At 42.1% G+C, this 115,343-nt stretch carries 93 protein-coding genes, 1 other RNA gene, 1 pseudogene and 1 CRISPR repeat array (2 of these 96 cut by a window edge); of the genes and pseudogenes, 39 read left to right on the top strand and 56 right to left on the bottom strand.

All coding sequences use genetic code 11. The annotated features are described in order from the left end of the window. Positions 1-184, bottom strand: partial view of a hypothetical protein gene (locus tag H6G26_RS01620; RefSeq protein WP_190727607.1) — the 5' portion only. 362 nt of this gene lie to the left of the window's left edge; 184 of the gene's 546 nt are visible here — the first part of the coding sequence; it begins with the start codon at positions 182-184; its stop codon lies beyond the left edge, outside the window. Between the two features lie 173 nt (positions 185-357). Between H6G26_RS01620 and H6G26_RS01625 the strand changes: the two genes are divergently transcribed. The 5 genes from H6G26_RS01625 to H6G26_RS01640 all read left to right on the top strand — a co-directional run bounded on the left by H6G26_RS01625 (position 358) and on the right by H6G26_RS01640 (position 3,418). Beyond that, complete coding sequence (locus H6G26_RS01625; protein WP_118170726.1) at positions 358-531, top strand: ribbon-helix-helix protein, CopG family; 174 nt, start codon at positions 358-360, stop codon at positions 529-531. A 154-nt stretch (positions 532-685) separates the two neighbouring features. After that, positions 686-817: a hypothetical protein gene (locus tag H6G26_RS43675; RefSeq protein ID WP_277883752.1), complete on the top strand. Its 132-nt coding sequence runs from the start codon at positions 686-688 to the stop codon at positions 815-817. 124 nt (positions 818-941) lie between these two features. After that, a complete protein-coding gene (locus H6G26_RS01630) occupies positions 942-1,952 on the top strand; it encodes an ATP-binding protein (protein WP_190727608.1) in 1,011 nt (336 codons plus the stop codon). A 19-nt stretch (positions 1,953-1,971) separates the two neighbouring features. Next, the gene (locus H6G26_RS01635) at positions 1,972-3,210 is read left to right on the top strand and encodes a S8 family serine peptidase (protein ID WP_242053552.1); all 1,239 of its coding nucleotides are present in this window, start codon (positions 1,972-1,974) and stop codon (positions 3,208-3,210) included. Between the two features lie 25 nt (positions 3,211-3,235). Next, positions 3,236-3,418 carry a hypothetical protein gene (locus H6G26_RS01640; protein WP_190727609.1) on the top strand — a complete coding sequence of 61 codons (183 nt, stop codon included), beginning with the start codon at positions 3,236-3,238 and terminating at the stop codon, positions 3,416-3,418. A 71-nt stretch (positions 3,419-3,489) separates the two neighbouring features. Here H6G26_RS01640 and H6G26_RS01645 read toward each other — a convergent pair whose 3' ends face one another. Further along, the gene (locus H6G26_RS01645; protein ID WP_190727610.1) at positions 3,490-3,717 is read right to left on the bottom strand and encodes a hypothetical protein; all 228 of its coding nucleotides are present in this window, start codon (positions 3,715-3,717) and stop codon (positions 3,490-3,492) included. Between the two features lie 386 nt (positions 3,718-4,103). Here H6G26_RS01645 and H6G26_RS01650 point away from each other — a divergent pair, with 386 nt between their 5' ends. Next, positions 4,104-4,343 carry a SocA family protein gene (locus tag H6G26_RS01650; RefSeq protein WP_242053553.1) on the top strand — a complete coding sequence of 80 codons (240 nt, stop codon included), beginning with the start codon at positions 4,104-4,106 and terminating at the stop codon, positions 4,341-4,343. Positions 4,344-4,380: 37 nt separating this feature from the next. On the opposite strand, the gene H6G26_RS01655 is transcribed toward H6G26_RS01650, so the two are convergent. The 3 genes from H6G26_RS01655 to H6G26_RS01665 all read right to left on the bottom strand — a co-directional run bounded on the left by H6G26_RS01655 (position 4,381) and on the right by H6G26_RS01665 (position 8,145). Next, positions 4,381-4,833, bottom strand: a complete 453-nt coding sequence (locus tag H6G26_RS01655; RefSeq protein WP_190727611.1) for a hypothetical protein — start codon at positions 4,831-4,833, stop codon at positions 4,381-4,383. A 180-nt stretch (positions 4,834-5,013) separates the two neighbouring features. Continuing rightward, the gene (locus H6G26_RS01660; RefSeq protein WP_190727612.1) at positions 5,014-7,638 is read right to left on the bottom strand and encodes a DEAD/DEAH box helicase family protein; all 2,625 of its coding nucleotides are present in this window, start codon (positions 7,636-7,638) and stop codon (positions 5,014-5,016) included. 75 nt (positions 7,639-7,713) lie between these two features. Next, entirely contained in the window at positions 7,714-8,145 is a 432-nt protein-coding gene (locus H6G26_RS01665; RefSeq protein ID WP_190727613.1) for a MerR family transcriptional regulator, read from the bottom strand. Positions 8,146-8,213: 68 nt separating this feature from the next. On the opposite strand from H6G26_RS01665, the gene cas12k reads away from it, so the two are divergent. Further along, a complete protein-coding gene (gene cas12k, locus H6G26_RS01670; protein ID WP_190727614.1) occupies positions 8,214-10,124 on the top strand; it encodes a type V CRISPR-associated protein Cas12k in 1,911 nt (636 codons plus the stop codon). Positions 10,125-10,582: 458 nt separating this feature from the next. Then, positions 10,583-10,840: direct repeats of the CRISPR family, unit length 37 nt; unit sequence GTTTCAACACCGCTCCCAGCTAGAGGCGGGTTGAAAG. A gap of 284 nt (positions 10,841-11,124) precedes the next feature. On the opposite strand, the gene mutS is transcribed toward cas12k, so the two are convergent. From mutS to H6G26_RS01685, 3 genes are all read right to left on the bottom strand, one after another. Further along, a complete protein-coding gene (mutS, locus tag H6G26_RS01675) occupies positions 11,125-13,737 on the bottom strand; it encodes a DNA mismatch repair protein MutS (protein ID WP_190727776.1) in 2,613 nt (870 codons plus the stop codon). An 86-nt stretch (positions 13,738-13,823) separates the two neighbouring features. Beyond that, a complete protein-coding gene (locus H6G26_RS01680; RefSeq protein WP_242053554.1) occupies positions 13,824-14,093 on the bottom strand; it encodes a hypothetical protein in 270 nt (89 codons plus the stop codon). 134 nt (positions 14,094-14,227) lie between these two features. Then, positions 14,228-15,829, bottom strand: coding sequence for an alkaline phosphatase (locus H6G26_RS01685; protein ID WP_190727615.1), 1,602 nt, complete (start codon positions 15,827-15,829; stop codon positions 14,228-14,230). A 452-nt stretch (positions 15,830-16,281) separates the two neighbouring features. Between H6G26_RS01685 and H6G26_RS01690 the strand changes: the two genes are divergently transcribed. Next, positions 16,282-16,836, top strand: a complete 555-nt coding sequence (locus tag H6G26_RS01690) for a PEP-CTERM sorting domain-containing protein (protein ID WP_190727616.1) — start codon at positions 16,282-16,284, stop codon at positions 16,834-16,836. 621 nt (positions 16,837-17,457) lie between these two features. Here the strand turns inward: H6G26_RS01690 and H6G26_RS01700 are convergent. From H6G26_RS01700 to H6G26_RS01710, 3 genes are all read right to left on the bottom strand, one after another. After that, on the bottom strand, positions 17,458-18,564 hold the full coding sequence (locus tag H6G26_RS01700; protein ID WP_190727618.1) for an AI-2E family transporter: 1,107 nt from the start codon (positions 18,562-18,564) through the stop codon (positions 17,458-17,460). A gap of 269 nt (positions 18,565-18,833) precedes the next feature. Next, the gene (locus H6G26_RS01705) at positions 18,834-19,271 is read right to left on the bottom strand and encodes an NUDIX hydrolase (protein ID WP_190727619.1); all 438 of its coding nucleotides are present in this window, start codon (positions 19,269-19,271) and stop codon (positions 18,834-18,836) included. After that, positions 19,268-19,741, bottom strand: a complete 474-nt coding sequence (locus H6G26_RS01710) for a hypothetical protein (protein ID WP_229560597.1) — start codon at positions 19,739-19,741, stop codon at positions 19,268-19,270. The genes H6G26_RS01705 and H6G26_RS01710 overlap by 4 nt, the downstream gene beginning before the upstream one ends. A gap of 247 nt (positions 19,742-19,988) precedes the next feature. Here H6G26_RS01710 and folD point away from each other — a divergent pair, with 247 nt between their 5' ends. The 3 genes from folD (at position 19,989) to H6G26_RS01725 (ending at position 22,830) form a co-directional block, all read left to right on the top strand. Further along, positions 19,989-20,876: a bifunctional methylenetetrahydrofolate dehydrogenase/methenyltetrahydrofolate cyclohydrolase FolD gene (gene folD / locus H6G26_RS01715; RefSeq protein ID WP_190727620.1), complete on the top strand. Its 888-nt coding sequence runs from the start codon at positions 19,989-19,991 to the stop codon at positions 20,874-20,876. Positions 20,877-21,171: 295 nt separating this feature from the next. Beyond that, the gene (gene crtE / locus H6G26_RS01720) at positions 21,172-22,104 is read left to right on the top strand and encodes a geranylgeranyl diphosphate synthase CrtE (RefSeq protein ID WP_190727621.1); all 933 of its coding nucleotides are present in this window, start codon (positions 21,172-21,174) and stop codon (positions 22,102-22,104) included. Positions 22,105-22,374: 270 nt separating this feature from the next. Beyond that, on the top strand, positions 22,375-22,830 hold the full coding sequence (locus H6G26_RS01725) for a divergent PAP2 family protein (RefSeq protein ID WP_190727622.1): 456 nt from the start codon (positions 22,375-22,377) through the stop codon (positions 22,828-22,830). 50 nt (positions 22,831-22,880) lie between these two features. Here the strand turns inward: H6G26_RS01725 and H6G26_RS01730 are convergent, their stop codons facing one another. The 4 genes from H6G26_RS01730 to H6G26_RS01745 all read right to left on the bottom strand — a co-directional run bounded on the left by H6G26_RS01730 (position 22,881) and on the right by H6G26_RS01745 (position 25,874). Continuing rightward, positions 22,881-23,570: a hypothetical protein gene (locus tag H6G26_RS01730; RefSeq protein ID WP_190727623.1), complete on the bottom strand. Its 690-nt coding sequence runs from the start codon at positions 23,568-23,570 to the stop codon at positions 22,881-22,883. A 250-nt stretch (positions 23,571-23,820) separates the two neighbouring features. Further along, the gene (locus H6G26_RS01735; protein WP_190727778.1) at positions 23,821-24,150 is read right to left on the bottom strand and encodes an MgPME-cyclase complex family protein; all 330 of its coding nucleotides are present in this window, start codon (positions 24,148-24,150) and stop codon (positions 23,821-23,823) included. Between the two features lie 65 nt (positions 24,151-24,215). Beyond that, on the bottom strand, positions 24,216-24,935 hold the full coding sequence (locus H6G26_RS01740; protein ID WP_190727624.1) for a SnoaL-like polyketide cyclase: 720 nt from the start codon (positions 24,933-24,935) through the stop codon (positions 24,216-24,218). A gap of 213 nt (positions 24,936-25,148) precedes the next feature. Beyond that, on the bottom strand, positions 25,149-25,874 hold the full coding sequence (locus H6G26_RS01745; RefSeq protein ID WP_190727625.1) for a pyridoxine 5'-phosphate synthase: 726 nt from the start codon (positions 25,872-25,874) through the stop codon (positions 25,149-25,151). 371 nt (positions 25,875-26,245) lie between these two features. Here H6G26_RS01745 and H6G26_RS01750 point away from each other — a divergent pair, with 371 nt between their 5' ends. Continuing rightward, complete coding sequence (locus H6G26_RS01750) at positions 26,246-27,682, top strand: phosphoglucomutase/phosphomannomutase family protein (protein ID WP_190727626.1); 1,437 nt, start codon at positions 26,246-26,248, stop codon at positions 27,680-27,682. 87 nt (positions 27,683-27,769) lie between these two features. Then, positions 27,770-28,345 (top strand): RdgB/HAM1 family non-canonical purine NTP pyrophosphatase, encoded by a 576-nt coding sequence (rdgB, locus tag H6G26_RS01755; RefSeq protein ID WP_190727627.1) that lies wholly within the window; start codon positions 27,770-27,772, stop codon positions 28,343-28,345. Between the two features lie 116 nt (positions 28,346-28,461). Here the strand turns inward: rdgB and H6G26_RS01760 are convergent, their stop codons facing one another. The 3 genes from H6G26_RS01760 to thiD all read right to left on the bottom strand — a co-directional run bounded on the left by H6G26_RS01760 (position 28,462) and on the right by thiD (position 30,814). Then, complete coding sequence (locus tag H6G26_RS01760; protein WP_012410794.1) at positions 28,462-28,800, bottom strand: P-II family nitrogen regulator; 339 nt, start codon at positions 28,798-28,800, stop codon at positions 28,462-28,464. Positions 28,801-29,157: 357 nt separating this feature from the next. Next, entirely contained in the window at positions 29,158-29,766 is a 609-nt protein-coding gene (locus tag H6G26_RS01765) for a hypothetical protein (protein WP_190727628.1), read from the bottom strand. Positions 29,767-29,992: 226 nt separating this feature from the next. After that, positions 29,993-30,814 (bottom strand): bifunctional hydroxymethylpyrimidine kinase/phosphomethylpyrimidine kinase, encoded by an 822-nt coding sequence (gene thiD / locus H6G26_RS01770; protein WP_190727629.1) that lies wholly within the window; start codon positions 30,812-30,814, stop codon positions 29,993-29,995. A gap of 815 nt (positions 30,815-31,629) precedes the next feature. On the opposite strand from thiD, the gene H6G26_RS01775 reads away from it, so the two are divergent. Continuing rightward, the gene (locus H6G26_RS01775; RefSeq protein WP_190727630.1) at positions 31,630-34,473 is read left to right on the top strand and encodes a choice-of-anchor D domain-containing protein; all 2,844 of its coding nucleotides are present in this window, start codon (positions 31,630-31,632) and stop codon (positions 34,471-34,473) included. 350 nt (positions 34,474-34,823) lie between these two features. Here the strand turns inward: H6G26_RS01775 and H6G26_RS01780 are convergent, their stop codons facing one another. Further along, positions 34,824-35,258, bottom strand: a complete 435-nt coding sequence (locus H6G26_RS01780) for a hypothetical protein (protein WP_190727631.1) — start codon at positions 35,256-35,258, stop codon at positions 34,824-34,826. Positions 35,259-35,371: 113 nt separating this feature from the next. On the opposite strand from H6G26_RS01780, the gene H6G26_RS01785 reads away from it, so the two are divergent. Continuing rightward, positions 35,372-37,222, top strand: coding sequence for a S8 family peptidase (locus H6G26_RS01785; RefSeq protein WP_190727632.1), 1,851 nt, complete (start codon positions 35,372-35,374; stop codon positions 37,220-37,222). Positions 37,223-37,433: 211 nt separating this feature from the next. Further along, the gene (locus H6G26_RS01790) at positions 37,434-37,667 is read left to right on the top strand and encodes a hypothetical protein (protein WP_190727633.1); all 234 of its coding nucleotides are present in this window, start codon (positions 37,434-37,436) and stop codon (positions 37,665-37,667) included. Here the strand turns inward: H6G26_RS01790 and H6G26_RS01795 are convergent. Next, positions 37,654-37,977: a thioredoxin family protein gene (locus H6G26_RS01795; RefSeq protein WP_190727634.1), complete on the bottom strand. Its 324-nt coding sequence runs from the start codon at positions 37,975-37,977 to the stop codon at positions 37,654-37,656. The genes H6G26_RS01790 and H6G26_RS01795 overlap by 14 nt on opposite strands. A gap of 1,824 nt (positions 37,978-39,801) precedes the next feature. Between H6G26_RS01795 and hetF the strand changes: the two genes are divergently transcribed. Beyond that, complete coding sequence (gene hetF / locus H6G26_RS01800) at positions 39,802-42,312, top strand: cell division protein HetF (RefSeq protein WP_190727635.1); 2,511 nt, start codon at positions 39,802-39,804, stop codon at positions 42,310-42,312. A gap of 421 nt (positions 42,313-42,733) precedes the next feature. Here hetF and H6G26_RS44180 read toward each other — a convergent pair whose 3' ends face one another. From H6G26_RS44180 to H6G26_RS01825, 5 genes are all read right to left on the bottom strand, one after another. Further along, positions 42,734-42,835, bottom strand: coding sequence for a hypothetical protein (locus H6G26_RS44180; protein WP_347242416.1), 102 nt, complete (start codon positions 42,833-42,835; stop codon positions 42,734-42,736). A 341-nt stretch (positions 42,836-43,176) separates the two neighbouring features. After that, a complete protein-coding gene (locus tag H6G26_RS01810) occupies positions 43,177-43,824 on the bottom strand; it encodes a Uma2 family endonuclease (protein ID WP_190727636.1) in 648 nt (215 codons plus the stop codon). A 32-nt stretch (positions 43,825-43,856) separates the two neighbouring features. Continuing rightward, entirely contained in the window at positions 43,857-44,147 is a 291-nt protein-coding gene (locus H6G26_RS01815) for a Uma2 family endonuclease (RefSeq protein ID WP_190727637.1), read from the bottom strand. A gap of 85 nt (positions 44,148-44,232) precedes the next feature. After that, on the bottom strand, positions 44,233-45,051 hold the full coding sequence (locus H6G26_RS01820) for a type 1 glutamine amidotransferase (protein WP_190727638.1): 819 nt from the start codon (positions 45,049-45,051) through the stop codon (positions 44,233-44,235). A 51-nt stretch (positions 45,052-45,102) separates the two neighbouring features. Then, entirely contained in the window at positions 45,103-46,440 is a 1,338-nt protein-coding gene (locus H6G26_RS01825) for a MurT ligase domain-containing protein (RefSeq protein ID WP_190727639.1), read from the bottom strand. A 339-nt stretch (positions 46,441-46,779) separates the two neighbouring features. On the opposite strand from H6G26_RS01825, the gene H6G26_RS01830 reads away from it, so the two are divergent. Both H6G26_RS01830 and H6G26_RS01835 read left to right on the top strand, forming a co-directional pair. Further along, positions 46,780-47,367 (top strand): thylakoid membrane photosystem I accumulation factor, encoded by a 588-nt coding sequence (locus H6G26_RS01830; protein ID WP_190727640.1) that lies wholly within the window; start codon positions 46,780-46,782, stop codon positions 47,365-47,367. A gap of 183 nt (positions 47,368-47,550) precedes the next feature. Further along, a complete protein-coding gene (locus H6G26_RS01835; RefSeq protein WP_190727641.1) occupies positions 47,551-48,159 on the top strand; it encodes a hypothetical protein in 609 nt (202 codons plus the stop codon). A gap of 349 nt (positions 48,160-48,508) precedes the next feature. On the opposite strand, the gene H6G26_RS01840 is transcribed toward H6G26_RS01835, so the two are convergent. Both H6G26_RS01840 and H6G26_RS01845 read right to left on the bottom strand, forming a co-directional pair. After that, positions 48,509-52,768: a PAS domain S-box protein gene (locus tag H6G26_RS01840; RefSeq protein ID WP_190727642.1), complete on the bottom strand. Its 4,260-nt coding sequence runs from the start codon at positions 52,766-52,768 to the stop codon at positions 48,509-48,511. Between the two features lie 292 nt (positions 52,769-53,060). Further along, positions 53,061-55,217 carry an EAL domain-containing protein gene (locus tag H6G26_RS01845; RefSeq protein WP_190727643.1) on the bottom strand — a complete coding sequence of 719 codons (2,157 nt, stop codon included), beginning with the start codon at positions 55,215-55,217 and terminating at the stop codon, positions 53,061-53,063. Positions 55,218-55,501: 284 nt separating this feature from the next. Between H6G26_RS01845 and H6G26_RS01850 the strand changes: the two genes are divergently transcribed. Together H6G26_RS01850 and H6G26_RS01855 are read left to right on the top strand one after the other, a co-directional pair. Next, the gene (locus H6G26_RS01850; RefSeq protein WP_190727644.1) at positions 55,502-61,141 is read left to right on the top strand and encodes an AAA family ATPase; all 5,640 of its coding nucleotides are present in this window, start codon (positions 55,502-55,504) and stop codon (positions 61,139-61,141) included. 8 nt (positions 61,142-61,149) lie between these two features. Further along, positions 61,150-61,629 carry a response regulator gene (locus H6G26_RS01855; protein ID WP_190727645.1) on the top strand — a complete coding sequence of 160 codons (480 nt, stop codon included), beginning with the start codon at positions 61,150-61,152 and terminating at the stop codon, positions 61,627-61,629. Between the two features lie 90 nt (positions 61,630-61,719). Here the strand turns inward: H6G26_RS01855 and bioF are convergent, their stop codons facing one another. The 3 genes and pseudogenes from bioF to H6G26_RS01870 all read right to left on the bottom strand — a co-directional run. Then, a complete protein-coding gene (bioF, locus tag H6G26_RS01860; RefSeq protein ID WP_190727646.1) occupies positions 61,720-62,880 on the bottom strand; it encodes an 8-amino-7-oxononanoate synthase in 1,161 nt (386 codons plus the stop codon). Between the two features lie 61 nt (positions 62,881-62,941). Beyond that, positions 62,942-63,574 (bottom strand): Holliday junction branch migration protein RuvA, encoded by a 633-nt coding sequence (ruvA, locus tag H6G26_RS01865; protein ID WP_109007998.1) that lies wholly within the window; start codon positions 63,572-63,574, stop codon positions 62,942-62,944. Beyond that, positions 63,574-63,886, bottom strand: a pseudogene (locus H6G26_RS01870) (HAD-IIB family hydrolase); the annotation flags it as partial. The gene ruvA and the pseudogene H6G26_RS01870, both read right to left, overlap by 1 nt. A gap of 87 nt (positions 63,887-63,973) precedes the next feature. On the opposite strand from H6G26_RS01870, the gene H6G26_RS01875 reads away from it, so the two are divergent. After that, on the top strand, positions 63,974-64,780 hold the full coding sequence (locus H6G26_RS01875) for an HAD-IIB family hydrolase (protein WP_190727647.1): 807 nt from the start codon (positions 63,974-63,976) through the stop codon (positions 64,778-64,780). 529 nt (positions 64,781-65,309) lie between these two features. On the opposite strand, the gene xseB is transcribed toward H6G26_RS01875, so the two are convergent. The 13 genes from xseB to phnG all read right to left on the bottom strand — a co-directional run bounded on the left by xseB (position 65,310) and on the right by phnG (position 75,781). Next, positions 65,310-65,537 (bottom strand): exodeoxyribonuclease VII small subunit, encoded by a 228-nt coding sequence (gene xseB / locus H6G26_RS01880; RefSeq protein ID WP_190727648.1) that lies wholly within the window; start codon positions 65,535-65,537, stop codon positions 65,310-65,312. Positions 65,538-65,585: 48 nt separating this feature from the next. Further along, positions 65,586-66,824, bottom strand: a complete 1,239-nt coding sequence (xseA, locus tag H6G26_RS01885) for an exodeoxyribonuclease VII large subunit (RefSeq protein WP_190727649.1) — start codon at positions 66,822-66,824, stop codon at positions 65,586-65,588. Between the two features lie 226 nt (positions 66,825-67,050). Beyond that, entirely contained in the window at positions 67,051-68,187 is a 1,137-nt protein-coding gene (gene phnM / locus H6G26_RS01890; protein WP_190727650.1) for a phosphonate metabolism protein PhnM, read from the bottom strand. A 42-nt stretch (positions 68,188-68,229) separates the two neighbouring features. Further along, positions 68,230-68,955, bottom strand: coding sequence for a phosphonate C-P lyase system protein PhnL (gene phnL, locus H6G26_RS01895; RefSeq protein ID WP_190727651.1), 726 nt, complete (start codon positions 68,953-68,955; stop codon positions 68,230-68,232). A 50-nt stretch (positions 68,956-69,005) separates the two neighbouring features. Beyond that, the gene (phnK, locus tag H6G26_RS01900; protein WP_190727652.1) at positions 69,006-69,779 is read right to left on the bottom strand and encodes a phosphonate C-P lyase system protein PhnK; all 774 of its coding nucleotides are present in this window, start codon (positions 69,777-69,779) and stop codon (positions 69,006-69,008) included. 34 nt (positions 69,780-69,813) lie between these two features. Continuing rightward, complete coding sequence (locus H6G26_RS01905; RefSeq protein ID WP_190727653.1) at positions 69,814-70,674, bottom strand: alpha-D-ribose 1-methylphosphonate 5-phosphate C-P-lyase PhnJ; 861 nt, start codon at positions 70,672-70,674, stop codon at positions 69,814-69,816. A 78-nt stretch (positions 70,675-70,752) separates the two neighbouring features. Further along, positions 70,753-71,313 carry a phosphonate degradation HD-domain oxygenase gene (locus H6G26_RS01910; protein WP_190727654.1) on the bottom strand — a complete coding sequence of 187 codons (561 nt, stop codon included), beginning with the start codon at positions 71,311-71,313 and terminating at the stop codon, positions 70,753-70,755. 38 nt (positions 71,314-71,351) lie between these two features. After that, a complete protein-coding gene (locus H6G26_RS01915) occupies positions 71,352-72,560 on the bottom strand; it encodes an alpha-D-ribose 1-methylphosphonate 5-triphosphate diphosphatase (RefSeq protein ID WP_347242417.1) in 1,209 nt (402 codons plus the stop codon). Continuing rightward, entirely contained in the window at positions 72,557-72,979 is a 423-nt protein-coding gene (locus H6G26_RS01920; RefSeq protein ID WP_190727655.1) for a fosfomycin resistance glutathione transferase, read from the bottom strand. The genes H6G26_RS01915 and H6G26_RS01920 overlap by 4 nt, the downstream gene beginning before the upstream one ends. Next, positions 72,976-74,178, bottom strand: coding sequence for a carbon-phosphorus lyase complex subunit PhnI (locus H6G26_RS01925; RefSeq protein WP_190727656.1), 1,203 nt, complete (start codon positions 74,176-74,178; stop codon positions 72,976-72,978). Before H6G26_RS01925 ends, H6G26_RS01920 begins: the two co-directional genes overlap by 4 nt. A 40-nt stretch (positions 74,179-74,218) precedes the next feature. Beyond that, positions 74,219-74,689, bottom strand: a complete 471-nt coding sequence (locus H6G26_RS01930) for a GNAT family N-acetyltransferase (protein ID WP_190727657.1) — start codon at positions 74,687-74,689, stop codon at positions 74,219-74,221. Then, positions 74,679-75,281 (bottom strand): phosphonate C-P lyase system protein PhnH, encoded by a 603-nt coding sequence (phnH, locus tag H6G26_RS01935; protein WP_190727658.1) that lies wholly within the window; start codon positions 75,279-75,281, stop codon positions 74,679-74,681. The genes H6G26_RS01930 and phnH overlap by 11 nt, the downstream gene beginning before the upstream one ends. A 41-nt stretch (positions 75,282-75,322) precedes the next feature. Further along, entirely contained in the window at positions 75,323-75,781 is a 459-nt protein-coding gene (phnG, locus tag H6G26_RS01940; RefSeq protein ID WP_190727780.1) for a phosphonate C-P lyase system protein PhnG, read from the bottom strand. Positions 75,782-75,899: 118 nt separating this feature from the next. On the opposite strand from phnG, the gene phnF reads away from it, so the two are divergent. After that, positions 75,900-76,628 (top strand): phosphonate metabolism transcriptional regulator PhnF, encoded by a 729-nt coding sequence (gene phnF, locus H6G26_RS01945; RefSeq protein ID WP_242053555.1) that lies wholly within the window; start codon positions 75,900-75,902, stop codon positions 76,626-76,628. 71 nt (positions 76,629-76,699) lie between these two features. Then, complete coding sequence (locus tag H6G26_RS01950; RefSeq protein ID WP_190727660.1) at positions 76,700-77,065, top strand: four helix bundle protein; 366 nt, start codon at positions 76,700-76,702, stop codon at positions 77,063-77,065. A gap of 36 nt (positions 77,066-77,101) precedes the next feature. Here the strand turns inward: H6G26_RS01950 and phnE are convergent, their stop codons facing one another. The 3 genes from phnE to phnC all read right to left on the bottom strand — a co-directional run bounded on the left by phnE (position 77,102) and on the right by phnC (position 79,900). After that, positions 77,102-77,875: a phosphonate ABC transporter, permease protein PhnE gene (gene phnE, locus H6G26_RS01955; protein ID WP_190727781.1), complete on the bottom strand. Its 774-nt coding sequence runs from the start codon at positions 77,873-77,875 to the stop codon at positions 77,102-77,104. A gap of 73 nt (positions 77,876-77,948) precedes the next feature. Next, complete coding sequence (gene phnD, locus H6G26_RS01960) at positions 77,949-78,950, bottom strand: phosphonate ABC transporter substrate-binding protein (RefSeq protein ID WP_190727661.1); 1,002 nt, start codon at positions 78,948-78,950, stop codon at positions 77,949-77,951. 152 nt (positions 78,951-79,102) lie between these two features. Beyond that, on the bottom strand, positions 79,103-79,900 hold the full coding sequence (phnC, locus tag H6G26_RS01965) for a phosphonate ABC transporter ATP-binding protein (protein WP_190727662.1): 798 nt from the start codon (positions 79,898-79,900) through the stop codon (positions 79,103-79,105). Between the two features lie 775 nt (positions 79,901-80,675). Here phnC and H6G26_RS01970 point away from each other — a divergent pair. The 3 genes from H6G26_RS01970 to H6G26_RS01980 all read left to right on the top strand — a co-directional run bounded on the left by H6G26_RS01970 (position 80,676) and on the right by H6G26_RS01980 (position 85,759). Then, positions 80,676-82,316, top strand: coding sequence for an iron uptake porin (locus tag H6G26_RS01970; RefSeq protein WP_347242418.1), 1,641 nt, complete (start codon positions 80,676-80,678; stop codon positions 82,314-82,316). A gap of 357 nt (positions 82,317-82,673) precedes the next feature. Next, positions 82,674-83,684: an iron ABC transporter substrate-binding protein gene (locus tag H6G26_RS01975; RefSeq protein ID WP_190727664.1), complete on the top strand. Its 1,011-nt coding sequence runs from the start codon at positions 82,674-82,676 to the stop codon at positions 83,682-83,684. A 377-nt stretch (positions 83,685-84,061) separates the two neighbouring features. Continuing rightward, positions 84,062-85,759 carry an iron ABC transporter permease gene (locus H6G26_RS01980; RefSeq protein WP_190727665.1) on the top strand — a complete coding sequence of 566 codons (1,698 nt, stop codon included), beginning with the start codon at positions 84,062-84,064 and terminating at the stop codon, positions 85,757-85,759. A 143-nt stretch (positions 85,760-85,902) separates the two neighbouring features. Here H6G26_RS01980 and H6G26_RS01985 read toward each other — a convergent pair whose 3' ends face one another. Beyond that, positions 85,903-86,103, bottom strand: a complete 201-nt coding sequence (locus tag H6G26_RS01985; protein ID WP_190727666.1) for a hypothetical protein — start codon at positions 86,101-86,103, stop codon at positions 85,903-85,905. Between the two features lie 59 nt (positions 86,104-86,162). On the opposite strand from H6G26_RS01985, the gene H6G26_RS01990 reads away from it, so the two are divergent. Further along, the gene (locus H6G26_RS01990; protein ID WP_190727667.1) at positions 86,163-86,900 is read left to right on the top strand and encodes a COG4280 domain-containing protein; all 738 of its coding nucleotides are present in this window, start codon (positions 86,163-86,165) and stop codon (positions 86,898-86,900) included. Between the two features lie 161 nt (positions 86,901-87,061). On the opposite strand, the gene H6G26_RS01995 is transcribed toward H6G26_RS01990, so the two are convergent. Continuing rightward, positions 87,062-88,048 (bottom strand): phosphotransferase, encoded by a 987-nt coding sequence (locus H6G26_RS01995; RefSeq protein ID WP_190727668.1) that lies wholly within the window; start codon positions 88,046-88,048, stop codon positions 87,062-87,064. 275 nt (positions 88,049-88,323) lie between these two features. On the opposite strand from H6G26_RS01995, the gene H6G26_RS02000 reads away from it, so the two are divergent. Together H6G26_RS02000 and H6G26_RS02005 are read left to right on the top strand one after the other, a co-directional pair. Next, a complete protein-coding gene (locus H6G26_RS02000; RefSeq protein WP_190727669.1) occupies positions 88,324-91,362 on the top strand; it encodes a beta-propeller fold lactonase family protein in 3,039 nt (1,012 codons plus the stop codon). Positions 91,363-91,499: 137 nt separating this feature from the next. Further along, positions 91,500-92,042 carry a PEP-CTERM sorting domain-containing protein gene (locus H6G26_RS02005; protein WP_190727670.1) on the top strand — a complete coding sequence of 181 codons (543 nt, stop codon included), beginning with the start codon at positions 91,500-91,502 and terminating at the stop codon, positions 92,040-92,042. 93 nt (positions 92,043-92,135) lie between these two features. Here the strand turns inward: H6G26_RS02005 and H6G26_RS02010 are convergent, their stop codons facing one another. From H6G26_RS02010 to H6G26_RS02030, 5 genes are all read right to left on the bottom strand, one after another. Continuing rightward, positions 92,136-94,748, bottom strand: coding sequence for a polynucleotide kinase-phosphatase (locus tag H6G26_RS02010; protein ID WP_190727671.1), 2,613 nt, complete (start codon positions 94,746-94,748; stop codon positions 92,136-92,138). Between the two features lie 121 nt (positions 94,749-94,869). Next, on the bottom strand, positions 94,870-96,252 hold the full coding sequence (locus tag H6G26_RS02015; RefSeq protein WP_190727672.1) for a 3' terminal RNA ribose 2'-O-methyltransferase Hen1: 1,383 nt from the start codon (positions 96,250-96,252) through the stop codon (positions 94,870-94,872). A gap of 527 nt (positions 96,253-96,779) precedes the next feature. Then, positions 96,780-96,963, bottom strand: a non-coding RNA gene (ssrS, locus tag H6G26_RS02020) — 6S RNA. A 59-nt stretch (positions 96,964-97,022) separates the two neighbouring features. Then, a complete protein-coding gene (locus H6G26_RS02025) occupies positions 97,023-98,198 on the bottom strand; it encodes a 5-(carboxyamino)imidazole ribonucleotide synthase (RefSeq protein WP_190727673.1) in 1,176 nt (391 codons plus the stop codon). Further along, positions 98,195-98,686, bottom strand: coding sequence for a pentapeptide repeat-containing protein (locus H6G26_RS02030; protein ID WP_190727782.1), 492 nt, complete (start codon positions 98,684-98,686; stop codon positions 98,195-98,197). Before H6G26_RS02030 ends, H6G26_RS02025 begins: the two co-directional genes overlap by 4 nt. A 738-nt stretch (positions 98,687-99,424) precedes the next feature. Between H6G26_RS02030 and H6G26_RS02035 the strand changes: the two genes are divergently transcribed. The 6 genes from H6G26_RS02035 (at position 99,425) to H6G26_RS02060 (ending at position 106,737) form a co-directional block, all read left to right on the top strand. Next, complete coding sequence (locus H6G26_RS02035; RefSeq protein ID WP_190727674.1) at positions 99,425-99,748, top strand: hypothetical protein; 324 nt, start codon at positions 99,425-99,427, stop codon at positions 99,746-99,748. A gap of 655 nt (positions 99,749-100,403) precedes the next feature. Next, the gene (locus H6G26_RS02040) at positions 100,404-102,386 is read left to right on the top strand and encodes a DNA cytosine methyltransferase (RefSeq protein ID WP_190727675.1); all 1,983 of its coding nucleotides are present in this window, start codon (positions 100,404-100,406) and stop codon (positions 102,384-102,386) included. A 94-nt stretch (positions 102,387-102,480) separates the two neighbouring features. After that, positions 102,481-103,707: a hypothetical protein gene (locus H6G26_RS02045; protein ID WP_242053556.1), complete on the top strand. Its 1,227-nt coding sequence runs from the start codon at positions 102,481-102,483 to the stop codon at positions 103,705-103,707. A 221-nt stretch (positions 103,708-103,928) separates the two neighbouring features. Next, the gene (locus H6G26_RS02050) at positions 103,929-105,959 is read left to right on the top strand and encodes an FAD-dependent oxidoreductase (RefSeq protein ID WP_190727677.1); all 2,031 of its coding nucleotides are present in this window, start codon (positions 103,929-103,931) and stop codon (positions 105,957-105,959) included. 122 nt (positions 105,960-106,081) lie between these two features. After that, the gene (gene clpS, locus H6G26_RS02055; RefSeq protein ID WP_190727678.1) at positions 106,082-106,408 is read left to right on the top strand and encodes an ATP-dependent Clp protease adapter ClpS; all 327 of its coding nucleotides are present in this window, start codon (positions 106,082-106,084) and stop codon (positions 106,406-106,408) included. A gap of 5 nt (positions 106,409-106,413) precedes the next feature. Next, positions 106,414-106,737 carry a DUF2103 domain-containing protein gene (locus tag H6G26_RS02060; protein WP_190727679.1) on the top strand — a complete coding sequence of 108 codons (324 nt, stop codon included), beginning with the start codon at positions 106,414-106,416 and terminating at the stop codon, positions 106,735-106,737. Between the two features lie 41 nt (positions 106,738-106,778). Here the strand turns inward: H6G26_RS02060 and H6G26_RS02065 are convergent, their stop codons facing one another. Then, a complete protein-coding gene (locus tag H6G26_RS02065) occupies positions 106,779-107,099 on the bottom strand; it encodes a hypothetical protein (RefSeq protein WP_190727680.1) in 321 nt (106 codons plus the stop codon). A 535-nt stretch (positions 107,100-107,634) separates the two neighbouring features. Further along, the gene (locus tag H6G26_RS02070) at positions 107,635-108,573 is read right to left on the bottom strand and encodes a GIY-YIG nuclease family protein (protein WP_347242419.1); all 939 of its coding nucleotides are present in this window, start codon (positions 108,571-108,573) and stop codon (positions 107,635-107,637) included. Between the two features lie 317 nt (positions 108,574-108,890). On the opposite strand from H6G26_RS02070, the gene H6G26_RS02075 reads away from it, so the two are divergent. Then, positions 108,891-109,580, top strand: coding sequence for a class I SAM-dependent methyltransferase (locus H6G26_RS02075; RefSeq protein WP_190727681.1), 690 nt, complete (start codon positions 108,891-108,893; stop codon positions 109,578-109,580). A 302-nt stretch (positions 109,581-109,882) separates the two neighbouring features. Here H6G26_RS02075 and H6G26_RS02080 read toward each other — a convergent pair whose 3' ends face one another. Next, positions 109,883-112,192 (bottom strand): cytochrome c peroxidase, encoded by a 2,310-nt coding sequence (locus tag H6G26_RS02080; protein ID WP_242053557.1) that lies wholly within the window; start codon positions 112,190-112,192, stop codon positions 109,883-109,885. Positions 112,193-112,421: 229 nt separating this feature from the next. Here H6G26_RS02080 and H6G26_RS02085 point away from each other — a divergent pair, with 229 nt between their 5' ends. Both H6G26_RS02085 and H6G26_RS02090 read left to right on the top strand, forming a co-directional pair. After that, positions 112,422-113,345 carry a DMT family transporter gene (locus tag H6G26_RS02085; RefSeq protein ID WP_190727682.1) on the top strand — a complete coding sequence of 308 codons (924 nt, stop codon included), beginning with the start codon at positions 112,422-112,424 and terminating at the stop codon, positions 113,343-113,345. A gap of 464 nt (positions 113,346-113,809) precedes the next feature. Further along, positions 113,810-115,343: the 5' portion of an alpha/beta hydrolase gene (locus tag H6G26_RS02090; RefSeq protein ID WP_242053558.1), read on the top strand. Its footprint extends 110 nt past the window's final position; the window shows 1,534 of its 1,644 coding nt (coding positions 1-1,534); the start codon lies at positions 113,810-113,812; its stop codon lies beyond the right edge, outside the window.

Here is a 115,343-nt window from a genome sequence, read left to right on the forward strand (position 1 = left end):
TAGCAACTAATTCAGCATCAAGACTCTGAGTTAATTGGGAAATCAATAACGCTGCTAAAGTTTGTTGTTCTTGCTGTTCACAATAATTGCTGAGTTTCGCCAATAGTTCAGCAATACCGAAGTCATCTAAAGCTTGTAGATAACTTGTGTGTTCATCTGTTTTGTGGCAAACAGGTCTTAACATGGAATATGTCTCCTGTGAGAAGGAGCCAGAAGCCAGTGCGTCAGCCCTGAGAAAGTTGCGCCCTGGCTTTTGACTTATCAGTAATTATACATAAATTTTATGTGCTTATATTTAAATTTATTTGTTTTTAGTGATTTAATATAAAAACACATAGAGAAGCTGATAATAGTCACATGGGAAAAGTAACATTGAGTATTTACATGGAAGAAGAAGACAAAGAAGCTCTGCAACAACTGGCGGATGCAGAGGAGCGTTCTTTGTCGCAAATGGCAGTGTTAATTCTGAAACGAGCTATTAAACAAGCGCAGGCGGATGGAACAATTTCGCCGCCTGGTAAGGGCAAGTGAGGCGATCGCGTATTGTGTTTGCAGAAGATAGACTGTCCCTTCGATGAAGCGGCTTGGGACTGTAAATTAATGTTTACTTAGAATGCGATCGCCATGAGTTAAGCTTGCTTTCAGAATGTCCCAATTGTGGGGCTAGGTTTAAGGTTCCAGCACGATGGATGGATGCGTGGTGTCAGAGGTGTTTTACGCCGTTTGTCGATATGGCAAAGTGTCAGAAGCATTGGAGCAAGAACAACTAGATAATCCAGTAGAAAAAGCTGCCCCAGTTAGAGAACTTGAGGAATGATTCCTGTCAGATGTAATATTTCAGTGCTAAGATAAGTAGCCTTTTGGGTCTTTAAACTTTTTAGTAGTACAAAAATACTATAATAAATTAGGGTACATAAAGTATCCAATCCTGGTTCTAAAGTATGGCACGTGGCGAAATTCTCAGAAAACTCTTCAAAAGCTTCTCTCGCAATGAGAGAGAAGAGTTTTTGGCTGCGGCTATGGAACTTATTGAGGAAGAAAAGAATAAAAACCATATCCTACTTGCTAGAGATTTAGAAAAACTGCTTCAAAATGGCTATGGATACACCAAACCCTTAGCTTCTAACCTGGCTCCCTACAACCAGTTTTCTGAACCCCCTAAAGATAAAGATACTGGGCTTGCCTTACTTGAGGTAAAACAATTCGATCTTACATGGGATCACATTGTCGTGAGTGAGAAAATTTTTGATACACTGCAAGAAATCGTCCTCGAAAACCGTAAGCAAGATATACTCGCAGCCTATAACCTCAAGCCCAAAAACAAATTGCTATTCTGTGGGCCACCTGGCTGTGGCAAAACTCAAACTGCAAAAGTCCTCTCCAGCGCACTAGGGCTGCCACTCGTTTACGTAAACCTAACGGCAGTATTTTCCTCTTACTTAGGTGAAACTGCAACCAATCTTCAGAAAATTTTTACGTACATTGAAAAGGGAGAATGGCTTGTTTTGTTTGATGAGTTTGATGCGATCGCCCGCGATCGCGACAATTTAAATGAACATGGTGAAGTTAAACGGTTAGTCAATAGTTTGCTACAACTCATCGATAATGCGACTAATCAAAGTATATTTGTCGCCGCCACCAATCATGAGAAACTATTGGACAGCGCTGTTTGGCGACGATTTGATGAAGTTATTTTCTTTGATAACCCATCGGTTGAACTGCGGACGGCTCTTTTAAATCGTTACTTATCTGCTATCCGTTATACTGCTATTAATCTGTCTACCTTTGCTGAACGACTTGATAATGCTACTGGAGCAGATATAGAGCGTATATGCTCTGATGCGATTAAAGCCGTAATTCTACGGGGTGAACGTACCTTGACTGGTGATGATTTAGAGGTTGCGATAGGGCGTTTTTTAGAAAGGCAAAGTATAATAGCAAACTCAAAATAATTATTTACTTCGAACCACAATGGGGAATCAGTTTGAACACCTGAGATTACCGAGAATAATAAACATTGAATTACCTCGACGATCTAGTAGTGGTTTTAGTGGTACAAAACGTACTGATATCAGTGAACACGGTAAGCAGCTATTAGGTCAAATTTCTAGCCTTATTGAGCCTGTTAAGCAAAAGACTAGCCCTTTCCGTCTTGACCCAAAATTGATTTTTAAGATCAAAGTTGCTGAAAAACATTCTTTTTCAGATAACTTGGTAACTCAAACAGGACTAAATGTTTTAGCGCGTGAACCCAATAAAGCTATTGTTGTCTTCTCATCCGACAATGAGCTAACAGAGTTCAAGAAGCGGTTAGAAAATTATAGTCAGATCAAAGACGGCCCCAAATATGAATACTTAGGGGCAATCGATGAGCTAGTTCCCCTCGAACCTGAAGATCGCATTGGTCGTCTGTTAGATATAAAGCGTGTACAACCTGGTGAACTTGCCGCTTTAGATTTAGAACTTTGGCACACGGGCGATCGCAAAGAAATGCGAAAGTATTTAGATGATATTGCCGATGTCCTAGAAAGTTTAACCAGCAATACTGCTCCTATGAGAATGAGTGATAGCTACATAGGTGACTATATCTGTATTGCTCGGATTAAAGTTACTGAAGAAATTTTAAATCTTTTGCTACTAGAGGAAATTGTTAAAGAAATTGATCGCCCTCCCCAACCTGCTTTTGAGACAACTGCTGACTATAATCTGCCAATTTCTAATTTTCCCGAAGTTGTTCCCCCACCTGAAGATAATTGTGGCATTCTTGTTATCGACTCTGGCGTACCACGCGGTCATCCGTTGATTGCTCCGGTATTGGGTGAGGCTGAAGTATTCCCAGATGCAAAACGGCAATTTATAAAAGGTGGCGCGGACGATGTACATGGACATGGTACAAGTGTCGCTGGTATTGCTGTCTATGGAAATGTTGATAACTGCATTCAACAGCGTTCCTTTGATCCAACAGCTTGGTTATTTTCTGCTCGTGTAACAGACGAGAATAACAAATATGATGAGGATCTTCTCTTAGAAACTCAACTTGATGAAGCCATTCGTGCTTTTGTTGAACAGTATTCTAATTGCAAAGTCATCAATATCTCGCTAGGTAATGATGAACAAATTTACCGAAATGGTCTAAAGCAGTTTCGGCTAGCTGCCAAGATAGATGAAATTGCGTATCAATACCAACGGACAAGTGGAAATAACGTCTAGAGCTACAAAATATAATGATGGGCCTATGACTCTAATTGTGAGTTGCAACCGTAAATGGGCTAATCCAGATGAAATAGAAATGCAACGTTATGCCTTAGTCGCCTCCATTAGCCATTCCGATCCTCAAGTTAATTTATACAATCGGATGAGACTCCAGATTAACCAGAGAAGTGATAGAGAGCAAGAGCGACAACGAGGAAGAGTTTAATTGATAATGTAGTAATGGGAGTCAGCGCACCATAACTTTATAATAAACAGGTATTACATCTTGACTTGTTTTTAAGGATGCGATCGCATCTCCCAACCCAAACCCCACAAGTTCAAGCGATCGCTCCATGAATTTGTCTTCCTAGTCCCTGCTGAACTAATCAACTTACAGCAATACATGAGATGCTTAGTGGTGGTCTCTGTGAGAAAACCACACCAAACGGGAAACAAAGTGTTTGATGATTCTTGTAAAGGTGCGATCGCCTCGCCACAAATAAAGCTTGCTGTCAGAATGTCCAAAGTGTAGGGCTAGATTCAAAATTTCGGCGTTGTGGGCTGACGATTGGTATCAAAGGCGCTTTCTGCCGTTCACGGAAATGGTAAAGTGGCAAAAGGTTATTCAGCCAAACACGACAGGCCCATGAGATAACAACACATTAAATTTTAGTCAAGAATTGTTTATTCATATCAATTCTATACTATATACTAGTACATATAAACTAGTTACAGCTAGCTAGTAAGCAAAAAAAGTGTCAGGAGTTGGATCAAAACAACTATAATTAAGCGATCTAAACTTATTAAAACTCTTTATAAAGCTTTGAATCAAAATACTTTTAAATACCTGTATCCATCTATATGTGTTAGTTCATACAAGTATTTTATGATTGTCAGCAGAGAGAAGGGTTATGTTGGATAAACTCATAAAATATTTTGTCTACGCGACAAAAGGGTATATTACAAAAACACAGCTAATCAAATTTTTGTATTTAGCTGATATTTACTCTGTTAAGTGGACGGGGAAGCAACTGACTGATCTAGATTGGTGTTATTATCAATTTGGCCCTTGGAATGAGGGTATAGATGCTGCTTTAAATGAAATGAATGGGAAAGAGATTATTCAAGAATCTCAGTATAATGATAAATAAGACATTTAACGCTAATAACTATTTTCCATAGACATTTTCACGGTACAGTGAATCTATGTTGCAGTTTATGCCGCCCTGATGCTGGATCAAATTCGCGCTGAATATCATCTCTATCTGAACGCCCCAGTCTTCCCCATGTAGTCATTTCTTGAGGCTTATCGCTAATATCGAACCCATTATTTAATTTAATACCCATAAGATTGCTAATCAGATAACGATCATGAAATTTATCCCAAATAAAAATTTTTACAGTAAGTCCTGCTGTATTAATTACACCAGATAATTTACTGCTAAAATCTGCTTCATATTGACTTTTTGTTATAGAGTCTGCTAAATGGCATATATGAATTTCAATATCTGGTGGTTCATCAGGATTTATAATTGCTGCCAGTAATTTATTAAATTCCCTGTAGCCATGCTTCACTGGATCAAAATAGGGATCGATAAACATAATGGAATTGGCATGGCCGTGACGGCCAACAATATTCATCTTTTTTCATGCAGGTTTGAAGATAAGCACGCCATTCACCTTTTCTTAGATCCCGAACTAATGCTTCTTCAAGGACTACATCTTTAATATATTCAATACGTGCGCTACATAATTCAGGGTAATCGTAGCAGTTAGCGTCAAAAATATCAGGAATTAAAGCGTATTCAACTAACATATTAATTAAAATATCTCATCTAATTCTTCTTCAAAAAATCCTCCTGGCCATGCTTTGACAAGTTCACCTCTCTTGTTCAAAGGCATTTCGCGCACCATACTACCCTCACTGTCTGCTTCTACAAACAATATACAAACATCTTCTGGTCGCACGGGTAGACAACCTTCTGGGAGTTCGTTATTAAAGGTTTCTCTTATCCGCCGCATAATTCGCAGAAGTAAATGTTCACTGTGAGTTTCCAATATAAAAGTGTTTTTTTGTCCTCCAAGTGCAGACTGAATGAACACATCCCCTAATTCTGCTTGCAGTTTTGGATGTAGATGAATTTCTGGCTGTTCAATGGCAACCAAAGCATCAGATAGACCATAGCAAGATACAAGAATCGGAATAACTTGACTAATACCAATTCCTACGTCGCGGTGACTGACTGGTGTTTTAGTTCTCTTGTCAATCAGAACTAAATCAGAAATGCGATCGCCTCCTGAAGTCATTTCCTGTACCCAAGTTTCTGATAAGCTATCAGTATCAGTGAGCATAGAAACCAGTTGTTCAACTTCGGGTAGAACACTATCAGAATTCAGGTCAATACCCACAGCTTCAAAATCACCTCTTATCCTTTCAATCTCTTCTTGGATATCATTCCCAAATCCAGCAGCATGGACAATCAGCTTAGTGGTTAAATCATGTAAAGTTTTAGCAATTCGGGGGTAAAGTTCAGCAGCAAGTTGAGAATCTGGCAAAAGACTACGCACCACTAACTCATAAGGGGATTTCATCCTGTCGCTATCTCCCAGCCAAGCATTCACCTTTTGGCGTACCTCAGCGTTATTTAAGAGGATGTCCCAAGCATAACCACCGCCAGCATACCAGTTAGCATCTTGCTGCCGAGAAAACGCAAAATGTCGAGGTGGGTAGGTGCGAAATGGCCCTAAATACCTGAGTTTTCCAATATCTCGTTCTACAGTCTCGGTAATTGCTCCGATCAATTCGCTGAGTCTGTAAGGGAGAATCAGACGCACCGTGTCAGCTAAATCCTGTTGTCCTGGCTTAGGATTAAGTTTAGGAATTGATATATCCCCTTCATCTCCAACTTGAATTTTTGTTGGTAGTAAGCGAGAAACCCGTGCTGTAATTTCTGGAACAAGTTCATAGATTGCTTGCTCAATTTCTTCCCGATCCTCTGGATTTACTTTCAGGGTAAATGTATTCGCTTCTAAGATTGCTTGAATCAAGTTGCTGAGAATTGGGTTTTGGTAATCGAGGCGATCTAACTGAAGCTTTCCTTGAGGACGAGAACTCATACTTAAAACTTGTTTGCCATCCGCTTCAATAAAGAAAGACCTTACTTTTACCCTTCCTTTTCCTAAAGGATGTAATTCGTTCAGATATCTGGTTAACCGTGCCGCATGATTTTTTGTCAAAGCAAATACTATTGATTTACCAGGCCCAATCTTTTGTCCTGGTGCTAATTCTTGATAATTCTCCCAAGCCAGTCTGTCAAATTCCTGCATCATGAGACGGTTACTCGCCTCATTAGTCCACTTACGTTCAAAGGCTGCTGGGTCATAATAAACCTCATCAACTTCAGCACCTTCAGCAATAATTTCAGTTATACCAGTAGCGAACCGATAAGGAACAAGATACTTTTGTTCAAATGCCGTTTGAATAGAGTAAGTAAAATCTGGCTGTTCATTCCGGCAGTTGTAGAAATCAAAAGTATTACGTTCAATGTAAGCTGCTGGCGTAGCAGTTAAACCAATATGAAACGCATCAAAATGAGTAAGTGCTGTCTGCCAAATACCATAAATAGAACGGTGACATTCATCAGCCACAACAGCATCAAAATAGCCACTAGTAAACTCCCGATAACGGCTAATCATTGTTTGGAGTAAGCAAACCGTAATTTGCTGCTCTTGCCGGATCACACTCGGCTTGAGCCAGTAGCTACCATACTGATTTAAAACATCTTGAATTGCTTCTATTGCCTGTTTAGCTAATTGCTCCCTATCCACTAAAAACAGGATTTTTTCTGTATATCCCGATTGAATCAAGCGTTTTAATTGCAAGCAAATTAAATCAGTTTTACCTGTTCCGGTAGGTAGTTCCAGTAAAAATCGCCGCTTCCCCAATTCAACCGCATGGTCAATTGCTTGCATAGTTTCCCTTTGATAGGGACGAACTAAGCGAATTTCTCCTTGTCGAGTGTAATACTCAGGAATTTCAATAGTAGCCAGAGGTTGACGGGTTGAGCGCATTTCAACCAATCGCTCTAAATCTCGCCGTGAGAAAAAAGAATTAACGATCCGGGCATCATCGTTTTGATAGTCCCAGAAATAAATCAGTTCGCCATTACTGAGAAAAATAAATGGTGCTTGAAGTTGCTGGGCGTAGGGAAGTGCTTGGTTTTTAGCAACATAAGGCTCAATAGCACGCTTCTTAGCTTCAATCACAGCCAAGGGACGACCTCTTTGGTCAAGTAGTACATAATCGGCTTTACCTCTCCTCCTATCTGCCATTTGAGCCGAAACCTCAGTCATTACCTGAGATTTATCAGCAGGGTTCCATCCTGCTTGACGGAGAAGATCATCAATATTAATACGTGCGTCTGTTTCTTTGCTAAGGTCGCTCATCAACTCACTCCTGTCTTACCAAAGTTAGCACGAAGCCCTGAGCGTAAATGCCATTTTCGCTTTATCCCAGAAGTTCTAACTTTTTCCCAACTTTAGTGCCAACTTTTGATAAATTTCGTCCAACCACACGGGAATTACAGGTTTACCTGCATCCAAAGATGCGATCGCCTTTTTTCTGTCAAACTCTACAAGCTCAAGCGATCGCTTCTGCACTTCCGACAACAGCATAAACCGCTTGCCTTTACCTGAAATAAATAGCTCCGGCTCTTGGTCTTTCAGCTTTTTCAGCGTGGTGCTGGCTATGTCAAAACTTAACCCTACAGATAACCAATATGACATTGCAGCCAGTTCCAGCAAGTTTGATTTTGAGTAATAAATACTACGTCCAGTTCCAGTCTCACTGATGACAGGAACAATCACCCCCCTTTCTCGCCAATACTGTAGCTGACGAAGGGTGCAGCCTGTGATTTCAGCCGCTTCCTTGCTTGTAAAAAATGTCTCCTGCATACAATTTATTTTACAGAAGATTTGTTTAATACAAATATGTTAGTATTAAACAATATTGTTTTAAGCCGATGAGCCAAATCACTATTCAGTGTCGTCTTGTAGCCTCAGAGTCATCACGCCACCAACTATGGAAGTTGATGGCAGAGCTAAATACGCCACTGATTAATGAACTACTACGTCAGGTAAGTCAACACCCAGAGTTTGAGACTTGGCGACAAAAGGGCAAACACCCCACTAGTATTGTCAAAGAACTCTACCAACCTTTGAAAACTGACCCTCGCTTTATTGGTCAGCCTGGACGGTTTTACGCGAGTGCGATCACATTGGTGAACTACATATATAAATCATGGTTTGCGCTAATGAAGCGATCGCAGTTCCAACTAGAAGGTAAAATTCGCTGGTTGGAAATGCTTAACAGTGATGTTGAATTGGTAGAAACTAGTGGTATCAGCTTAGACAGTCTTCGCATTAAAGCTGCTGAAGTTTTGGCTCAACTTACTCCCCTCAATACTGCTGAAACTCAATCAACGAATTTAAAAAAAGCTAAAAAGCGCAAAAAATCTCAAACTTCAGATAGCGATCGCGGTTTATCAAAGAATTTATTTGAGGCTTACGGCAACACAGAAGATAACTTGACTCGTTGTGCTATCAGCTATTTGCTCAAAAATGGTTGTAAAATCAACGATAAAGAGGAAGACGCTGAAAAATTTGCTCAACGCCGTCGTAAAATTAAAATTCAGATTGAACGTCTCAGAGAACAGTTAGAAACACGAATTCCCAAAGGACGAGATTTAACCGATGCTAAATGGTTAGGAACTCTTGTTGTTGCTACCCAAGATGTTCCAACAAATGAAACCGAGGCAAAATCTTGGCAAGACAGCCTTTTAAGGCAATCTAACAAAGTACCTTTCCCGGTAGTTTACGAAACCAACGAAGACATGACTTGGTTTAAAAACCAGTTTGGGCGCATCTGTGTAAAATTCAACGGACTGAGTGAGCATAGCTTTCAAGTCTATTGTGACTCTCGCCAACTCCACTGGTTTAAACGCTTCCTAGAAGATCAACAAATTAAGAAAAATAGCAAAAACCAACATTCTAGCAGCCTGTTCACACTCCGTAGTGGGCGTATTGCTTGGCAAGAAGAAGAAGGTAAAGGCGATCCTTGGAAGGTTAACCACTTAACCCTCTACTGTTCTGTAGACACACGCCTGTGGACGACTGAAGGAACCAATCAAGTAAAGGAAGAGAAAGCCGAAGAAATAGCTAAAACTATCACTAATACCAAAGCCAAAGGCGACCTTAATGAAAAACAGCAAGCTCATATAAAACGGAAAAACTCTACCTTAGACAGAATTAATAACCCTTTCCCTCGCCCCACGAAACCTTTATATAAAGGACAATCTCATATTCTTGTCGGTGTTAGCCTCGGTTTAGAAAAGCCCGCAACAGTAGCAATAGTAGACGGAACTACAGGTAAAGTCCTTACTTATTGCAGCATTAGACAACTACTTGGTGAGAACTACAAACTGCTAAATCGACAGCGACAGCAAAAGCACTATTTATCCCATCAACGCCAAGTAGCTCAAACGCTTGCTGCACCAAATCAATTTGGAGAATCGGAGTTAGGAGAATATATTGACAGATTACTGGCGAAAGAGATTATTGCGATCGCTCAAACTTACTCTGCTGGAAGTATTGTTCTACCTAAGTTGGACAATATGCGAGAGCAAGTTCAGAGTGAGATTCAAGCCAAAGCCGAGCAAAAATCAGAATTACTAGAAGTTCAAAAACAATATGCCAAACAATATCGAGTTAGCGTCCATCAATGGAGCTACGGTAGATTGATTTCTATCGTTCAAAGTCAAGCGGCTAAAACCGGAATTGTCATAGAGGAGTCAAAACATCCGATTCGAGGTAGTCCACAGGAGAAAGCGAAAGAATTAGCGATGGCTGCTTACTATTCCCGCAAAATAAACTGATTGACAAAACACTGAACCTTGACAATAAAATAAGAAAATTCAACAGCGCCGCAGTTCATGCTTGTTACAAGCCTCTGTGCTGTGTAAATTTGGGTTAGTTTGACTGCTGTTAAACAACAGTCTTGCTTTCTGACCCTGGTAGCTGCCCACCTTGATGCTGCTATCCCTTGTGGATAGGAATTAGGTGCGCCCCCAGTAATAGAGGTGCGGGTTTACCGCAGTGGTGGCTACTGAATCACCTCCGACCAAGGAGGAACCCACCTTAATTATTTTTTGGCATGGTAAAGCGAGGGCGATTTCCCTGAGACTCCTGCCAAAACTTTAAATCGCTTGTTTAATAAGGTTTATAGCCTTTAGTGTGTCAGTTGATTTCTTTTTTAAGTATTAACTGACGGGCGATTTTGGGAGACGTGACAAAAATGCCTTCATAACTATTGTTAAATCAAGGGTTTGAAGCGCAGAGTTTCAACACCGCTCCCAGCTAGAGGCGGGTTGAAAGAACAGCAAAGCCATAATTGCCGATGCCATAACCGAAGTTTCAACACCGCTCCCAGCTAGAGGCGGGTTGAAAGGGGGGCTGGATTATTTATATTGCGTTGAAATTGTCAATGTTTCAACACCGCTCCCAGCTAGAGGCGGGTTGAAAGACGCGGGCGGCATACAAGCCAATTTCTTCTAAGTTTCAACACCCCTCCCAGCCAGAGGCGAGTTGAAAGAGTGGAGTTAGTCAATTAATCAATTAAATTTGATTTTCAAAAGTAATGTCAGAGTAGGGTGGGTTGAAAGATGGGGCAAATTGAGAATAGAAAAGTTAAACACAACGTGAGCTTTAAAAGCTGTGTTATCGTGTGCCAAGTTTTATACATCACACAACACATCACGCTGAAAAGTTTAATGAGATTATTTTATTAATAGTTAGCCAACAGAATTTGAAGACAAAAAATTTGTTAAAAATGACATTAATCTGTTAACAGTGACAAATAATTAGTTAATGTACATATCAATCCAGATTTTGTAGCCCCATCGCAATCTTACTGTGTTTTTCAATTTGCCCCATAACTTGTTTTGCTCGTTGAATAACTACAGCTGGTAAACCCGCCAATCTTCCCGCCTCAATACCGTAAGACTTATCAGCGCCTCCGGGTTGGACTTGGTGCAAAAAGATAATTTGGTCGGGTAATTCTTTCACTGTTACCTGATAGTTAGCTACATTCGGCAGAATGCTTGCCAGCTCATTCAATTCATGGTAATGAGTAGCAAAAATCGTTCGCGCCCGAATATCCACTGCTATATATTCTGCCACCGCCCAAGCTATGGAAAGACCATCAAAAGTTGCTGTTCCCCGGCCAATTTCATCTAATAATACCAGCGACCTAGATGTGGCATGGTTGAGAATATTCGCCGTTTCATTCATCTCCACCATGAAAGTAGATTGACCAGTTGCAAGATCATCTACTGCACCGACACGGGTGAAAATGCGATCGCATATTCCCAATCTGGCAAGCCTAGCTGGTACAAAACTACCAATCTGCGCCATTAACTGAATTAATCCTACCTGACGCAAATAACAACTTTTGCCACTGGCGTTTGGCCCGGTGAGGATGATTAAATCGGGACTGTCATTTGTAATTTGTTCTTGGTCATCTGCTAATGACACATGACTAATGACTGATGACTCTTCACCTAATTGAGTCGAATTCGGCACAAAGAACCCCGGAGGTAAAGACTGTTCAACTACCGGATGACGGCCATCAACAATATTTATCTCCCTTCCTGGCAACATTTCTGGACGACAGTAACCTTGATGCACTGCCAACTCAGCCAAACCACACAACACATCCGCCGCCGCCACTGCACGAGACAGATTGCGAATTACTTCCGCCTCCTGTGCTACCTCTTCCCGTAACGCTGTAAAAATCTCATATTCCAACTGATTTAAATCATCCCGCGCCGTGAGAATCCGGGCTTCTCGTTCCTTCAAATCTGGGGTGATGTAACGTTCCTCATTGGTCAGAGTTTGCTTGCGGATGTAATTAGCGGGTACTTGGTCAGCTTTGGTGCGGGAAATACTGATATAATAACCAAAAGTTTTGTTAAATCCTACCTTCAGCGTGGGAATTCCCGTCTTAGCCCTTTCATCAACTTCCAAGTTGGCAATCCATTGCTGGTCTGCTTCTACAGTAGCTTTCCTCTCATCCAATAGGGAATTTACACTAGGGCGAATCAATCCGCCTTCTTTAATTAGTATGGGTGGTGACTCCACAAGATGCGCGTGTAACTTGTGTGCCAATTCTTCCAACACAGTTGGGACTTTCTGCAAAGCTTTGAGGAATGGAGAACGTGCCTCAGTTACTAAGTGGGATAATTCCGGTAAGCGTGAGAGGGAATCTGCCAAAGCTACTAAATCTCTAGCATTAGCTGTACCAGAACCCGCCCTTCCTGTGAGGCGTTCTAGGTCATAAATTTGGCGTAACAATTGCCGCAAATCTTGACGTAGGGGCGTATTTTCCATCAATTCTTGAATGGTATCAAGACGTGCCCGAATGCCTTTAATATCGATTAACGGTTGCAACAACCACCGCCGCAAAGCCCGCCCACCCATTGCTGTACTAGTTCTATCTAACGCCCAGAGTAAGGAACCGTGAAAAGTACCATCCCGAACGGTTTGGGTAATTTCCAGGTTACGGCGGGTTTGATTATCAACAATTAGATAATCGGTGACAGTGTAGCTGCGGAGTCTTTGGAGGGTAACGGGGTTTTCTTTTTGGGTATCTTCCAGGTATTCTAGAAGACCACCGGCCGCACGGACGGCAAGGGGAAGATGATCGCAACCGAGTCCTTCAAGCGATCGCACCTTAAATTTCTGCAATAATCTAGGTCTAGCTTCGCCTTGAGAAAAGGGAACTTGCGATCGCAAACTATAACAAAATGATGGTGGCAAACACTCCGGCAGATGTGGCGAAGTTTCTCCGGGACGCAGCAAACTACCTAAATCGGGCGCATTTGTCGGAACCAACACCTCGGATGGTTGCAAACGCATTAATTCCTGTGTCAGATGTTCTAAATCACTACCTTGAGTCGTGAGAAATTCGCCTGTAGAGATGTCTGCATAGGCTAAACCCCAATGATTTGCGGCAATTACTACTGCTGCAAGGTAATTATTGCGACTTGATTTGAGCATTCCCTCTTCTAGCAAAGTGCCAGGAGTCAAGATGCGCGTTACCTCCCGTCGCACCAATCTACCAGCAGCTTCAGAAGCATCCTCTACTTGGTCACAAATTACGACTGCATAGCCTTTTTCTACCAGCAGCGTTGCGTAGCGTTCCCAAGCGTGGTGCGGAACACCAGACATCGCCACTCGTCCCTGTTCCCCAGCTTGTTTGCTAGTAAGGACTAATTCCAATTCTTGTGCTAGTTTTACAGCATCTTGGAAATAGCATTCAAAGAAATCTCCTACCCGATACAGCAATACCGCGTGAGGATATTTATCCTTCGTCTCGACATAATGCAAGTACATTTGACTTAGCTTACTGCGATCGACCTGTTGATGGTCAGAAATAAAAGTACTTGCATCGGGCTTGGTAGATGGAGTTTCAGAGTGAGAGGCGGTCATAGATGCTATCGAGTTACGCACGGAAATTCCACAATATCCGATGATAACGTGATGTTATAGGCAAAGGGCGATCGCTCAAGGATATTTTACCTTTTTGTTCGACTGCTACGACGCGTAGGTGGCTGTGGCGGAGGTGGTTCTTGAGATTTTAGCTTGTCATCATCAGTTAAAAATTCTACATGGAAACCCTTTTGGTGATAGTGCCAACCCAAGATGACAATACTAGCATCACCCATAGAAGTCTTTTCTACAGCTTGATTGGGGAATTTAGCTGCTAATTCTTTTAATCCTTCTTCCTCCCAAAGAACAATTTGCTCACGAAACTTAGCCTTAGCTCTTAACAGTGGCGTAGGCAAAGCCCGTCGCAGGCATCGCTCAAAGTTTTTTCATCCTTCAACATCTCACCAAAAACAACAAAGCCAGCAGACAAAGTAAAAAATTGCATAATTACTCTATCTAACTGGCTATATTTTGCTGCGTTTTTAATGATTTATGTTTCTGCCGGCAAATCTACACTGTAAACAGTTTTCCCTGCCAAGTTACGCAGTGTTACCGTCATAACCTTTGTATCAGCGTCAATTTTAACTCCTCCAAAGAATTGCAAACCTTCGCTTGGCGGTCGATTTGCTTTCGTACCTGAAGGAATGCTTTGAAATACTAATTGCGGGCCAAAGGTATTTTCCAATTGATTTGGACCAAATGTGCCAGAGTTCAAAGGCCCAGCAACAAACTCCCAAAAAGGCTTAAAGTCCTTAAACTGTGCTTTAGCAGGGTCGTAATAATGGGCTGCTGCATAATGTACATCGGCAGTTAACCAAACAACATTCTTGATATTCTTATTTTTGATAAATCGTAGTAAATCGGCAATTTCTAATTCTCTTCCTAAAGCTGGACCATCTCCGTTAGCCCAAGCTTCAAAATCAGCGCTACCATCTCGAATTATCAGCCCCAATGGCATATCACTAGCAATCACTTTCCATGTTGCTTTTGATGATAACAATTGCCTTTTCAGCCATTGTATTTGTGTTCTGCCCAGCATTTCTGTTTCTTTACTTGGTACTGGCTGACGATTGGGAGTGTTTGGCCCCCGATAAGTACGCTCATCCAGCATGAAAATGTCTAATAATGGCCCATAGTTGAAAGAACGATAAATTCTCGCTTTATCTGGATCATTTGTTTCATACCCAATAGGCAGATATTCTAAAAATGCTTGTCTTCCTCTTTGAGCTAGCAAGTTAACATCTTTAACTATGTAGCGGTCATCGTTGAGAAGAAATTCTCCAGGATACCAGTTATTTGTGGTTTCGTGGTCATCCCATTGTGCCAAGATGGGAACTTCAGCGTTGAAACGTTTGATGTTTTCATCCAGCAAATTGTAAATATAGTTACCACGAAATTCTGTGAGAGTTTCTGCTACTTTTGATTTTTCTGGTGTGGTGATGTTTTTCCAAATAGTGCCGTCGTCTAGAGTTACTTCTGATTGAATGGGGCCATCAGCATAAATATTATCGCCAGAATGAATGAAAAAGTCGGGATGAAGTTGGCGCATAGTTTCGTAAATTTTCATTCCACCAAAATCAGGATTAATCCCCCATCCCTGACCGGCAGTGTCACCACCCCACACAAAGAATATATCTCGCCCAAATTTGGGAGGAGTTCGGAAAGTGCCTTTGACAGGAGCGCTGTAGGTGCCTTTATAATCTAAATCTTGGAAAATTACCCGATAAAATATTTGTTGGTCTGCTGGTAAGTTTCTCAGAAAAAGTCGTGCTGTAAAGTCACTATTTTTTAAAGCATTGGGTCCCACAACTCGCTGCACATTGCGAAAAGATTCGCTAGTAGAATATTCTACGATCATTTTGGCGGGGCGATCGCTGCGACTCCAAATCACAATGCTATCGTTAGAGATATCTCCGCTAGCTACGCCATAAGGTATAGCAGGACGCATTTTATCGGAGGTGATAATGGCAGGCGCTTGAGCAAAAACTTGTGATTTGGATACAAGATTTGTAGCAATAATTCCACCTGCTGTGATAGTTGAGCGGAGCAAAAACTGGCGGCGGTTTAGTTGCGATGGGCGATTAGATTCCATGATAAATAATGGCAAGCTTAAAAAGTATTACAGGATAAGTGTTTAGCACATTCTGTTATTTCAACAAGTAAAGATTGGGTTATCCAAGGGTTAATAAAAAATAAAAGTTTTTTATAATTATAATTAATATAAATTAACTTCTCTTGATTATGTGTGAGGTTGAATATAACAATTTACTTGAGCCAGTTGTCTCACTCACAAAGCCTGATTTTGTGCAGCCTCTTACAAAATTGCTATTAGTTATTATCTTTACCTTTGATTAAAGTTTCCTTAAACTCATGACCTCAAAATAATTTATCCCAAATGTTTGGTAACTTATTTCCTTGATTTTGACGGGGTTAATAAATAATAATCACTGTTTTAATCGGTGAGGAACCCTTTATAAATAAGCAAGGAGATAAGTAAGTTAGAATTTGCGTTGCTTGCAGAAGTTTGTCATGAGGAAAACTGAGATGAAATTGTTTCCAAAATTAGTATTTGCTGCTGCTAGTCTTGCCCTAAGTTTGACTACTATAGATGCAAAATCTGTATCTGCTGCCCTTGTAAATTATGATTTCACGGTTGATAGCCCTCTCAATACAGGAAAGGGCTTTTTTAGTTTTGATGACTCAACTTTTAGCAATGACAATATTTCAGAAGCGATAGTTAAGTCACTCTCTTTCCAATTTGATGGAAATTCCAACATTTACACCGAACAAGATGATTTAAACTATCCAGACTTTCCCATTGTATTTTCAACCGCATACTTAACAGAAGACACATCTTCTGTAGGCTTAGATTATGCATTCGATAATAAAGCTAATCCTTCCAGTTCAATAAGTTACGAAATCGTTGGTGAGGATTTTACAGCCTTTTCTAGAACTTCTCCAAATAGTGAAGTTATTTCTGGTAAAGTATCTTACACAAAAGTGCCTGAGTCTACAACTTTAGGTGGTATTCTTTTTGCTTGCGGTCTTGGTTTTATCTTCAAAAGAAAGACAGCATCGATGGAAAACGTTAAAGTTTAACTTTGATTCCGGGTACAGCTAATTTAGTTTGTAGTGACCCATTAAAAACAATAATTGATTCAATATGAAGTATGAGTAATTTATACTTCATTTTTTATTTCCTGAGCGCCCAGAGTTTTTTATTTTACCTTGTAAACATGATCGTGTAAAAATTAATTAAAGGTAGGTGCAGTTACAAAAAAACTTACAACAATCATTTAAAAAGAAGCTATAAACAGGTTTTTTCTCATCTATTGACCCTCAAACAGATGATCCATGCCGTTACGATAAATCAATACAGCAGTTTTCTTTTGCATGAAGTACAAAGTCACTGGTTTTGAGGCAGGAGGCAGATCGCGCAGCGTGTCGTAGACAAGGCAGGAGGCAGGAGGAAGAAGAATAATTTGATTTGTGAATCCTTGGTTCTGTACCTCATTTAGTTGCAAAGTGCTGTATGTATCAGAATTTTCGTGAATTGGTATAACATGGCGAAGGTCGCACTGTTGATAGGGTTTAGTGAATATGAGTCGGGATTAGCTCCGTTACCAAATGCTGTATTCTTAAAAACTCAGCACAAAAAAACAGCACGAGATAGACATTTTTATCAATAGTTAACTTTTCAGTTTTCCACTTATACGATTTTTAACTATAAGTTCCTGCTGTCTCGCTTTTGATGATATTTATAGGTTCTGACACGATATCATCTATCTTGTTAAATTCCCCAGCCCGCCAACTATCTGTTATATCCTTGATAAAACTGGCAATAGGGATCGCAATTAACAAACCGAGAACTCCTCCTAACTTTGCCCCCAACAGCAAAGAAATTACCACCCACACGGGATTTAACCCAGTCAAATTGCCGAGAAGTCTAGGCGCTATAAAATTAGAATTAACTTGGTCGATCGCAACAGCTACACCTAAAACTTCAACTCCTAACCAAAAGTTTTGCAGCGCTACCAACAAACTTACTATAGCGATACCTACTCCTGTACCAAAGGGGAAGAGAGAAAATAAACCAATACCGATACCAAAAAGTAGAGCTAAGGGAACTTGCAACGCCAAAAACGCCAGTGTAATTGTCACCCCTAACACAGCTCCCAATGTTGCTTGACCGATGAAGTAATTGTGGAAATCCTCTCGCAGTAATTCCCGCATTCTTGACCCCATGTTAGGGGGAAACCACTGAAAAACTCCGTCCCAAAGACGTTCACCGTTCAATATTAAGTAGATAGTCAGCACTACCGCCAGCAGCACGTTCAGCACAATACCAATGGTATCGACAGCAAAACCAAGAATTCTACCAGTGAAGGACTGAAGCTGGTTAGATAATCGCTCAAGAACTTGGGTAAATAAACCACTTAAATTAATCGGAAGTTCTTGTTGACTTAATGCCCAATCTTGAAAAGTTTGCAACTGTTGAGTACCAGAATCAATCCAACTGGGCAATATATTAGCTAGCTCAACGAGCTGTTGGATAATCAAGGGAACCAAAGTAATACCTAAACCTACTAAAACTACGAGAGTCAAAAGCAACACTCCCCCGATCGCCACGTTGCGTTTTACCCCTTGTTCTTGGAGAAACTGGATTGGATAGTTCAATACAAAAGCTAGTAAAATTGCGGCAGCGATAATGCTGACCAAGGGTTGAAAATACTGTATAACCTGGAGTAATAGCCAGCCGTTGAGAATGGCAATAGGAAATGCTAATCCTATAGTTAACCATCGCGGTAATTTATTTGCTGATTGCATTAGTGATGACTCCACAAGAGTTCTTACTTTATTTTGGCTTCGATTTTGATTTATGAAAAAGCATATCGTCATCTAGGAAATCATGCTGCAATTGCAATATCGGCAAGCAGGGATAAACTAGTACGTCACAACGTAAATAGAACAACCATTGAAAATATCTAAAGAGCTTATTCCATAATACTTTTGACTTTTGAACGCCAGTTGCTTCAAGTCGGCAGAGCCGCCCAACGCACTGGCTCCTTTTGATTTTTGACTTCCGCCCTGCGGTACTAGGTTTGTTGGTTTGTCTGAATAAAATCCAATATAATTTTTTGATGCATATTCCCCAAAGGTCGCACCTCGCCAGCGTTTTGCGAATAACAGTTACCTTGGTGAATATCTTCTGGGGTCAATAATCCCATATCCCAGCCTTCATTCAAAACCAGTTGATCTAATTCCACCGACAGTGGTGCATGAAAGACATGACGGACTACTCTTTCGTCGGGATAACAGCCAAATTCCACAAAATATGGTAAATTATAGCCGATTTCTTCTAAAATTTCTCGCTTCACTGCGACATCCGGCATTTCCCCAGGTTCGACATGACCGCCAAATAGCGCCCAGTAGCCGGGGTAGAGAATACCGGGAATATTGTCCCGCAGTTGCATGAGAAACTTGTCTTTTTGATAGAGAATTGCGATCGCTACATGTATCGGTTGATTGTTCATTCTTCTTCTAGATAAACTTCCCCCAATTCTTTACCAGCTAAGGGGATACTTCGGTAACGAACTTTACCCTTAATCACCACTTGTGCCCCCTCGGTCAGATTCTTTTGATTGGTGACAACCCAAATTTTGCCAGTCGAGTCATTAATTTCATAAGCCCACTGCTTCATCAAAGGGGCTTTCTTTTCCACCTTACCTTGGATATAAACTGTAGCCTGATTGTCTTTTTTCTTTTCGATTTCTCGAATTGGGGTGACATTAGTACCAATTCTAAAATTAGTCCCATTCAAGCCAGACGAGGTTAAACTTCCACAACTACAAAGTCCCACCACCAATAAAAAAACCAACCCCAGGCGGTAGGGAATAATACTGTGTCCGTACAAGAACGAAAGGGATAAATTTCTTGTTTGTTGCATGAAAGCCACCGATTGAGCAAATTTTTGCTTCACTGCTTGCTTTGTCGCCAGTTTCATCAGGTCTGTTCCCACCTATACTATTCTCTGCGGTTTCAGAAACACACTCTCCACTGAGCAAAAAATGTTCTGAATTTTATCCTTAATTCTTTATTCTTCAGATAACGCCATTGATCTGAGAAAATAAAGATTATGGATTTACTGTAAAAAAACGCTACGACATCAACAAAGAGGCAGGGGGAAAAGGACAAGGAGAAAGACTTGTTGCAAGTGTTTTGACAAAAGGCGAATATAGCTGGTAATTTTCATGGAAACAAAAACTGCCAAACTCCTTGATGGTAAAGCTTTAGCTGCAAAAATTCAGCAAGAACTTTCTATTGCCATTACACAATTACAACCAAAAATTGGACGACCTCCTGGTTTAGCAGTGCTGATGGTTGGCGATAATCCAGCCTCAGCTGCTTATGTCCGTAATAAAGAAAAAGCTTGCGCTAAAGTTGGCATTGCCTCTTTTGGTAAGCATTTTCCTGCCCAAACGACCTTTGAGGAGTTAGAAGAGGCCATAGCTGCACTAAACCACGATGAACGAGTAGATGGCATTCTCGTGCAACTGCCTTTACCTAACCACTTGGATGCTGTGGCTCTGTTACATCAAATTGATCCCGATAAAGATGCTGATGGACTGCACCCAGTTAACTTGGGACGACTAGTACGGGCAGAAAGTGGTTTACGCAGCTGCACCCCGGCTGGTGTGATGCGGCTTTTAGAAGAATATGAAATTCCCTTGCAGGGGAAACAGGCAGTAGTGGTAGGACGCAGTATTTTGGTGGGTAAACCAATGGCACTGATGCTATTAGAAGCTGATGCCACAGTCACGATCGCTCACTCGCGATCGCATGACCTCAAAACCATTACCCAAAATGCTGATATTTTAATTGCAGCAGTAGGCCGTCCCGGGCTGATCGCTGCTGATATGGTAAAACCGGGCGCTGTTGTGGTAGATGTGGGAATGAACCGCGTCATCGATGCTAGTGGCAAAAGTCGCTTAATCGGTGATGTCGACTTTGAATCAACTGCTGCTGTAGCAGGATTTATCACCCCCGTTCCTGGTGGTGTTGGCCCTATGACTGTCGCCATATTATTGCAAAATACATTTGCCAGCTATTCCAGGACAACAAAACAAGAAAGAAAGTGAGGAGTTATAAGTTAGGCTGCTACGCATTTAACTTGAACATTTAGATGAAGGTTAATGACCGATGACTGATGACTGATAACCGTCAACCGTCAACAGTTAACGACCCTAAAAAGTGTTTATACAATTTAGGCGCGCATCAGCTTATGAGTTATGAGTTAAAAGTTAAGAATTATTAATCCCAACTCGCAACTCCCAACTTTAACTTCCAACTCCTAATTCTTCATTTTTTCAGCGCCACAGCACCTTAAAATTGTGACGTATAAGACAAAAATCCCACAATGTCAGGAATTAAAGAATGGTAGCAACTAATAACGTTCAAAAGACACCACCAGAGGAAGCCACGTTTAACTTAGCAGCTTATCTAAAAGAACGGCAAAAGCTTTGTGATACTGCTTTGGATCAGGCTATCCCCATCATTTATCCAGAAAAGATTTATGAGGCGATGCGCTACTCGTTATTAGCTGGAGGCAAGCGTGTACGTCCCATTCTCTGCCTTGCTACCTGCGAAATGATGGGTGGAACTATCGAAATGGCCATGCCAACAGCTTGTGCTGTGGAGATGATCCACACAATGTCATTGATTCATGATGACCTGCCGGCGATGGATAATGACGATTACCGTCGTGGGAAGCTGACAAATCATAAAATCTATGGCGAAGATGTAGCGATTTTGGCTGGGGATGGCTTGTTAGCTCTGGCTTTTGAGTTTGTTGCCCTTCAAACCCCCCAAAACGTTAAGAGAGAGCTAGTCTTGCAGGTAGTTGTGCGTCTTGGTCGGGCGCTAGGGGCAGGTGGTTTAGTCGGCGGTCAAGTTGTCGATTTAGAGTCAGAAGGTAAATCAGATATTTCCCTAGAAACCTTAAATTTCATCCATCAACATAAAACAGCCGCTCTTTTAGAAGCTTGCGTAGTTTGTGGCGGGATCATCGCTGGAGCATCACCTGAAGATGTGCAGCGACTGAGCCGTTATGCTCAAAATATTGGGCTAGCATTCCAAATCATAGATGATATTCTGGATATCACTGCTACTCAAGAGCAATTAGGCAAAACTGCGGGTAAAGACCAAAAAGCGCAGAAAGTGACCTATCCTAGCCTTTGGGGACTTGAAGAATCTCGCTCAAAAGCCCAAGAGCTAGTTAAAGCAGCTTGTGCGGAATTAGAACCATTTGGAGAAAGAGCCAAGCCACTCCAAGCGATCGCTCATTTTATTATCAACCGCAATAACTAGTACCGCCTTGCGGAAGTTGTAATTCTTATACCGCAAGCGTTTTATTGATTTTGAATGGGTGGTTTATTTACACCATGCTGTATTATTACCGCCCAGCGGGATTCAAGATTCACTCATTTAAAAAGCTTATCAAGTAAGCTTTTAGGTTATTTTGAGTAATTGGTTTGTTTCCGCAGTGATGTACTAAGTTAATTTTGGATTTTGGGTTGAATCTAAATGTTTCCTCAACCAACAACTGCTACTAATATTTACTAACCTAACCAAAATACCATGCAGGACATAGGCAACATTTTAGACAACCGGGTGCTGCTAATTGCTCTGGTAGCTTGTTTAATTGCTCAAGCACTAAAGCTCGTAGTCGAGATTATCAAACATCGCAAACTGAATGTGCGTGTTTTGGTGACAACTGGAGGTATGCCCAGTGCCCATTCAGCTTTAGTTACAGCTCTTGCCGCTGGTGTAGGGCAAACACTTGGCTGGGCATCTCCTGATTTTGCCGTTGCTATAGTTTTTGCCATCATCGTCATGTATGATGCAGCCGGAGTTCGCCAAGCGGCAGGAAAGCAAGCTCGTATCCTCAATCAAATGATTGATGAATTATTTCATGAAAAACCAGACTTTAGCCAAGACCGTTTGAAGGAACTACTCGGACATACACCAGTTCAGGTAATAGCTGGGTCAGCTTTGGGTATAACCATCTATTGGTTAGCTAGGGCTGCTTATTAGTCAATAGTCTACAGTCCACAGTTTATTAACTAATGACTAATGACTAATGGCTATAACCGCACAGTTGAGCGCAGCAGAATCACCTTACGACTATCTACTATGCTGGCAACAAAACCGCCATTGTTCAGCTTCTGCAAGGTGTTGTATGCTTCAGTTTGGTTAGTGGTATAAACTGCCAACAAGTAAGGGCGTTGTCCATAAGAAACAAAACCTACGTTACCTCCCACTACTTGCTGCACACTATTTACTAGTTCCGGACGGTTGTAATAATCTACCAACACTGCATAACCTTCTCCTAATGCTTGAGGATTATAAACTGTCTGCTGAGGTGGCTGTAGCTGTGGCTGTGGCTGTAACTGTGGCCGTGCTTGTAGCTGTGGCTGTGGCTTTGGCTGCACATCTGCTGTTGTTGGTCGAGTGGTGATGATGGCAGACAAGCCAACAATATTGCTGACATACCTTGCCCATCGATTGGCATCATCAATTCTGTTAAAGCCCCCTATCCGCGTTACAGTTTCGTTGAGATATTTGCAGGTAATGGTCTTAAGTTCCGGCGGTAAGGCACTACGCAACTGCTTTTGATTATCTGCTGTGGGACTGACTACTAATAAAAGATACTCACCCGCATTTGGTGGTTGACAAGGAGGAATGGTTTGTTGGGCAAGGACAGAACTCGCGCCACTAATCAACCCTGCGATTGCTAATCCTAAAACACTTGGTAAAGTCTGAAATCTATGCACAAAAGTTAGATTATGTAAATCAAGGTGTCTTAAAAGATTTTATAAGAAAAAAGCTGAAAACCCAGTTACTTCAGTATGGGAACGAAAGGAGTGTAAAAAAATATATTTTGTTCTTGCCAAATAAAATTTGAGAGTTGGGAAGAAGCAAGGGAGCAGGTAGTCACTGAGCATAGCCAAAGTAGAGCAAGGGAGAAGTTTTCCCCTCTGCCCCCTGCTCCCTGCCCCTCTGCTTCTTTTCAATGGTCAATTTCTAAGATACGCTAGCAAGCGATGCTAAAGCATCTGGAATTGTCTCAGAAGGAGCCTGAAAATCTCCAGTGATAACGTACTCTAAACGCAGTTTTAACCAAGTAATAAATTGGGGATTAGTAGAAATAATTGCTACTGCTGGTTGGGGACACTTCGCCTTCAGTTCTGTAAACTGTGGTGTTTCTAAGAAAGCTGGTTGCGGAACCAACCAAAAATCTATTTGTTTTTCTTGTTCGTGGTAGTGACGGGTGCGCTCTTTGAGAACTTCGTGTGTCGGTTCTTCTTCGAGAAGAAACTTTTGACTAGCCAAAACGTAATAATATGTTTGCATTTTCATCCTTTGGTTGCTATATGAATAATGTAAGGGCACAGTACTACAGTCTGTACCCCTACGAACTAACTTTTATGGGATTTCTTGAACCAAGAACTGAATGGACAAGCACTTCCCTGCTTTTCAGCTTTTGTTTGTTTGCCACCAGATGTTAGTTTTTCCAAGAACAGATTATTGTCAAAGTAGTGTTCCAAGGAAATAACCTTCAAGTCATCGGTAACTTTTGCAATGCTCATGCCGATAATTTCTACTGTCTCTCCAGTAGGTGCATGGCCTTTGTATTCTCCGTTAAAATGTCCCCAATGCCGCCATTTGAATGTGACATTTGGTGGCCCCGAGAAAACCTCCAACACCTCCCAAGGAAATCCTTGGGGAAATGTTGTATGGAAGAGTTTTCCGGATGATTCAAAGCTTTCTTCTGAAGCCTTGTAATGTTCTGAATCAGCCATAAATAAGTTATAAGTACCTTGGGCTGATAAATCTGCTGCGGTGTACTCTACTCCGCCATTGGTACTCACGCGAAACTGGTCATTGACAATAGATAACCACTGTTGCGGGTTAGCTTTGAAGGATACCTCCATCTCGAAGGTTCGCACTAAGTTTTGCACGATCGCTTCCAGTGTACCTTCAAGGTGATTATAAGTACTTTCTTGAGCCAGATTCTCTTTTGAACGGGAATAATCAGGCGGTGTCTGATACCGCCACTCAACATCAGTACTTTCTGCTATCACCTTATCTCGATCCTGTACCCAAAGTGGAAGGTTGTTAGACTGTGTTGCGCTCATAGAAGTTTTTGCTGAAGATTTGATCCCAATTTCTAGATTTCGCAGTAGACAACCCCTCTTTTAAGATACGGGAGTGGGCAGTGGGGGCAGGGGAGGCAAGGGGAGAAGAGGTGAGATGAGACCTTGAAACAAGTCTTTCCCCTTGTCCCCAATTCTCCTTGTCCCCAAGTCCTCTTCCCCATGCCCAATACCCAATGCCCAATGCCCCATTCCCTATTCCCTATTCCCTCTTATAGCTTGTTTCATCTCGCGGACTGCCCGTTCTATACCTACTAATGCTGCCCGACTGATGATGGTATGACCAATATTCAGTTCTTCCATACCCGGAAGCGCAGCCACTGGATAGACGTTCCAGTAGGTGAGTCCATGACCAGCGTTGACTCGCAATCCAGCTTGAATCGCTTGTTCACACCCTTTGGCTAACACTGCTAATTCTCGCTGGCGATTTGTTTCATCCTTAGCCTCTGCATATTGCCCGGTGTGCAATTCAATAAACTGCGCCTGCACCTTGACAGATGCTTCGATTTGTGATGGTTCTGCATCGATAAATAAACTAACAGGAATGCTAGCACTTTGCAATTTATCGACTATCTCACCTATTCTAGCAATTTGGAGGGTAATATCTAATCCGCCTTCTGTTGTGACTTCTTCGCGCTTTTCGGGGACTAAAGTCACGTAATCTGGTTTGATATCGAGAGCGATCGCTACCATTTCATCTGTAGCGGCCATTTCTAAATTAAGATGCGATCGCACTGTTTGCCGTAACAATAGCACATCCCTATCTTGGATATGCCGCCGATCTTCCCGTAGATGCACCGTAATTCCATCTGCACCGCCTAATTCTGCCAGCACCGCCGCCGCCACAGGGTCAGGTTCCACTGTCCGCCGTGCTTGCCGGATGGTGGCGATGTGGTCAATATTAACGCCAAGTGTAGGCACCCCAAATTTCTCCCAAATGCACAGTCCTCAGAATTTGATTTTACCGGAAATACTGGTCTTACATAGCGAAGTAGTCAACATAATTCATTATTTGGTCAAAGCAAAGACTAAAAGCAGAAGGCACAGGAGTGAAGTTATGCCCTACGTTGGCAAAGTATCAAAGATTCATTAATGAAGTTCTAATAGGATTTAAACACGACTTAAAACAATGTCTGCAACAGTATAATTCTGGGACGATCGCACTTCTAGAATGCACAAATTTGCCCAATTTCCTGTTAAACATTATTAGTACATATTATTACTAGATTCTTTTTTTACTTTGTACACTGTATAAATGCTAGAATCCTCAAGTAGACAGTTAGGATACTTAGATGCCAGTTGTAGCTAACTCAATCAAGTTTGGTACAGACGGCTGGCGGGGCATTATTGGTGACGAGTTCACCTTTGAACGCCTAGCCCTGGTCGCGCCAGTTGCCGCAAAAGTATTATATGATACATATTTTCCTACGGTGGGTAGCCGGACAATAATTGTCGGTTATGATCGCCGATTCATGGCCGAAGACTTTGCTCGTGCTGTTGCTGATACTGTTACTGCTGCCGGATTTGATGTGCTATTGAGCGAAAGCTATGCCCCAACCCCAGCTTATAGTTGGGCAGCAAAACAACTCAATGCTTTAGGGGCGCTGGTAATTACAGCCAGCCATAATCCTGGCACATATTTGGGGTTAAAAGTCAAGGGTTGTTTTGGTGGATCGGTACCGCCCGAAGTCACAAAAGAGATAGAAGCGCAATTGTCGGTTGGAGTACCATTAGCAGCTACTCCAGGGAAGCAAGAAAAATTTGATCCTTGGCCCAGTTATACAGAAGCACTAGAAGGTAAAGTTGATATTGCCAAACTTCGAGAAGCGATCGCATCTGGCAAATTGACGTTATTTGCCGATGTCATGCATGGCGCGGCGGCTGGCGGATTAGCGAGACTACTAGGCAATCAGGTCAAAGAAATCAACTCAGAACGCGATCCCCTGTTTGGTGGTGGTGCGCCGGAACCCTTACCTAAATACCTTTCAAAGTTATTTGAGGTCATCAAAACTCATCGAGAAACCGATAAATCAGGTTTAACGGTGGGGTTGGTGTTTGATGGAGACTGCGATCGCATTGCAGCAGTGGATGGAGAAGCAAACTTCCTAAGTTCCCAAGTATTAATCCCGATATTAATAGACCACTTAACCCTGCGCCGGGGCTTTAGCGGTGAAATAGTCAAAACTGTTAGCGGTTCCGACTTAATGCCCCTTGTAGCAGCATTACATAACCTATCAGTATTTGAGACAGCAGTTGGTTATAAATACATCGCTGACAGAATGTTAGCAGCAAAAGTGTTGCTGGGCGGCGAAGAATCGGGAGGAATTGGCTATGGCAGCCATATTCCCGAACGTGATGCACTGCTGTCAGCATTGTACGTTATAGAGGCGATTGTAGAATCTGGTTTGGATTTAGGTGAGTATTATCGCTACTTGCAGAAACAAACAGGGTTTATCTCAGCATACGATCGCATTGATTTGCCCTTAGCAAGTATGGAAGTGCGATCGCGTCTTTTGCAACAATTGCAAACTCAACCCTTAACAGAAATAGCCGGGTTAGCAGTGACTGATTGCCAAACAATTGACGGGTACAAGTATCGCCTAGCTGATAAAAGCTGGTTAATGATTCGGTTTAGCGGTACTGAGCCAGTTTTACGCCTCTACTGCGAAGCCCCGACAATTGAGCAAGTGCATCAAACTCTTGCTTGGGCGAAACACTGGGCAGAGTAAAATTAGTGAGGAGTTGAGAGTTAGGAGTTAGGAATTAATTAACTCATAACTTATCACTCCTAACTCCTAACTAATAATTTATAATTCATGACATTACTTGTAGTAGCTACAGGAAATCCAGGTAAGTTGCGGGAAATGCAAGCTTATCTCGAAAGTTCAGGCTGGGAATTAACCCTCAAACCTGAAGAATTAGAAATTGAAGAGACAGGCGAAACCTTTGCCGCTAATGCCTGTCTGAAAGCATCACAAATTGCTAAAGCTACAGGAAACTGGGCAATTGCTGATGATTCTGGCTTGCAAGTAGATGCCTTAAATGGCGCACCCGGAGTTTATTCTGCACGTTACGCCAAAACCGACTCAGAACGCATTGCTAGGCTATTGAGAGAATTAGACAACGAGGTAAATCGGCAAGCTCAATTCGTTTGTGCAGTAGCGATCGCTCGTCCTGATGGTGCGATCGCATTACAATCTGAAGGTGTTTGTCGCGGCGAAATTCTCCACGCACCGCGTGGTGATGGTGGTTTTGGCTACGATCCAATTTTTTATGTACAAGAGTTGCAATTGACCTTTGCTGAGATGACACGGGAGTTGAAAGGGTCAATTAGCCATAGAGGCAAGGCTTTTACAGCTTTACTTCCGCAGCTAGAGAAAATTAAGAGTTAGGAATTGGGAGTTTGGATTTATGAATTTTGCTAAATCTTCACTGATTTAGTCTTGACTCACAAATCATAACTCTTAACTCATAACTCTTAACTCATAACTCTTAACTCATAACTTTTTTAAACTGCTTCTGTGTTCTTTTCGCCGGTGCGAATCCGAATCACTTGCTCAACAGGCGAGATGAAAATTTTACCATCGCCGATTTCACCAGTGCGGGCAGCAGCAATAATTTTGTCTACTACCATATCAACTTGATTGTCATCAACGACGATTTCCACTTTGAGTTTCTGTAGAAACTCAACGGTATACTCAGAACCGCGATACCGTTCAGTTTGACCTTTCTGCCGTCCGAATCCCCGAACTTCAGAAACAGTCATGCCGACAATACCAGCGTTAACCAAGGCAATTTTCACCTCATCTAGTTTAAATGGGCGGATAATAGCTTCTACTTTTTTCATCTTTTTGACTCCTGATTTCTACTAGCTTCGTTTATATATCTAACCAGATTCGCTGTCGGAAGCTGTAACTAGCAGTGCTTTTCCTAAAACATATGTAATAATTACCACTTTTTAAAGTGTAGATGCTTTACCTGACGGTTTGGGACATGAAAAGCGGCAAGGATTTATTAATTGGATAATCTTTAAGGCTCTAACATAAAGAAGTTGCTGTCAATTTAGCATTTTATGTAGCTTTTATAACCTAAAAATAAATAAATTCCGCCATGTAGCAGATATGCTGAGATATTTTAGAGAGTGATTGCAGAGGAATCGCTTGATAGCTCGAAAGCTTGGTGTTGCTAAATGTGGGAGTATCAACTAACGTTTCTGATGTTCAAACAAGGGACGCACAACGAAATATCCAGCACTAAAGGCAGTAAGCATGATTAACAATATGGTGATAATTAACCACCAGCCATTGAGTCCTTTGGCATCTGGCTCAGTAGTAGAATAATAACTTACTTGTTGCTCTTCTATAAAAACTGGTTCTGGTATCGGGAAATTCATTTCCATTACAGGTGTAGAGAAGTTTTGGCGGCGGCTTTTTTCGGGTGGCGTTTTGGGGTTAACAAGTGGATGCGAACGAGAAACCTGCTGGTGTGGACGTGCTTGTGTTACTTGCTGTTTAGGGGCATTTTTAACGTCACTAGAAGCTTGGGGGGCTTGGTGATAACTAGGCGTAGTCTGGGAATCCACAAACTTTTGCAAATGAGAAAAAGACTCAACGACTTTAATAATTTCTTGGCGTAGTAGTTCATTTTCTTGCGCTAATTGCTGATTTTTAGTGGTAAGTGCATGTAGCTTCGCCTGTGCTGCTTGCAACTCTGTTGACAATTCCCTGTATACAGACAGTGGTACAGAGGGAGGGTAGGCTTGAGTAGTGGGTGTTGGCGAATTCCTGTGAACAGAACCTATGGTTGTTCGCATCGGGGGCTTGGTATTAAAAATCAAGGTAAGTAAGTCGTACAGAGATGCTAACAGAGATAGCCAGCCCTGAAACTATGCCCAAGAATAATAGAAAAATGCCGAAAGGGCAAAGATTTCTTATTGGGGCATTGGAAATTGGGCATTGAGCATTGATTATTAAATATTTTCCTCTTCTCCCCTGCCTCCCCTGCCCCTGCTCCAATCCTCTTGATAACTGACCACGAGGTTAATTTCGTAACAATGGGAAGAAATGTCCTACAGGACCTTGCCCTTCGCCAATATCTAGGGCGTAAGTGAGTGCAGTAGTGACATACTCTTTTGCCTGTTGCACTGAGTGCCACAAGTCTTTTCCCTTGGCCAGATTAGCAGCGATCGCAGCTGATAGTGTACAACCTGTACCGTGGGTATTTTTTGTCTCTACTTGCTGGCAAGTCAAAACTTCCAACTTGTCCCCATCAAACCAGATATCAACGCCACGTAAATCTCCCTGCATACCTCCGCCCTTGACTAAAACAGCCTTTGTCCGTAAAGTCTTGTGAATAATTTCAGCAGCAGCTTGCATATCCTCCAAGGAATTAATTTGTAAACCGCTCAAAATTTGGGCTTCGTAGCGATTCGGCGTGATCACAACCGCCTTGGGAATAAGAGCATGGCATAGAGTCTTCACAGCATCATCATCAATCAATTGTGCCCCTGTACGTGACACCATTACTGGATCAACTACTAGATTATCAATTTGTAAAGCTTCTATCTGCTGGGCAACAGCAAAGATAATTTCTTGATTAAGCAACATTCCCGTTTTGGCAGCTTGTATGCCAATATCCTCAACTACTGCCTGAATTTGAGCCACAACAGCCTCTGTTGACATGGCATCAACCCTCATCACTCCTAAAGTGTTTTGTGCCGTGACACAGGTTATAGCACTAGTACCGTGGACACAGTGAAAAGCAAAGGTACGTAAATCAGCTTGAATTCCTGCACCGCCACCGCTATCGGAACCAGCAATGGTTAAAGCAACAGGTATTCTGGAGTTTATTTCAGTGTTCATAATTATAAAGATTAAGTAAGTTAGCGCAATCAAACTAAACTATCTCAAAGTATTGATTAACTAGGCTAACACCCCCTTCCCTTCTACTTTCTGTCTCCTGAAGGCACGTTTGGCGTAAGCGTAGCCTCTGGTAAAGAAGGCATGGCTGACAAAAAATGTTTAGAGAAAGTTCATCAAATTCTTGCACAAAGCACTCTCTTTGCCATATCACTCTAGAAATTAACAGGATTCCAGCACCATACTTCCATATCTTTTCCAATTTTTCTGTAAAAAAAATAACCAAATTCAGGGCATTTACTGATATCAAGCGCTCTTTGTAAAGGTTACTTTTAATTCAGTTCACAAAGCCCAGTTACACCGATTACAACAGGTTCGACTAAATTGTTACATTAGCTTCCTTAATTTAAAGGGTAAACCTACTAAGTTCCAAGTATTCAACTCCAGTTTTGGTAATCAGATAATGTCTAACAACAAACGCAGAGAAGACAGGAAATGTCTCCGGTTTTGCGCTGCCTTGTTTTTGTGCAACTCGTCCGATCATCCTCAACAAAACCCTAACGATTGACGATATCGACATCCCTGGTTTAACTCTCAACAGTTGATACAAACAAAGTTTTCAATTTTACAACAAAGTTTCTACAAACGACGCAATTTTAAATCGCGATCGCCACCAGAAAGGGCGGGTACGCCATCGCACAACTGCGATTGTCCTGAAAAGTCCAGATAAATGACCCATTCAAATAATTACTTAGCAACATAGTTTATTGCTGAGAACGTACTACCAATTCACCTTACAAACATTAGGAGTTAATCTCATGGCTGGCAAAACATACTACGTTTCTGGAACAGGCAATGATAAAAATGACGGCTTGAACGAGGGAGCCGCATTTCGCACCCTCCAAAAAGCCGCAGACTTGGTGCAAGCAGGTGATACCGTTTATGTTATGAATGGTACTTACACAAATATTTACCCTAATATCCTGAGTCTTTCAAATAAGCATGGTAGCGCTAATGCACCGATCACATTTACTGCTTATCCTGGACACAAACCTGTTTTAGAAGCACGCACAAACAATTGGAATGCCATCTCAATTACAGGCTCTTCTTATGTAGTCATTGAAGGGCTGACGCTGGTGGGAGCGCGAGATGAAATTACATTAGAATATGCGCTCCAGCAAAAAGATAATTTGAGTAACCCAGCAACATCTGGAAATGGTATTAACGTTACATATATCAATGGCGCTCAAAAGCAACGTTCACATCACATCACAATTAGCAATAACAACGTTTCTAAGTTTCCAGGAAACGGGATTGGAACAGAAGAAGTAGACTACATTACAGTAAAAAACAATATCGTTTCTGGAAATGCTTGGTACTCACCTTATGGAAACCAAGGGATTACAATGCTTCACCTTTGGAATTCCGATCAAAACGTAACAGATTACAAAGTAGTTATTGAAGGTAACACCTCTTTTGATAATAAACAATTAGTTCCTTGGGTTCAAGCGGGAAAAGTAACAGAGGGTCATGGAATAATGCTTGACACTGCTTCTGTTGAAAATGTTGCATACCAGGGCAAAGCCTTAATCAGTAATAACGTAGTTTACAACAATGGTGGTGCAGGTATTCAGATTTTCAAAGGAGAAAACCCTGTAGACATTGTGAATAATACAACTTACCAAAATTCACAAGAACTCTCAGTCGGAGAAATTTTCCTTAACAGCGCTGACAATGTTCGGGTTATTAACAATATTATGTATGCAAAGTCTGGAGAGTCTGCCAGTTCTATTGTTAATTCTAGTAATTATTCATTTGACAACAACCTTGCTTACAACGGAGTTCTTAAAGGTGCAGGATCAGGAAATGTATTAAACAAAGACCCATTGTTTGTTAATCCAGCGAATCGTGACTTTAGGCTACTACCTGGAAGTCCTGCAATCGATGCTGGTTCTAATGCCTTCAATAGCATCACTAAAAATATTCCTTTAGATGGCAATGGTGACGGCAGTGTATTGATTGACATTGGCGCATACGAAGCCCCAACCAGTAAAACTCCTAGCCCCGAAATTGAAGTTCTTGATGGCACAGTTGACATTGCAGATAACAGCACTACCCCCATTAACTTTGGCGTTACTGTTGCTGGTAGCACCCTGACCAAAACTTTTACTATTAAGAACACAGGTATAGCTGCACTCAACCTAACTAATCTCAAACTCCCTGACGGCTTTAGTTTAGTAGGAACTCTTCCAGCTACTGTGGCTGCCAAGACTTCGGCGAATATAACGGTGGCACTAAATACGACCACTGCCGCAACCTACACTGGCAACTTCAGTTTAACCAACAACGATAGTAACGAAAGCCCCTTTGACTTTGTTATTAGTGGTAAAGTTAATGCTCCCGAAATTGAAGTTTTCAATGGTACAGTTGGCGACATTGTAGATGGCACCACTACTCCCTTTGACTTTGGCGATGTCGCTTTCGGCAGCACCGTAATGAGAACTTTCATCGTCAAGAACAAGGGTACAGCTCCGCTCAACCTGAGTAATCTTGAACTCCCCGATGGCTTTAGTTTGGTAGGAACTCTTCCTGCTACCTTGGCTGTCAACGTTTGGGCGTCTCTAATTGTGGCACTCGATACGAAAAGACCCGGAACATACGGTGGCAGTTTCAATTTGATCAACAACGATACTGACGAAAGCCCCTTTGACTTTGCTATCAAAGGCACAGTTCAGCCCGCTCCTGCCCCCGAAATTCAAGTTCTCAACGGTACAGTTGACATTGCAGATGGCAGCACTACTCCCATTGACTTTGGCAACGTCGCTTTCGGCAGCACCGCTACCAAAACTTTCACCATCAAGAACATCGGTACAGCTACGCTCAACCTAGGTAATCTTACACTTCCCAACGGCTTTAGTTTGGTAGGAACTCGTCCATATAGCTTGGCTGCCAAGGGTTCAACCAATATAACAGTGGCACTCAATACAAATATACCTACACCTGGAACATACGGTGGCAGTTTCAGTTTGACCAACAACGATAGTGACGAAAGCCCTTTTAACTTTGCCATCAAAGGCACAGTTAAACCCGCTCTTGCTACTGAAACTTATCTTCTCAATGGTACTGATAATTCTGAGTACTTAAAAGGCCATGCCCCAGCCAATAAGATTTATGGGTTTGGCGGTAACGACAACATTGTAGGTAATGTAGGAAATGACCAACTTTTCGGAGGCGACGCAAACGATACTCTCTGGGGCAATGATGGTAATGATCGGCTGTATGGCGATAGCGGCAATGACAGACTTTCGGGTGATAACGCTAACGATACGTTATTTGGTGGTATCGGCGATGACCAACTATTGGCGGGCGCAGGCGATGACTGGCTTTATGGGGGCACTGGTACAGATGTACTTACAGGGGGTTATAACGCTGACACCTTTGTACTGGCTTCTGGTCAGGGCACAGACACCATTACTGATTTTCAAATGGGTGCAGACAAGATCGCTTTATCAGGTGGTTTGCTGTTTGGTCAATTGCTGATACAGCAACAAGGAACTCAAGCCTTCATTATGGATAGTTCTGACAATCAGGTGTTGGCGAAGTTGGATAATATCACTGCAAGTACACTTTCGGCTCAACCTTCCTCTTTTATCACTATTTAGTTGTGTCTTTTGAAAATCAAGTCTCTGCGGAGCAGGTGTAGGAGAATAACTAAACAAAGAAGATTTAGTATTTAGCAACTAAATTCTTTGCTGCGGTTTCCTATACCTTATCCTTGTTAAGGGTTGTGTTTAAAACCTGCCATTAGTCTGGCAAAGGCGCAAAAAAGGATAATATTTTGCAACACCAAAAAATATAGTTTACCGCTAGTGTTGCTTAACTCCACTATCCGATGCTGTTATTAATACTTTAACTGGCTTTAACTGGTTCGACCATAGTACAGCTAATGTGCGGATTACATCTTTTACTTTTCAGTATCCTCAAATGAAGATTACTTAAATTTTTGATACAACTACTGATTCCCTTGCGATCGCACACTTTCTAGCGCCCCCTGCAAAAACTTACCCCATTCTGCTGCCAAAGGGATTTCTGTAAACGGAACTAGCACTGAACCACTAGATTCGGAAAATAAAAATTCCAACTCTATAGAACGACCTTTCTCCGGTAAATTCTCTAACTCTACTTTTTTATCATCTACTAAAAGATATATTTCTCTGACATCAAGCAAAGAAAATGTTTCTAGTTTAACAGGCCCTTTAGGCGTTGGTTTTCCCCAAGTTAGATTGTTGCCTTTTTGACCCAACACTGCATAAATATCGTACTTAGCCCGTTCAAATTGCTCTGCCCAAGCGCGATAGGCTTCAACTTTTTGATACTCCTTCGAGCCTTGCCAAGCCAACCAAAAAAACATTACTAATAGGGGCAACCATAAAAGACCACGTTCCATCGTTTAAAAAAGTCCTGAGTGAAACTTGTAACTAAAAGTGCAAAATCCACCACTAAAGGATGGAGATAAGTTATGGTAGTGAGCAAACTGGCAAAAAGCGGTGATGAGTTAATATGAGAAAACTTATATTATTGTGCTTGTTTGTCATTGGGCTGGGATCTGCCATATTTGGTTTCCTGAATTTTCAGGCGTTGGCAGCCAAAGGAGAGTTTGAGACGATTTTGCTTGATTTTCGGGAAGATATTCCATTATCAGTGGTGGAACAGAATCTGCAAGCGATCGCCAAACAATATAACGTTACACCCCAATTAGACAACAAGTTTTCCAAAAAAGATAATGTTTATATTATCAAGGGCGATCGTCAACGGCTCCAAGAACTGAAAAAATCTCAGTTTGCCCAAGCTACAGAATTCATTGAACCAAACTATATCTACAGCAGAATTCCACAACCAGGTGAAGCCGCTTGGTTAGGAGAATTTTTGCGACCCCAAGAAGATGAAGAAGCAAGTCCCTCATTAATTGGCCCTAATGACCAATATTACAGCAAGCAGTGGAACTTGCATAAAATCGGTATTGAAGGCGCATGGAGTCAAACCAAAGGTAGCGGCGTCACAGTTGCAGTGATTGACACCGGTATTACCAAGGTACGGGATTTGTATGAGACAAAATTCGTCAAAGGCTATGATTTTGTTAACGACCGAGAAGAAGCCAAAGACGATAATGGCCACGGTACCCATGTTGCCGGAACTATTGCTCAAGCCACAAATAACAAATATGGGGTCGCTGGAATTGCTTACGAAGCCAGTCTGATGCCACTGAAGGTTCTCAGTTCCTATGGTGGCGGTACTGTTGCCGATATTGCCGAAGCCATTAAATTTGCTGCTGATAAAGGCGCAGATGTAATTAATATGAGCTTAGGCGGTGGCGGTGAAAGCAAGTTGATGAAAGAAGCGATCGAGTATGCCCATAGAAAAGGTGTAGTTATCATTGCCGCAGCAGGAAATGAAAACGCCAATGGGGCAAGCTATCCAGCCCGCTATCCCTACGTCATCGGCGTTTCGGCAACTGGCGCAGATGGTGAAAGAGCGCCTTATTCTAACTTTGGTGCTGGGGTAGATATTTCTGCTCCTGGTGGTAGTGAAGCTGGTAAGATTCTCCAAGAAACTATCGACGAAAAGGGCGAAGGCGTATTTCTGGGCTTCCAGGGTACAAGCATGGCTGCTCCTCACGTTGCTGGTGTTGCCGCATTAATCAAGGCTGCTGGTGTTAAAGAACCAGATGAAGTGTTAAAAGTTCTCAAGCAGTCGGCGCGAGTTATCCAGGATGATGGTTTGAACTATTATGGCGCTGGGCAACTCAATGCAGAAGCAGCAGTCAAACTAGCCTTTGGCGGACAAATCAGTTTCCCAGATTTCTTTCGATGGTTACGGGATAACGGCTATCTTAACCCCGGCTTTTGGATAGATGGTGGCGCGGTAGCATTGTTACCCAAGATTTTAATGGTAGTTGGTTCCTATCTGCTGGCTTGGTTTTTAAGAGTTTACTTCCCCTTCACTTGGAGTTGGTCTTTATCTAGTGGACTAATCGCTGGCAGTTCCGGTTTATTCTTTCTCAAAGGAATCTATATTTTTGATCTTCCCCAATGGCCTTTCCGGGTTTTGGGTAGTTCAATTCCCGAACTAGGCAATACCCTCCAGGGAACCGATGCGTTGAATCCTCTATTTGCTAGCGTACTGATTCCCATTGTGTTAATGGCATTGCTGCTGGGACATCCTAGTTGGAAATGGTTTGCCATTGGTTCAACCTTAGGTGTCGCAGCGTGCTTAACAGTAAGTGCATTTTACGACCCAGCAGTTTGGGGTTTGGGAAGTGCTAACATAGCACGCCTCTTCCTCATCGCCAATGCCCTAGTTTGTTATGGGCTTGCTCGTTTAGCATTGAAGAACGAAGAAAAAACAGCATAATACCGCAAGGCAGAAGTCAAAAGTCAAAAGTTTTGTATATCAAAGCTTTTGCAAGTTTTAAAATGGTAGCTTGATTTCCGTCGTGCTGTAATAAATGGGCATGGGGCATGGGGCATTGGTCAATAATTAAAAGTTATTCTTCCCCTGCTTCCCCTGTTCCCTCTGCTCCCTCTACTCCCCCTGCTCCCTCATCCCCCACTCAGCACTATTTATGAGCATTACACTTACAGGAACAATCCAACGCCGCGATATTGGTACAGGCGCATGGGCGTTAGTTACAGAAGAGGGCGTTACTTACGAAATCCTCAGAGGGGCTGACAAAGGCTTACTCAAAGCCGGACAAAAAGCAAAAGTTAAAGGGCAGGTGCGTGAAGATATCATGACAACTGCCATGATTGGCCCTGTCCTGGAGGTTAAATCTTTTGACGTAATTAGTTCTGATTAGCAGTGGAATTCAGAACCTCTTGAAGACGGCTTCTGAACTCCCCTTTGGGATGACCTCCTTTTACCTCACCCACAATTTGAAATTCCCCCTCTGGAGAATTGCAGATGATGTAAGTAGGCCATCCCATTTCTGATTTATCGGGATATTGAGTTAATAAAATCTTGCGATACTTGCGGTAAGCAGCCGTATCCTGCATTTTTACATCGATAAATTCTAAACCCAGTTCTTCTGCCACCTTTTTGTCATAAAAAGACATTTTGTGGCAAATGCCGCACTCTTCTGAAGAGAACTTAATTACAGCTAAACTCATGGGTTGACGACTCTTTGATTCTAGGCAAAGTTTTTTAGCATAATGCCATGAAATATTAACATACAGTTGGTCATTCGTGTCAAATTAAGTCTGAAACCTTGATCTAGTAGGTTTTTCTCCTTCTCTGTTTCTAGCAGTGAAGCGATTTTTTGGGAGGCTGAGGCTCTTAACGAGAAATACTATCTAGTTGGCGAGTAAGCTCTGATATGAACTTGAGAGCATGATTGCTGGCAAGATAATTAAAATGTAGAAAAAAAATTAAGAATATGATTAAATATCATAGCGATCATTTTGGTGTGGCATCTCTAGCTCATAATAAAAAGAAAGCAATTCAGGGATGGCGTGATCAAGTTATGCTGTATCCTGGCAATAGAAAGATACTCAAGGTCTAGCAGCAGTAGCAACAAGAAGAATGCTGCACTCCAGTTATGTGGGTAGCAAATTCTAGGGTGGGCGATGTGTAAAGACAAGTTCTACGTGTCTAGTAGACAAAAAAACCCCCCAGTGAGTGTTAGCCAACTAGGGGAGTTAGTTATCAGGGTGCATCTACCAATTAAATGTTCTTAGGTTAAACACCATACTCCGGATAAATTTGAACAAAGGTCAGTTATTTTTTAAAATAAAAAAACCCCAGTTGGTGTTAACCTAACTAGGGGAGTGAGTTATCAGGGTGCATCTACCAGTTATCTTTTCTAGGGGCAGCCAGTATCTTCCGGAGAAAATCATCAGAATCAGGGTTGATGGGAATTGCAAATAAAAAAACCCCCAGTGGGTTTTAGCCAACTAGGGGAGTGAGTTATCAGGGTGCATCTACCAATAATCTCTTCTAAAATAAATGGCTAGCTACCGGATAAATTAACAGAGATTGAATTTGTTACTGTTTGTTTATCACAGAAAAACCTCAGAGGGGTTAGTTATCAGGACAGGATTGCCAATTAAATTACTGGTGCGCTGCCTTAAATAATGGGTGTTTCAGGGATTATTGTTGTAGGACTTACGCATAAGAGATTTGCCAATCCTCTTAAAGAGGGTTTTTAGATTTCCCTTTTCAGGGTAGCCAGTGACTTGCTGTTAGTGTTAGCGATGTAAAAGCGTCTACTGTCCTTTAGGCGAGTAACACCCAACTTGTTTTGCTCCCCTAAGGTAGGAACTACCATTAGCGTAGTGCGAAGGAGTAATCAACCGTCAAGGGTTCCCGGACTCTTAAAGCTGGCTAGCAAGAGCCTCTTTGAACAAAAGAAGCAACTGGCGTAGGCTTTTAGATATAGGTTTCAGGCTTTGAGTGTGTAAGTTTTGTGCTTGTTAAGTAATAAAAAACCCCCCAGCGGGCGTTAGCCAACCAGGGGAGCTAGTTATCAGGGTGCATCTACCAATTAATTGTTCTAGATTTAACCACCATGCTCCGGATAAATTTCTGAGAAAATTGATTATTTTCTTGTGTCAAAAAAACAAGAGTGGATATTCTCTGAATTAGGGGAGTTAAAAATCAAGGGAGATATCATCTACTAATCAAGTATTCTAGGGTTAAGCACTATTTTCTGGTAGAGAATATCTGCGTCATAAGTTGCTGTTGTTTGCCAAAATAAAAAAACCCCCAGTGGGTGTTAGCCAGCTAGGGGAGTTGAAGATCAAGGTGCATCTACCAATTAAGTGTTCTAGTCCCAAGTAATCCGATCCGGATAAAGTTGTAAAGGCAGAATAAGCAAAAGAACTAGAATCAGAAACATTCAGGGGTGGGATGCATCTAAGCTATCAGAGGGAGCGAAAAATCGACTTGAAACTTTCGCGTTTCAAACCAGATTTAGGAGGCAAACAGGAGAAACTGTGACCCAGGAATTCCACATTTCGGTAACTCCTGTAGGACAAAATGACTACTTGGTGCGGACGGAACAAGTCGCGCCTGGGGTACCTTTGGCAGAAGAATTAGTGACTTGGCCTGTAGCTGATTGGTTGATGGCTGCTGGGCATTTGATGAATGATCCGTTGAAGTCGGTGTTGCAAGGAGATCCATTCGCTTCTGGTGGGCATGAAAGCGATATCGCCAGAAACTCTGTGAATTTAGTGGCTTTAGGTCAACAATTTTATAACGCTCTATTTCAAGGTACTCTCAGAGATAGTTGGATTACTGCTCAAGGTATTGCCCAGAACCATCAACAAGTACTACGCTTGCGCTTGGGGCTAAAAGACACTAGGTTAGCTCGTCTGCCTTGGGAAGTGATGCACGCAGGCGATCGCCCTCTGGCTACTGGGCCTTATGTCGCTTTTTCTCGCTTCCAAAGTGGAATTTTGGGGGCTTCCCCTTTGCGACAAAATATGCCCACACTACTACAACAAGGTGGTGTGAAAGTATTGATGGTAATTGCTTCCCCCTCAGATCAAGTCCGCCTTGACTTACAGAAACAGGAAGCTATCAAACTGCAAGCAGAACTTCACCGCATACCACGGCTTGCTGAAGGTAGCAATCGTTTCCCACAAATTGAACTCACTGTATTAGACCAACCAGGGCGGGAAGAACTGACACAAGCCCTAGAACAAGGCAGATACCACGTTCTCCACTATTCTGGTCATAGTAACTTAGGTTCCAATGGCGGAGAAATTTATCTTGCTAGTCGCAGAACTGGCTTAACAGAAATATTGACCGGGGATGATCTGGCTGGTTTGCTCGTCAACAATAATATCCAAATGGCAGTGTTTAACTCCTGCTTGGGGGCGTACACAGCTGCGTCCGATCCCTCTGGAGATACTGGCGAACGAAACTTGGCAGAAAGTCTGGTGAAGCGCGGAATTAGAAGCGTTTTGGCGATGTCAGAACGGATTCCTGATGAAGTGGCACTGACGCTCACACAATTGTTTTACCGCAACTTGAGTCAGGGATATCCAGTAGATTTGTGCGTCAGTCGGGTGCGCCAAGGATTAATTTCTGCCTATGGTTCTCACCAGATGTACTGGGCATTACCGATTTTGTATCTCCAGCCAGAATTTGACGGTTTTCTGAGCCAGGAAACTGAGTTATCCGAAAGTGCGGAGTCGTCCAAGCAGTATAACTCGCCTTTAGGGGCAGCTTCGGCGATGTACTCTGCTATGGCAGATGATTCCGATATACCTTTAGGGATGGAGGAAATGATCCCTTCTGGTTTGGCACGTGATTCTGGGTTGGATTGGCTAGGTGAAGATACTTGGGGCGATCTTGTTGATGAAATTGAGTATGATGACCCAAGCTATGCAGAAGATTCTGCTATAGTTTCGGATTTGTTTCGTCAACTAGATAACCAAAAAGCTCCAATTGAACTGGATCAAGAAATTTCCGAAAATAGTCTTGAGCAAAGGCAGGCTTCGGAGGAAATGACTTCTTTGCAAGAGGGAGGAGATTTGTGGGGAGAACCCCCAGCACCACCATCTCCAACTCCTGGGAACTTGGAAGGAAATCGGCAAAATTCTGCTGATTTTTTGCGTAGGCGTAGCCCACCGCAGGCATCGCAACCAGCCCCATCTGGAACTCGTACCCGTCGCCGCAAGCTGTGGCCAATTGTGGGTATTGTGGGTTTCAGTGCGTTAGCAGCTGCGATCGCTTTAAATTGGTGGTGGCAAAATCGATCCCAGCAAGTAACTCTGCCTGATATACCAGGAATTCCTACCCAGTCTCTACCCATCAAGCAGCAAAATATCGACTTAGAAATAGCAGAAACTGGAATTGTCACGGCTACAGCCACGGAAAAATTGAACCAGGGCGACTTGCGAGGTGGGTTATTGGCTGTAGACGAACTACTCAATCGTGGCGCACTCACTGCGGCTGAAGCTGCCCTTAAACTGATTCCAAGTAAACAAGCTGACAGTCCATCTGTCAACTTTTACAAGGGACGATTAGCGTGGCAGTCTATCCAAGGTGGAAACAATAACTATAGCGTTGATGATGCCCGCCGTTACTGGGAAACTGCTGCAAAAGATAACCCAGAATCGCTTTTGTATAATAACGCTTTGGGATTTGCCTACTACACTGAAGGCAATCTGAATCGAGCTAATGACTCTTGGTTCAAGGCTTTGAATTTAGCTCTCAAAGAGCAGAACTCAGACTTTAGCGCCGCAACGTCTACAAATACGTCAGTCCCTCAAGATGCTTTAACTTCTTATGCTGGTTTAGCTCTGGGACTATATAGATCTGCACTTACTCAATCTAGTGGTAAGCAGACACAATATCTGAATGAAGCGATCAAGCTGCGGCAAATGGTTCTCAAGTCTGATCCGGTCAATTTCCAGGTAGACCAATTAGCTAAAAATTGGCTGTGGACAGAGAAGGCGATTGAAGATTGGCGATCGCTCCTTCAGGAAAAAGAGTGAATAAAAGTAATATGTTGTGGTGGTGCGATCGCTTGTGACTCTGAATGAAAACAGAAATTTACCATTCAAGTTTTTAGTAAAACAAGCCAGTATTTAGGCGGTGAATTTTCCTTTTCAGTCTGATTAAATCAACATATTTTCAACCATCTATGAAGCCCTTGGCGGCGGCTATGACAATGCTAACAGCAGGATGATCAACTGCTTTTTCCAGACCTTCCGATCCTGCTTCTTTCAGGTAAACCTCTGTTATCAGCAAGGTTTGTTGGTAAAGTTTCTTTCAAATTGGTAAACTGCCCCCGTAACTGGGGTTCATTAATTTCCCTGTGGCGGTTTTGCTCCTCATTTTTGATGATTAGCAGTGGACTGTTATCGCTCAACAGTTCCACCACATTCAGCCAGTAATAAAAATCAGTGTCTTCCTTTAGAGGGAACGCCTAGTGAGGAAAAACTGGTGAGTAGCATGGTAAATCTCTTGCCCCCCAAAGTCCCAAATGTTGACTCTAAATTCTCGCCCATTTTGCATTGGGAAACCCCACTGGATTACCTCAATTACCTTCGTAGAGTCTTCGTCTCGGAGTTGATAATTTGGTCTTCAATTTTCTTCGCCAGTGTTGTCTTTCCTGCTCCTCCTTCGCCAACTATTAGTAACTTTGCCTCATAGAGATAATCTGTGCCTTCTGTTTCTAGTTGCCGGAAATAATCTTTAATCGCCTTAATGCCTTGTGCAACAAATTCTAGCGGTGGCTTTTCGATGGGGTTGCCCCTTAAATCCAGCTAGTGAGTTGTTGCAGGCGGGCGATGGCTTCTGGCAGTGTCGTTAATTGGTTGTGTCTTTGATGGTTCTTTTACTTGTTTAGCTCTTGTTTATGTGACTTCTCCAACCCGAAAAATCTGTTCAGCAGTTAAATCCAAATCTGGGAATGCTAGCGACTGAATGCGTTCCCCGCAGGGGTTGCCGCAGGCATCGCTTCCCCGAAATTGCCTAACTTGATACTCGCCTTCAATTAATTGGTAAATCGAGATAGTTGGTTGTTTAGGATTGCCAATAAACCGCCTACCACCTAAACCTAGATAGTCTACAATCCAATATTCAGGTATTCCAACCTCCTCGTATTTACCTGCTTTGGTAAAATAGTCGTCTCGCCAGTTGGTACTTACCACTTCTATTACTAAAGGAATTGATGCCGCTTCGCTGACAGTAGATTCTTTTTTCCACAGAGGTTCATTTACTAAATTAGAGTTATTCAACAACATTACATCTGGTGAGTAAGCTGCTTCGCTCTGATTCGGTTTAATGAATGCTGTTTTGGGGATGAAATAAGGTAGTTTTAAACGTTTGTATTCTGTAACTATTTCCCCAACTAAAAATCCAACAATCTGTTCATATTCACCTGTGGGAGGAGCCATTTCAATAATTACTCCGTCATGCAGTTCATAGCGTCGTTGTGAGTTTTCTGGATAACAAGCGATAAACTCATCAAATGTTACTAGTTTGCGTAAGGTTTGAGTCATACTTTCTTCTTGCTTGAAAGTCAGATAAAAATTTAAACATTGCTGAGAGCTTGTCTATCAACAACAATGACATCTGGTTCATAACCTGAATCAGTATTAACTGACTTGATGACGCATTCTTTAGGGATAAAACAAGGGATAGACAACCGCGTGATTTCAATAAACAAAGAACCATTTATAAACCCAGCTATCTCTGAGTGCTTCCCTCTTGGCTTAGGTATTTCAACAATTACCCCATCATGTAGTTCATAACGCCTGTCTGAATCGGGATACCAGGCGATAAATTCATCAAATGTTACTTGTTTGGTTAAGGCTTGAGTCATGCTTTGCCCTTTTGCTTGATGTCAAATTTGACCCCTCTCCAAACCTCTCCCCGACACGGGGAGAGGCTTAATCAGCGAACTTAGGTTAAACTTTCGCCGCCGCAGCAGCAGGTAAACTCACTTTCAAGCGCTTAAACATCGCTTCTCTTGCTTGTGCAGCGAGGCTATCATCAAAAGGTTTTAAGGTAATTTCCTGCTGATATTTTAGTCGCAGCGCTGTTTGAATTAACCAATCGGCGACAAAGGGATTTTTTGGTAATAAAGGGCCGTGAGAATAAGTAGCGATCGCATTCTGATAAAATGCTCCTTCTGTCCCATCTTCACCATTATTTCCCAACCCGTACACCACGCGCCCCAATGCTTCCACTTTCCCCAGTTTGGTACGTCCGCCGTGATTTTCAAAGCCTACCAAATATGGTGTGTTACCCGTCATCTCTTTTAAATCTTGGGCTAGGCGTGAAGCTGTCACTTCAATTACCAAGTTACCAATACAGCGCTTAGTATTTTCACCAGGATGCACGGAAACTAAATCGAGTATTCCCAAACCATCAATCCGTTGTCCCAAACCGGGTTCATAATAATGTCCGAGTAATTGGGGGGAACCACAAGTAAAGACTCCCGGTGTTCCATTTTCAATTTTCTCGCGCATCGCGTCAGCTTTTGCACCTTGCAAATCACGCATGACAATTTCTTGCTGACGGTCTTGTGCGCCACCACCAACGATTACATCTACAGTTTTAATATCTGCGGCTGTAGCATTTTGATCTAGGGGTAAAACTTTAACATCGTATCCCCGCCACTGGGCGCGACGTTCTATAGTAATTACATTACCGCGATCGCCATAAGTACTCATCAGCGTCGGATAAAGCCAACCTATTGTTAATTCCAAATTTTGAGAACTCATAAATTTAGGGACTGGGGACTGGGGGAGAATCACAAATGACAAATGACAAATTTAAAGAATTTTACGACCAGTCAGAACTTCTCGCACTTCTAACATGGCTGAGTAGGTGGGCAGAATGTGCAGAGTTTCATTCTCTGGTGTATGCTCTAATGCAGTAGCGATCGCTTGTCGCAAATCTTCTTCTACAATTAAATTTAAGTTACTTTCAGGGGACTTTTGGCTGTAACGTAGACGTAGTGCCATATCGTAGACCCGATCGCCACTCACTACTAGAGTCCCGCCACGTTCGACTAATTTCTCGGTATCTACGTCCCAAATCCAGGATACATCAGTGCCATCGGGCGTGCGATCGTTCAATACCAGCAGTGTGGTTTTATCTGTGCTTTGAGTAACTACGCGAATGGTTTCGTTCGTTCCTACAGGATTTTTTGATAACAATATTCGCACGCGTTTACCGTTAATCACTAAATCTTCCGCACGACCAAAGGCAGCTTGAAAGGTATTAATAGTATCTCTGATTGTTACTTCATCAACTCCCAATTCAATAGCGGCAGTAGCAGCAGCTAAAGTATTATATTTGTTGTACAAACCAACTAGAATTTGCGACCATTCACTACTTTCTAGAGTCGGTTTACTTTTACTAAAACCACACTGGGGACAAGTAAAATCTCCCAAATGAGACAAATAAACACCCTTGTAATCTAGAGAATGTCCACATTTGGGACAATATATAGAATCAACGGCGTGAGGAATAGCTTCTAAATAATGCTCTGGTTCATTCAGGCCAAAGAATAACACCCGTTGCGGTAACTGCTGACCGAGGTTAGATAAAGTTGGGTCATCAGCATTAGGAATTACCACTGTTTCTGCTGGTAGGGTAGAAATAACTTTTGTCCAGCGCTTACTAATTGTATCTACTTCGCCGTACCTATCAAGCTGGTCGCGGAACAAGTTTAAACAGAGAATAATTCGTGGCTGGAGTGGTGTTAATACTCTTGGGACAATATTTTCATCCACTTCCAAAATGGCGTAATCAGTATTTAGCGTACCTAGTAAGTTGGTGCTTTCTAACAGCGCTGTCATCAAGCCGTTTTCTAGATTTGCACCTGTAGAATTATGAGTTACGCGGTAGCCTTTGCGTTCTAGTATTGTGCATAACAGCAGCGCTGTAGTGGTTTTGCCGTTAGTACCAGCAATTAAAATCACCCCGTTTTTAACTTGCTGACTCAGTAATTGTAAAAGTCGTGGTTCAATGCGACGAGCAATCGAGCCTGGTAATACACTAGCAGCACCCAGACGGAGCGATCGCACTATAAACGTCACACTTTTTGCCACTGACACCGCGAAACCCAATCGCAGCCTATCTATGAATTGTATTTTGTTTCCCACATCGGTATCCTAGTCTTCTGGCAATTGCTAATTAAAAATATTTAATCGCAAATTTAATATGCGTGAGTTTAGCGAATCCTAGCTGAAAAAGCCAGCCTTGACATTACGAAAAAGGAGACAGGGAAGATGAGGGGGATGAGGAAGAATTTACTCCCCCATCTTCCCCATCTCCCTCATCTCCCCACTCCCAAGTCCCCACTCCCAACTCCCCCCTTCCGAGAGATAATCTCAGTAGGCGTTATCTTAAAAAATAGTGCGCGGGTGTAATTAGATATCCAGCCCAGTTTGCCGAATTCAGCACAAACTCACGACAAGTAATAGCTTGCAAGGTTCCTTTTGATGAATAGCACAAAGTTTCTTTTTTTACATAAACAAATTACTGGCTGGCAAAAGTGGTTGTCCAAATGCCTGTTGTTGGTTATAAGCCTTTTCATTATAAGTATGCAACCTGCATATGCTGGTCTCGATAATGATTTATATGATGGCAACATTTTTGTTGTTTATGCTGGCAATGGTTCATTGGTTCCTCCCAGACAGACACTGGCACAGGCTTTAGCAGAACATAAACCCATATTTTTGGCCTTTTATTTAGATGACAGCAGCGATTCTAAAAGATATGCCATTTCTATTTCACGGGTACAGGAATTTTATGGTCGGGTAGCAGAAATTATGCCTATTAATGTAGATGCTATCCCACTCAAACAGACCTACGACCCTACAGAACCAGGATATTACTATTCTGGGGGTGTTCCTCAAGTCGTGGTGTTTAATAAATCAGGTGAGGTAGTTTTGAATAAAAAAGGTCAAGTACCTTTTGAAGACATAGATGATCAATTTCGCAAAATCTTTGATTTGTCAGCACGCACGGAAACAGCACAGCTAAAGCGGCGAGCCTTCAATGAGTTCAGTAGTGAGTTAGCTAAGTAAGCTATGGGGTAGACCAAATTGGTCTGCCCTAATTTTTCGTGCTATCTGCTACTATATTTCTGCCGATACCAAAGCATAATATTTAAATATCTGTCTTAACAGATTAAAAAGTTAATTCATAGTCTATAGTCTGTAAAAAATGACTAATGACTAATGACCAATGACTAACTAGAGCGTATTCTGATGTCAAAGGTTTACACTGCCCAGGAGCTAATTAAAATTTTGGCAGATGAACGCCAAGCCTGCCTTAAGGGGAAACGCCTCAAATTAGAAATACCAGTCTCTGGCAATCCTGTAATTGACCAGTTTCTTATAACTGATGGGCTGCAACAGTTCACTGCCTATCAAGATTTCAAAACCGCAATTCATAATTATCAGAGGGAAAATCAAGTTTCAGGTATTATCTGGCGGGAGGTAACAGTCAAAGGTAAAAACCTGAATTATCCCGAAGTAGATAGCGAGTTAATAGCCCTCACAAGTGACTTAGAGATATTAAAAGCTGCTAAAAATTCTATCGTAGAATTTTGGTATGAAGTCTCTATGGGAATGGATTTATACTTGAGTTTCAATAATAGTAAACAATACCAAGGAATTGTCACATCCGATGTAGAAAGAATTGTTCAAAGAACAGAATGGGCAGGTTTGTGCAAATGGGAAAATTCTAGTTTTTTGGAAATGATTTTGCAGCTAGGATGGGGTAAACCAGAAGAAGCTTCTTATAAACGAGGAAGACCGCAATCGGGTAGTGAATATATTCATGCAGTCAATCCTGGTAATCGCCCCATTGGTTGAGTGAAGAGGCAGGGGGCAGGGGGCAGGGGACAGGGGGCAGGGGGCAGGGGGCAGGGGGCAGCAGGCAGGAGGCAGGGGGCAGGAGGCAGGAGGCAGGGGGCAGCAGGCAGGAGGCAAGAGGCAGGAGGGAAAAATTATATTATCTCCGCTTGATTGCTTATTAAACTCGAAGAACCCCACCCCGCCAAAGCTATGCTTTGTCTCCCCTCCCCGCTCTTCGGGAGGGGTTGGGGGTGGGGTGCAATGACTGTGGAAATCGTAACTAATTATGCGGAGATAATATCAGGTTTTAACAGAAAGTTTTCTTAAAAACTCTTTCTTTCCTCTTGAGTTCTGCCTCCTGGCTCCTTCAAAATTGATTCTGTCCGATAAGATTAACGATCGCTGAAGCTAATTCCCCTGGATCGACAGGTTTAGGTAGGTGTTTTTGAAATCCTGCTGCCATTGCTTGGTTGTAGTTGATTTCTCCAGCATAAGCAGTCAATGCGATCGCAGGAATTTGCCCGCCTTGCTCTGGCGGTAATTTTCTCACCTCGCGTAGCAACATATAGCCATCCATTAAGGGCATTCCAATATCGCTTAACAAAATATCTGGCTTTGATTGGGCTAGTATTTCCAGCGCTTCAGTTGCTGATTCAGCTAATGTTACAGTTGCGCCATATTGTTCTAGTGCAAAGCTAAAAAACTCTCGCACATCAGCTTGATCGTCTACAAGCAGGATTTGCACTCCAGCAAGTAATGTATCTTCAGTGCTGAGTTCTGCTTGAGAAGCCTCAACACTCTCAACTCGTAACTCAGAATTTTTGAGCAAAGGTAGTCTGACTGTAAAAGTAGCACCTTGTCCTTCTCCCAAACTCTCTGCCTGAACTGTACCACCGTGAAGTTCTACTAGATGACGCACAATTGCTAGTCCCAATCCTAGCCCACCAAATATCCTGGTTGTTTTGGCATCTGCTTGTCGGAAGTAATCAAATACGTAAGGCAAAAATTCCAGCATGATTCCCTTACCTGTATCAATCACCTGGATTTGAGCATCTAAGCCAACTTGCTCTAGACGCACTTCTACTCGTCCTTCTGTGGGTGTAAATTTAACGGCATTGGAGAGGAGATTCCACATCACTTGTTGTAAGCGATCGCCATCGCCCAAAACTTTGCCGATATCATTACTTAACACCGTTTTAATTTCAATGGATTTGGCTTCTGCTGCTAAACGCACTGTTTCTAGAGCAGATGCGATCGCTACTTTCAAATCCACTGCATAAAGATTTAACCTGACTTTACCTTGTAAAATCCGCGAAACATCAAGTAAATCTCCAATAAGTTGAGTTTGTAACTTGGCATTACGCTCAATTGTTTCCAATGCCCGGATTCTTGTGGCTTCGTCAAACTTGCGGGTTCTGAGTAACTTCGCCCATCCTAAAATCGGATTCAGGGGAGTTCTAAGTTCATGGGAAAGGACAGCGAGGAATTCATCTTTAATCCGGTTGGCTGTCTCGGCTTGCGCCCTGGCAGTCTTTTCGGCTTCGTAAAGTTGAGCGCGAGCGATCGCTTGACCACACTGCTGCCCCAGTGTCAACATAAATCCCCGGTCTTCTTCATTAAATATTTGTTCAGTGACAAAGCTTAATCCTAATCCCCCGATTACTTTGCCTTCTGCTATCAATGGAATGCAAGCCCAGGCATTATTCTCCGTGAGAGCCACAACATCTTCTAGGTTCGGATATCTAGCAATCATGGCTGCTAAATTTTCTACAAAAATCGGCTGCCTAGTTCTGACTGTTTCCGCTATCTGGTTAGGCGCAGTGATGGGAAAACTTGCCCAAGCATCTATGAGTGATTGTGGATAGCCAATTGCTTGCACAACTTTTAGGGTAGTACCTCCCTCAGTAAGTAAGACAACGGAACCAGCAGTGGCTTGCAAGGCGGCAATCCCTTGGTTCACTACTACATCAGCCACCTGTTGGGGAGTTAGTGCTTCCGAGAGGGCAGCAGTTATTTTTTGTAAAAGTACCGTGCGATTGACTGACCTTTCAGCTGCCTGTTTTGCCTGTTGAGTTTCTTGGTATAGTCTGGCGTTGTCGATGGCTGTCGCCGCCCGACGAGCAATATCCTCTGCTAAGGCCAGGTCTGTTTGTTTGTAATGCCGGCCTGACTCGGCTGTGAAAAAAGATATTGCCCCAAATAATTGCCCACGGGAACGAACTGGAATCACCATTAAAGAACGAATACCCAGACTTCGCAGTAATTGCAGGTGTTCCTCATCTTGAGCCATCTGTATAAGATTAGAGTCAGATAATTCGGAGTAAAAGGCAGATATTCCTAGTTTTAACTGCTGTAAAAGCTGTTTAGCTCTGGTTTTGGGTCGATAACGCCGTCGGATTTCGTCTAAAATATTTAGTTTTGTGGGATCGGCAATTGCGATCGCAATTTGTTTACTTGACCAATCTTCCTGGAAAACATCTACAATACACCAGTCAGCTAAGGTAGGAACTGCTAAATTAGCCACACTTTCTAAGGTGATTTCATAATCTAATGAGGCAGCGAGTAAGGTGCTGGCTTCGACTAAAAACTGTTGTGTGGTTTCAACTCGTTTGCGTTCGCTAATATCTTCAACAATGCCTAATGCATACTTTGGAAGTCCGTTAGCATCCCAAACTACTGATGAAGTCAGGTTTACCCAAAGAATGGAACCATCTTTGCGGATGTAGCGCTTCTCTAGGGAATAACCACTAATTTCTTTTGCTAAAACTCGCCGAGCATTTTCCCAATCAACTTCTAAGTCGTCAGGGTGGGTAATATCCTGAAAGTTCATTTGAATTAACTCTTCATGGCTGTATCCTGTAATCTCACAGAGGGCAGGATTAACCTGAATAAATCGTCCATCTAACGCTACCAGAGTAATGCCCACAGCTGCCTGGTCGAACATTGCCCGGAACCTTTCTTCGCTTTCTCGCAAAGCAACTTCTGTTTGCTTTGCTATGGTCACATCTGCCAAAATAATCCCAATTCCTACCGTTTCGCCCATTGCGTTGTTGACCGGGTAATAGTTGCCCAGCCAGTGGCCGTAACGTTCTGGTTGTTCCCTTGTCTTACCACTGATTTCTACATTCAGCAGGGGTTCTCCAGTATCCAACACGCGCTGTATGTGTAGCTCAAACTCAACCGCCATCGCTGGTAACACTTCGCCAAATTTGCGCCCTAGATGTTCTTCTATGGTCAAACCGTTAATGTCAGCAAAAACTTGATTAATTCGGATATATCGCAGTTCCTCATCCAAAAAGCATACGGCAACGGGAGCAGCTTCTAAGAGCGCATCTAGAAGAGATAGAGATTCGGCATAATGAACTAAAGTCTGGTGGCTATCTCGATAAAGTCGGGCATTTTCCACTGCTAAGGCAGCACGATGACTAATATCTGTTGCTAAAGTTAGGTCAGTGCGATCGTAGCGACGGTCTGATTCTGCGGTGACAAAGCTAATAGTGCCCAGGACTCGCCCTTGTGCGATTAACGGCACAATCATCACAGACTTTATCCCCAATTGCCGAACAAGTTCTAAGTGTTCCTGATTCTGAGTACTTGCCATTAATAGCGGGTCAGATACCTCTGAGATTAATTCGCTTTGCCCGCTTTGCAGTACTTTAGTAATTGCACTTGCACCTTTGTAATCTGGCGCATACTGCTGAAGTTTACGCGCCACCTCTGCTTTGGATGGGTCTGCATAGGCAATGGGTAAGCGGCGAATGGAATTATCTTCATTTAAAATATCAACGCTACACCAATCAGCTAGCTGGGGAACTGAGATTTTGGCGATTTGTTCTAAGGTCTCTTCATAATCTAGCGAAGTGGAGAGAAAACTACTAATTTCGGCGATATAGCGGAGTCTTTCTTCAGCCTGCTTGCGCTCTGTAATATTTACACCTGCACAGGTAATACCCTGAATGCTATTGTCTACATTCCTTAGCGGTTCAACCAGCAAATCATAATAGCGGTCTTCTCCACAAATTGTTAGATAAACCTCTTCACGGGTTGAAACACCAGTTTCTATTACCTTTAGCTTAATTGCTCTCAATTGCTCTGCTACTAAAGCTGGAAATAAGTCATCATCAGACTTACCTAACATTTCCTTAGCAGTATCTAAACCTTGAGGATTATGAATCCACTGATATCGCAAATTGCGATCCTGCTGAAAGATCACGATATCTGAACTACTTAACCCTAATCTAAATCGCTCCTCACTAACTCTCAGCTTTTGTAGATTTCCATCAGCCCGGCTTTTAGCAGTCTTTAATGCCTCACATAAGATACTAAAGAGTAACCCTTGTAATGCAAACAACCCAATTCGCACAAAATTGGGTAGGTCAAAACTCAACTCATAAGCTGGGGAAAGAAAGAAGTAATTGCTCAGTAACGCAGACAAGAAAGTTGCTAACAGCCCTGACTTCAAACCACCATACCAACCACTCACCATTACAGCGCTAAAAAACAGCAAAAAAGGAGTTCCACTCATGCTTAACCAGGGGTCTAGCATCAGCATTAGCACTGTTGTCAGTGCGACAATTAATACAACATTGCCATAATGCAGTAACTGGGAATAATGAATATGGGGCATGAAAATGTCTGAGAACAACCAATACTTATTGCAGAGGCTGTACATACCCTAAGCTAGTTTGCAAATTTTGTTAATTTATCTCCAGATAGATTTATTTTATTTTTAAAAACCTCTTTTGCTAGAGGCTAATTATTAAGTTATATAGTAAGCGAAGCTATAATTTATCATGAATATTTTATATACATAACATTGATTTGCTGATCATAAATACTAGATTCCCAGAAATGCAGTAACCCAAGTTGGTAAAAATTTTTATAGCATAAAATCTATTAATATGCTATGCACTTATTAGTTAGCTGCAATAATCAGAGCATAAATACAAAGTTTCACTTGCCAGAAGTGCTTCTGCTGCCTGGTGGCTTAGGGGTTTAGAAAATAGGTAGCCTTGGCCCAATTCGCATCCAAGTTGCTGTAACCATTGAAGTTGTTGAGGCGTTTCTATACCTTCTGCAACAACGGCTAATCCAAGTTGATTGCTTAAAGCAATAATAGTATTAACCACCTGATAATTGCGGTTTCCTTGTTGCATCTGACTAACAAAAGAGCGATCAATCTTCAAATTATCAGCAGGTAAAAGATGGAGATAATTGAGCGATGAATAACCAGTACCAAAGTCATCAATACTAATCTGAATTTTTTTAGATTTTAATTGGCTTAATAAATCAATTGTATTACTAATATTCTCAATTAGCATACTTTCAGTAATTTCTAGGGTTATACAGTCGCCTTCTAAAGTTGTTTGAGCTAGTATTTGATCGATGTCTTCGATTAAGCTGCCTTGGCGAATATCTTGAGCAGAAAGGTTAATGCTAATCTTGATCGGAAAGCGAGTAGCAAACTTTGTTTTCCAGTTTGCTAGTTGTTGACAAGCTTTGTAGAGCATCCAACGATCAATCTGCACAATTAGCCCAGTTTCTTTCGCAATAGAGACAAATTCATCCGGTAAAACTAACCCACGAGTCGGGTGCTGCCAGCGCAGCAATGCTTCAAATCCAATCAGCCGCCCTGCGCTTTGTTCGCCGTAAGCATGGTCAAGGATGTCAACAATTGGCTGATAATATATAATAAACTCTTGTCGTTCGATAGCTTTGCGAATATCGGTTTCTAGAGTTAGCCTATTTACGGCTTGAGTGTGCATTCTGACATCAAAAATTTTGTACGAATTTGCCTTTTGAGCTTTGGCTCGATACATGGCAATATCGGCATCTCGGAGTAAATCGGAGGCTTGAGAGTAGCTGTTTGTTCCTAAAACGATTCCGATGCTTGTACTGATCACTACCTCGGCATCATTAAGTATCAACGGTGTTTGAAAATCTGCAAGGATGCGCTCAGTAACTTGAATAGCTTTTTCAATATCAGGAATATCTTCCAGCAAAATTACGAATTCGTCGCCACCGATTCGAGCGACTAAATCAACGTCCCGCAGATGAGTTTTTAGCTTGTGAGCAGTATTCTTTAACAGTTCATCTCCAGCTAGGTGTCCTAGACTGTCATTGATCACTTTAAATCTGTCTAAGTCTAGAAACAAGACGGCGTAATGATAAGTTTCTAGTCGTTTAGCTCGGTTAATAGATAGTTCTAGCCGCTCTACCAAAAGTGTGCGATTTGGTAAATCCGTCAAGGGATCGTGTAAAGCGTTGTGGATAATTAACTCTTGTGCTTGTTTGCGATCGCGCAGCGCAGCTTGCCGTTCGCTCACATCTAATAAAACACCATACCAGACAATATCCCCATTTTCTCGACATTCTGGACGAGCGCTTGCCTGTACCCACTTGAGTTTGCCGGAGGGCGTAACTAATCGCCACTCGTAAGAAAATGGTTTTAAAGTTTGAGCGCTCTCCTTGACTGCTGCATAACATCCTGGACGATCATCAAGATGAATTTGTTCAAAGCAAAGAAAGGCATTTTCTAAAATTTGATCTGGCGTTAACTCTAAAAGATCCAAACACCCAAAACTGATGTAATCAAAGGCAGTAGAACCATCAGAATGCTGAACAAAGCTGTAAATCATGCCAGGTATATTAGACGCTAATGTTCGTAGCAGCTTTTGAGCTTGTTTGCGTTCCGCCCGCACCTGTGCATCCCGAAGTTCTCGACGCACTGCCTCTGGCAATCGATTTAAGTTATCCTTCATGACATAATCATTCGCACCCGCTTTCATCATTTCCACAGCAAGTACTTCGCCAATTGTGCCGGAAACCAGAATGAAAGGGATATCTTTCTGGCTCTGCTTTGCTATTTCCAGAGCCGCACGAGCATTGAATCCCGGCAGTCGGTAATCTGAAATCATCACATCCCAAGTGCGGCTGTTGAGCGCTATTCGTAGCTCTTTGTCCGTTTGCACACGCTCCCAGATTGGATTGAAACCACCGCAACGCAATTCATGGAGCAATAACATGGTATCCTCCTCTGAATCTTCAATAATCAGGACATTCAAAGGTTCATTCATACCCCACAATCTCCTTGGTAACCATTGAGTAAACTTGTATAATTAGGCTGGTGAGTCAAGCGATTTTAGATTTTAGATTGTCTCTATGCTTCAAGGCTGTGGTTCTGAGTAAACAATTTTGTATTTTAAATTTTATTTTTGTATTCATGTTTTAATTTACTTATTCTTAACCCTTTTTAGTATTTTGAATTTTGAATTATTTAATTTAAAATCCCAACTTCAAAATCTAAATTTTTGTCAACAAATATTTGTCATTGTGTGTAACAATTGCAGGCAGTTTAACCATGCTGGAAATTCCTGAATATCAAATTTGCACAAAAGTTAATGAAAGTGCTAATTCACGGGTTTATCGGGGAATTAATCAACAGAATAATTTGCCTGTAATTTTCAAGGTTTTAAAGAAAGACTACCCCACACCAGAAGAAATTACGCGCTATAAGCTCGAATACGAAATTACGCGCAGCTTATCATTGGATGGTGTTGTCCATGCTTATAGTTTGCATCAATATGAAAATAGATTTGTAATCATTTTGGAGGATTTTGGAGGAGAATCTTTAACAAAAATCATAGCAAACAAAAAATTTACACTAACGGAATTTTTGAAGTTAGCCATTCAGATTACTGAGGCTTTAGGTGCAGTTCATGCAGCTAATATTATTCATAAGGATATCAATCCATCCAATATTGTTTTCAATCTAGAAACAAAAAAACTTAAAATTATTGACTTTGGGATTTCAACTGCTTTATTGCGAGAAACATTAACTCTCAAAAATCCAACAGTATTAGAGGGAACACTAGCTTATATATCTCCAGAGCAAACAGGCAGAATGAATCGTTCTCTGGACTATCGAACTGATTTTTACTCTCTAGGTGTCACCTTTTATCAACTGTTGACTCATCTATTGCCGTTTGAATCTAGTGAAGCGCTGGAGTTAATTCATCACCACTTAGCTCTGGAGCCTATTCCACCCCATTTTATCGATCCAGAAATTCCTCTGGTAGTTTCTGAAATTGTTCTGAAACTGTTAGCAAAAACAGCAGAAAATCGTTATCAAAGTGCCTGGGGAATTAAAGCTGATTTAGAAGAATTTCTGAATCGACTACAAGACACGGGACGAATTGAGCCTTTTTTGTTAGGGAAACAGGATATTTCTGATAAGTTTCATATCCCTGAAAAACTCTATGGCAGAGAAAGGGAGGTGGAGATGTTATTAACGGCGTTTGAAAGAATAGCAAGTAAAAATGACCCTAATTTAACCGCGTCTGCTTCTCAAGTTGAGCTGATGTTGATAGCAGGATACTCCGGTATTGGCAAATCAGTTTTGGTGCAGGAAATTTATAAGCCGATTACACAACAACGAGGTTACTTTGTTTCGGGTAAATTTGATCAGTATCAGCGCAATATCCCTTACTTTGCGATCGCACAAGCCTTAGAGTCGCTGATCAAACAATTACTGACTGAAGATGAAGTGCAACTGTGTCAGTGGCGAGAGAACCTTTTAGCTGCCCTTGGCTCAAATAGTCGAGTTATTACCCAGGTAATTCCAGCATTAGAATTGATTGTAGGCAATCAACCAGAAGTACCTGTATTACCACCACCGGAAGCCCAAAATCGCTTTCACCAAGTTTTCCAAAATTTTATTAGCGTTTTTACCCAGTCAGAACATCCACTGGTAATCTTTTTGGACGATCTTCAATGGGTAGATAATGCCTCGCTGAAGCTGATCCAATTACTAGCTACTGCTACCAAGAGGCAATCTTTGTTGTTAATGGGGGCATACCGGGATAATGAGGTTAATGCAGCCCATCTCCTCATGCAAATGGTAGAGGAAATTCGCCACGGTGGAGGAGTGGTAAACCAACTTTCTCTTTTACCATTGAGCCTACCTGATATCAATCAGTTCATTGCCGATACATTGCACTGTCAACCAGAGGATTCCCTGTCTTTAGCTGAACTGGTGCAACGAAAAACTGGTGGTAATCCCTTTTTCATGAATGAATTTTTGAAATCTCTCTACACTGAAGGGCTACTGGAATTTAATCACCAGACCAAAAAATGGCAATGGTCGATAGAGCAAATTCAGGAGCGGGGAATCACAAATAATATTGTCGATTTAATGGTTCTTAAGATTCAAAAGCTCAATAAAAAGACCCAGGAAGTGTTGCAGCTAGCCGCCTGCATTGGCAACTCTTTTGATCTGCAAACCCTAGCAAATGCTAGGGAACTATCTCAACGAGAAACCGCACAAACTTTGAAAGTGGCGATCGCTCAAGGGTTAATTCTGCCTCTGAGCAATGCCCACAAATCGGTTGAGTTGGATGTACCACTCCCTAGCGATTATCCTGTCATTGAATATAAATTTGTTCACGATCGCATTCAGCAAGCAGCCTATTCCCTGATGCCAGAAGCTAGGCAAAGAATTATCCACCTGCAACTTGGAAAATGCTTGCTACAAAATACTCCACTCAAGCAACGAGAACACAAGATTTTTGATATCACTAATCAACTCAACCTGGGTAAAGCACTGATTCAACAGCAATCAGAGCGAGATGAACTAGCAGAGTTAAATTGCTTGGCCGGCAACAAAGCTAGCGCCTCTGCTGCCTATAATTCAGCCCTACAGTATTTCCAGACTGCCTTATCTTTGCTAGCAGAAGATAGCTGGCAAAGGCAATATTCTCTTACCCTAAAGCTCTACATTAAGGCGGCAGAAGCCGAATATTTGAATATCCATTTTGAGCAGGCAAATATTCTGGTAGAGATAGCTTTAAATAATGCTGCAAACTTGCTTGATCGCGTCAGAGTCTACGAATTACAAATGCAAATTTGTATGGCACAGCTTGAACTGATGAAAGCGATCAAAATTGGTTTGCAAGTTCTAGAACAACTCGATAGCTCTCTGGTGATTTTAGAAAAAGAAGAGAGCCTACTGATAAAGTTGCCTAGCCTCGCTACCTTATCAGCCATGCCTGTGATGACCGATCCATACAAACTTTCTGCTATGCAGATTTTGATAATTTTGTGTGGGCCTGTGTTTATGGCGAAGCCGGACAGTTTTCCGCCACTGATCATCACTATGATCAATCTTTGTCTTGAGTACGGTAACTCATCATTCTCTGCATTTGGTTATGGTCTTTATGGCTTGCTGCTCTCTGGAACAGATAGGGTCGAGGAGGGATATCACGCTGGAAAAATTGCCCTAGAACTGCTCGAAATGTTCAACACCAGAGAACTGACTGCAAAAATTTATAACTTATTCAACTCTAATATTAGAACCTGGAAAGAACATGCAAAGAATAGCATTGCTCCCTTGCAAGAAGCGGTACAAGTTGGGCTAGATACCGGAGATATTGAATGGGGTGGTTATGCGGCAGCTAACCTCTGTAGCTATCTGTTTTTCTGTGAAGAGAACCTGGCCGCCGCTGTTAAACAGCAGGCAATCTACGTTGACCTCTGTATCAAACTTCAACAAGAGATCCCAACCTATTTTACTCAAATATGGAGACAGCTAGGGTTAAATTTGCGCGGATTTGCGAAAGAACAATGTTACTTAATTGGTGAGAGCTTTAATGAAGCGGATATGCTACCGCGTTTAATTGCAACGAAAACCGGCACAGTTCTGTACATTTTTTATGTTGCTAAGACCATTCTGCTGTATCACTTCGGCGAGTATGACCAAGCATTAAAACAGGCACACTTGGCACAGCAGCAAGCAGGTGCTGCTTTTGGGTTTATGCAGGTGGCAGTTCTCAACTTCTACCATTCCCTGGCGCTTTTGGCGGATTATTCGGAAGTTCAGCCTAATTACCAACAAACTTATCTACAACAGGTTGAAGCAAACCAGAAACAGATGCAGTTCTGGGCGCACCATGCCCCGATGAACTATCTGCACAAGTGGCATTTGGTAGAAGCAGAACGGCATCGGGTATTGGGTGAAGTAGTGGAAGCAATGGATGGGTACGATCGCGCGATCGCCCTGGCCAGAGAAAACCAATACCTTCAAGAAGAAAGCCTGGCCAACGAACTAGCAGCAAAGTTTCATTTGGCAAACAACCGGATAACAATTGCCAAAGCCTATGTACAAGAGGCGAGGTACGGCTATCTGCGCTGGGGAGCAGCCGCTAAAGTTCAGGATTTGGAAAGACGCTATCCCCAACTGCTAGAACCGCGATCGCAAATAAGCAAAACACATAAACTTCACACTACAGAATCGGCTTCTAGCAAGTTAGAAGTACTTGATTTAGAAACAGTATTGAAAGCCTCTCAGGCGATCGCCAGTGAAATTTTGTTAGATAAACTCCTGGCAAAATTAATGATGATTTTGATTGAAAATGCCGGGGCGCAAACTGGTTATCTGATTTTGCCAACACAAGAAAAATGGCAGATTGAGGCCATGGGGTCGATTGGCGATGAGAAAATAGCTGTTTTGCAATCAATTCCTTTAGAATCGATATCAGCAGACAGCACTCCTTACTTGCCATCTGCCCTAATCAATTATGTAGTTCGCACCCAAGAAAGCATAGTCCTCAACAATGCGATTCAAGAAGGCAACTTTCAATCTGAACCCTGGATTGTGCAACGCCAATCGAAATCGATTCTTTGTGCGCCTTTATTGAACCAGGGAAAACTGGCAGGAATTGTCCTTTTAGAAAATAATCTAACCACTAGGGCATTTACCCCAGAGCAAATTGAAATTCTCCATTTACTTTCTACTCAGGCGGCTATTTCCATTGATAATGCTCGTCTATTGAAGCAAGAGGCAGAACTGAATCAATCCTTACGGGCTGAAATTGCCGAACGCCAAAGGGCAGAAAAAGACCGCGATCGCTTAATTGCCATGCTAGAAGCCACCACGGATCATGTTGGGATGGCAGACTCCCAAGGCAATGTTTTCTGGAGTAATGCTCAGTTTCGGAAGCTCCTCGGCGTTTCCTTAAATGCTGAACTCTCCAACTTGAGCATCTCAAACTACCATCCCCAGTGGGCACTAGAAATTATTCAAAACCAGGGCATTCCGGCGGCGATTCGAGATGGCACTTGGGTTGGTGAAACTGCTTTGTTAGGAACTGATGGCAGAGAGATTCCGGTTTCTCAAATGATTGTTGCTCATAAAGCAACAGATGGCAGTCTGGAATATATTTCTACAATCATCCGCGATATCAGCACCCTCAAAACGATAGAGGCAGAAGTCCGCCAACTTAATGCCGAATTGGAAGAACGGGTAATCCAACGGACTGCCCAATTGCAGGCTGCGAATAAAGCGCTGGAGGCATTTTCTTACTCTGTTTCCCATGATTTACGGGCACCACTGCGGGCGATCGTTGGTTTTTCGAGAATGCTCCAAGAAGACTATGGTGAGCAACTTGACTCTGAAGGCAATCGTTATCTAAAAATTGTGCGGGAGAATGCCAAACGCATGGGTGAATTGATCGATGATCTGTTGAACCTATCCCGTCTAGATCGTAAAGAAATATCTCGGCAGCCCGTTTTGTTAAATGAAATGATTCAAAAGGTGCTGAGTGATTTAGCTCTAGATATGAAGGGTCGTCAGATTGAGTTTGCGATCGCTGATTTACCCATTTGTCACGCTGATTTTTCCTTGCTCAAACAAGTCTGGATAAACCTGTTATCAAATGCCATTAAATATACCCGCTACAAATCCTCTGCCTGCATTGAAGTGGGCTATGAGATTATGGATGGTGAAGGAGTGTACTTCATCAGAGATAATGGGGCAGGATTTGATATGCGGTATGCCGATAATCTCTTTGGGGTATTTCAACGTCTGCACCGCGAACAAGAGTTTGCAGGTACGGGCATCGGACTAGCGATCGTGCAACGCATTATTCAACGCCACAGTGGGCGTATCTGGGCCGAAGCAGCGATCGATCAAGGCGCAACCTTTTATTTCACCCTTCAAGGGTAAATTAACCCATGAGTGACCAACCCATAGATCAGCCCACTGAGCCATCTTCAGAACAACCAATTTCAATTGTGTTAGTTGAAGATAATCCCACCGATGCCGAGCTAACTATCCGAGCACTGCGTCGCAGTAGAATTGCCAATCAGATTCAACTGCTTGAAGATGGAGCCGAAGCCCTAGATTTTCTCTTTTGTCGCGGAAACTACGCCCACCGTAGCATGACCAATCAACCCAAAGTCATTTTGCTGGATTTAAAACTGCCAAGGATAAGTGGATTAGAAGTTTTACGGCAACTCAAGGCTGATCCACGAACACAAAGGATTCCAGTTGTGGTGCTTACCTCTTCTGCTCAAGACCAGGATATAATCGAGAGTTACCAGCTTGGGGTGAATAGCTACATCGTCAAACCTGTCGATTTTGAACAATTCAACCAAGCAGTCCAACAGCTTGGTTTTTATTGGATTTTGTTTAACCAATTGCCAGTTTTATGACACCAATGTGAGGCATGGGAAATTTCATATTCTGAGGCGGATGAACGCAGTTCTGATGTAGATGAACGAGTCCCCAATCCCCTATCTTATTCAGATGATATCCTTTAACACTGTTACCAATTTTTCAATATGTGTTACTTCATGAGTTGCCATAACAGATATTCTGATTCGACTGGTGGGCACTGTGGGGGGACGAATTGCTGGGGCAAAAATGCCAGCATCTCTTAGCTGTTTTCCAGCTTTGAGGGCATCTGTGGCATTAGGCAATTGAAAACATAATATAGGTGATTCAGAAGGCAGCAATTTTAAATTAGGTAACTGTTGCAACAAAGTTTTTAAGTAATGTATATTTCTCCACAATTGGGTACGGTGTTGTGGTTCTTGTTGTACTATCTTGATTGCTGCTAAGGCTGCTGCCGTATCAGCAGGCGAAAGCCCAGTGGTATAAATCCAACTGGGTGCGCGGTTCCGCAAAAAGTCAATTAAGGCGCTACTTCCCGCTACATACCCCCCTAAACTACCCAAAGCTTTACTCAAAGTACCAATTTGAATTAATTGCTTTCCTGTACACCCAAAATGCTCAACACATCCAGCACCGGTTTTTCCTAGTACCCCGGTGGCATGAGCTTCATCGACTAGCAGCATACAGCTAAATTCATCAGCCAGATCCAACAGTACGGGTAACGGACATAAATCGCCGTCCATGCTGAAGACAGTATCAGTAAGAATTAAACAGCGTCGGTAGTTTTGTCGCTGCTTCAACAGAGTTTTTAATACTGCCATATCACAGTGCGGGTATTCCACAACTGCTGCACCGCTGAGAATCGCTCCATTTTTCAGGCTGGAATGATTGTACTGGTCAGATAAAATTAAATCACGCTTGCCTACAAGGGCGGTAATTGCACCCAAATTAGCTAGATACCCTGAACTAAATACCAAAGCATCTTCTGTTTGTTTGGTAGATGCGATCGCCTCCTCTAACTCCCTGTGCAATTCTCGATGCCCACTGAGTAATCTAGAACCAGTACTACCAGTGCCAAATTCTGCGATCGCGGCAGTTGCGGCTGCCATTAACCGCTCATCCCCAGCCAATCCCAAATAGTCATTACTGGCAAAATTAATTACCTCTTGCCCAGCTAAAACCACCGTTGCACCAGGACGACCGTTGATAGGTTGTACCGAACGATACCAGTCTGCCCGATGAATTGTTGCTAAAGACTGTTCTAGCCAGGCATAAGGATTGGTGGGCATGTGGGGATGAGGGAGATGGGGGGAGAATAACAGATGACGAATGACAAATGACTAATGACAATTAAACTTGTTCGCTGCTGAGATGAGCGATCGCTTGTTTAATCCAATCTTCGACGTAAGCATCTTTGGGTAGTCCGATATCTTCACTTACTACATGCAGGGCATGACTGACCTCATGGGCAGTATATCCCAAGGCAAAGAGGGTCATTTGCACCTCTTCGAGAATTCCTGGTGCAGGCCCACCTGTGGCGACGAAGAAACCGGCTGATTTGCGCCACTCGACTAATTTGCTTTTCAGTTCCAAACAGATGCGTTCTGCGATTTTTTTACCGACACCTGGAGCTTGAATGAGGATTTGTGTATTACCAGCGATAATTGCTTGGACTAAATCTGGTAGTTCCAAAGTATCCAGGAGTGCGATCGCTAAGGCTGCACCAATACCTGTGACAGTCAGCAAGTGGCGAAATAAATCGCGTTCGGCTGGCGAAGCAAAGCCATATAGAAAAGGCACTTCTTCACGAATTTGGAGATGGGTAAAAATTTGGGCCACTCCACCCGACTCTGGTAACTGGTTTGCCAGCCGTTGGGGAACTTGCAAATCATACCCCAAGCCATTTACTTCCAGAGTCAGGATCACGCGATTAGCGCCAATTGTTTGGATACCAGCGACTATACCTTTTAGATAACTAATCATTACAAAAAACCAAAATAATTTAATCGTTCAATAATTCCACCTGTACAAAAACCTTTTGCCAGGTAGCAGTGGTTAGCCGGATACTCATCGTGCCATAGGAGTAACTCTTTTCAGCCATTCCCCACAATGATGCCCCGTTCGTTGCCTACAGCAAATAAAGCAATATCATTACCTGAATCACCACAGACAACTGTTTGTTCTGCTGCAAATTTCCACTTTTGGCGCAAAAACTGCATTGCCTGACCTTTATCGCTGCTATGGGGTACAATGTCAAGGTCAATACCGACTACTATAGATTAACTTTATATTTAATTTATATTTCTGCCCTTATAGTGGTAAAATATCTCGTGCTGATTAGATGAGTATGTTTTAAACAAACAAATGGGAGTCCTAAATAGTGTGAAACAGTTTCTTTTCATCACAGACCTGGACTATACCCTGGTAGGTGACGACCAGGCGATGGCAAAACTAAATGAACGATTAAAAGTACATCGTCAGACTCACCACACAAAAATTGTTTATTCAACAGGGCGATCGCTTTATCTTTACCAAAAGCTTACAGATGAAAAAACACTTTTAGAGCCAGATGTACTTATATGTGCTGTAGGTACGGAAATTTACTACAGTGGCAGTAACACTCCAGATTCTAAATGGTCAGATAAGCTCTCTGAAGGTTGGGATAAAAGCTTAGTTGTACAGATATCTGAGGTTTTTCCTAAATTAAAGCTCCAGCCAGAAAGCGAGCAAAGACCTTTTAAAGTTAGCTATTTCCTTGAAGAAAAAATCTCTAGAGATTTTTTGTCAGACCTAGAGTCTCGTTTGCTAGAGCAAGGATTAGATATTCAAGTTATCTATAGTCTTGGTAGCTCTGCTCATATCAACAGCCTTAGTGGTGTCTACGAACAGGGTAAAGATTTAGAAATTCCAGTACTAGATATTTTGCCACGTAAGGCTAATAAAGGTATGGCAATGACCTTTGTACGCGAAAATCTAGAAATAGATGTAGCACAAACTGTTGCTTGTGGCGACTCTGGTAATGATATTTCCCTGTTTGCAGACAGGAAAGAAAAAGGTATTATTGTCGGTAATGCAAAACAAGAATTACTAGAGTGGCACAAAGCTCACCCAAATGAGAATCGTTACTTAGCAAAAGCTAATTTTGCCACTGGAATTGAAGAAGGTTTGGAGTATTTCGGATTTTTGTAAGGATAATTGTGGTATCAAAATAATCTTCGTGTGATTTTAAAACTCTTGTAGAGACGCAAAATCGTACAAAGTGCTATTCCTCAAATGAAGAACAAATCCTCTCTTAGCCATTGACAAAAAATACCAAATATGAATTAAGGGTAAAAACCATATTTTTCGTAAGGGCACAGCAAAGTTTAGCCCCTACAACATCGTTTATTTACGTAGTTTCCCGCCGTAGGCATCGCAGAATAATTAAGAAAAGGCTGAAAACTTCCTATTTTAGGTAATCTATATCACGATGCATTTGTACAGTGCGTAAATCCTAACCATGTCTGCTTGATATCATGTCCGCATAATTAGTTTCGATTTCCATAGTCATTGCACCCCACCCCGCAAGCGGGGAACTCGGGGCCCCCTCTGGGGATTAGGGGCAGGGAGACAAAGCTACGCTTTGGCGGGGTGGGGTTCTTCGGGTTTAATAAGCAATCAACCGGACATGATATGATTACTTATTACCCCGAACAACCCTAGCAGCAGACTCTCGCTTCTACTCATCGCTTAACGTTTCAATCAACAAATCCACCTGCTGCTGTCGTTGCTGCAAAAAAATTTCGCACTGACGCAAATACTCCACAGCACTTGCAAATTGCTCAAACACAGCTTCCAAATCTAACTCACCCGCCTCAATGCGAGCGATAATTCCCTCTATTTCAGCAACCTTCGCCTCATAATTCCAACCTTCCTCAGAACTAGAAGCACTCTTACGTTTAACCATTAACCTCTCTATGTCCTCTGCGCCTCTGCGGTAGCCTGCGGCAAGCCGCTATGCGTCTACGTTTACTTCCATAACCTTCACTTTAACCTCACCCTGCCCCAACTGAATCAACAAATCTTCTCCAACAGCTAACTTTGCCGCAGAACGAGCGATCGCCCCATCTTCCCGCCTCACCACTGCATACCCACGCTGTAACACCGCTTTCGGGTCAAGAGTTGCCAACTTTTGCCGCAACAATTCTAAATGCTGCGTTGCTTGCTGCGATCGCCTCGTCGTCATTTGCACCAATTGCTGACGCTTCCAAGCTAGCTTTTCCACCTCTTGTTGCACTTGCCGATCTAACCGCAAACGTCGCAAACGGTTTCGCAATACTTGCAGTTTATTCTCAGCATTTTCCCCAAAGTCATGCACCGCGTCATGCAAAGCCATAACTCGCCCCCGATGTTCAGTATACAATTCTGCAAGTGCAGGCACAACTCTTTCTGCCGCCGCAGTTGGTGTATGTACACAGACATCTGCAACTAAATCTGCCAATGATTCATCCCGTTGATGCCCAATACCAGTAATTACAGGAATGGAACAACTAGCAAGCGATCGCACCACTCGTTCATCATTAAAACAAGCCAATTCCTCCACCGCGCCACCGCCCCGCGATAAAATTAGCACTTCGGCGCGTCCATCTCTTTCCACCCGATCAATTGCTTTGACGATGGATTCAGGTGCTTGCTCACCTTGTACTGTGGCCGGAGAAAACAAAACCTGTAACCCTGGATACCTTTGTCTAAGGGTTTTTTGAATATCGCCCCAAGCAGCAGCCGTTGGTGAAGTGACGACAGCGATCGTTTGGGGGTGAGTAGGGAGCGATCGCTTTCTTTGAGCATCGAACAACCCCTCAGCCAGCAAGCGATTTTTTAGTTGTTGATAGCGCAGCGCCTGTAAACCAACACCAGCAGGTAGAGTTTGCCAAACTGACAACTGATACTCTCCCCGTTGCGGATACAGGCGAATACTACCCAAAATGATTATCTGCTCACCAGGAACTGGCATTTGGGCGAGTTTTGGCAATTGGCTATTCCATACCACACACTTAATTCCGGCGGTGCGATCGGTATCTTGCAGCGTAAAAAATAAACCACTGCGATGGTGGTTAGCACTGGAAACTTCGCCAGTTACCCAAACTTGCCGCAATTGTTCATCTTGCTCTAACAGCAAGCGGATATAGTCAGTTAATCCAGATACTGAAAGTGCAGTATCGAGAATGAGAGAGTCGGGAAGGTCAAAAGTCATCAAAGATGCGTGAGAGCAAAAGCCTAATCAAATCTTAGCAAATAACGTTAATTGATAGCTATTGTGTTGAACTCCCAAGCTGGAAATATCCAAAAACGACATTCATTAGATATAAATTAATCATCTGGATAACGCATATTTAATTTTTTGAGATGTCTATTATTAAATGGGAGTATTAAAAATAAAAGTAATGCTATTTATTAAGTTAGCTGCCTAGCAGCTTAAATTAAGCAACACGATCGCCTCGGCAGATAGTTGCACTCAGGCGGGGTACAATACCATCATTATGAACAGTGATAAAATCGGCTCTTTTTCCTACTTCTAGACTACCGCGATCGCAAAATAGATTAATGGCTTTAGCTGGATTGCTGGTAAATAATTGCATAGCTTGGTAAATAGGCTTGTTCGTCTTCTCGGCAATCATAAAAATGGATTGTAATAGGCTTTGAGGAACGTAATCAGAAGAAATCACATCAACTAAATTGTGCAAGACAAGTTCCATTGCGGAAATATTACCAGAGTGAGAACCACCAAGCACTAAATTAGGCGCACCCATCAAAACTTGTAATCCCGAACTGTGTGCTGCTTTGGCAGCTTCTAAGGTTGTGGGGAACTCAGCTAGCACTACTCCATCTTGCACCGCTTCTTGAACATGTTCTACGGTAGCATCATCATGACTGGCTAAGGAAATACCTTTGGCTTTGATGAGTTCTACTAAAGCTATACGGTTTTTCTGTGCATATATTTGTTGTTGTTGCTGACGAATCAAGATGAACTCTTCCATTTGGTCAACAGTGACACCGTGTTTGCCCATGTAATACTCTTTAAACTTGTCTAAGTGGATAAACTGCCGTTGACCGGGAGTATGATCCATCAGCGAGATCATTGATAAAAGAGGATGATCTGCATATTGTGCTGTAATGTCATAAGCCTTGTCAAAAGCCAGTTCACAGCGCAGATGAATGCGATGTTCCACACAAAAGCGTCCAGTGGCTTGTCTTTGGGAGATGACATCAATCATGGGCCCATAGTTAGTTAAGCGAGGAGAAACAGTGGCCAAATCACCAATTGCGATCGCATCACATACTGTTGTGACTCCGGCGCTGGCTAAATCTCGGTCATGATAAACTGCTGCTGCTTCTAAAGGCCAGCGAATACCAGGACGAGGAGACATACAGCGTTCAAAATTGTCGGTGTGTAACTCAATCAATCCTGGTAATAGATAATCTCCCTGACCATTTTGACCATGACTTACAATCCCTGGCTGAATATCAGCAATTAATCCATCTCGCACTACCAAAGTACCTAGCACTTCTTGATCTGACAGTTGTAGAAGATAGTTAGTGTAAATCTGTTCATTCATAATATTGTTGACTGATGACTGGTGACTGATAACTGTTAAACGTCAACTATTAAAAATTAATTCACGGTTACAAAGCTGTGCCCTTACTTCTTCATCGTGAAAAATGCCAATTAAGGCACAGCCTTTAGCTTTTTTTTCTTGCAACAGTTCAATAACTACTTGGCGATTGGTAGCGTCTAGGGCTGAAGTTGGTTCATCTAGTAGCAAAATTGGATAATCAACTGCCAAAGCACGAGTAATATTTACCCGTTGCTTTTCGCCTCCAGAAAAGGTTGTGGGGGAAAGATCCCACAATCGTTCTGAGAGGTTGAGGCGATGAAATAAGTCTTTAACTTTGTTATAGGCAACATCTATATTTACCCCTAATTCCAACAGTGGTTCTGCGGCAACTTCTAACGCTGGTACTCTGGGAATTACTCTTAAAAACTGGCTGACATATCCAATGGTTTTCTGCCGGACTGCTAAAATCTCGTGGGGAGCGAGTTGACACAAATCAACCCAATCTTCCTGATGCTTTATCCAGACTGACCCACTATCAACGCTATAGTTAGCATATAAACAGCGCATAAATGTAGATTTCCCACTGCCGGATGCTCCAGAAAGAGCTACACATTCCCCAGCATTAACGTTCAAAGACACTCCTTCTAGCACTGATAGGTTAATACCTCCTTGCTGATGCAGAGTAAAACTTTTTCGCAAATTTTCAACTTGCAAAAGTGTTTGGCTAGCAAAGTTTACTGGATGATGATTAAGAGTTAATGATTGCATTGTTAAGAAAATAGATGACTGTTGACTGTTGACTGTTGACCGTTAACACATCATGGTGTTAAAGCGGCGCTGACTAGTAGTTGAGTGTATGGATGTTGTGGATCATCAAGCACTTGGTCAGTTAAACCTGATTCCACTACCTGTCCTTGTTGCATAACTAATAATCTGTGTGCCAGCAGTCTGACTACGCCGATATCGTGGGTAACTATAATTACGCTGAGGTTAAAATTGCGGACAAGCGATCGCAATAAATCTAATAACCGCGCTTGCACCGACACATCCAACCCGCCTGTCGGTTCGTCCATCAATATCAACCGAGGACGCGTCACCAACACACGGGCAAGTTGTAATCTTTGTTGCATCCCCCCAGAAAAGTGAACTGGCAGATCATCTATCCTTGTGGGGTCAATTTCCACTTGTTGTAGCCAGTGGGCAGCCTCATCCCGAATATTGCCGTAGTGTCGCACCCCAATATCTAGTAAGCGTTCACCGATATTTGCTCCAGCACTAACCTTCATACGCAGACCATCGCGGGGATTTTGCTGCACAAAGCCCCACTCAGTTCGCATCAACAACCGCCGTTTAGCTTCCGCAAGTTGAAAAATTTCTAAGTATTCACCGCTACGGCTAGTATAAGTAACATTACCTTTATCAACAGCAGTATGATTAGCGATCGCACTCAGCAAAGTAGACTTACCTGAACCTGATTCTCCGACAATACCGAGAACTTGCCCAGGAAAAAGATTAAAAGAAATGCGATCGCACGCTTTAATTGCGCCGTAAGATTTACTCAGTTGATCAACCTGTAAAAGAGGTTTAGTCATAAGTCATTAGTCCATACTCATCATTCATCAGTTATCAGTCAACCGTCATCACTCCTCTACAAAAATCTGTATCAGAGCAAATCCACATTCGCCCACCTTGGTCATCAATAACTACCTCATCTAAATAGCTTTCTGTAGAACCGCATAACTCACAGGCTTTATCCCATTTTTCTACGGTGAAGGGATGGTCTTCAAAGTCGAGGCTTTTGACTTTGGTATATGGTGGGATTGCATATATGCGCTTTTCTCTCCCTGCACCAAATAATTGCAATGCTGGACTCATCTGCATTTTGGGATTATCAAAGCGTGGGATCGGACTAGGACTCATCAAATAGCGGTTATGCACCATTACCGGATAGTCGTAGGATGTAGCAATATGTCCATGTGTGGTAATGTCTTCGTACAGCTTGACGTACATAGCTCCATATTCTTCTAGAGCGTGCATTTTGCCTGTCTCTACAGATGAGGGTTCTAGCCACCGCAAAGGTTCAGGAATTGGTACTTGGTAAACTAAAATCTGTCCTTCCTGTAGTGGCGTTTCGGGTATGCGATGGCGAGTCTGAATTAAAGTTGCTTCTTGTGTGCGTTCTGTTGTCTTTACACCACAAACTTTTTTGAAAAACCGACGAATATTAACGGCGTTAGTGGTGTCGTCTGCGCCTTGGTCAATAACTTTCAAGACATCAGTTTGACCAATCACAGCAGCTGTTACCTGAATTCCACCAGTACCCCAGCCGTAAGACATAGGCATTTCTCTGGAAGAAAAGGGAATTTGATGTCCTGGAATTGCAACAGCTTTCAGCAAGGCGCGGCGAATGGAACGCTTTGTTTGCTCGTCTAAGTAAGCAAAGTTAAAGCCTGTTTCTGGGGATCGGGGATTAGGAGAAATAGTCATTTGATTGTTGACTGATGACTGTTGACTTATGACTGCTGACTGTTAATCGTCAACAGCGTATGCGAAAAGATGTACAACTTATATGCGCGACAGCTTATTTAAAGAGGCTGTTATAAATTGGGTGAAGTGGTTTAAATCGGGTGTTGGCAAATTTGTGATTTTTGCTTTGTCGTCATAAATCCTTAACTGCACAGCGTCTTGGGCATAAGGTTGTTGAATGAATTCCTCTGCCTGTTCAGGGGAAAATATGCCTCCTTGCAGTTCTAAGCTGCGTTTGGATGCGGCTGAGAGACTTTCCCAATATTCAGGAACAACTGAGCAAAGATAGCGTTTGGCGACGACATGAAGCCTAATTGGTTGTGTAACTGCTGACCCAAACATCTGACGTAGTAAGGGAATGGCTCGATGTTCATGTTGATCGTCTATGCCTTGGGTGGCGGGATTATCTCCCAAGTTATGGATTAAATGCCCTAAATCATGAAGTAGACAAGCGGTAATCAATTCATGGTTTTGACCTGATATTTCAGCGAGGCTAGCACATTGCAAGGCGTGTTCTAGCTGACTGATGCCTTCTGCACCATAGGATTGGGAACCCTTTTCGGTGAAGAGTTCAATAATGCTTTCAATGGTAGGTTTCATAATAGGTAACTGATGACTGTTGACTGTTGACTGGATATTTATTGAATTTGATATCGAGCAACTTCTTTTCCTGCTACATATACAGAGCCAATCGCAGTAATCGCTGATGGTAAAGAATTATCAGGAGATATCAACAGGAAATCAGCATCTAAACCAGGAGCGATTTTACCTTTTTGATCGCTAATTCCCGCCGCTTCTGCTGGTTGGCTGGAAACTAATGACCATGCTTTTTCAAAGGACATTAAGCCTAATTCTTGGAGTTTGAAGGGAGCATAGAATAAGGAAGGATAATGATAGTCTGAGCAAAGACAATCGATAACGTTATTTTTAACTGCCTCAGCGACACTCATCAAACCTAAGTGAGAACCACCGCGCACTAAGTTAGGCGCACCCATGAGAACTGCTGCACCATATTCACGAGACTTAGCAGCTAAGTCCACAGTCGCCGGAAATTCTGCGATCGCTACTCGGCGTTGTTGACTTAGTATTACCTTCTCTGGGCTATCATCATCATGAGAAGCGAGAGGAATACCGTAGGTATGAGCTAAATCCACCAGTTGTTCTATTTGCACGTCTCCTTCGTGTCGCCGTTCTGTTACTTGGTTGACTAATTCTTCGATTTCTTCAATAGACATGGATGATCTTTGCCTGACACTATTGAGATATCGACTCAATCTCTTTTGATTTCCTGGGGGTGGTAGGTGATCGTTGATAGACAAAATATGCACACGACCGGATACTATCCAATCACACAATTCTTCATGTCCAGCAATATTTGCCTCTTCATGTCTAATATGAATGCGATGATTGCAATTTAAAACTTGTTTTCCTGTCCCTAAGATGAAGTCAATTAAAGCACGGGCAGAATCTCGGCTGCGTAAACCTGGTTCGTAAGAGTCGGTAATTGAGCAATAAAAAGTTGTGATACCGGATGCTAAGAGGTTGCGGTCATTATCTGCGATCGCTATTGGTAGAGGAAAGTTAACTCCAGGGCGAGGGCAAATCATTCTTTCAAAAGCATCGCCGTGTAAGTCAATAATTCCTGGCAACATCTGGAGTCCTTGAGCATTTACCAAATGAAATCCATTAGGACTACTGGTCTGATCAATGTTAGTAAATTGCCCATCTTCAATTAAAACTGTGGCATCTTCCAGCCAACCATCGGGAGTTAGTACATTTACTCCTTGGATAGCAATTTTTGTATTGGTTGGTTTTGATAATATTTGAATATTGTTAGTTGTTGTCACTGACTTACCTCAGTAAAAAATTTCATGCCTTCATAGGGAGCTTTTTGAGTGGCGGCAATTCTGGAATATAAATCACCTATATGCAGTTCCAGCTTGTGGTGATCGGGGTCGAGAATATATATAGAATCGCCTTCACTTGTATTTTGTTTCCACTGTTTGACTCCTAAAACTTTGAGGCGATCGCTGTATTCTGGAAACTTATCTTCAGAGATACTAAAAGCAATATGAGTGTACTCGTTTGCAGGATTTGTGCGTGTGTTGGAATCTAAAGATAGGCACAACCACAAGTCACCCGCTAATAAATAAGCGCCTGTTTTCCACTTAGCGATCGCTTGACAACCTAAAATTTCGGTATAAAAATTAAAGGATTTCTCCAAGTCGCAGACAGACAAAGTAATATGGTTAATTCCTGTAATCATTTCACTTGTTCCAAAACCAAATCACTATTTTCTAAAGGCTGAGATTCTTGGGCAGCAACAGTTAATGACGATTGATTATTTAGCTGCTGCTCTCGGATTTTCCGCACCAGATTTAACTCTGCTTGAAAGTCAATGTAGTGTGGGAGTTTGAGGTGTTGGACAAAACCTTGTGCTTCCACGTTATCGGAATGGGAAAGCACAAACTCGACATTTTGGGCTGGGCCTTGAATTGTTTCCCCTAATTCCTCGGATCGCATTGCTCTATCTACCAACGCCATCGACATCGCTTTACGTTCGTTGTAACCAAAGGTGAGTCCATAGCCACGGGTAAACTGAGCAGGTAATTCTTTACTACCTTTAAACTGATTTACCATTTGCACTTCGGTGACAGTAATATCTGCGATCGCTATTTCAAATCCCAATTCTTCTGGGCAAATTACCACCTCAACTTCCCCCATACGAATTTCCCCAGCAAAAGGATGGTTTCTGCCATAGCCTCGCTGTGTAGAATATGCTAGAGATAGCAAAAAACCCTCATCTGCACGCGCTAGATTTTGCAGTCTCGCATCCCGTCCAGCAGGAAAAGTCAATGGTTGACGAGTTAAATCAAATGCTTGGGATGAGGGAGATAACAGAGAATCATTATTTACTTGCTCCCCCTGCTCCCCTGCTCCCCTGCTCCCCTGCCCTTCTTCCGCTTGCATCAAGCCTTCACGATCTAAAGTGTCAATTACACGCGGAACTGATTCTGTAATTGCTTCTGCTTCTGGTGCTGTCGGGACTTGTCCTTCTGCTATCAACTTAAAGTCTAGTAGGCGGTGAATGTAGTCGAAGGTAGTTCCTAACCTTTGTCCTCCTGGTACATCTTTAAAAATGGCAGAAATGCGGCGCTGAATCTGCATTTTGCTAGTATCTAAGGGCTGGCTATAGTAGAAGCGGGGTAGTGTTGTCCGATAGGCTCGTAACAAGAAAATTGCTTCTACTAAATCACCCCAAGATTGTTTAATAGCAAGGGCTGCTAACTCCCGATCATATAAACTACCTTCACACATCACCCGTTCTACTGCTAGGGTAAGCTGTTGTTCTATCTGGTCTAGCGTCAATTCAGGAATAGCAGGATCACCTCTGCGTCTGCTTTGCAGGAGTGCTTCTGCATTTTCAATTGCCTGTTCACCACCTTTGACTGCAACGTATGGCATATATTTTTATTGTTGACGGTTGACGGTTAACTGTTGTTGATCATGGAGAATTTTTGCTGTGCTGCTTGGGTTGGAGTACGCATTTAAAACTCCAGCCATGCTGCTCGAATCCCAGTGATTGATAGAATTGATGGGCGCGATCGCGTTTCAAATTAGAAGAGAGTGTGACTTTATAACATCCAGCTTCAGCACTAAATTGGAGCGCGGCTTTTACCATTTGACTACCAATCCCCTCTCCTCGCATTTGAGAAATAACTGTTACTGCATCTAGAACAGCAAATTTGTGATATCCCCGGTGCATCATTGTTGGCGCATAGAGGAGGCTGAAAGTACCTACAAGTTGCTGATTTAAAAAAGCAATATAAATGTAGTAGTTAGGAACTTGTGTGATTTCTGTCAAGATTCTTTCTAAATCATCGCTTGGTAAGGGTAGCTCACCATCCATGTCAGCATAAAGTTGATTCAATAGAGGCCAATCCCCACGGGTAGCAATGCGAATCTCAAGATTCATAGTACACCTCTGGTTTAGCGGTGCGTGGTAGTCCCATTACTGCATTTTCTGTAAATAAAAATACATCTAGGCCTTGTGGATAAACTCGGTGATTCTGCATCCAGAAATCCCAAAAATGGGCGGGAAGTGTAGGAGTGATAGCTTGCTGATCTAAAATTCCTGGCCCCGTCAACATCACAGGTTGTCCCATCTCAAAACTTTCCACCTGTAACAATAATGTTGTTGAGGCTTCAGGTTTTTCTCCTGTCCCCCAGTTAAAAATAGATAATTCTGGCAACCCTGCCAAATCTTGAATTAAGGCAAAGTCAGCTTCTTCTGGATACTGCGTGAAACGACAGCCAGTATGGAACAATAACCAAGCTCTCACTTGATCTGCAAAACTCGGCTGTAGCCATACCACAACATCCAAATCCAGTAACGTCAAACAAGCAGCCCCACAAGCAGGCGTTAAACCTAATGGCACACTCATCTCAGCAGTTATCCAATAAGGTGTCCCCGGTCGAGCATTAGCATCAAGCAACGCCCGAAATGTCCTCTGGGGATCATGAATTGAGTCTTGAAAACCAGGTAAATATGTAACTATATTTGACATTAATCAATAATCCAATTTTTAATTTTTAATTTTTAATTGATTCATCCTTCCCCCCTTACCATCGTGAAGAAATTGACCTTAGTGGCGGCTGCTTGACGCTGCTTGAGTTCTTGGTGCTTTTGGCGTTCTATTTGCAATGGTTGAATTACTTCAGCCTGAATCTGATCGTGCCAATTTGGGGTTTGTAGTAACGCATCACAAACAGCAGCTAGTTCTGCATGACGGTGCGATCGCCCCGCGACATAACCAAATCCAGTGATTGCTTCATCTCCTTGGCTCTCTAACTGCACAACACAGCGAGTCATGGTAATTTCTCCTAAGTTAAATGGCTCTCCTGTACCCCCAGCGCGTCCCCGCACCATTGTTAGACCAATCTCTGGGCAGCGTAAAAAGCTATAGTTAGGCAAATTATCTAATGTGTTTACCAGTTTTTCTAATAGCTCTAAATCGGCTTTAGCTAATGTTGCCATCCATGCTTGTCGCTGCATCACAGTAGGCATAAGTTGGTTTGTGGTATTTTGTTTTAAACTATTCTTAATTTGTCTAGACATCTAGATGAAAGTAGATTAACGCAATTCTGACAAATTGACAATCTAAAATTGATACATGAAGGAAATAATGCCAATTTATGCCCAGATTGCTGACAAACTGCGACAAAACATTTATCAAGGGGTTTATCAGGTTGGGGAACAACTACCGACGGAAACCAAGTTAGCTGAACAGTTTGCCGTTAATCGCCATACCATTAGACAAGCGATCGCTCTACTAAAAGACGAGGGATTGTTACGAGTTGACCGAGGACGCGGAACTTTTGTCGCTGCTAAAACCATCCGCTATGCGATTGGTAAGCGAGTGCGTTACAACCAAACGCTGAAAGCACAGGGTTGGCAAGTAAGGTTTCAACTGCTGCGTGTCTTAGAAGTACCTGCGGATGATGCTGTTACCAAAGGGCTAGAAATTTCTTATGGTGAGCCAGTAGCGTTAATTGAACGTTTAAGTTTTGCAGATGAAGAACCCATTAGTGTGGGTACTGGGTATTTTCCCCTTAAGCGATTCCCTGATTTTTTAGAACCGAAAAATATCAATATTTTGCAAGAACAGCAATCAATATCTCAGTTTTTACAGCAAGTATATGGATGCGATCATATCCGCCGTAGTACCTGCGTTTCTGCTCGTCTAGTCCAGCCTCAAGATGCAAAGTGGTTACAACTACCCCTCAATCAACCCATCTTGTTAGCGGAGTCAGTGAATGTTGATCAAACAGGTAATGTCATTGAATATGGGGTAACTCGACTGCGGGGCGATCGCATGGAGTTATTTTTTGAAAATGACTTAGTGGGTGACTGATCACTGGTGACGGTAAACACTTTGTTGGGCTAGTTTAGCAGTCAACCGTCAACCGTCAACTATCAACAATTATGGAAACCTTCCAAAATTTACGAGTTTACCAATTATCAGAAAATCTAGCGAATGAAATTTGGTTTATTGTACAGAAATGGGATTACTTTGCAAAAGATACAATTGGAAAACAAATTGTCAAATCGGCCAGTATAGGTGCTAATATCGCAGAGGGTAATGGTCGTTATAGCTTACAGGATAATCAAAGATTTATAAAAATTGCTAGAGGTTCTTTAAATAAAACAAGGCATTGGTTAAGGCTTGCTTGTAAGCGAAAACTTTTGACTCAAGAGCAAATAAATATAATCAAACCAATTGTAGATGAATTGTCACCTAAACTCAACGCTTATCTTAACTCACTTAAAAGAAAGCCAGAAAATAGTTGACAGTCACCAGTCATCAGCCTTCAGTCACCAATCATACTAAACTAACCACCCTCTAACCTTTGCAGAGAGTAAATCAATAACACCAGTAGTAACAATCAAAATAATCAGAATTGTACAGACTTTTTGGTATTCAAATGAACCAAAACTCTGATATAGTGAAACGCCAATACCACCAGCCCCGACAATTCCTAACACAGAAGCAGAACGCACATTTGACTCAAATCTGTAGAGAGCGAAAGAAGTCCACAAAGGCATTACTTGGGGGATTACCCCATAAATAACTTCTTGAATCTGACTTGCACCAGTAGCTCTAATTCCTTCTACAGGCCCTGACTCAATTGATTCTACTGCTTCTGAGAAAAGCTTACCTAGAATACCGGCAGTATGAACAAATAATGCCAAAACTCCAGCAAATGGCCCCAACCCAACAGCAACTACAAAGATTAGTGCAAAGACGATTTCGTTAATTGCACGCATAGCATCTAAAAGGCGACGTGTTGGTTGTACAACCCATACTGGACAAATATTATTAGATGCTAGTATAGATAAAGGAACAGCTGCGATCGCAGCCATTAAAGTTCCCCAAATTCCCATCGATATAGTAACGAGTGTTTCTGAGAAATAATAATTCCAATCGCTAAAGTCTGGCGGAAAATATGAACGTATATATTCCACCATATTGTCTCCCCGTTGCAGAAGTACAGGGAAATTTAACTCACTTTGAGTATAGGCAAAAATCAATACAGCCGCAATCACTAAAAGAAACAGAACTTTTTGGGTAGTTACAAGCTTTGCTTCTTTCTCTAACATTGCTGCTACATTAGGAGATGGGTAAGTAATTATCTGATTTCGTGGGCGCACTTTTTACTACCTAATACTAATTTTATTTAATTCCTTTGAGTTGCTGATTTAGTTCTGCTATCGTTTGCTGCTTTTCTTGTTCGCTAAGATTTTCTTTAGCTTGAGTTTCTTGGATTTTTTTAGCAATTTCTAGTTCTCGAATTGTATGCCAATTTTTATCTTCAGCCTGTACAAAACCAGAAATTTTAAATGGTGTTAAAACTTTTGCATCTTTGTAGTTATAGAAAAAGTTTTGCAATTTCTTTTTGATATCATCTGGTAAATCTTGACGATAAACAATTGGATCGCTGGGAATGATAGGTGATTTCCAAATAATTTCAATCTTCTGCCTGGCTGTAGGATTAGTACTTTCTAGACGGCTTAATGCTTCACTACTGACGGTAGCTACATCTACCTGTTTATTAGCTACAGCTAGAGCGCAAGCTTCATGATTACCAGCAAAAATCAAGCGTTTAAAAGCTTTCTTAGGATCAACATTGTTTTTAGTAAAAATATAGTAACTGGGAACTAAAAACCCAGAGGTAGAATTAGGCTCATTAAAGGCAAAGGTGAGATTAGATGCATTTTTAATCACATATTTATCGCCACCTGCTGCTATAGCTTCTGCTGCAATCGGATTTTCTTTATTAGTAATTAAATGAGAATAGTAGCCTCTAGTGCCATCTGCACTTACAACTTGAGCAAAAGCTTCTGCATCAGCAATTTTTGCTGCTTCAATATAAGATTTACCACCTAACCAAGCTGCTTGAACTTTACCAAAGCGCATAGCTTCTATGACTGCTGCATACTGTGTAACATAGAAGGGTTTTATGGGAATCCCAATTTGCTGAGACATAGCAGCAGCAAAAGGTTCCCAAATCGGTTTTTGATTAGCTTGGGATTCTGTAGAGAGAACACCAAAATTAATTTCTTTAATTGCTGCGGTACTATTCTCAGCATTAGAAGTACAAGCTGAAAGGAGCTTAGTACTTGCCAAAGTTATAGTAAACAAAGAAGCCTGTTGAATAAATAATCTTCTGTCCATAAGTTTAGTTGTGGGATGTAAGTAAAAATATGATTCTTTGTTGCAAATATGAGAAACTATCTGCAATAGTCAGCACTATTAATTAATGCCCTTAGAGTGCAAAAATTTCGTTTTTTAAATTGTTCAACTTTTGTTTATCTGTATTTTTTGGGTTACACTACTAGTTCTCCGTGCCCTCTCATAATGAGTTCTTCGGCAGCTGTACCATAAAGTTCATTGAGCTTGTGATCATTCATCTCTGTGGTTGCACCATCAAACATCACTTCTCCATCTTTGAGAGCGATCGCTCGATCAAAATAATTACGCACCATTTGAACCTGATGTAAAGAAGCGACTACAGTAATACCGCTTTGACGATTTAGCTGCACGAGCAATTCCATAACTTTACGCGCCGATTCCGGATCGAGAGAGGCGATTGGTTCGTCTGCGAGGATGATTTTTGCTCCTTGCACTAAACAACGAGCGATCGCAACTCGTTGTTGTTGCCCTCCGGAAAGCATAGATGCCCGTTTATAAGCATGTTCAAGAATGCCTACTCGCTCTAATGCAGCAAGAGCTTGGATTTTTTCTTCTTTGGTGAATAAATGAAATGTTGAACGAAAAATAGACAATCTTGCTAAGTTACCAACGAGAACATTTTCGATAACTGTTAGCCGATTGACTAAATTAAACTGTTGAAAAATACAACCTATCTGGCTTCGTAAAGACCTAATTTTAGAGTGTATTTTGCCTTCGCTCTGTAGTATTGACCCAAAAATATAAACAGTTCCTGCATCTCCAATATGCAAACCATTAATATGCCGTAAAAGGGTAGATTTGCCTGAGCCAGATGCACCTATTAGCGCAACCAGTTCTCCCTCATGAATTGTGCAAGATGCGTTTTTAAGTGCTGTCTTACCTTTGAAATCTTTCGATAGATTACTAACTTTGATAGCCACTGTATTTGCCATTTTTTGACATTTAGATGTCTATGATTAACATTAATAATGTCTTTTAATTAAGAAATAATTAAGAAAAGTATAATTTTTGATTTAATTTCTGAATTATCAGTCTAATGAATGAGCCATTTTTAGATACGCATCTATATAATGTAATGCTTATAATACATAGACTAAACTACATTTGTTAATTAAGTTTTAATTAACAAAAAATTAAGTTTTGGTAAAAATTTAATTAACCTCGCTAGGAATTTAGCACAGCACGGCGTAAATAAACCACCCATTTCAAATCATCGAAGAAGGCAGAAGGCAGGAGGCAGAGGGCAGAAGGAGCAAGTCAGAAGGGGATTCAAAGCTCTCCTGTCTTGGAGCCACTAAACTCTTGTTTAGTGGGGGTCTTAAACCCTTGTTTCTTAACGTCACGGGCTTCAGTGCTAGAATCAGAATTTCCTTCTGCCTCCTGCCCTCTGCCTTTCTTGATAATCTTTAATATATCAATATCTATTTAGTTAAGAATAGGTAAACAAAAGACAATTGTTTTTATTTTAAAACAATCTCTAGATTGTGGTACACAGTTATGCTTTGATATTGTTAAAGTCGATTTGGTCAATTTTTCTTGTAGAAGATTGATTTTACCTGTATAACATTAGTATTTTTGAAATAAAGGCTAAATTCACGACTTAATTAAATGAAGTTTGATAATATTTGTGATTTAGCAATTAGCAGAAATCTTAATGTTATAAAAATTGATTTTTTACTAATTTCTACCAGGTGTGAGGGTACATTCGTGCAGAAGTTTTGGTTGAATTCTTTGTTATTTAGTCCAGCGATTTTGGGCTTATTTATAGTTGCACTACCAGCGATGGGTTCTGAAGTACCTCTAAATCAAGCACCTACAACTAATCAACCATCCAGTTTTAGCAGTGCTGAGAATATCGAACAAGTAACTTCAGTTTCACAGCTTTCTGATGTCAAACCTACAGACTGGGCTTTTCAAGCTTTGCAATCCCTAGTTGAGCGATACGGCTGCATTGCAGGTTATCCTAACCAAACTTATCGGGGTAATCGTGGCTTGACTCGTTATGAGTTTGCTGCTGGTTTAAATGCTTGTTTAGATCAGATAAATCAACTTATAGCTACTAGTACAGCCGATCTGGTGAACAAAGAAGACCTAGCAACGTTGCAAAAGCTGCAAGAAGAGTATACTGCTGAGTTGCAAACTGTGCGAGGTCGAGTAGATGCTCTAGAAGCTCGTAGCGCCACTTTAGAGTCGCAACAATTCTCCATAACTACTCAACTGCGGGGAGAAGCAGTTTTTGCACTGGCTGGTGCATTTGGCTCCGATAGAGCAATCAACAGCGATGCTCAAAATCGTGGTGATACTAGACCAGAACTCGATGAAAACGTGATTTTTGCCGATCGCGTCCGGTTAAACTTTGATAGTAGCTTCACTGGTAAAGATCGCCTCAGAGTTAGGTTACAAGCAAGAAATATCACTTCATTCAATACAGGCGTGACTGGCACTAACCAAACTCGTTTAGGGTTTGATGGCAATGAATCCAACAATGTCAGCGTATCAGCTCTGTTTTACCGTTTCCCTGTAAGCGACTCCACAACCTTCAATATCGCAACCGAAGGGTTGGAATACATTGATGAAGTACCTGCTCTCAGTCGCAATTTCGATTCTAGTGGTTCCGGTGCGCTATCTCGTTTTGGGCGTTATAACCCAATTTATCGGGCAGCAGAAGGGCCAGGTATTATCATCAATCAAAAATTGAATAATGCTCTCACCCTAACTGCTGGCTACGTTGTGCCATCGGGTGTTGGTAATGATCCTAGTAACGGTAGAGGACTTTTTAATGGTAGTTACTCTGCATTAGGTCAACTGACCTTCCAACCAACCTCAGAATTAAGTTTGGCTTTTACTTATGTCAACGCCTATTACACTGATGGTAGCGGAGTTACTGGTAGCACTGGTACTGGTTTTGCCAACAACCCATTCAACGGGGCGCGAACTTCCGTAAATAACTATAGTGTGACTGGCAATTACAAACTTAGTCCTAAGTTTACCATCACTGCTTGGGGCAGCTACGCCAATGCCCAAGCTGAGAATACAGACGTTGCTAGGAGTAATGCAGAGATTTGGAACTGGGCCGTTCAGCTAGGCTTTCCTGATTTTGGTAGGAAAGGAAATTTTGGTGGTATTGTCTTTGGTGTGCCGCCTTACGTTGCTGACAATCAATTCGTCAGTGGGAACAATCGCCGTCAAGACGATGATATTTCATATCATTTAGAGGCTTTCTATAGATATAAGCTGAATGACAATATTGCTATTACCCCAGGATTAATCACCATCTTTAATCCTGAAGGTAACAGCAACAACTCTAATATCTATGTGGGAGTAGTACGTACTACTTTTACTTTCTAACCCAAAGTCTTTGCTTAAGCTCAATCAAAAAGACCTCTCCCTGATTTTACTACGCAAAATCGTCCCTCTCCGAGCCGGAGAGGGACAGCTTTGAACTTTAGTTCGAGGCAGGGAGAGTTTTGTCGAACTCACGTTCACGTTAGCTTAGAGCTTTACAAGCGTGCCATTCGGTTCTGAGTAAAAGATATGAGCAAGTTTTCTTAACCTTTTGATGTTCTAAATTTAACTTGCACAGTGCTTCGACGTAACCTATCCTTACCAAAATCAATGGTTAATCCTTTACAGGTGATTAATATTGACAAAATTTGGTCAGATGAATTGACCTGTAATCCTGAATCTGGAATCCGAGGCTAATCAATGATTTCACATCAAGTGCGGCAAATCTGTGGTGTAATTACTGCTGTGTTTTTGGGCTGGGGAGTTGGAATGGCGGTAGCAGATACCCCAAAAACACTAACAGTTTATTCAGGACGAGAAAAGGACATCATGAGTCCTTTGATTGAGAAAGCTAAGAAAGATTTGGGGATCAATATTGAGGTACGCTATGGTGACTCCACAGAACTAGCGATCGCTCTCATCGAAGAAGGTAAAAATAGCCGCGCTGATATATTTTACGCTCAAGATGCTGGATCTTTAGGAGCGATCGCTAGGGAAAAACGAACCTTAACTCTCCCTACTCAATTATTAAACAAAGTTGAACCGCAATTTCGCTCTCCCGCAGGCCAATGGATTGGCATTTCTGGACGCGCACGGGTGATTGACTACAACACCAAGCTTGTCAAAACCAGCGAGCTCCCCACAAGTGTAATGGAACTGGGCAATCCAAAATGGCGAGGTAAAGTTGGTTGGGCACCTACTAACGGTTCTTTTCTATCTTTCGTGACTGCAATGCGACTCCTAGAGGGCAACCAAAAAACCCTGGAGTGGTTAAAAGCAATGAAAGCTAATAATGCCAAAGCTTATAGCGGCAATAGTGCCATTGTTGAAGCTTTGGGACGCGGAGAAATTGCTTTGGGGTTAGTGAATAACTATTATTTATATCGATTTACCACAAAAGACCCAAATTTTCCTGTAGCTATCCACCATACACGCAATGATGCGGGAGCGTTGATTAATGTCGCAGGTTTAGCAGTACTAAATACAACTGACCAAGAAAGCGATGCAGAAAAGTTTGTTGCCTATATGCTCAGTCCAGATGTGCAAAAGTTCCTTACCCAAAAGTTTTATGAATATCCCTTAGTGAAAGGTATTCCAGTATCGCAAAAGCAAATTCCACTCAATCAGTTGCAGTCTCCTCAGCTTGATCTGAGCAAATTATCAGATATGAAAGGAACGCTTTCGTTAATCCAAGATGCGGGTTTGTTGTAACTATAGCGGTTCTCAGTTGAGTGCGGTACAGACCTAACCCCCAACCCCTTCCCTACAAGGTAAGGGGGGTAAGATTTAAAGCCTCTCTCCTTTTAAGAGCTACGGTGCATACACAAATCTTCTAGAGTTGCGCCACAGCCTTTTGATCCCCCCAACCCCCCTTAAAAAGGGGGGCAAAAAGCTCTCAAAGTCCACCTATTTAAGTGGTTTTCTAAAAAGATGTGTGTACACTGTAGCCTTTTAGGAGAGAGGAATGGAAGTAAGGTCAAAAATTTACTGCACCCAAGCGAGAACCGCCATAGGCGTGAGAAGAGGACACACATCTTCGCCTACCTACTCGATCGCTATCAGAAGCCATGCAGGTAATTAACTAAAGGATGAAAATCCCTAAGAGCGTCACTGAGTCACCGCGTCACCGCGCCTATTTTTCTAAAAGAGGCAAAAAAACCGATCGTCCACCTTTGTTTCTTCTAGTCCCAGCTGGATTAACGGCTGTGGCGATCGCACTGCCTTTAACTTACTTAGTTATGCGGATGGCTGGTGTAGACGCAGAAGAGTTATTGACTTTGGTATCGCGTCCCCGGACGATCACAGTGTTGTTAAATAGTGTTGGACTAGCTATGTCCAGCACTTTACTTTCAGCTGCGATCGCTGTGCCACTGGCGTTTCTGACAATGCGGACAGATTTACCCTGGCGACGATTTTGGTTGATTATTACCACATTACCCCTGGCAGTGCCTGACTATATAGGTGGTTTTGCCTTGATTGCTGCTTTTGGTCCCAAGGGTAGCTTGTTGCAACTCTGGCTAGAACCTCTCGGAGTGCAAGAGTTACCAGAAATCTACGGCTGGACTGGAGCAATTTTAGGATTGACTCTGTTTTCCTATCCGTATTTACTGCTGAGTCTTCAAGCTGGATGGCAAGGCATTGATCCAGCGATGGAGGAAGCTGCCAGAAGTTTAGGTTCTAACCAACGGGAAATCTTGTTTCGCATCACGCTACCTGCACTGCGTCCATCAATTGTGGCAGGGGGATTGTTAGTGGCGCTGAATGCCTTACAAGATTTTGGCACAATTTCAGTGATGCGATTTGATACATTTACGCGGGCAATTTTTCTGCAATACAGATATACATTCGATCGCAATCAAGCCGCAGTATTAGCTTTAATGCTAGTGAGTTTAGTATTGCTGTTGTTGTGGTTGGAATATAAAGCGCGATCGCGGGCAGCATACTACAGTCGTGCTACTAAGTCCTACCGTCTGCCACCATTACTTCATCTGGGAGTTTGGAAAGTGCCTGCAATTTTGTTTTGCTTCGCCGTGACTACCCTTGGTCTAGTCTTACCAATAGGTGTAACTTTGTTCTGGCTGATGCAAGGATTGAGAGGTAACAGTATGGATACAATTATTTCCGTACCAGAACTGATGCAATTAGCTAGAGATTCACTAATAGCGGCAGGATCGGCAGCAATAGTAGCTACACTCTGCGCCCTACCCGTGGCAATCCTCGCGGTACGGTTTCCCAGTCGCATCACTACTGCAATTGAGCGCTGTAGCTATATTGGCTTTGGTTTACCTGGAATTGTAGTTGCCTTTTCCCTCATATTTTGGGGAGCAAATTACTTACCCTGGTTGTATCAGACTTTGCCGATGCTGATATTTGCTTATTTAGTGTTATTTGTTTCGCAGTCTGTTGGCACTTTGCGGAGTTCACTGCTGCAAGTGAATCCTCAATTAGAAGAATGTGCCCGGAGTTTAGGCAGAAACTCTTGGCAAACTTTCAGAGAAATTACCTTGCCCCTAGTAAGTCCGGGTGTGTTGGGTGGGGCAGCGTTAGTATTTCTGACAGCAATTAAAGAGTTACCAGTAACACTGCTCTTAGCTCCAATTGGCTTTGATACTTTAGCTACCCACATTTGGAAAGCAACTGAGAGTGTTTCTTACAGTAATGCTGCGGCTGGCGCACTAGTGATGCTGGTGATTTCAGTTAGTTCCATGTTATTGGTGCTGTCTCAAAATCGCAATACAGGGCTTTCTATAGAAGTAAGCCGTAGCTTGCAAAGGGAGGTTGATTAAGAGGGGCAGGAGGTAGGAGGTAAAAGGCAGATTAATTATTTGAGTTCCTGGTTACTGAGCGTACTCCTAGAAAGAAGCAAGTTACACGTAGCGTCTGGTTGCGACACGCAGTTCGCGTTCGTAGAGAAGCCGAAGTGCAATCCTTAGTACAGCATTTTATTAATTCGTAGCGAATTAAATTTGGCAATACCTTGCAATGCCAATGTATCGACTAACAATGCCAATGCATCGACTGACAATGCCAATGTATCGACTAACAATGCTAATGCATTGACTGACAATGCTAATGCATCGACTAACAATGCCAATGTATCGACTAACAATGCCAATGCAATCCTTTGCATTAAAAACGCTACGATTTTACGCAAAGCTGTACTTAGTTAATAAAGAGGTATAAAATTTTATGAATTGGGAAATTTTTCTTGCTAGTTTTGCTGGTTCTCTAATTGAATTAGTCGAGATTCTGGGCATAGTCCTCGTTGTTGGTAGGCTAGCCGGTTGGCGTAACGCCTTAGTTGGTTCAGGTAGCGGCATTGCTTTAACAATACTTGCCTCGCTGATTTTAGGGAAAAGTTTGACGCTTATCCCTGTAGATATTCTGAGGATTGTTGCAGGCAGTTTACTGCTATTGTTTGGGCAAAAATGGACACGCTCAATTATTAAGTACTACGGCGGCATTCCCAAGCGTGGAGGTGGCAAAGAAGACAGGCTAGAAGCAGAACTAGCAAAAGAAGACAATCAATCTGGCTGGAACTGGTTTGCTGTAGTCACCACATTTAAAGGTGCGCTTTTAGATAGTGTAGAGGTTGCGATCGCAGTAGTCACGTTAGGCGCTGCTGGAGGCAAATGGATAGATGCCATCAGTGGCGCTTTAGCTGCTGCAATTGGCTTAATTGTATTTGCATTTCTGTTTAGAACTCCACTCAAGCAAGTGCCTGTCAAGCCGATGAAATTTGTAGCAGCTATGCTACTGATGGGATTTGGTACTTACTGGCTGAGTGAAGGGCTGAATGTAGAATTGCCAGGTGGCGATTGGGCGATCGTTTGGTTACCGCTAGTTTGGGGTTCTTTCATGGCTATTACTGCTGCATTCCTGCGCTGGCGGGTTGGATTACAGAAGCCAGAAGAGATTGTAAGTTAGCTGCTGTATTTCTTGCGCTGCGCGTCTTGAAATACATATTTCTTTGTTTTTCATAAATAAATTTACTTGCTCTAAACCCGTTTGGCAGAGGGCAAAAAATATATTTTCTGCCTCCTGCCTCCTGCCCTCTGCCTTTCTTCGGTAAGTAAGAAGAAATCGCCTTAGTATTTACCAAACAAAAATGACTCGCCCTCAAGATACAGATGAACGTGTTCTTTAACGACATACGGCACGGTTTCTGAAATCCACTTATGCTCTTGTGGATTATTTACATGAAAAGAAAGTACTTCAATCACCGCCATGATAAAGAAACCTTCTGTAATCTGTAAGTAATGTTCAGGTAGCTTACGGATAGCTTGATAGCCTTCAAAAAAGGCAGGTCTGACAGTGGGAAGTAAATATTGAAGCGAACTTGCAATATCGTAAAGATAGTATCCAAAGCCACAGCGAGCGAAATCGATTGGCCGGAATTCCTGGTTGTGCAATAGATAGTTGCCTTCATGAAGGTCAGCGTGAATCAGCCCCCAGACATTTTGTTTCTGAGGAAGTTTTTTTATCATCCCTTGAATTTGGCAAGCCGCTACTTCAAGGGCCTTATAATCTTCTGCTGAAATAAATTCTTGTAATACTGCTGGATAAAGTGCCGAGAGTGCTGCTTGCAGCCGATTCTGATCATAAGCTGGGCGAACAAAGTTCTGTGGCAGTTGCCACTGACTACTATGCTGGTGCAATCGAGCTAGCAACAAACCGAGCTGGTAAGCCTGTTGTGGAGTTGGTTGTCCGTTGAGGTTGTTGCCATCAATCCAATGTAGTAGTGAGCAACAAAACACTTCTCCAGTTTCATCTGCCAAAACTTGAGTGAGCCATCTATCCTGTAGATTTTTTACTGGCTCTTGCACAACAACCTCTGTTTCATGACATAAGGCAGCAAGCCACAGAATTTCTGACTCAATCACCTCTGGCCTTTGCCATACATCGTCTTGAAGCGTATATATTGGTCTATGAATACGGAGAAGAAATTTTTTTGCTTGTGTTTTTATACAGAAGGTTACGCTTCCACTATGGCCTAAAAAACAAGGCTGTTCTTGAGCCATATCATATTGAGCAAGGGCAGTTTTTGCTATGTAGTCATAGATGTTATGCTGCATTTTTTCATCTGTCACTTGTCAAGATTAACTAGCCGCTTCTCTACGAACGTGAACAGCGTGTCGCAGACAGACGCTTTGCGTAGCTTGCGTTTACGCATCCTTATTATACTTACAGCGAATACTCCTACTGTCGGGCTGTTGAGTGCCGATTTTGAGCCACTAGTCAAATAACTTTCTATCTGAATCTTTATCTTTCCCTCACCTTACCTTTGTCTTAACTAAAAAAGAGCAGTATTTGCTGTGTAAAGAACAAGTTTGATGTTCAAGCACAAAAAATGCAAAATTTCAAGCGTAAGCGATATCTCCTACTCAGCCTGCTGGTAGCGGTGGCAATAGTAGTAAGTGGTATCCAGTTAGTTAACGCCGTGCTTCCTACTAGCCCGGTTGGTAACATACCTGAAGGTGGAGCATTACTACCTACAGGTCAAATAATTACACCCGCAGCAGCACCAGGTTCGACGTTTGCACGTTTAGTTACTGGTTTGCGTACCGACAGGAATGCTGATGCTGCCGAAGCTGTAACCACAGCCCTCAGCCCCGATGGTAAAACTCTACTGGTGCTTACCAGTGGCTATAACAAAGACTTCAGGGATGAAAATACTGGTGCTGATCTAACTTATCGTGTCTTAGACCCGTTAACTGGCAAACCAAGTGCTACAAGAACTACAAAAGCTGAATGGGTTTTTGTCTTTGATGTTAGCAACGGTAAGTTGGTTAAGCAGCAACAGATTAATATTCCCAATACATATAACGGCCTAGCTTGGGCAAAAGACGGCACACGCTTTTATGTATCAGGTGGCATTGACGATCGCGTTTATGCTTATGCCTCCAATGGCAGCCAATACTTGCCAGATGCTCCTTTCATTTTACTAAATCACAATTCCAACTCAACTGCGCCCTTCCCAGACTACGATGGTGGTTTGTTGAAGAACACACAAGCTGAAACTGTGGCAACAGGAGCAGTTGTAGCAGGTCTTGATGTCAGCAAAGATGGCAAAACTTTAGTGGCTGCCAATTTTGAGAATGACTCAATATCAATTGTTGATACTACTAACCGTAAAGTACTCAGAGAAATTAAGTTCTTTAGACCAGGCGATCGCATAGCAACAGGAGAATTTCCTTTTGATGTAGCCATCCAAAGTTCAGAAAACGGTGCGGCAGCGAAAGTCTTCGTTACCAGCCAGCGCGATAACGAGGTGGTTGCTGTCAATATTACTGCCGGAAGCATTACCCGTATCCCTGTAGGTAGCCAACCAAACAAGGTGCAACTATCGACAGACCAAAAGCGACTATATGTAGCTAACGGTAATAGTGATTCGGTTTCAGTCATTGACACAAATACCAATAACGTTGTCCAAACTATCAATCTGTCCCGACCTAGCGATCGGTACAAAGGAGCAAATCCCAACTCTGTGGCGCTGAGTTCAGATGAACGTCAGCTTTACGTGACTCTCGGTGGTGAGAACGCTGTTGCTGTTGTGGACTTGCAATCTGGTCGAGTAATTGGACGTATCCCCACTGGCTGGTATCCCAATTCTGTCAGCGTTAGTAAGGATGGTCAAAACCTATACGTTGTCAATGCCAAGAGCAATTCTGGCCCCAACCCTTCAAATGGCGAAACAACACCAGCCGGACTAGCACGCAACACCACTTTTAGAAATGAGTATACCTGGGCTTTAGAAAAAGCTGGAATCTCAGTTATTCCAATTCCCAAAGGTGGTACTTTAGCTACGCTTTCCGAACAGGTAGACAGAAACAACGGTTTCTACAATCGCCGTCCTGACCGGACGATGAGATTTTTACAGGATAAAATTAAGCACGTTATCTACGTAGTTAAAGAAAATCGTACTTACGACCAGGTACTCGGCGATTTACCTGTTGGCAACGGCGACCCAGCATTAACTTTATTCCCACAACCAATTTCACCCAACCATCACAAGTTAGCCCTTGACTTTGTGACTTTTGATAACTTCTATGATTCTGGTGAATCAAGCGGTGTGGGCTGGAACTGGTCTACTTATGCAAGGACAACCGATTACACTGAGAAAACTCAATCAGTACTTTATGGCAACGCTGAGTTTAACGGTTTGACCTACGACTACGAAGGTACTAACCGTAGAATCAACCTTGCCCTACCGCAAACTTCTTCTAATACCTCCCAATTCAATACACGAGTAACGGGAGTGTTAGATCCCTCTGGTAAATCTTCTATTTTGCCTGGAACTCGAGATGTAAACGCCCCCGCAGGCGATGGTGAACTGAATTCAAACGCTATCGGCGGCTATCTTTGGGATGCAGCATTGCGTGCTGGTAAGACTGTACGCAATTACGGTTTCTTCGTCCTTGATGGCAGCTACAGTACTACCCAAGCAGATCCCACACAACCAGATCCTACCAACCCGCTTTACATCCCCATCTCTCCAAATCCTGCTGCTGATAATATTCCCCAAGCTGTAGCCGCTAAACCTGTATTGTTGGATAAAACTGACAAGTATTTCCGGGGATACGACCAGAAGAATGCTGACATCTATCTATACAATGAATGGGCGCGGGACATTGATAGCTATCTGGCAAGGAATGAATTGCCCAACTTGTCACTAGTACGTTTACCTCACGACCACTTTGGTGATTTCGGTAACGCCGTGGCTGGTTTGAATACTGTCCCACTGCAAATGGCTGATAATGATTATGCTGTTGGCTTGCTAGTGGAAAAAATCTCCAAATCTCCTCTGTGGAAAGACACTGCGATCGTTATTGTAGAAGATGATTCCCAAGACGGCCCTGACCATGTTGATAGTCATCGCTCAGTAGTTTATATCATCTCGCCTTACACTAAGCGAAAGGCCCTAGTCAGCACTAACTACAACACTGTCAGCCTAGTGCGGACAATGGAAGATTTACTGAACATTGGTTATTTAGGAATCACTGACGCCAATGCCAAACCGATGTCAGATGCATTCACTAGAGAACCAAACTTTACTCCCTATAAAGCTGTCGTTCCAGGTAATTTGTGTGGTGAGCCTGTAGACCCCAAACTAGTACCAGCTTGCCAAGCCAAGAATGTAGAAAAGACAACAGCTATTCCATCTCTGCATAACAAACAGTGGTGGGCGCAAGCAACCAAAGACTTCTATTTTGAAGTTGAAGATAAGTTAGATCCTGAGAAATTCAACCGCGTACTTTGGACTGGCATTCAAGGCGACAAAGTGCCTTATCCAACAGAGCGCAGCCATGCCGATCTTCGCCAAAATCGCGCCCAACTACTCGGAAATTCGAGTTTGAGTACAGATAACCTCTCTGCTCAAGCAAACTAATCAGCTTAGGCTTGATTCTCCCTAGCCTCCTTTTAAAGGAGGCTAGGGAAAGCATAAATAGTTAGCAATTATATCAAGCCTACTTACATAGTTTACGTGAACATTGCTTGCAGAAATTTATCTTGGGGAAAGTTGAGATGAAATTAGTTTCGCGATTAACGCTTGCTACTAGTTGTGCCTTAATGTTTGCTGCTGTAGGGGCTAATTCTGCATCTGCTGCAATTATTAATTACGGTTTCACTGTCGATAGTCTGATAACTAAGGGAGAAGGATTTTTTAGCTTTGATGATTCAGCTTTCAGCAACGATAATATTCCGGTAGCACTGGTTGAGTCGCTAAATTTTCAATTTGACAACAACTCTAATATTTACACTGAAAAGGATGATACTGAATATCCTGGATATCCTGTTGTATTTCCAACCACATTCTTAACAGGTACAGAGTCTGTTGGATTACAATATGTCTTCCCCGATAAAGCTAATCCTTCAAGCTCTATCACATACGACATTAATGGATATGATTTTGCAGTTACTTCTGCCGATAATATCCAAATTGGCTCAGGTAAAGTTACCTATAGGCAAATCCCTGAGCCTACAACTTTAGGCGGTAGTTTCATTGCTTGCAGCATTGGCTGGCTCATGAAGAAAAAGTTAATATCAGGCAAAAAGGTTAGAGCTTAACCTGAGCTTTAGTGTTATAAAGTGGGGAATGTGCTGATATTGTCAAGCATATTCCCTAAGTGACATACTCAAAAGTCCCTAAAGCTTCAAAATTTAAAGTCGTGGATCGACGGGTTCGCTTTCCAATGCCAGAATACCGAAAACACATTCATGGACGCGGCGCAGAGGGGTATGAGCGACAAATCGCTCCAATGCCTCAACACCCAAAGTAAACTCGCGCATAGCCAGAGAACGCTTGTGAGATAATCCACGTTGGCGCAGACGTTGCAGATTCTCTGGGGTTGAATATTCAGGCCCATAAATAATCCGCAGATATTCTTGTCCGCGACATTTGACTGCGGGCTGGATAATGCCGCGACTACCTCGAACGATAAAGTCCATAGGTTTGACAACTATACCTTCACCCCCTACTTTTGTAGATTTTTCCCACCAATAAATCCCCTCTGCCTGACTGCTGGGGTCAGCCAAATCTATTACTTTGTAGGCAGTAGCTAGGAGCAGGGCAGGGTCTTTTTGGCAGATTTTGGAAATTTGCTCTATGTGCCAGCGATGGTCTTTATCAATGTGGACGGCTCCTTCTGTTGCTAGGATGTGGAAAGGAGCTAACTTTAATCCAGAAATATCAGTGACAGACCAGCAGTATTGGCGGTAGGCGGTGACATACTGATCTGCCATATCTGCACGCTGTTGATAATGACTGAGTTGGGTGCTAATATTTACACCGCGATCGCTTGCTTGTTGTAAACAGGTAACAGCATCATTGAGGGCGAGGCGTGATGCCACTCCAACGGGTGCATACTGTTCTCGTAACAGCCCCTGTGCTTTGGCTGACCACGGCATTAGTTCACAGTCTAGGCACACCCAGTCGGTTTGAAATTCTGACCAAAAACCGCTCTGGGAGAGGGCAAGATTTACCCGCGCCAAAAATTCTGTCTCTAATGCTGAATCATCAAAAAACCTCCGCCCCGTGCGCGTATAGCAGATGCCGATTCCCTCATTTACTACACCAAATCGTTTCTCGGCAGCTGCCGAATCTCGGCAAATAATCACAACCGCCCGCGAACCCATGTGTTTTTCCTCGCAGACTACTTGTGTAATTCCCTGATTTTGGTAGTAACTAAAGGCTTGGGCTGGATGTTCCAAAAATCCTGGCAATAGAGATGTTTCTACTGGGGACATAGTGGGGGGTAAATAAATCAGCCATTTAGGATTGGTAGCAAAACGGCTCATCACTTCCAAAGCCGCGATCGCATTTTCTTCCTTAATGGTAATTTTGGACTGAAGTCGGGTGTTAATAATCCGCTTACCCACAACATCCTCAATGTACAATACATCATCCAATTCTTGTTGAGATGTGCGTGTTGCTGTGTTCTGTACCAAAGGTTTTACAGGTTCACAGTATACGCAAGCAGCAGGAACGCTCACCAGTTCTTTTTCTGGATAGCGGAGGGCAGTGAGTTTGCCGCCAAAGACGCAGCCTGTATCTTCTATATCAATAGTATTATTCAGCCATTCTGCTTCTGGTACAGGGGTATGTCCGTAAACCACCATTGCTTCACCGCGATACTCTCCTGCCCAGTTGTAGCGGACGGGTAAGCCAAATTCATCAATCTCACCAGTGCTTTCGCCATAAAGAGCAAACTCGCGCACAGCACCAGACCCCCGTCCCTGCATTTCCTGTTTCATCCCCGCGTGAGCCACTACTAACCGCCCATCATCTAAAAGGTAGTGACTTATTAAGGAATCTAAAAACTTTTGCAGTTCTTTGGTGAAAGGTTCGCGCACTTCATCGGGTAAAGCCTCAATCTCAGCCAGGGTTTGCTCTAACCCATGATTAACCCGGACATTTTTACCGCGTAGTTTCCGCAATAGTTTATTTTCATGATTACCAGGAACGCAGAAAGCTGTACCTGCTTCAACCATGTTTCGCACTAGTTTAACTGTATCTAAGATCCGCGTCCCCCGGTCTACCAAATCACCTAAAAATAAGGCTTTGCGTCCCTCTGGGTGGTAGTAAGTAGGGGCATTCCAGAGTGAAAAAGTAGACAATTCTTCTTCTCTGCTTTTTTGCTCCTTTGCCCCTTCACCTTTTTGATAGCCTAGCTGTTGAAGTAATATTTCGAGTTCATCACAACAGCCATGAATATCCCCAATGATGTCAAAGGGGCCATGTTCATGTTTGAGGTTGTTCCATAAAGGCTGGCGCTCAATTTCAACGGATGCAATTTCTTCTAAAGAGTTGAGAGTGTAGACATAGCGAAAGCCTTCCTTTTCTAAACCCCGTAGAGAACGCCGTAACATTTGGGTATGACGACGCACTACATGAGAACCAAACTGGCGATTGCTACGGAGTTGGTTACGTTCGTGGCATAATTCCTCTGGTAGGTCGAGAACTATGGCGATCGCAAAAGAATGATACTGCCGCGCCATTTGCAGTAAGGGCTTGCGGTCTTCCATCTGCACGTTGGTAGCATCAATTACTGTTAGTTTACCTGCTGCCAGCCGTTTGTCAGCAATGAAGCGCAACACCTCAAAAGCATCTTTGGTAGCAGACTGGTTATTTTCTTCATTCGACACTAACCCCCGGCAAAAGTCGGAAGACAGCACCTCAAAAGGCTGAAAGTGCTGATGAGCAAAAGTGGATTTACCCGAACCAGAAGCACCAATGAGAACAATTAGCGATAGTTCAGGAATAGTTAGTTTCATTTAGTTTGCTCCTGGCAATTATTTATAGCTCTTTCTAGGAATTAACTAGAGGGGCAATTGTCTCTCTTTCCGATGATTCAAATCTGAGGCTAAACCCTTGTATCTTTAAGTCGAGGTAAACTTACCTTTTAAACACTCCCATTTGTGTGGGTGAACCGACTTCTGGATCTTCCGTCCCGATAGGTTGAAATTCCACAGTGTAACCAAAACTTTTTGCTACTTGGTTTGCCCAATTTTGAAACTGCAATCGCGTCCATTCAAAGCGATGGTCTTTATGTCGCAGTTTTCCAGCCGGGAGGTTCTCAAATTTGATATTGTATTCAATATTTGGCGTTGTCACCAGCACCGTTTTAGGTTGGGCAAACTCGAACAAAACTCGCTCAAATGCTCCCAACCGAGGCAAATCAAGATGCTCAATCACCTCAATTACCGTAGCCGCATCATAGCCACTAAAGCGTTTATCCTGGTAAGTGAGTGCACCTTGGATCAGTTGTACGCGTTCCCACTGGTTACGCGTCAGGCGCAGACGGTCTAATCGTTCTTGGGCAACTTCTAGCGCCCTGTAGGAAACATCGACACCTGTAATCTGTTCAAAAAACCCGTCTTTAAGGAGTATTTTCAGCAGATTGCCTTGACCACAACCTAAATCAATCACCCGCTTTGCATTGCTTTGTTTTAGAGCAGCAATCACAGCATCCATGCGTTGCTGATTTAGGCTCATCGGCTTTTCTACCGCCGCCTCTTCTTTAGCATGGCTTTCTTCAGCACTATCTAGATCGGGATCGTCTGACTCTATTAGTTGAGCTAATGCTAGACGAGTTAAGCGTTGCTGTCGTTTCAGGTAACGCCTGGTAATTTGCTCTCGCGCTGGATGGGTAGTTAACCAGCCTTCACCATGACGTAGTAATTTTTCGATTTCTTCATCGCCTACCCAGTAATGCTTATCGTCATCCAATACCGGAATTAGGACGTAAAGATGACTTAACAAATGACTAAGCGGCAACGAGTGCTGAAGTTCGACGCTAAAGTATTGGCTCTGCCCCCAATCAGGGAATTTCTCATCTAAACTATGACCTTCGGCACTGACACTATAGCCCAACGGTTCAAACAATTGCCGCAGAAACTCTTCACCACCACGACAAGGTAAAACCGACAGTTTTGCTACCAAAGGAATAGGGGTTTGCGCTAATTCTGGTAAGTCTTTGCAGCGGCCTCCTAAAGCCGTACTAAGCACCTGAGCGATCGCTACACTTAAAAATGAAGAAGCAACATAAGGGCGATCGCTTACATATTGTTTTAGCCTTGTACCGCCTCCCCGCACCAACTTCACAGGATCAACATCCAACAACAACGCCACCGTACATTTCTCTCTACTAGCTTCTGGGTAGAAAATGTGTGCCTTTCCAAAACTTAGGGCAAAGGACTGACAACGGTCTGGGTGTTTATGCAACAGGTAGCCTAGCTCCGTTGCTGGGGAATGTGTCGTTGTGATTGTCAGCAGCATTTATTTGTACAAAAGTTTAGGGTAAGGAAATAATTTATGAATACTGCTCAAGGATAAGCGATGATATATAAAATTTCTTTCTTAATACTCAAATGATCTTCGTTCATCCCTGACGTTATTTAAATATAGTTTTATTAGTTGCTTGAACATGACAAATTAGTTAGCAAACATTATCAAAATCACCTCCATATACTAATTGTTTAAGTTTATGGACGCAGGTAATTTAAATCATTGCATTCCGCACAACTTGATAGAACAGTTTTTTTATGATGACAGCTTTTGATTTTGCTTTTTCAGAAAGGTTTTGTATTAATAATATATTTGTAATATATATACTACAAGCTGTCAAGGGATAGTACGATTTTTTGAGCAGCTAGAGGACGGAGGATACCATTTTAATTTGAGGTTTGCAGGGCAAACCTGTGGCATGGCGCGACGAGTACATAGAACTACCGAGAGTAAAGTTGCACACGGCCTAAATAATTAAAGCTCCCAAATCCTAACTGACTTTGGGAGCTAAAAATTTTAAGTTCACCGCGACGCCGTTTTACCTAAGTTTATGACCTGGGTTTATCCAGGTGGGAACCTAAATTCCTCGTTTAAAGTTTCCGGGTACATGCCCGGTATACTGCCACGAGAACAGTTGACTCCCTTGTCATTAAAGGCATAGATCAAAAAACTTGATGGCAGTCACCAACGTCGTAGTGCAACTCACCCATTATAGCTTTTCAAAAGATGTTGTGTGTTCAACATCAAAACTTTCTGATCCTTTACCTGGGATACCAGATAGATTCTATGTTGTGGGCGATGGCTGCGCCGACGCTATTAGCGTACGCACTTCTCGACTCTCTAGTTTGATTATCCAATAAAACAGTGACATGTCCTAACTTCCGCCCAGGACGTGATTCTGTCTTTCCATACCAGTGAACGTGCGCTTGGGGGATTTCTGCTATTTGTTGACGTTGGCTTTGGTAATCGCTGTGAGAGTTTTCATACCCCAGTAGGTTCACCATTACAGCGCCAGCGCACTGCAAAGCCGGATTTCCTAAAGGTAAACCACAAACGGCTCTTAGGTGTTGCTCAAATTGAGAAGTTTCACACGCGTCAAGAGAAAAATGTCCAGAATTGTGAGTACGGGGCGCAATTTCATTTACTAGGATTTTGCCATCAGCACTGAGAAATAGCTCAATTCCAAAAATTCCTACTACTTCTAGGCTATTTAATAGAGTATGTGCGATCGCTTGGATTTCTGCTACTTGATTGGGTGTAATCTCAGCAGGCGCAATCACCCGTCGACACACTTGTTGTTCTTGTTGGGTTTCTACCACAGGATAAGTTACAATTTCTCCCTCTATAGAACGAGCTGCAATGATTGCTAGTTCTCTTTCAAAAGGGATAAATTCTTCTAACAAGAAAAGTGATTGATTTAAATTTGTTGTGGTTTCATCACTTAGCTTTTGCTCTAAACTAGCAAAATCCTGAATTATGAAAGTACCTTGACCATCATAACCGTGGCGGCGAGATTTAAGGACTACCGGAAAACCTAGATATTCTATTTTTGATTTGAGATTTTCCACCTCATCAAGGGCGAAAAATTGAGGAACTGGTAAGCCCAAGCCACGTAAATAGCAACGCTGATGATATTTATCTAAAAGAGCAGCTAAAGCTTCTAATCTGGGACGGAAATAAACCCCTTTCTGTGCTAAAACAGATAAAGCATCTAAGTTAACAAATTCGTTTTCAAAAGTGATAACATCGCATTTTTGAGCTAATATTTCCGTAGCAGTTGCATCATCAACTGGCGCAAAAACAGTTTCCTGAGCGATTGACACGGCCGGATCGTTTTCACTAGGAGTTTGTACTACCAATTCTACTCCTAGCTTTTGTGCTGCATCCGCCATCATCCAGGCAAGTTGTCCACCACCAATTACACCAACACGTTTCATTGACATCCTAGAGAATCACGAGTTTGCACGCCTGTTTTGGAATTCACACCACTGGCTTTACCGCACAGTTCTTTGATTTGCGCTCTATCCAAAATTGCATCTGTAAAATCTGCACCGTCTATATTCACATCATTAAAGATGGCGCGGAGCAAAAGAGCTTCTTTGAAAACTGCATCGCTCAAATCTGCCTTAGTCAAGTTTACCTGATCAACCATTGCATTAGTTAAATCTGCTCCGTGGAGATTTGCTTGTGTCATCACTGAAGCACTCATAACTGCTCCCCGCAAGTCAGCGTTTGTAAAGTTAGCTAGTTCCATATTGGCGTTAGAAAACTCCGCAGCTTGCAAACTGTCACCAGAAAAATCACGCCTTGACAACTCAGCATTGCTAAATGACAGCGGATGAGTCCAGTCTACAGCCAGTGCGGGATCAGCCACGCACCATGTAATTATTCCTAAAAGGAACGCCAACCCTTGCCGCCAAAACATATTGAGAGTCAATTTGGTGTCTAATCGCTGCATTTAATTACCGCATTTGAATATTAGCAAGATTGGCTGATTGTAATTGAGACTCGCAGCCTTGCTACTGGACTGAGAGGATGTGTATTTCCCTTGCTTAATATTTTGTAACGCAAAAAGGGCAAATGCTTCTCACCTTAAGCAAAATTATGCCTGCAACTTTGGATAGAGAAGGGTGATAGTTGAGCGATCGCACTTAAATCTATCAAGAAACTTATTACCAAATGCTGATGCGAATGACTGAACTAACTTGATTATAATACTAAGTAATCTCAAATCAACATAGTATACAATAGGATTTATCTCTCTTTATGAAGTCAAATTTCTAATTCTAAAGAAATAGTTTAGCCGGATAAAGCAATGCCTACGCTTGTTAATTTGTTCACAATTATTAATTTTGAAATTTAAATTTTCCGATATTAAGAGTTTTATTAAGCAGTAATACTCATTACTTATTTACAATTCTTTACTTTCAATGTTTCAAGTAAAGTTTATTGTCTTTTCAAGTAAACAGTCCCAATGAACTGTTAGTCTTTTAATTAATGAAAGCAAGATTTGGGCGTAATTATATGCGTCTCAACTGCTTGACAAAGCTTAAAAGTTGGATAATTAGCGTTAATTTTATAGCGATTAGTTAATTCTTCAGGAATCTCTAAAGATTTACATTCACCAAGTACACAACTTCTACAAACCGAACTCCGAAACCCGATGATGAATCATTACTCACTTCAATGGATTGAGACATGGTGCCAAGAAAATGGCTGGACAGATTTATTTGTCGAGCGACGTAACAACTTCTGGGCTTTCCCTCCGGGTGGGGTAATGCCGGAACCAATTCCAGTTCACGTTCTCAGAGTGATTAAAGCCGAGAAAGGATTGACTTTTGAAGAAAGATTGTGGTCGATGTCCGCAGTAATTGGCACAATCGTAGCTGTTCTTTTTACCATTTGGTTTCAGTCGCCCATGCCATTAGTTTTGGCTTTCGCTTTTAACGCTGTTACGGTGGCTCAATTTGAACTTGAAGATGCCTAAATTATTATTTTGGGCTTTGCAATTAAAAACTGCTCTTGTCAACTTTTAGCAAGAGCAGTTTTTAATTTCAGGAAAAGAGACGAAATCACCATATATCGATTGATCAAAACGTTTTAGTACATAGTTGACCTTTTGGGTAGGATTTAGACTTGGGCAGATTTTTTACAGGTACGTTGCGATCGCAATTATCTTAAAACATTTCAGTGAAATGGATACAACTTACAAAATTTGCAGCGGATGTACTAACGGAAGTGGGCGAACGGCCGACATCTGTATTAATCGAAGCGATAGCGTAAGAGTGTGCTGAAGAAAACAGAAAAAAGCCTAAAATCATTTTTTTGAGTGACCCTTTGCTGACGCGCGATCGCAGCCGCTTGGAAAGAAGCTAGTACCGTGCAGAAGTTCCCGACCTTGAGACAACTTAGGGGATTTTCGCACGAGAAACAGACAATTTACCATTTTCAAGAATCTTTGCAACACATCAATCTCTCAATAAGCCCAACCTATGCTTTAGCCCCTCAGGCCTTGTATCTCTAGCATCTATAGCGGTTTTTTGATGGATAGAATACACTACTTTAGTCTCTAGCCTCTAACCCCTTTGTCTCACCAAAGAATATTGTACACAATCTCCAAGGGCTATATTTTAGATTACGTAATGCAACAGTTGTCTCTTTTCTCTGATGTGTCTAGCTCCGAGCCAACAAATACAAATTGGTTCCAGAATATTTTAACCATTCTTGCAGTGAGGCAAGAACCAGCATGGACTGATAATTTTGGTAAATCTCTCCGCCAATGGCTGATCCAACAAGGACATACTCCCATTAAAACACTTAGTTTATTTTCTGGTGGTGGTGGGTTAGACATTGGATTTCATGATGCTGGCTTTGAAATCATTCAAATGGTAGAACTTGAAGCCAAGTATGTTCAGACTTTAAAAAGAAATTCCTTACCAGATAAGTGGCTAGAAGGCTCTGAACCTATATGTATTGATATTAGAAAGTATTTACCTGAACCTCATCTGACAGTAGATTTTATTATTGGAGGCCCTCCTTGTCAAACTTTCTCTGCTGCCGGACGTAGGGCGGCTGGAGTGTCTGGAACAACTGATGTTAGAGGTACACTATTTCAAGAATATGTTCGTATTCTGAATCTGCTTAAGCCTAAAGGATTTCTATTTGAAAATGTATATGGGATTACTGGTGCTAATGGAGGAGAAGCTTGGCAAGAAATTCAAGAAGCTTTTAGAGAAGTTGGCTATAATATTTATTTTCGTATTCTTGATGCCGCTGATTATGGAGTACCTCAACATCGGGAGCGTTTATTTATTGTTGGATTAAAAGAGAGTGAATATTTATTTCCCTATCCTACTCATGGGCCTGATTCTCTTAATCAAAATTCTTATTATTCAGCAGGAGAAGCTATAGAAGGCGCTGATATTTCAGAGGTTGAAACAGGCCTAGGTTTAGGCGGACGTTTTGGACATCTGCTCGAACATATACCACCTGGACTAAACTACAGTTTTTATACAAAAGAGATGGGTTATCCTAACCCAATATTTAGCTGGAGATCAAAATTTTCAGATTTCCTCTACAAAGCAGATCCAACAAATCCACTACGCACAATTAAGGCACAAGGTGGACAATATACCGGCCCTTTTAGTTGGGAAAATCGTAGATTTTCAATCGCAGAGTTAAAGAGATTACAGACTATTCCTGATGACTATGAAATTCTTGGTAATAGGCAAGTTTCTATTGAACAAATCGGAAATTCAGTACCTCCTCAACTTGGCCGGATATTGGCTCTTAGTATTCTAGAACAAGTAATTAAAGTTGAATTACCTTTCCCTATAGTTTACTTACCTGAAAATAAAAAACTAGGTTTTCGGCAGCGTAAAAGAAAGTTAACTGAAATTTATTATAAAAAGGCTAAATCTGCAATTGCAGAATTATGTAAAACAGGAAAAATTTTATCTGTACCTCGTTTTCAATATGAAAACAAAGGAAAAATGATCAGATTTTTATCTGCTGATTTCTCTTGGACAAATGAACAAAGCCCTGAATGTATAAAAATTTATATATCATACGATTTGAATGATACTTGCTGGACATTGACAGCAGGTATCAATGATAATTGTGAAGGAGAAGATCAATTCATTATAGATATTAATCCATCTTATGGTCACGATGAATGGGTTCTGGGAACACGTTCAGTTAAGCTTTGTGGTAAGGCTCTTGATATACAGTTATATACATCTCTTTGGAAAGCTTTTGAAGAGAAGTTAACTGAAGCTACAGGAAAAGCGGATTTAGTGCAGTTATCTGGATATTATCAATACAATGCCCGAATTAGTGGAATAATAACCTTTCATCCTCAATTGAAGGTTAATTCACTTTGGCGTGTAATCCAATGTGTGGCAAGGTGTATTGGTACTGCTGCTCAACTTTCCGCTACAGAGCTTGCAGACCGATGGGGTGTGAAAGCAGAAGATGTTTTCTCCTATCTTCAGTCTCTACGAGCTATAGGTTACGAAGTTAGAAATCATAACACAAATCCACAAATTCCCAAAGGGGAGTATTTAATTCCTTACGCCTTTCCTACGCTAAATCCTAAAAGTGTGCAACTTCGCAAAAGCCTATAAACACATCATGAATGAGCTACACCTGAGAGTCTACACAAACAGAAGTGAGTTGGTTTTACCTGATGGAACAATTCAATACTTTCGAGAAGGAGGAATGAGTCAAGCCGCAAAGACACGGTACAAAAAAATAGCAGCAGAATTGTCTGGAGGTTACTTAGAGAGACAGATTTTGTTTTGCAGAGATTTTTCATCGAATCTTGATTTTTTGCCACTGATTCCAGATCATAAACATCTTTTAGATAGACTTGTACAGTTAGTGACCGCCGATGTTGGTAAAGCATTACTAGCTTTGTCAATACTACAGTTGTGCATTAAAGCAATTGAGCCAGAGCAGAGTATTAGGTTACACAAAGGAAGTATTAGGACTACAAAGGACTTTTCTTGGTGTGATGGTATTTCTATGCGTTCTCTCGATAAACAATACATTACACCTGTGTTACGAAAATGTGAACTACTAAGCTTGAATGCGGATGGTTTCATGATGACACGAAGTTTAGCAGAAAATTACCCTTACTCATCTGTATATAAAGCTAATATAAAAGGCGCACGTTCTGAATGGATAAGTCTTGTTGAGGCAATTGAGAAAGATGAAATAGTTTCTGAATTAGCACTACGCTATCTTATTTCGCAACTACTTAATCAAGCAGAAAAATTTAGAAGATTAGCTTCCCAGACTATAGATAATTTGATTTCCTTTTTGGGAGCAACAATTCTTGATAAAGGAATTTCATTAAGTCTTATACTGCGTCATATTAATCAATCTGATTATGCTGCTCGTTTAATGGAGATAGCCATGCATAGCTTAATGCAGGCTATGCAAGAATATCAAGTTTTTCCCAACAGTTTGCTAAAACCACTTTCGCAAATGCGATCAGCCAATAAGAAGCATGGCAATATCGGTGATATTGAACTTTTAGAGGATAGGCAAATTGTGGAGGCTTGGGATGCTAAATATGGTAAGTCATACTTGCGAGATGAGATTGAGGAGTTATCAGAAAAACTGGAAATACATCCCGCCGTTAAAAAGGCTGGTTTCGTTACAAGTCTTAAAGCTGAACGTATTGATGAACTTGTGCCTAGATGTCATGAAATTGAAGAAATATTTGGAATATCCCTTGAAATACTTACTTTTGAGGAATGGGTAGAACTACAATTTTTTCATACATTAACAGAAGAGGTTGCAACTGAACAAGAACTTGCTTCTGCTTGGCTCATAGCTTACACAGAATCTTTAGCGCAGCAACGCAGGGAGATTGCTCCAATTGACGAACCATGTTATCAATGGCTGCTTAAACTAAACGAGACTCTGATAAGTCAATAGCTGAATGCCGCTCATATTCAAGAATTGGGTGAAGTGAGAATTGAAGCAAGCGCTCATACTTATTTTATTAAGATTTTCACCTGTTCGAGTGTGCTATTCGCTTCAAAAGCTCTAATTTTACGCTATATCGCGTAGATTACCTTCTAAAGAATCACTTGAGTTAAACATTTGCTAGATGCTACCTTCTACAAGGTGACACAGGATTTGGAGTGGTTTTTTTAATGAAGCACAGACACAAAGTAGCTTATAGCTTAACATCGCTGATCAGTCTCAATTTAATATCTACATTAGTTGCATTTGATTCCGCAAAAGCCACAGTACCGAGAACCCCAGATAAAAATGTCAATTGCGAGATTTTAGTTGTAGGTGGTGGACTCTCTGGTGTCGCCACAGCTTACGAGGGGTTACTAGCCGGACGAACGGTTTGCCTCACGGAAATTACTGACTGGTTAGGAGGACAAATTTCTTCTCAAGGGACATCTGCGTTAGACGAACGCCCAACTCAGCGTGCCCTTAAATTCTATTCGCGCGGCTACCTAGAATTGCGAAACCGGATTGGGCGCAAATATGGTGAACTTAACCCCGGTGACTGTTGGGTAAGTGACTCTTGCTTTCTTCCCCGCGATGCTCACAACATTCTGGTTCAGATGCTCAAAGATGCCGAGAAGCAAGGCAAAGGGAAGCTGCAATGGTTTCCTAATACGGTAATTAAGGATTTAGAAATCGCTGCTGATGGCAAAATAATTAATGGTGCGATCGCGATTCAACATCAACCACCAAAAGGCGCACCACCCCTTAATACTTTTACTTTATCTCAAGTTATTGAAGATGCTTATCGCTACGAAAACTCATCTCAATTTACCAAAACTATTCTCCGTTTCCTCCCTAAGGAAGCGAAAGGGGATGCTCCTAAGTGGTATGTCGTAGACGCTAGCGAAACTGGAGAAATTATTGCACTAGCTGATGTTCCCTACCGATTAGGCATTGATGCTCTTTCCTACCTGGAACCTTCTTCTTCCAGCGCCAATAATGATCCTTATTGCCCTCAAGGCTTTACCTATACTTTTGCAATGGAGGCAACTAAGGAACCTCAACCGCAGACGATGCCCCCATTTTATTCACAATATGCACCATATTTCAGCTATGAATTAAAACGACTGGCTAACTTTGACTTAGTTTTCACCTATCGTCGCATTTGGAGTCCAAACAAAGGGAAACCCACAAAATTTGGCGGTGTAAGTTTTACTGCTGCTACACCAGGGGATATTTCTATGCAAAACTGGACTTGGGGTAACGACTACCGCCCTGGAACAGCCCAAGATAACCTGATTTACAGTCGCCAACAGTTAGAAAGTACTGGGCAGTTAAAACCAGGGGGCTGGATGGGAGGACTGCGAACAGAAACCCTCCGCAAAGGTGAGGAAAATGCTATCTCTTTCTATCATTGGTTGGTAGCTGGAACTACAGATTCTCAATTGGGGGAAGGTGTAAAGCAGCAGCAACCTAATAACCGTTTTGTTTCCGGGTTAGATTCGCCAATGGGGACAGTACATGGCTTATCAAAATACCCTTATATGCGAGAAGGACGCCGCATTATTGGACGCCCCAGTTGGGGACAACCTGGAGGTTTTGCTATTTGGGAAATTGATATTTCTCGCCGAGATTACAATGATGAGTATTACTCTAAGACTCTGCCAGCAGATATGTATCGGCAGTTAAAAGCCGCGCTAGCAGGATTGGAAGCCACATCTGTAATTAGCGGTCAGATTTCACCAGACAAAGCAATGCGGCGGACTCGTTCTACCATCTTTCCCGATTCTGTCGGTATTGGTCACTATGCTATAGATTTCCATCCTTGTATGGTGAATAGTCCCGCAGAAGCCCCTGGTAATATAGAACGTCCAGGTGAAAGACGTGGTGCAGGCCAAGCTTATCCCTTCCAAATTGCTCTGAGGGCAATGATTCCCCAGAAAATTGACAATTTGCTGGTAGGAGGTAAAAGTATTGGTACTAGCCATATTGCTGCTGCTGCCTATCGAGTCCATTCCTTTGAATGGTCGGCTGGCGCAGCTGCGGGAACTGTTGCTAGTTTTGCTATCAAAAATGCGATCGCACCTTACCAACTAGTCGATGACTTACCCAAACAAGAGCCACAACTAGAAGCACTCAAACGGCTTTTGCAACAAAATGGCAACCCCACCGCCTTCCCCGACACATCCATTTTTAACGAAAACTGGGATAATTGGCGGTAAATAGTCATTGGTCATTTGTCCTTAACAAATGACAAAGGACAAATGACAACGGACAACTAAACAATGAACTAAACTAGTTACTTATAGTGTAGTTTTGTCAAATCCTCTTGACCAATTGTTCTATGGTTACGACACTTTCAGCAGATGTTTACGGGATGGCCACAGCACCAACTGTAGCTCCTAAACAGTCTGATCAAGTTACCCGTAAGACTTATCCAAATTATAAAGTGATTGTATTAAACGATGATTTTAATACATTCCAACATGTGGCTGAATGTTTGATGAAATATATTCCAGGGATGAGTGGCGATCGCGCGTGGGATCTGACTAATCAGGTACACTATGAAGGTCAAGCGATCGTCTGGGTCGGTCCCCAAGAACCTGCGGAACTTTATCATCAGCAGCTGCGCCGAGCAGGTTTGACAATGGCACCTCTAGAAGCAGCTTAATTATTATGGGCAAACCCACCGCAGACTCTCTCGGAGCGGCTTCACAAAAAGCTGCCAGACTGGTTTGGAATCACTCGACACACCTTTCTGGCCTTATTCCAATTTTAGAACGTCTTTGTCAGCAAGATCATATCCAAACCGTAACGCCGGGAGTAATTGGGCGGGCAAGAGGTCATTGCCCGAAAATGCAACTGCGTGTCTCAGTACCGATTCGTGGCGGCTATAAAGTAATTGCACGGCAGGGGAAAACAGTACAAGAGGTGTTTATTTTAACCCCTATGACCCAGTTAGAATTGGAAACGGCATTAGCGATCGCTATGAAATCTTAATCATGCCCAGTTCCCAATTCCCCGTGCCCTACGCCTCATGACTATTCCTCAACACGGTGTACTGCAAATTTGTGTAGTGGCAGACTAACGATGCAAGAAAAAGTTAAGAAATATGACAGAGCCGTAGTTATTCTCAAAGTCATGACCAAAGATTCCCAGTCGGGTAAAACTAGTTTTTCTATACCAAAGGCTACACAGTAAACTAGCCAGTAAGTAAAGCTCATCCTAAATAAAATCTGCTCTGTTTCTTCCACATCATTTTTTTGCTGCTTACCGTCCCACAGTAACGCCAGCCCAATAATGCAAGCTACACAGGAAACAGCAACTACAAATTCGTGACAAAATATATTTAACGAATGCATTTGTGTTTATCCCCACATTTTTCACTTAAAGATCAGTCTAAAGGAATATTCCTTGCACAAATACAAATTATTTACAAACCTCAATAGAGTGATGCAATTTATGTAAACAAATGCAACAAAAATTGTTTTTTTACAAATCTGAATATTCTTAATAAGAATTAAATACTTTTGTTAATTAGGTATTTGAGAATTAGAGGTTACTGATTAGATCAAAAGCAAATATGGAGTCCTTCATGCATTATTCGATAATAAACTGCTGATTCTTGAACTTAAGACTCTAGACAAACTCAAAAATGAGCCGCAAATGCAAAAATTCTTGGTTTGGGTAAGAAAGCAAGACCCAGCCAGGTAAGCGAATTTCAGTCCATCGCTAAACGTCAGCGCTCAATCAGAAGTAGCCGAAGCTTTGTTAAATCACCTGAGTCGAGCAATAGAAAATTTGGCAGCAGTGGCAGAGTATTTGGACGGATAGCAATACAAAAGGTACTTTCTGCTTACCAATTATTAAATATTTTGTGGCGATGTGATATAAACGCTACACAGCAACTTGGATCAAGCTAGAATTTTCCTCAAGAATATTTATTTCATCTTGAGATAGTATTTTAGGTTGCATTTGTTGCAAGTCGCACAGCACGATTTTGAGATCATCAGCATTAAATTTATAGTATTCAGTTAAACTACCGATGGGATGATTAAAATCTCGATAGCGATGTTTGAAATATAATTCAACATTACCTCGATGTTCCCAGCTTGCGAGTACCCTAATTGCAACAGTTTGGTAGTGTGCAAGTAAATCTATTTCTACTTCTGCTACTCGCTTGATAACAGGTCTTTGGGTTACTCCTATTTTATGCAGAGTAGCAATATTAGTTTCAACCTCTAAAAAATATAGTTTACAAGATAAAATACGTTGAAGTTGAGCGCGATACAGTTTTAAATCAGTAAGTCTGTATGCTAAGTCTGGAGCGTTTTTGTGCTTGGCGTGTTTAAAAGCTAGCTCCAGCTTCAGTAGTTTTTTAAGTAATAGGGGCGACTGCACATCGTTGAATTGTCTGAACTCTAGCGCTCCGACAGGAACTTTTCCCAAATCACTAAATTCATACTCAGGTGGGGTTAAATAGACGTTTTTTCTTAACACCCCTGCTTTGAGTAAACCAGAAGTAACTAAGTAGGAACTAATAGGGTAGTTTTTGGCTCCGTACTCCTGCCAAAGCAACTTTAACTGTGCCAAATCCTTGCCAGATAATTGAACGTTGAAATTGTCATAGAGTGGCAGAGTTGGGAATTCTCGGTTAGCTATGGGGCGGCAGGTTTGATCATTATGAGCAAAATGATGCTCTTTCACCTTGCCTTTTTTAGCAGTTAGACTACTATTACAGTAAGGACACTTAAGTGAAGTCTTACCCCTGTTAACATCTTCAATACATATCAATATCCCATCTTCATTTACACCATATTTTAGCCACATTGTCATACCATTATTGAATAGTTAAAGTTGCTTTTACAAGTGTGCTTCAACTTTTCAAAAATGTATCTATCTTCTGGAGTAGGGTAATGTGGGTTTGAAAAATGTAATTAAAGATAAAGTTTGTATTAATTAATACTGCAAAAGTTCTTAGAGGAAAACTCAAGAACTCAACTTTCTTCTCTGCAAGCCACTACGTGAACGCTTGAATTTCAAGAATGGGAGCGATGCCTACGGCGGGCTGCGCCTACGCCAACACCGATGCGTAGCAAACATAGCATTGCCACACAACGTTTACGCCAGTTTTTAGCCAAAGGTCAGTTTTTATGTTTGAACAACAACCTGAAGATTTACGATTTTATGTTAAACAGTTAGCTACCAAAGCTTTACAAAGTTCAGAGCCATCGGCATGGTTTGAAGTTTTATATGCCGGAGCTAAAGGTGATACAGCAAAAATTCCTTGGGCAAAGTTAACTTCTCACCCTTATCTACAAGATTGGTTGACAAATCATCAACCGTTCACTTCTGGACAAAAGGCGCTAGTTATTGGTTGTGGTTTGGGAGATGATGCTGAAGCTTTAGCTCATCTAGGATTTGAGGTAACTGCTTTTGATATTTCCCCCACGGCGATCGCTTGGTGTCAAGAGCGATTTCCCAATTCGACTGTCAACTATATAGTTGCAGATTTGTTAGCAATTCCCTCACAATGGCATCAAGCTTTTAACTTTGTTTTTGAATGTCGTAATATTCAAGCTTTGCCGTTGAATGTGCGTTCTTGGGTTATCTCCTGTGTTGCCTCCATTGTTGCTCCCGGTGGCACACTTTTGCTGATTACTCGTGTTCGAGATACAGAAGTTGAACCCTCTGGCCCACCTTGGCCATTATCAGACTCGGAACTCAAACAATTTGAAAATTTGGGATTACAGCAAGTAGAAAAATTCGTGTTTTTAGAATCTGAGCAAATTGACGTTAAGCAAGTGCGGATTGAATATCAATTAACATCCTCTGAGCGCTAACCGCTTGGGTTCTGGCGGAGGTTTCCTGGGAGGTGTCAGATGAGCTACTCATAGCTCTTTTCAACAGCAGATGAGTAGTTGATTATTATTAATATTAATAGTTATTATTCGGGTTTCCGAACCGATAAATTAGAGTAAATCGTATTTTTTTTACTATCTAATGCGGACATAGCTTTAATACCAATTCACAAAAATTCTGATACATATAGATTTCCCGTAGGGGCATGGCATTGCCATGCCCCTACCAGCGTATTTGTATCATTATTAAAGTGAAATGGTATCAGCTATTTCTTGAAATGTTATTAGTTCAAGAAATTTGGTCTACGACTACCACCATTTCTACCAACAGCAGGAATTTCCAGTAAGCTATCTGTAGCTTTGCCAGTACCGTCATTGGTAACAGAAGTAGAGTTACCTGGATGTCCATTAGGAATGAACAGTTGTGGGTGGTCAAAGGGCGCTTTATCAGTGACGACTCGCTCATCAGTAAGCCCTTTCAGGAAAGCCACCAAGTCATCTTTTTCTGTTTGGCTTAATCCCAATGGACGGAGAATGCCTTCTTGGCGGAAATCTCCACCACGATTGTAGAAGTCTACCACTTGCGGCAAAGTCAAATAACTACCATTGTGGAAGTAAGGGGCGGTGAGTTCTATGTTACGTAGTCCAGGAGTCTTAAACTGCCCGTCTGCAACTACTTTGTCACTGGAGTTAACTGTAATATTGGGGCTTGAACCGAGAAGTAATGGGAATTTACCCAAAGCAGCCACCCGCGACTCCGAAAGCGGATTACCAAATGGGTCTTGACCACCAACACCAATGTCTTCTAGGGTGGGTCTAACACCGATATTGAAGTAACCTGTGTCCGAGACGGTTCTGGGGGTGGATGTGCTAGCTCTGAGCCTTTGGTTTTTGACGTTGCTAACCGAGGCACTGCTGAGTTCTAACCCACTATGGCAGAAGATGCAGGCAGCTTTGCCCTCAAACAGTTGTTTGCCTCGTTGCTGCTGCACGGTGAGGGCACTAGTGTTTCCTTCTAAGAAGCGATCGTAGGGCGTATTATTGGCAATGAGTGTAGACTCGTATAACTGAACTGCAAGCCCAAAGAACAGCGAGAAGTTATACTCCAACAGTGTGTACTCATTGGTTTTAGAAGAGTTATCAGGACTGTTGACAAAAGTCCGTTTACCTTCAGCATCAACTTGGATGAGTCGATTAGACTTCCACCACTCCGGCTTAAAGGCATCTTTAATCATCTGCTCGTAGGTTTTATCCTTCAGTCCAGGTTGAGGCGATCTACTGTCTGCACCTAAAACGCTGTCTTGTGGATGCACAACCTGTTTGCCTAGCGGTCTGAGGCTAGTTAACTTTTGCCCCAGTACTCGGGGAAGCTTTGTACCCCTAATTGACAGAGCATTTTGCAGCAGTCCACTGATAGATGTACTATTGTCAATTTGCGCCAACTTATCAGTAATTTCTTCAACGGAACTGAGTAGCGGGCCAACCAGAGTATCAGCAATATTATCTAGATCATCTAGCGGCAGCTGACTGAGAGATTTTCTCTTGTCAATTCGCCCGAACTTATCACCAATTTCTTGAAAAGTGCGACCATCAGCAGACGACTCAAAGGAACTGAGCGGCGGGCCGAGCGCCTGAGAAGCCAAAGACGAATTATTCAATCTGATTTTGACAAATTTGAGCTGATTTGGCTTTTCTGCTTTCACCACAGAGGCGTTGGGGTCTCTTAAACCGAAGGGATTCACCCCATTAAAGATATCCTGTGCGCTTCCATCCCAGAAGTTGCGGAAGTTGAATGCTGCATTAATTACGCTTGGTGTGTTACGCGGTTGGACGCGACGCACATTTGTACCTCCCACGTTAAACACCGGATCTAGCTCGGTTTTTACTTCGTCTTCCGCGCTACCAGGTTTAACATCTACAAACTTCGCATTGGAGACTCCCTGAGAGGAACTGACATCGTTACGGTCAGACACAACTGTTGTAGAATCATTTGGGTTTGACAGCTTATGGAAGGGAAAATCTTCTTTTCTTAGCTGGTAGTTTGGTGCGCCACCTACATTAAAAGCTGTATCTGGATTCACTGTACGATCAGCGTTAATCCGCAAAAGCCCAGGAGATACCTGATTTTTGGATCTATTGTCGGCTCCAGCATGGAAGTGACAAGTAGCACAGGAGGTCTGTCCGTCGCTCCCAACCTGCATATCCCAAAAAAGAGTTTTTCCTAATTTGATCGCGGCTGCTTTGTCTTTTACAAAGTCTCCAAGATTGTCAGGCTCTGGAACTGATACACTCTTAAGCGAAGCTGGCGGTTTTGTAACCTGCGCTGATACACTATTTCCAGCTATTACTGCTGCCAAAATAATGGCAGCAATTGTTATAGTCTTTGAAAATTTTGATTCCGAACGATTAAGCTTGCCATATCTAAATCTCCACTCTTGGCGCTTTATTTTTGTCACCAAAGATTTGAGCAAAAACCGACCTCTTGAAGTCAGTAGCAAGTAAATTAATAAGCCTGTAATAAAAATTACTAAGCTTACTATGGGTAAAATTCCCATATGTTTTTGTACTAGAACAACACCGGGGAAATTATACATCCGTAATCAAATTTCAAATGTAATATTATTGTAAAGAATTACAAATATTACAAATTTTATGTAAACAAAAAACGCCATAGGGCTACCAAAAAGTAGGGTAGAATAAGCTGTTCTAGATTTATTGAACTGGCATTAAAATGCTTTATCTACAAGAGCTTGATAAAATTTAAGTATGCAAATTAGATATGTTCTAATTTATCCTCAGCCCTACTTTAAGTAAAATATTTTAATGTCACTACATCAAAGTTCTGGTCGCTGGCGCTTAGGGCTAGCTTTATCGCTATTGACGGTCTTATTGTGGGGAATTTTACCTATTGCTCTGACGGTAACTCTACAAGTACTTGATGTCTATACAGTCATTTGGTTTCGCTTTTTTATATCTTTCTTACTGCTTGGTATGTATTTAGGGATACGCGGTAAATTACCAAAGTTAGAACAACTGCGTTCTGCTTCTTGGAAATTATTAGCGATCGCTACACTCTTTTTAGGGATTAATTACTTTCTATTCATGCAAGGTTTAGCACTAACATCGCCTGCGAACGCTGAAGTTCTCATTCAATTATCTACCCTTTTATTAGGTTTTGGAGGGTTAGTGATTTTTAAAGAACGTTATCGGCTGTATCAATGGATTGGTGTAAGTGTAATGATTTGCGGTTATCTTTTATTTTTTCGGGAACAACTAACAAATTTAATTACAGCGCATGGCACATACATACTAGGTAGTCTTTTGATTGTGCTAGGAGCAATGGCATGGGCTATTTATGCTTTAGCACAAAAGCAGTTATTACAATCTTTATCTTCTCCTAGTATCATGCTGATTATTTACGGGGGATGTGCTTTATTATTCACTCCTCTAGCTAAAATAAAATCACTTTTTATACTTGATAGTTTCCATTTATTAATACTGATTTTTTGTGCTTTGAATACTTTAATCGCTTACGGTGCTTTTGCCGAAGCCTTAGAACATTGGGAAGCATCACGAGTTAGTGCAGTATTAGCTTTAGCTCCCATTGTGACATTAATATCAGTCGCGGTTGTATCAGTTATTGCTCCTAATTGGATACCATTAGAACACTTCAGCTTCATAGCAATATTAGGAGCGAGTTTAGTAGTCACAGGTTCAGTAGCGATCGCACTGGGAAAAACTAATTAAGAAGAATACCTTTCAGGATTTATACTGGCTTTTTCATTGAGTGAATTTGTGCCATCTTCAAAGCTACAATATAAATACTGAGGCAGAGTATTTTTTATTTGTTATGATTTGATAGTGAAGGCAAACTACGAGAGTCAGCCTCTTATAAAATGGATATTTTACCCATCTACTTGACTCTGTAGTATCTGATTTTTGACATTGTAGCCAAGAAAGAAAATTCTTGAAGAAGAATTCAGAAATCAGAATTTAGTAGTCAGAATTAATTATTAGAGCAGTCTAACTCCTAAATTCTGTTTTGATAAAATCCAGGCTAATAACTTTAAGTAAACCAAGCAGGGCGCCCGAATAACTACCAAAGCCAACACCTGATAAAACCAGACCACCGAAATAGTTGAGCGATGAATAGTTTGTTTGGTAATTGGGCCAGCACCCTGAGAAAAAATTCCCTATTGCTGGTTCTTTCAATGGTGCTGCCAACATTTGGAATTAGTAATTCTGTATTGGCAGCAGAGCAGATTTATGCATCTTATTCAGGTTTAGAGCTTTCCATTTCAGTCGCTACTTTAGAAAACTACGCTAAAACAGGTGTAATTAACGAAGATTTGGCAGCTTATCAGCAATATCTGCCTCTACAACAGCTTCAAGAATTGCGACAGATTTTACTCAATCGTGTGAAAGTCAGTCCAGTAGTAGTTTCGCAACTTCTCTACACACCGCAAGGAGAATTTTTGCTGCAACGGTTAGCGCGAGTCATTAAAAGCAGTCACCCAGAACCAGGATTTGGTACTTTACGTTCGGCGCTAATTTTAGCCTCTGCTGAATCGTCCGGCTTGACACTTTTGAATGTGTTGCGGAAATATCCCACCAGCAGCATTCGCCTTGATGTCGCAGAGACTTTGGAAATAGCTACAGAATTGGAGAAACTTGTTAACCAAACCCATCGAGCGATCACAGCAGTTTCCCAAGGGTCTAAAATAGAAGCTGCTACTATCAAACAACCAAATTTATCGCAATTACCTGATTTACAAGTTCCGGGAAAGTTGAAGTCGCAAAAATACACCCTAAAGTTTTTTGACTCAACACGTAATCGGCTTTTATTAACTGATGTTTATATTCCCAATGTCCAGAATACCGCACCCATAATTGTGATTTCTCACGGCTTGGGTTTAGATAGCAGCAACTTTCAATATTTAGCCACTCACCTAGCTTCTTACGGATTCGCCGTCGTCGTTCCCAATCATCCTGGTAGTGATGCTAAACAATTACATTCTCTGTTAAATAGACGCGCCAGTGAAATAGCAGAACCAAGTGAATTTAAAGACAGACCTTTAGATGTCACATATATCCTGAATCAATTGGAAAAAGGTAATCAATCTGATTCACGGTTTAAAGGTCGCCTAAATCTGCAACAAGTGGGAGTATTTGGTCAATCATTGGGAGGCTACACAGCCTTAGCCCTAGCAGGCGCTAAAATCAACTTTGAGCAGCTAGAACAAGACTGTCAACCAGCAGCACTGCAAAATACCTGGAATATGTCTTTACTGCTTCAGTGTCGCGCTTTAGAATTGAGCATCAGCAAGTCTGGCAAGGATTATAACCTGCGAGATGAGAGAGTGAAAGCTGCGATCGCAGTTAATCCCATTACTAGTTCTATTTTCGGCAAAGCTGGCTTAAGCCAAATTAAAACTCCAGTGATGATTGTCAGCAGTAGTGATGATACAGTTGCACCAGCTTTATCGGAGCAAATTCTACCTTTCTCCTGGCTTGCAAATTCACAAAAGTATCTCGTCATGCTTGTAGGTGGCACTCACTTTTCCACCATTGGCAATGGCAACCCCGCAAATCAACAAGTAGCATTACCTGCCGATATGATTGGCGATGCCTCCCAAGCGCGTCGTTACATGAATGTTTTGAGTTTACCTTTCTTCCAAACTTATGTTGTAGGAAAACCGCAATATATTTCTTACCTAAACGCCGCCTACACTCAAAGCATTTCTA

The organism is Nostoc sp. FACHB-888, assembly GCF_014696655.1.
In the GTDB taxonomy this organism is placed as follows: domain Bacteria; phylum Cyanobacteriota; class Cyanobacteriia; order Cyanobacteriales; family Nostocaceae; genus Nostoc.

Coding starts and splice junctions, on each gene's coding strand:
- H6G26_RS01625 (WP_118170726.1), top strand. CDS start 358: ATGGGAAAAGTAACATTGAGTATTTACATGGAAGAAGAAGACAAAGAA.
- H6G26_RS43675 (WP_277883752.1), top strand. CDS start 686: ATGGATGGATGCGTGGTGTCAGAGGTGTTTTACGCCGTTTGTCGATAT.
- H6G26_RS01630 (WP_190727608.1), top strand. CDS start 942: ATGGCACGTGGCGAAATTCTCAGAAAACTCTTCAAAAGCTTCTCTCGC.
- H6G26_RS01635 (WP_242053552.1), top strand. CDS start 1,972: ATGGGGAATCAGTTTGAACACCTGAGATTACCGAGAATAATAAACATT.
- H6G26_RS01640 (WP_190727609.1), top strand. CDS start 3,236: ATGACTCTAATTGTGAGTTGCAACCGTAAATGGGCTAATCCAGATGAA.
- H6G26_RS01650 (WP_242053553.1), top strand. CDS start 4,104: ATGTTGGATAAACTCATAAAATATTTTGTCTACGCGACAAAAGGGTAT.
- H6G26_RS01655 (WP_190727611.1), bottom strand. CDS start 4,833: ATGAATATTGTTGGCCGTCACGGCCATGCCAATTCCATTATGTTTATC.
- H6G26_RS01660 (WP_190727612.1), bottom strand. CDS start 7,638: ATGAGCGACCTTAGCAAAGAAACAGACGCACGTATTAATATTGATGAT.
- H6G26_RS01665 (WP_190727613.1), bottom strand. CDS start 8,145: ATGCAGGAGACATTTTTTACAAGCAAGGAAGCGGCTGAAATCACAGGC.
- cas12k (WP_190727614.1), top strand. CDS start 8,214: ATGAGCCAAATCACTATTCAGTGTCGTCTTGTAGCCTCAGAGTCATCA.
- mutS (WP_190727776.1), bottom strand. CDS start 13,737: ATGACCGCCTCTCACTCTGAAACTCCATCTACCAAGCCCGATGCAAGT.
- H6G26_RS01685 (WP_190727615.1), bottom strand. CDS start 15,829: ATGGAATCTAATCGCCCATCGCAACTAAACCGCCGCCAGTTTTTGCTC.
- H6G26_RS01690 (WP_190727616.1), top strand. CDS start 16,282: ATGAAATTGTTTCCAAAATTAGTATTTGCTGCTGCTAGTCTTGCCCTA.
- H6G26_RS01700 (WP_190727618.1), bottom strand. CDS start 18,564: ATGCAATCAGCAAATAAATTACCGCGATGGTTAACTATAGGATTAGCA.
- H6G26_RS01705 (WP_190727619.1), bottom strand. CDS start 19,271: ATGAACAATCAACCGATACATGTAGCGATCGCAATTCTCTATCAAAAA.
- H6G26_RS01710 (WP_229560597.1), bottom strand. CDS start 19,741: ATGAAACTGGCGACAAAGCAAGCAGTGAAGCAAAAATTTGCTCAATCG.
- folD (WP_190727620.1), top strand. CDS start 19,989: ATGGAAACAAAAACTGCCAAACTCCTTGATGGTAAAGCTTTAGCTGCA.
- crtE (WP_190727621.1), top strand. CDS start 21,172: ATGGTAGCAACTAATAACGTTCAAAAGACACCACCAGAGGAAGCCACG.
- H6G26_RS01725 (WP_190727622.1), top strand. CDS start 22,375: ATGCAGGACATAGGCAACATTTTAGACAACCGGGTGCTGCTAATTGCT.
- H6G26_RS01735 (WP_190727778.1), bottom strand. CDS start 24,150: ATGCAAACATATTATTACGTTTTGGCTAGTCAAAAGTTTCTTCTCGAA.
- H6G26_RS01740 (WP_190727624.1), bottom strand. CDS start 24,935: ATGAGCGCAACACAGTCTAACAACCTTCCACTTTGGGTACAGGATCGA.
- H6G26_RS01750 (WP_190727626.1), top strand. CDS start 26,246: ATGCCAGTTGTAGCTAACTCAATCAAGTTTGGTACAGACGGCTGGCGG.
- rdgB (WP_190727627.1), top strand. CDS start 27,770: ATGACATTACTTGTAGTAGCTACAGGAAATCCAGGTAAGTTGCGGGAA.
- H6G26_RS01760 (WP_012410794.1), bottom strand. CDS start 28,800: ATGAAAAAAGTAGAAGCTATTATCCGCCCATTTAAACTAGATGAGGTG.
- H6G26_RS01765 (WP_190727628.1), bottom strand. CDS start 29,766: ATGCGAACAACCATAGGTTCTGTTCACAGGAATTCGCCAACACCCACT.
- thiD (WP_190727629.1), bottom strand. CDS start 30,814: ATGAACACTGAAATAAACTCCAGAATACCTGTTGCTTTAACCATTGCT.
- H6G26_RS01775 (WP_190727630.1), top strand. CDS start 31,630: ATGGCTGGCAAAACATACTACGTTTCTGGAACAGGCAATGATAAAAAT.
- H6G26_RS01780 (WP_190727631.1), bottom strand. CDS start 35,258: ATGGAACGTGGTCTTTTATGGTTGCCCCTATTAGTAATGTTTTTTTGG.
- H6G26_RS01785 (WP_190727632.1), top strand. CDS start 35,372: ATGAGAAAACTTATATTATTGTGCTTGTTTGTCATTGGGCTGGGATCT.
- H6G26_RS01790 (WP_190727633.1), top strand. CDS start 37,434: ATGAGCATTACACTTACAGGAACAATCCAACGCCGCGATATTGGTACA.
- H6G26_RS01795 (WP_190727634.1), bottom strand. CDS start 37,977: ATGAGTTTAGCTGTAATTAAGTTCTCTTCAGAAGAGTGCGGCATTTGC.
- H6G26_RS44180 (WP_347242416.1), bottom strand. CDS start 42,835: ATGCAAAATGGGCGAGAATTTAGAGTCAACATTTGGGACTTTGGGGGG.
- H6G26_RS01810 (WP_190727636.1), bottom strand. CDS start 43,824: ATGACTCAAACCTTACGCAAACTAGTAACATTTGATGAGTTTATCGCT.
- H6G26_RS01815 (WP_190727637.1), bottom strand. CDS start 44,147: ATGACTCAAGCCTTAACCAAACAAGTAACATTTGATGAATTTATCGCC.
- H6G26_RS01820 (WP_190727638.1), bottom strand. CDS start 45,051: ATGAGTTCTCAAAATTTGGAATTAACAATAGGTTGGCTTTATCCGACG.
- H6G26_RS01830 (WP_190727640.1), top strand. CDS start 46,780: ATGAATAGCACAAAGTTTCTTTTTTTACATAAACAAATTACTGGCTGG.
- H6G26_RS01835 (WP_190727641.1), top strand. CDS start 47,551: ATGTCAAAGGTTTACACTGCCCAGGAGCTAATTAAAATTTTGGCAGAT.
- H6G26_RS01840 (WP_190727642.1), bottom strand. CDS start 52,768: ATGCCCCATATTCATTATTCCCAGTTACTGCATTATGGCAATGTTGTA.
- H6G26_RS01845 (WP_190727643.1), bottom strand. CDS start 55,217: ATGAATGAACCTTTGAATGTCCTGATTATTGAAGATTCAGAGGAGGAT.
- H6G26_RS01850 (WP_190727644.1), top strand. CDS start 55,502: ATGCTGGAAATTCCTGAATATCAAATTTGCACAAAAGTTAATGAAAGT.
- H6G26_RS01855 (WP_190727645.1), top strand. CDS start 61,150: ATGAGTGACCAACCCATAGATCAGCCCACTGAGCCATCTTCAGAACAA.
- bioF (WP_190727646.1), bottom strand. CDS start 62,880: ATGCCCACCAATCCTTATGCCTGGCTAGAACAGTCTTTAGCAACAATT.
- ruvA (WP_109007998.1), bottom strand. CDS start 63,574: ATGATTAGTTATCTAAAAGGTATAGTCGCTGGTATCCAAACAATTGGC.
- xseB (WP_190727648.1), bottom strand. CDS start 65,537: ATGGTTAAACGTAAGAGTGCTTCTAGTTCTGAGGAAGGTTGGAATTAT.
- xseA (WP_190727649.1), bottom strand. CDS start 66,824: ATGACTTTTGACCTTCCCGACTCTCTCATTCTCGATACTGCACTTTCA.
- phnM (WP_190727650.1), bottom strand. CDS start 68,187: ATGAATGAACAGATTTACACTAACTATCTTCTACAACTGTCAGATCAA.
- phnL (WP_190727651.1), bottom strand. CDS start 68,955: ATGCAATCATTAACTCTTAATCATCATCCAGTAAACTTTGCTAGCCAA.
- phnK (WP_190727652.1), bottom strand. CDS start 69,779: ATGACTAAACCTCTTTTACAGGTTGATCAACTGAGTAAATCTTACGGC.
- H6G26_RS01905 (WP_190727653.1), bottom strand. CDS start 70,674: ATGACTATTTCTCCTAATCCCCGATCCCCAGAAACAGGCTTTAACTTT.
- H6G26_RS01910 (WP_190727654.1), bottom strand. CDS start 71,313: ATGAAACCTACCATTGAAAGCATTATTGAACTCTTCACCGAAAAGGGT.
- H6G26_RS01920 (WP_190727655.1), bottom strand. CDS start 72,979: ATGATTACAGGAATTAACCATATTACTTTGTCTGTCTGCGACTTGGAG.
- H6G26_RS01925 (WP_190727656.1), bottom strand. CDS start 74,178: ATGCCATACGTTGCAGTCAAAGGTGGTGAACAGGCAATTGAAAATGCA.
- H6G26_RS01930 (WP_190727657.1), bottom strand. CDS start 74,689: ATGAATCTTGAGATTCGCATTGCTACCCGTGGGGATTGGCCTCTATTG.
- phnH (WP_190727658.1), bottom strand. CDS start 75,281: ATGTCAAATATAGTTACATATTTACCTGGTTTTCAAGACTCAATTCAT.
- phnG (WP_190727780.1), bottom strand. CDS start 75,781: ATGCCTACTGTGATGCAGCGACAAGCATGGATGGCAACATTAGCTAAA.
- phnF (WP_242053555.1), top strand. CDS start 75,900: ATGCCAATTTATGCCCAGATTGCTGACAAACTGCGACAAAACATTTAT.
- H6G26_RS01950 (WP_190727660.1), top strand. CDS start 76,700: ATGGAAACCTTCCAAAATTTACGAGTTTACCAATTATCAGAAAATCTA.
- phnE (WP_190727781.1), bottom strand. CDS start 77,875: ATGTTAGAGAAAGAAGCAAAGCTTGTAACTACCCAAAAAGTTCTGTTT.
- phnD (WP_190727661.1), bottom strand. CDS start 78,950: ATGGACAGAAGATTATTTATTCAACAGGCTTCTTTGTTTACTATAACT.
- phnC (WP_190727662.1), bottom strand. CDS start 79,900: ATGGCAAATACAGTGGCTATCAAAGTTAGTAATCTATCGAAAGATTTC.
- H6G26_RS01975 (WP_190727664.1), top strand. CDS start 82,674: ATGATTTCACATCAAGTGCGGCAAATCTGTGGTGTAATTACTGCTGTG.
- H6G26_RS01980 (WP_190727665.1), top strand. CDS start 84,062: ATGAAAATCCCTAAGAGCGTCACTGAGTCACCGCGTCACCGCGCCTAT.
- H6G26_RS01985 (WP_190727666.1), bottom strand. CDS start 86,103: ATGCAAAGGATTGCATTGGCATTGTTAGTCGATACATTGGCATTGTTA.
- H6G26_RS01990 (WP_190727667.1), top strand. CDS start 86,163: ATGAATTGGGAAATTTTTCTTGCTAGTTTTGCTGGTTCTCTAATTGAA.
- H6G26_RS01995 (WP_190727668.1), bottom strand. CDS start 88,048: ATGCAGCATAACATCTATGACTACATAGCAAAAACTGCCCTTGCTCAA.
- H6G26_RS02000 (WP_190727669.1), top strand. CDS start 88,324: ATGCAAAATTTCAAGCGTAAGCGATATCTCCTACTCAGCCTGCTGGTA.
- H6G26_RS02005 (WP_190727670.1), top strand. CDS start 91,500: ATGAAATTAGTTTCGCGATTAACGCTTGCTACTAGTTGTGCCTTAATG.
- H6G26_RS02010 (WP_190727671.1), bottom strand. CDS start 94,748: ATGAAACTAACTATTCCTGAACTATCGCTAATTGTTCTCATTGGTGCT.
- H6G26_RS02015 (WP_190727672.1), bottom strand. CDS start 96,252: ATGCTGCTGACAATCACAACGACACATTCCCCAGCAACGGAGCTAGGC.
- H6G26_RS02025 (WP_190727673.1), bottom strand. CDS start 98,198: ATGAAACGTGTTGGTGTAATTGGTGGTGGACAACTTGCCTGGATGATG.
- H6G26_RS02030 (WP_190727782.1), bottom strand. CDS start 98,686: ATGTTTTGGCGGCAAGGGTTGGCGTTCCTTTTAGGAATAATTACATGG.
- H6G26_RS02035 (WP_190727674.1), top strand. CDS start 99,425: ATGATGAATCATTACTCACTTCAATGGATTGAGACATGGTGCCAAGAA.
- H6G26_RS02040 (WP_190727675.1), top strand. CDS start 100,404: ATGCAACAGTTGTCTCTTTTCTCTGATGTGTCTAGCTCCGAGCCAACA.
- H6G26_RS02045 (WP_242053556.1), top strand. CDS start 102,481: ATGAGTCAAGCCGCAAAGACACGGTACAAAAAAATAGCAGCAGAATTG.
- H6G26_RS02050 (WP_190727677.1), top strand. CDS start 103,929: ATGAAGCACAGACACAAAGTAGCTTATAGCTTAACATCGCTGATCAGT.
- clpS (WP_190727678.1), top strand. CDS start 106,082: ATGGTTACGACACTTTCAGCAGATGTTTACGGGATGGCCACAGCACCA.
- H6G26_RS02060 (WP_190727679.1), top strand. CDS start 106,414: ATGGGCAAACCCACCGCAGACTCTCTCGGAGCGGCTTCACAAAAAGCT.
- H6G26_RS02065 (WP_190727680.1), bottom strand. CDS start 107,099: ATGCATTCGTTAAATATATTTTGTCACGAATTTGTAGTTGCTGTTTCC.
- H6G26_RS02070 (WP_347242419.1), bottom strand. CDS start 108,573: ATGACAATGTGGCTAAAATATGGTGTAAATGAAGATGGGATATTGATA.
- H6G26_RS02075 (WP_190727681.1), top strand. CDS start 108,891: ATGTTTGAACAACAACCTGAAGATTTACGATTTTATGTTAAACAGTTA.
- H6G26_RS02080 (WP_242053557.1), bottom strand. CDS start 112,192: ATGTATAATTTCCCCGGTGTTGTTCTAGTACAAAAACATATGGGAATT.
- H6G26_RS02085 (WP_190727682.1), top strand. CDS start 112,422: ATGTCACTACATCAAAGTTCTGGTCGCTGGCGCTTAGGGCTAGCTTTA.